Annotated in this window: 124 protein-coding genes and 2 pseudogenes (1 of these 126 only partly in view); 40 read left to right on the top strand and 86 right to left on the bottom strand. The window is 68.1% G+C overall.

The window, feature by feature from the left end; translation table 11 throughout:
- Positions 1–852, bottom strand: partial view of a LysR substrate-binding domain-containing protein gene (locus Q7J39_RS13105; protein ID WP_304825600.1) — the 5' portion only. 39 nt of this gene lie to the left of the window's left edge; the window shows 852 of its 891 coding nt (coding positions 1–852); its start codon is at positions 850–852; the stop codon falls past the left edge of the window.
- Positions 853–970: 118 nt separating this feature from the next.
- On the opposite strand from Q7J39_RS13105, the gene Q7J39_RS13100 reads away from it, so the two are divergent.
- The 5 genes from Q7J39_RS13100 (at position 971) to Q7J39_RS13080 (ending at position 6,224) form a co-directional block, all read left to right on the top strand.
- Complete coding sequence (locus Q7J39_RS13100) at positions 971–2,350, top strand: cytochrome P450 (protein WP_304825598.1); 1,380 nt, start codon at positions 971–973, stop codon at positions 2,348–2,350.
- Positions 2,351–2,446: 96 nt separating this feature from the next.
- On the top strand, positions 2,447–3,751 hold the full coding sequence (locus Q7J39_RS13095; protein WP_304825595.1) for a glycosyltransferase family 4 protein: 1,305 nt from the start codon (positions 2,447–2,449) through the stop codon (positions 3,749–3,751).
- Positions 3,745–4,464 (top strand): class I SAM-dependent methyltransferase, encoded by a 720-nt coding sequence (locus Q7J39_RS13090; protein WP_304825592.1) that lies wholly within the window; start codon positions 3,745–3,747, stop codon positions 4,462–4,464. Before Q7J39_RS13095 ends, Q7J39_RS13090 begins: the two co-directional genes overlap by 7 nt.
- Entirely contained in the window at positions 4,461–5,513 is a 1,053-nt protein-coding gene (locus tag Q7J39_RS13085; protein WP_304825589.1) for a hypothetical protein, read from the top strand. Before Q7J39_RS13090 ends, Q7J39_RS13085 begins: the two co-directional genes overlap by 4 nt.
- A gap of 135 nt (positions 5,514–5,648) precedes the next feature.
- A complete protein-coding gene (locus Q7J39_RS13080; protein ID WP_304825586.1) occupies positions 5,649–6,224 on the top strand; it encodes a uridine kinase in 576 nt (191 codons plus the stop codon).
- 1,071 nt (positions 6,225–7,295) lie between these two features.
- On the opposite strand, the gene Q7J39_RS13075 is transcribed toward Q7J39_RS13080, so the two are convergent.
- Positions 7,296–7,907: a class I SAM-dependent methyltransferase gene (locus Q7J39_RS13075; RefSeq protein WP_304825584.1), complete on the bottom strand. Its 612-nt coding sequence runs from the start codon at positions 7,905–7,907 to the stop codon at positions 7,296–7,298.
- Between the two features lie 64 nt (positions 7,908–7,971).
- On the opposite strand from Q7J39_RS13075, the gene Q7J39_RS13070 reads away from it, so the two are divergent.
- Entirely contained in the window at positions 7,972–9,309 is a 1,338-nt protein-coding gene (locus tag Q7J39_RS13070) for a M28 family peptidase (protein ID WP_304825581.1), read from the top strand.
- A gap of 9 nt (positions 9,310–9,318) precedes the next feature.
- On the opposite strand, the gene Q7J39_RS13065 is transcribed toward Q7J39_RS13070, so the two are convergent.
- Positions 9,319–9,702 carry a hypothetical protein gene (locus tag Q7J39_RS13065; protein WP_304825578.1) on the bottom strand — a complete coding sequence of 128 codons (384 nt, stop codon included), beginning with the start codon at positions 9,700–9,702 and terminating at the stop codon, positions 9,319–9,321.
- 52 nt (positions 9,703–9,754) lie between these two features.
- Between Q7J39_RS13065 and Q7J39_RS13060 the strand changes: the two genes are divergently transcribed.
- Positions 9,755–10,465 carry a hypothetical protein gene (locus Q7J39_RS13060; RefSeq protein ID WP_304825575.1) on the top strand — a complete coding sequence of 237 codons (711 nt, stop codon included), beginning with the start codon at positions 9,755–9,757 and terminating at the stop codon, positions 10,463–10,465.
- Here the strand turns inward: Q7J39_RS13060 and Q7J39_RS13055 are convergent.
- From Q7J39_RS13055 to Q7J39_RS13035, 5 genes are read right to left on the bottom strand one after another with little or no spacing between them, the layout of a single operon-like run.
- On the bottom strand, positions 10,458–11,414 hold the full coding sequence (locus Q7J39_RS13055) for an alpha/beta fold hydrolase (RefSeq protein WP_304825572.1): 957 nt from the start codon (positions 11,412–11,414) through the stop codon (positions 10,458–10,460). The genes Q7J39_RS13060 and Q7J39_RS13055 overlap by 8 nt on opposite strands.
- A gap of 48 nt (positions 11,415–11,462) precedes the next feature.
- The gene (locus tag Q7J39_RS13050) at positions 11,463–11,780 is read right to left on the bottom strand and encodes a peptidase inhibitor I78 (RefSeq protein WP_304825568.1); all 318 of its coding nucleotides are present in this window, start codon (positions 11,778–11,780) and stop codon (positions 11,463–11,465) included.
- Positions 11,777–12,232, bottom strand: a complete 456-nt coding sequence (locus tag Q7J39_RS13045; RefSeq protein WP_304825566.1) for a DNA polymerase III subunit chi — start codon at positions 12,230–12,232, stop codon at positions 11,777–11,779. Before Q7J39_RS13045 ends, Q7J39_RS13050 begins: the two co-directional genes overlap by 4 nt.
- Positions 12,225–12,914 carry a hypothetical protein gene (locus tag Q7J39_RS13040; protein ID WP_304825564.1) on the bottom strand — a complete coding sequence of 230 codons (690 nt, stop codon included), beginning with the start codon at positions 12,912–12,914 and terminating at the stop codon, positions 12,225–12,227. The genes Q7J39_RS13045 and Q7J39_RS13040 overlap by 8 nt, the downstream gene beginning before the upstream one ends.
- 9 nt (positions 12,915–12,923) lie before the next feature.
- Positions 12,924–14,381 carry a leucyl aminopeptidase gene (locus Q7J39_RS13035; RefSeq protein WP_304825562.1) on the bottom strand — a complete coding sequence of 486 codons (1,458 nt, stop codon included), beginning with the start codon at positions 14,379–14,381 and terminating at the stop codon, positions 12,924–12,926.
- A gap of 160 nt (positions 14,382–14,541) precedes the next feature.
- Here Q7J39_RS13035 and lptF point away from each other — a divergent pair, with 160 nt between their 5' ends.
- The 6 genes from lptF to rsmA all read left to right on the top strand — a co-directional run bounded on the left by lptF (position 14,542) and on the right by rsmA (position 22,352).
- The gene (gene lptF, locus Q7J39_RS13030) at positions 14,542–15,681 is read left to right on the top strand and encodes an LPS export ABC transporter permease LptF (protein ID WP_304825560.1); all 1,140 of its coding nucleotides are present in this window, start codon (positions 14,542–14,544) and stop codon (positions 15,679–15,681) included.
- Positions 15,678–16,781 (top strand): LptF/LptG family permease, encoded by a 1,104-nt coding sequence (locus Q7J39_RS13025; RefSeq protein WP_304825558.1) that lies wholly within the window; start codon positions 15,678–15,680, stop codon positions 16,779–16,781. Before lptF ends, Q7J39_RS13025 begins: the two co-directional genes overlap by 4 nt.
- A gap of 61 nt (positions 16,782–16,842) precedes the next feature.
- Positions 16,843–19,122, top strand: a complete 2,280-nt coding sequence (locus Q7J39_RS13020; protein WP_304825556.1) for an LPS-assembly protein LptD — start codon at positions 16,843–16,845, stop codon at positions 19,120–19,122.
- A 70-nt stretch (positions 19,123–19,192) separates the two neighbouring features.
- Entirely contained in the window at positions 19,193–20,533 is a 1,341-nt protein-coding gene (locus Q7J39_RS13015) for a peptidylprolyl isomerase (RefSeq protein ID WP_304825554.1), read from the top strand.
- Positions 20,530–21,537, top strand: a complete 1,008-nt coding sequence (gene pdxA, locus Q7J39_RS13010) for a 4-hydroxythreonine-4-phosphate dehydrogenase PdxA (protein ID WP_304825552.1) — start codon at positions 20,530–20,532, stop codon at positions 21,535–21,537. Before Q7J39_RS13015 ends, pdxA begins: the two co-directional genes overlap by 4 nt.
- Positions 21,537–22,352 carry a 16S rRNA (adenine(1518)-N(6)/adenine(1519)-N(6))-dimethyltransferase RsmA gene (gene rsmA, locus Q7J39_RS13005; RefSeq protein WP_304825550.1) on the top strand — a complete coding sequence of 272 codons (816 nt, stop codon included), beginning with the start codon at positions 21,537–21,539 and terminating at the stop codon, positions 22,350–22,352. Before pdxA ends, rsmA begins: the two co-directional genes overlap by 1 nt.
- Here the strand turns inward: rsmA and Q7J39_RS13000 are convergent.
- From Q7J39_RS13000 to Q7J39_RS12970, 7 genes are all read right to left on the bottom strand, one after another.
- On the bottom strand, positions 22,349–22,885 hold the full coding sequence (locus tag Q7J39_RS13000; RefSeq protein ID WP_304825548.1) for a hypothetical protein: 537 nt from the start codon (positions 22,883–22,885) through the stop codon (positions 22,349–22,351). The two genes, rsmA and Q7J39_RS13000, sit on opposite strands and share 4 nt — an antisense overlap.
- 69 nt (positions 22,886–22,954) lie before the next feature.
- Positions 22,955–23,722 carry a sulfite exporter TauE/SafE family protein gene (locus Q7J39_RS12995; protein ID WP_304825546.1) on the bottom strand — a complete coding sequence of 256 codons (768 nt, stop codon included), beginning with the start codon at positions 23,720–23,722 and terminating at the stop codon, positions 22,955–22,957.
- The gene (locus tag Q7J39_RS12990; protein WP_304825543.1) at positions 23,719–23,934 is read right to left on the bottom strand and encodes a hypothetical protein; all 216 of its coding nucleotides are present in this window, start codon (positions 23,932–23,934) and stop codon (positions 23,719–23,721) included. Before Q7J39_RS12990 ends, Q7J39_RS12995 begins: the two co-directional genes overlap by 4 nt.
- Entirely contained in the window at positions 23,934–24,377 is a 444-nt protein-coding gene (locus Q7J39_RS12985; protein WP_304825540.1) for an SRPBCC domain-containing protein, read from the bottom strand. The genes Q7J39_RS12990 and Q7J39_RS12985 overlap by 1 nt, the downstream gene beginning before the upstream one ends.
- Before the next feature lie 10 nt (positions 24,378–24,387).
- Positions 24,388–24,861: a hypothetical protein gene (locus Q7J39_RS12980; RefSeq protein WP_304825537.1), complete on the bottom strand. Its 474-nt coding sequence runs from the start codon at positions 24,859–24,861 to the stop codon at positions 24,388–24,390.
- A gap of 2 nt (positions 24,862–24,863) precedes the next feature.
- Positions 24,864–25,046 carry a DUF3606 domain-containing protein gene (locus Q7J39_RS12975; protein WP_304783446.1) on the bottom strand — a complete coding sequence of 61 codons (183 nt, stop codon included), beginning with the start codon at positions 25,044–25,046 and terminating at the stop codon, positions 24,864–24,866.
- 60 nt (positions 25,047–25,106) lie between these two features.
- Positions 25,107–25,622, bottom strand: coding sequence for a hypothetical protein (locus Q7J39_RS12970; RefSeq protein ID WP_304825534.1), 516 nt, complete (start codon positions 25,620–25,622; stop codon positions 25,107–25,109).
- Between the two features lie 123 nt (positions 25,623–25,745).
- Between Q7J39_RS12970 and Q7J39_RS12965 the strand changes: the two genes are divergently transcribed.
- On the top strand, positions 25,746–27,008 hold the full coding sequence (locus Q7J39_RS12965) for a DUF4010 domain-containing protein (RefSeq protein WP_304825531.1): 1,263 nt from the start codon (positions 25,746–25,748) through the stop codon (positions 27,006–27,008).
- A 142-nt stretch (positions 27,009–27,150) separates the two neighbouring features.
- Here Q7J39_RS12965 and Q7J39_RS12960 read toward each other — a convergent pair whose 3' ends face one another.
- Both Q7J39_RS12960 and Q7J39_RS12955 read right to left on the bottom strand, forming a co-directional pair.
- Positions 27,151–27,768, bottom strand: coding sequence for a YceI family protein (locus Q7J39_RS12960; protein WP_304825527.1), 618 nt, complete (start codon positions 27,766–27,768; stop codon positions 27,151–27,153).
- A gap of 121 nt (positions 27,769–27,889) precedes the next feature.
- Complete coding sequence (locus Q7J39_RS12955; protein WP_304825523.1) at positions 27,890–28,165, bottom strand: hypothetical protein; 276 nt, start codon at positions 28,163–28,165, stop codon at positions 27,890–27,892.
- 1,939 nt (positions 28,166–30,104) lie between these two features.
- On the opposite strand from Q7J39_RS12955, the gene Q7J39_RS12950 reads away from it, so the two are divergent.
- Positions 30,105–30,599 (top strand): hypothetical protein, encoded by a 495-nt coding sequence (locus tag Q7J39_RS12950; RefSeq protein ID WP_304825521.1) that lies wholly within the window; start codon positions 30,105–30,107, stop codon positions 30,597–30,599.
- Between the two features lie 91 nt (positions 30,600–30,690).
- Here Q7J39_RS12950 and gmk read toward each other — a convergent pair whose 3' ends face one another.
- The 7 genes from gmk to fabD form a co-directional block, all read right to left on the bottom strand.
- Positions 30,691–31,344 (bottom strand): guanylate kinase, encoded by a 654-nt coding sequence (gene gmk / locus Q7J39_RS12945; RefSeq protein WP_304825518.1) that lies wholly within the window; start codon positions 31,342–31,344, stop codon positions 30,691–30,693.
- A 6-nt stretch (positions 31,345–31,350) separates the two neighbouring features.
- Entirely contained in the window at positions 31,351–32,235 is an 885-nt protein-coding gene (locus tag Q7J39_RS12940; protein ID WP_304825515.1) for a YicC/YloC family endoribonuclease, read from the bottom strand.
- A 199-nt stretch (positions 32,236–32,434) separates the two neighbouring features.
- Positions 32,435–33,493: an endolytic transglycosylase MltG gene (gene mltG / locus Q7J39_RS12935; RefSeq protein WP_304825512.1), complete on the bottom strand. Its 1,059-nt coding sequence runs from the start codon at positions 33,491–33,493 to the stop codon at positions 32,435–32,437.
- Positions 33,494–33,537: 44 nt separating this feature from the next.
- Positions 33,538–34,821 (bottom strand): beta-ketoacyl-ACP synthase II, encoded by a 1,284-nt coding sequence (fabF, locus tag Q7J39_RS12930; RefSeq protein WP_304825508.1) that lies wholly within the window; start codon positions 34,819–34,821, stop codon positions 33,538–33,540.
- Between the two features lie 76 nt (positions 34,822–34,897).
- Positions 34,898–35,137: an acyl carrier protein gene (locus Q7J39_RS12925; RefSeq protein WP_056019455.1), complete on the bottom strand. Its 240-nt coding sequence runs from the start codon at positions 35,135–35,137 to the stop codon at positions 34,898–34,900.
- 140 nt (positions 35,138–35,277) lie between these two features.
- Positions 35,278–36,018, bottom strand: coding sequence for a 3-oxoacyl-[acyl-carrier-protein] reductase (fabG, locus tag Q7J39_RS12920; protein ID WP_304825505.1), 741 nt, complete (start codon positions 36,016–36,018; stop codon positions 35,278–35,280).
- Complete coding sequence (gene fabD / locus Q7J39_RS12915; protein WP_304825502.1) at positions 36,018–36,962, bottom strand: ACP S-malonyltransferase; 945 nt, start codon at positions 36,960–36,962, stop codon at positions 36,018–36,020. Before fabD ends, fabG begins: the two co-directional genes overlap by 1 nt.
- Positions 36,963–37,120: 158 nt before the next feature.
- On the opposite strand from fabD, the gene Q7J39_RS12910 reads away from it, so the two are divergent.
- The 4 genes and pseudogenes from Q7J39_RS12910 to Q7J39_RS20900 form a co-directional block, all read left to right on the top strand.
- Positions 37,121–38,218 (top strand): zinc-binding dehydrogenase, encoded by a 1,098-nt coding sequence (locus tag Q7J39_RS12910; protein ID WP_304825499.1) that lies wholly within the window; start codon positions 37,121–37,123, stop codon positions 38,216–38,218.
- Positions 38,215–38,985, top strand: a complete 771-nt coding sequence (locus Q7J39_RS12905) for a dienelactone hydrolase family protein (RefSeq protein ID WP_304825496.1) — start codon at positions 38,215–38,217, stop codon at positions 38,983–38,985. The genes Q7J39_RS12910 and Q7J39_RS12905 overlap by 4 nt, the downstream gene beginning before the upstream one ends.
- Positions 38,986–39,037: 52 nt before the next feature.
- Positions 39,038–39,886 carry a Ku protein gene (locus tag Q7J39_RS12900; RefSeq protein WP_304825491.1) on the top strand — a complete coding sequence of 283 codons (849 nt, stop codon included), beginning with the start codon at positions 39,038–39,040 and terminating at the stop codon, positions 39,884–39,886.
- Positions 39,887–39,894: 8 nt separating this feature from the next.
- Positions 39,895–40,002 (top strand): annotated as a pseudogene (locus tag Q7J39_RS20900) (hypothetical protein); the annotation flags it as partial.
- Here the strand turns inward: Q7J39_RS20900 and ligD are convergent.
- Positions 39,996–42,608: a DNA ligase D gene (gene ligD, locus Q7J39_RS12895; protein WP_304825486.1), complete on the bottom strand. Its 2,613-nt coding sequence runs from the start codon at positions 42,606–42,608 to the stop codon at positions 39,996–39,998. The pseudogene Q7J39_RS20900 and the gene ligD sit on opposite strands and share 7 nt — an antisense overlap.
- A gap of 214 nt (positions 42,609–42,822) precedes the next feature.
- Between ligD and Q7J39_RS12890 the strand changes: the two genes are divergently transcribed.
- Positions 42,823–44,487 (top strand): M10 family metallopeptidase C-terminal domain-containing protein, encoded by a 1,665-nt coding sequence (locus tag Q7J39_RS12890; protein WP_304825483.1) that lies wholly within the window; start codon positions 42,823–42,825, stop codon positions 44,485–44,487.
- Positions 44,488–44,490: 3 nt separating this feature from the next.
- Here the strand turns inward: Q7J39_RS12890 and Q7J39_RS12885 are convergent, their stop codons facing one another.
- From Q7J39_RS12885 to Q7J39_RS12870, 4 genes are all read right to left on the bottom strand, one after another.
- The gene (locus tag Q7J39_RS12885) at positions 44,491–46,089 is read right to left on the bottom strand and encodes a methyl-accepting chemotaxis protein (protein ID WP_304825480.1); all 1,599 of its coding nucleotides are present in this window, start codon (positions 46,087–46,089) and stop codon (positions 44,491–44,493) included.
- A gap of 8 nt (positions 46,090–46,097) precedes the next feature.
- Entirely contained in the window at positions 46,098–46,421 is a 324-nt protein-coding gene (locus tag Q7J39_RS12880) for a hypothetical protein (RefSeq protein WP_304825477.1), read from the bottom strand.
- 120 nt (positions 46,422–46,541) lie between these two features.
- Positions 46,542–46,778 carry a hypothetical protein gene (locus tag Q7J39_RS12875; protein WP_304825474.1) on the bottom strand — a complete coding sequence of 79 codons (237 nt, stop codon included), beginning with the start codon at positions 46,776–46,778 and terminating at the stop codon, positions 46,542–46,544.
- Positions 46,779–46,859: 81 nt separating this feature from the next.
- Positions 46,860–47,069, bottom strand: a complete 210-nt coding sequence (locus Q7J39_RS12870) for a cold-shock protein (protein ID WP_215340899.1) — start codon at positions 47,067–47,069, stop codon at positions 46,860–46,862.
- Between the two features lie 222 nt (positions 47,070–47,291).
- Here Q7J39_RS12870 and Q7J39_RS12865 point away from each other — a divergent pair, with 222 nt between their 5' ends.
- The 4 genes from Q7J39_RS12865 (at position 47,292) to Q7J39_RS12850 (ending at position 49,636) form a co-directional block, all read left to right on the top strand.
- Entirely contained in the window at positions 47,292–47,438 is a 147-nt protein-coding gene (locus tag Q7J39_RS12865; protein ID WP_304825471.1) for a hypothetical protein, read from the top strand.
- Positions 47,439–47,529: 91 nt separating this feature from the next.
- Positions 47,530–48,099: a carboxymuconolactone decarboxylase family protein gene (locus Q7J39_RS12860; protein ID WP_304825468.1), complete on the top strand. Its 570-nt coding sequence runs from the start codon at positions 47,530–47,532 to the stop codon at positions 48,097–48,099.
- Between the two features lie 2 nt (positions 48,100–48,101).
- On the top strand, positions 48,102–48,902 hold the full coding sequence (locus tag Q7J39_RS12855; protein WP_304825465.1) for an SDR family NAD(P)-dependent oxidoreductase: 801 nt from the start codon (positions 48,102–48,104) through the stop codon (positions 48,900–48,902).
- On the top strand, positions 48,899–49,636 hold the full coding sequence (locus Q7J39_RS12850; RefSeq protein ID WP_370690063.1) for a peptidylprolyl isomerase: 738 nt from the start codon (positions 48,899–48,901) through the stop codon (positions 49,634–49,636). The genes Q7J39_RS12855 and Q7J39_RS12850 overlap by 4 nt, the downstream gene beginning before the upstream one ends.
- Here the strand turns inward: Q7J39_RS12850 and Q7J39_RS12845 are convergent.
- Both Q7J39_RS12845 and Q7J39_RS12840 read right to left on the bottom strand, forming a co-directional pair.
- The gene (locus Q7J39_RS12845) at positions 49,602–50,405 is read right to left on the bottom strand and encodes a thioesterase family protein (RefSeq protein ID WP_304825462.1); all 804 of its coding nucleotides are present in this window, start codon (positions 50,403–50,405) and stop codon (positions 49,602–49,604) included. The genes Q7J39_RS12850 and Q7J39_RS12845 overlap by 35 nt on opposite strands.
- A gap of 58 nt (positions 50,406–50,463) precedes the next feature.
- Entirely contained in the window at positions 50,464–51,429 is a 966-nt protein-coding gene (locus Q7J39_RS12840; RefSeq protein WP_304825633.1) for a phosphoribosylaminoimidazolesuccinocarboxamide synthase, read from the bottom strand.
- Positions 51,430–51,508: 79 nt separating this feature from the next.
- On the opposite strand from Q7J39_RS12840, the gene Q7J39_RS12835 reads away from it, so the two are divergent.
- The 6 genes from Q7J39_RS12835 (at position 51,509) to alr (ending at position 56,414) form a co-directional block, all read left to right on the top strand.
- On the top strand, positions 51,509–52,072 hold the full coding sequence (locus Q7J39_RS12835) for a peroxiredoxin (RefSeq protein ID WP_304825459.1): 564 nt from the start codon (positions 51,509–51,511) through the stop codon (positions 52,070–52,072).
- A gap of 183 nt (positions 52,073–52,255) precedes the next feature.
- Positions 52,256–52,627: a 30S ribosomal protein S6 gene (gene rpsF / locus Q7J39_RS12830; protein WP_304774756.1), complete on the top strand. Its 372-nt coding sequence runs from the start codon at positions 52,256–52,258 to the stop codon at positions 52,625–52,627.
- An 18-nt stretch (positions 52,628–52,645) separates the two neighbouring features.
- Complete coding sequence (gene rpsR, locus Q7J39_RS12825) at positions 52,646–52,924, top strand: 30S ribosomal protein S18 (protein WP_215340908.1); 279 nt, start codon at positions 52,646–52,648, stop codon at positions 52,922–52,924.
- Between the two features lie 12 nt (positions 52,925–52,936).
- On the top strand, positions 52,937–53,521 hold the full coding sequence (gene rplI, locus Q7J39_RS12820; protein ID WP_304825456.1) for a 50S ribosomal protein L9: 585 nt from the start codon (positions 52,937–52,939) through the stop codon (positions 53,519–53,521).
- A 240-nt stretch (positions 53,522–53,761) separates the two neighbouring features.
- Complete coding sequence (locus Q7J39_RS12815) at positions 53,762–55,264, top strand: replicative DNA helicase (RefSeq protein ID WP_304825453.1); 1,503 nt, start codon at positions 53,762–53,764, stop codon at positions 55,262–55,264.
- A 55-nt stretch (positions 55,265–55,319) separates the two neighbouring features.
- Positions 55,320–56,414 (top strand): alanine racemase, encoded by a 1,095-nt coding sequence (alr, locus tag Q7J39_RS12810; RefSeq protein WP_304825450.1) that lies wholly within the window; start codon positions 55,320–55,322, stop codon positions 56,412–56,414.
- On the opposite strand, the gene Q7J39_RS12805 is transcribed toward alr, so the two are convergent.
- Entirely contained in the window at positions 56,374–57,567 is a 1,194-nt protein-coding gene (locus tag Q7J39_RS12805; RefSeq protein WP_304825448.1) for a Yip1 family protein, read from the bottom strand. The genes alr and Q7J39_RS12805 overlap by 41 nt on opposite strands.
- 136 nt (positions 57,568–57,703) lie before the next feature.
- Here Q7J39_RS12805 and radA point away from each other — a divergent pair, with 136 nt between their 5' ends.
- From radA to Q7J39_RS12780, 5 genes are read left to right on the top strand one after another with little or no spacing between them, the layout of a single operon-like run.
- Positions 57,704–59,071 carry a DNA repair protein RadA gene (gene radA / locus Q7J39_RS12800; RefSeq protein WP_304825445.1) on the top strand — a complete coding sequence of 456 codons (1,368 nt, stop codon included), beginning with the start codon at positions 57,704–57,706 and terminating at the stop codon, positions 59,069–59,071.
- A gap of 5 nt (positions 59,072–59,076) precedes the next feature.
- The gene (locus Q7J39_RS12795) at positions 59,077–59,697 is read left to right on the top strand and encodes a CvpA family protein (RefSeq protein ID WP_304825440.1); all 621 of its coding nucleotides are present in this window, start codon (positions 59,077–59,079) and stop codon (positions 59,695–59,697) included.
- A complete protein-coding gene (purF, locus tag Q7J39_RS12790) occupies positions 59,694–61,184 on the top strand; it encodes an amidophosphoribosyltransferase (RefSeq protein ID WP_304825437.1) in 1,491 nt (496 codons plus the stop codon). Before Q7J39_RS12795 ends, purF begins: the two co-directional genes overlap by 4 nt.
- Positions 61,181–62,179, top strand: a complete 999-nt coding sequence (locus Q7J39_RS12785; protein WP_304825434.1) for a bile acid:sodium symporter family protein — start codon at positions 61,181–61,183, stop codon at positions 62,177–62,179. Before purF ends, Q7J39_RS12785 begins: the two co-directional genes overlap by 4 nt.
- 10 nt (positions 62,180–62,189) lie before the next feature.
- The gene (locus Q7J39_RS12780) at positions 62,190–62,945 is read left to right on the top strand and encodes an SDR family NAD(P)-dependent oxidoreductase (RefSeq protein WP_304825431.1); all 756 of its coding nucleotides are present in this window, start codon (positions 62,190–62,192) and stop codon (positions 62,943–62,945) included.
- Here the strand turns inward: Q7J39_RS12780 and der are convergent.
- The 6 genes from der to crcB form a co-directional block, all read right to left on the bottom strand.
- Complete coding sequence (der, locus tag Q7J39_RS12775) at positions 62,890–64,491, bottom strand: ribosome biogenesis GTPase Der (protein ID WP_304825428.1); 1,602 nt, start codon at positions 64,489–64,491, stop codon at positions 62,890–62,892. The genes Q7J39_RS12780 and der overlap by 56 nt on opposite strands.
- A 24-nt stretch (positions 64,492–64,515) precedes the next feature.
- Positions 64,516–65,907, bottom strand: coding sequence for a PQQ-like beta-propeller repeat protein (locus Q7J39_RS12770; protein ID WP_304825426.1), 1,392 nt, complete (start codon positions 65,905–65,907; stop codon positions 64,516–64,518).
- Positions 65,904–66,665, bottom strand: coding sequence for a tetratricopeptide repeat protein (locus Q7J39_RS12765; RefSeq protein WP_304825423.1), 762 nt, complete (start codon positions 66,663–66,665; stop codon positions 65,904–65,906). Before Q7J39_RS12765 ends, Q7J39_RS12770 begins: the two co-directional genes overlap by 4 nt.
- 91 nt (positions 66,666–66,756) lie before the next feature.
- Positions 66,757–67,614, bottom strand: a complete 858-nt coding sequence (locus Q7J39_RS12760; RefSeq protein WP_304825420.1) for an SDR family NAD(P)-dependent oxidoreductase — start codon at positions 67,612–67,614, stop codon at positions 66,757–66,759.
- An 80-nt stretch (positions 67,615–67,694) separates the two neighbouring features.
- Complete coding sequence (locus Q7J39_RS12755) at positions 67,695–68,681, bottom strand: RluA family pseudouridine synthase (protein ID WP_370690062.1); 987 nt, start codon at positions 68,679–68,681, stop codon at positions 67,695–67,697.
- A complete protein-coding gene (gene crcB / locus Q7J39_RS12750; protein WP_304825417.1) occupies positions 68,678–69,061 on the bottom strand; it encodes a fluoride efflux transporter CrcB in 384 nt (127 codons plus the stop codon). The genes Q7J39_RS12755 and crcB overlap by 4 nt, the downstream gene beginning before the upstream one ends.
- 118 nt (positions 69,062–69,179) lie before the next feature.
- On the opposite strand from crcB, the gene Q7J39_RS12745 reads away from it, so the two are divergent.
- Positions 69,180–70,415: a hypothetical protein gene (locus Q7J39_RS12745; RefSeq protein WP_304825413.1), complete on the top strand. Its 1,236-nt coding sequence runs from the start codon at positions 69,180–69,182 to the stop codon at positions 70,413–70,415.
- On the opposite strand, the gene Q7J39_RS12740 is transcribed toward Q7J39_RS12745, so the two are convergent.
- The 5 genes from Q7J39_RS12740 to Q7J39_RS12720 form a co-directional block, all read right to left on the bottom strand.
- On the bottom strand, positions 70,412–70,900 hold the full coding sequence (locus Q7J39_RS12740) for a hypothetical protein (protein WP_304825410.1): 489 nt from the start codon (positions 70,898–70,900) through the stop codon (positions 70,412–70,414). The genes Q7J39_RS12745 and Q7J39_RS12740 overlap by 4 nt on opposite strands.
- A 63-nt stretch (positions 70,901–70,963) precedes the next feature.
- Positions 70,964–71,743: an RluA family pseudouridine synthase gene (locus Q7J39_RS12735; protein ID WP_304825407.1), complete on the bottom strand. Its 780-nt coding sequence runs from the start codon at positions 71,741–71,743 to the stop codon at positions 70,964–70,966.
- The gene (locus Q7J39_RS12730; RefSeq protein WP_304825404.1) at positions 71,740–73,047 is read right to left on the bottom strand and encodes a replication-associated recombination protein A; all 1,308 of its coding nucleotides are present in this window, start codon (positions 73,045–73,047) and stop codon (positions 71,740–71,742) included. The genes Q7J39_RS12735 and Q7J39_RS12730 overlap by 4 nt, the downstream gene beginning before the upstream one ends.
- Before the next feature lie 74 nt (positions 73,048–73,121).
- Positions 73,122–74,216 carry a hypothetical protein gene (locus tag Q7J39_RS12725; protein WP_304825401.1) on the bottom strand — a complete coding sequence of 365 codons (1,095 nt, stop codon included), beginning with the start codon at positions 74,214–74,216 and terminating at the stop codon, positions 73,122–73,124.
- An 11-nt stretch (positions 74,217–74,227) separates the two neighbouring features.
- The gene (locus Q7J39_RS12720) at positions 74,228–74,503 is read right to left on the bottom strand and encodes a hypothetical protein (RefSeq protein ID WP_304825398.1); all 276 of its coding nucleotides are present in this window, start codon (positions 74,501–74,503) and stop codon (positions 74,228–74,230) included.
- 183 nt (positions 74,504–74,686) lie between these two features.
- On the opposite strand from Q7J39_RS12720, the gene Q7J39_RS12715 reads away from it, so the two are divergent.
- Genes Q7J39_RS12715 through Q7J39_RS12705 form a run of 3 tightly spaced genes read left to right on the top strand, consistent with a single transcriptional unit; the run spans position 74,687 to position 78,642 of the window.
- Positions 74,687–76,516, top strand: coding sequence for a TIR domain-containing protein (locus Q7J39_RS12715; protein ID WP_304825395.1), 1,830 nt, complete (start codon positions 74,687–74,689; stop codon positions 76,514–76,516).
- 2 nt (positions 76,517–76,518) lie between these two features.
- Positions 76,519–77,055: a hypothetical protein gene (locus tag Q7J39_RS12710; protein ID WP_304825392.1), complete on the top strand. Its 537-nt coding sequence runs from the start codon at positions 76,519–76,521 to the stop codon at positions 77,053–77,055.
- Positions 77,056–77,073: 18 nt separating this feature from the next.
- Positions 77,074–78,642 carry a TRAFs-binding domain-containing protein gene (locus Q7J39_RS12705; protein ID WP_304825389.1) on the top strand — a complete coding sequence of 523 codons (1,569 nt, stop codon included), beginning with the start codon at positions 77,074–77,076 and terminating at the stop codon, positions 78,640–78,642.
- On the opposite strand, the gene Q7J39_RS12700 is transcribed toward Q7J39_RS12705, so the two are convergent.
- From Q7J39_RS12700 to Q7J39_RS12495, 42 genes are all read right to left on the bottom strand, one after another.
- On the bottom strand, positions 78,631–79,302 hold the full coding sequence (locus tag Q7J39_RS12700; RefSeq protein ID WP_304825386.1) for a Crp/Fnr family transcriptional regulator: 672 nt from the start codon (positions 79,300–79,302) through the stop codon (positions 78,631–78,633). The two genes, Q7J39_RS12705 and Q7J39_RS12700, sit on opposite strands and share 12 nt — an antisense overlap.
- A gap of 59 nt (positions 79,303–79,361) precedes the next feature.
- Positions 79,362–80,777, bottom strand: coding sequence for a Do family serine endopeptidase (locus Q7J39_RS12695; RefSeq protein ID WP_304825383.1), 1,416 nt, complete (start codon positions 80,775–80,777; stop codon positions 79,362–79,364).
- Positions 80,778–80,855: 78 nt separating this feature from the next.
- Positions 80,856–82,070 carry an MFS transporter gene (locus Q7J39_RS12690; protein ID WP_304825379.1) on the bottom strand — a complete coding sequence of 405 codons (1,215 nt, stop codon included), beginning with the start codon at positions 82,068–82,070 and terminating at the stop codon, positions 80,856–80,858.
- A 151-nt stretch (positions 82,071–82,221) separates the two neighbouring features.
- A complete protein-coding gene (locus Q7J39_RS12685) occupies positions 82,222–83,517 on the bottom strand; it encodes an MFS transporter (RefSeq protein ID WP_304825375.1) in 1,296 nt (431 codons plus the stop codon).
- Between the two features lie 158 nt (positions 83,518–83,675).
- Entirely contained in the window at positions 83,676–84,926 is a 1,251-nt protein-coding gene (locus tag Q7J39_RS12680) for a TCR/Tet family MFS transporter (RefSeq protein WP_304825372.1), read from the bottom strand.
- Positions 84,927–84,983: 57 nt separating this feature from the next.
- Entirely contained in the window at positions 84,984–85,451 is a 468-nt protein-coding gene (locus Q7J39_RS12675; protein WP_304825368.1) for an SRPBCC family protein, read from the bottom strand.
- Entirely contained in the window at positions 85,448–85,780 is a 333-nt protein-coding gene (locus tag Q7J39_RS12670) for a helix-turn-helix transcriptional regulator (protein WP_304825365.1), read from the bottom strand. The genes Q7J39_RS12675 and Q7J39_RS12670 overlap by 4 nt, the downstream gene beginning before the upstream one ends.
- Position 85,781: 1 nt before the next feature.
- Entirely contained in the window at positions 85,782–86,225 is a 444-nt protein-coding gene (locus tag Q7J39_RS12665) for a VOC family protein (RefSeq protein ID WP_304825361.1), read from the bottom strand.
- A gap of 11 nt (positions 86,226–86,236) precedes the next feature.
- Positions 86,237–86,686, bottom strand: coding sequence for a VOC family protein (locus tag Q7J39_RS12660; protein ID WP_304825358.1), 450 nt, complete (start codon positions 86,684–86,686; stop codon positions 86,237–86,239).
- Between the two features lie 54 nt (positions 86,687–86,740).
- Positions 86,741–87,691 carry an alkaline phosphatase family protein gene (locus Q7J39_RS12655; protein WP_304825355.1) on the bottom strand — a complete coding sequence of 317 codons (951 nt, stop codon included), beginning with the start codon at positions 87,689–87,691 and terminating at the stop codon, positions 86,741–86,743.
- A complete protein-coding gene (locus tag Q7J39_RS12650; RefSeq protein ID WP_304825352.1) occupies positions 87,640–88,203 on the bottom strand; it encodes a hypothetical protein in 564 nt (187 codons plus the stop codon). Before Q7J39_RS12650 ends, Q7J39_RS12655 begins: the two co-directional genes overlap by 52 nt.
- Complete coding sequence (locus tag Q7J39_RS12645) at positions 88,194–88,532, bottom strand: hypothetical protein (RefSeq protein ID WP_304825349.1); 339 nt, start codon at positions 88,530–88,532, stop codon at positions 88,194–88,196. Before Q7J39_RS12645 ends, Q7J39_RS12650 begins: the two co-directional genes overlap by 10 nt.
- A gap of 107 nt (positions 88,533–88,639) precedes the next feature.
- Positions 88,640–89,056 (bottom strand): 50S ribosomal protein L17, encoded by a 417-nt coding sequence (gene rplQ / locus Q7J39_RS12640; RefSeq protein WP_304825345.1) that lies wholly within the window; start codon positions 89,054–89,056, stop codon positions 88,640–88,642.
- Positions 89,057–89,268: 212 nt separating this feature from the next.
- Entirely contained in the window at positions 89,269–90,285 is a 1,017-nt protein-coding gene (locus tag Q7J39_RS12635) for a DNA-directed RNA polymerase subunit alpha (protein ID WP_304825341.1), read from the bottom strand.
- 79 nt (positions 90,286–90,364) lie between these two features.
- Positions 90,365–90,754, bottom strand: a complete 390-nt coding sequence (gene rpsK / locus Q7J39_RS12630; protein ID WP_215340947.1) for a 30S ribosomal protein S11 — start codon at positions 90,752–90,754, stop codon at positions 90,365–90,367.
- Positions 90,755–90,766: 12 nt separating this feature from the next.
- Entirely contained in the window at positions 90,767–91,135 is a 369-nt protein-coding gene (rpsM, locus tag Q7J39_RS12625) for a 30S ribosomal protein S13 (RefSeq protein WP_215340948.1), read from the bottom strand.
- Between the two features lie 484 nt (positions 91,136–91,619).
- Positions 91,620–92,189, bottom strand: coding sequence for an adenylate kinase (locus Q7J39_RS12620; protein ID WP_304825334.1), 570 nt, complete (start codon positions 92,187–92,189; stop codon positions 91,620–91,622).
- Between the two features lie 64 nt (positions 92,190–92,253).
- The gene (gene secY, locus Q7J39_RS12615; RefSeq protein ID WP_304825331.1) at positions 92,254–93,603 is read right to left on the bottom strand and encodes a preprotein translocase subunit SecY; all 1,350 of its coding nucleotides are present in this window, start codon (positions 93,601–93,603) and stop codon (positions 92,254–92,256) included.
- A 110-nt stretch (positions 93,604–93,713) separates the two neighbouring features.
- Positions 93,714–94,202 carry a 50S ribosomal protein L15 gene (gene rplO / locus Q7J39_RS12610; protein ID WP_293492201.1) on the bottom strand — a complete coding sequence of 163 codons (489 nt, stop codon included), beginning with the start codon at positions 94,200–94,202 and terminating at the stop codon, positions 93,714–93,716.
- Positions 94,203–94,313: 111 nt separating this feature from the next.
- Positions 94,314–94,499 (bottom strand): 50S ribosomal protein L30, encoded by a 186-nt coding sequence (gene rpmD / locus Q7J39_RS12605; RefSeq protein WP_215340952.1) that lies wholly within the window; start codon positions 94,497–94,499, stop codon positions 94,314–94,316.
- 5 nt (positions 94,500–94,504) lie between these two features.
- Positions 94,505–95,107, bottom strand: a complete 603-nt coding sequence (gene rpsE, locus Q7J39_RS12600) for a 30S ribosomal protein S5 (RefSeq protein ID WP_215340953.1) — start codon at positions 95,105–95,107, stop codon at positions 94,505–94,507.
- A 10-nt stretch (positions 95,108–95,117) separates the two neighbouring features.
- Positions 95,118–95,477, bottom strand: a complete 360-nt coding sequence (gene rplR / locus Q7J39_RS12595) for a 50S ribosomal protein L18 (RefSeq protein ID WP_304825328.1) — start codon at positions 95,475–95,477, stop codon at positions 95,118–95,120.
- A gap of 3 nt (positions 95,478–95,480) precedes the next feature.
- Positions 95,481–96,014 carry a 50S ribosomal protein L6 gene (gene rplF, locus Q7J39_RS12590; protein WP_304825325.1) on the bottom strand — a complete coding sequence of 178 codons (534 nt, stop codon included), beginning with the start codon at positions 96,012–96,014 and terminating at the stop codon, positions 95,481–95,483.
- Between the two features lies 1 nt (position 96,015).
- Positions 96,016–96,411, bottom strand: coding sequence for a 30S ribosomal protein S8 (rpsH, locus tag Q7J39_RS12585; protein ID WP_304825320.1), 396 nt, complete (start codon positions 96,409–96,411; stop codon positions 96,016–96,018).
- A 10-nt stretch (positions 96,412–96,421) separates the two neighbouring features.
- Entirely contained in the window at positions 96,422–96,727 is a 306-nt protein-coding gene (rpsN, locus tag Q7J39_RS12580) for a 30S ribosomal protein S14 (protein ID WP_304825316.1), read from the bottom strand.
- Between the two features lie 21 nt (positions 96,728–96,748).
- Entirely contained in the window at positions 96,749–97,309 is a 561-nt protein-coding gene (gene rplE / locus Q7J39_RS12575; RefSeq protein ID WP_215340958.1) for a 50S ribosomal protein L5, read from the bottom strand.
- Positions 97,302–97,616, bottom strand: a complete 315-nt coding sequence (gene rplX, locus Q7J39_RS12570) for a 50S ribosomal protein L24 (RefSeq protein ID WP_215340959.1) — start codon at positions 97,614–97,616, stop codon at positions 97,302–97,304. The genes rplE and rplX overlap by 8 nt, the downstream gene beginning before the upstream one ends.
- A complete protein-coding gene (gene rplN, locus Q7J39_RS12565; protein WP_056018090.1) occupies positions 97,616–97,984 on the bottom strand; it encodes a 50S ribosomal protein L14 in 369 nt (122 codons plus the stop codon). The genes rplX and rplN overlap by 1 nt, the downstream gene beginning before the upstream one ends.
- Positions 97,985–97,999: 15 nt before the next feature.
- Entirely contained in the window at positions 98,000–98,251 is a 252-nt protein-coding gene (rpsQ, locus tag Q7J39_RS12560; RefSeq protein WP_215340960.1) for a 30S ribosomal protein S17, read from the bottom strand.
- A 12-nt stretch (positions 98,252–98,263) separates the two neighbouring features.
- Entirely contained in the window at positions 98,264–98,458 is a 195-nt protein-coding gene (gene rpmC, locus Q7J39_RS12555) for a 50S ribosomal protein L29 (RefSeq protein ID WP_215340961.1), read from the bottom strand.
- Positions 98,458–98,889: a 50S ribosomal protein L16 gene (gene rplP / locus Q7J39_RS12550; RefSeq protein WP_304825309.1), complete on the bottom strand. Its 432-nt coding sequence runs from the start codon at positions 98,887–98,889 to the stop codon at positions 98,458–98,460. Before rplP ends, rpmC begins: the two co-directional genes overlap by 1 nt.
- Before the next feature lie 11 nt (positions 98,890–98,900).
- The gene (gene rpsC / locus Q7J39_RS12545) at positions 98,901–99,662 is read right to left on the bottom strand and encodes a 30S ribosomal protein S3 (RefSeq protein ID WP_215340963.1); all 762 of its coding nucleotides are present in this window, start codon (positions 99,660–99,662) and stop codon (positions 98,901–98,903) included.
- Complete coding sequence (gene rplV / locus Q7J39_RS12540; RefSeq protein ID WP_304825306.1) at positions 99,662–100,042, bottom strand: 50S ribosomal protein L22; 381 nt, start codon at positions 100,040–100,042, stop codon at positions 99,662–99,664. Before rplV ends, rpsC begins: the two co-directional genes overlap by 1 nt.
- Position 100,043: 1 nt before the next feature.
- The gene (gene rpsS, locus Q7J39_RS12535; RefSeq protein WP_215340965.1) at positions 100,044–100,322 is read right to left on the bottom strand and encodes a 30S ribosomal protein S19; all 279 of its coding nucleotides are present in this window, start codon (positions 100,320–100,322) and stop codon (positions 100,044–100,046) included.
- Between the two features lie 3 nt (positions 100,323–100,325).
- Positions 100,326–101,162 (bottom strand): 50S ribosomal protein L2, encoded by an 837-nt coding sequence (gene rplB / locus Q7J39_RS12530; protein WP_304825303.1) that lies wholly within the window; start codon positions 101,160–101,162, stop codon positions 100,326–100,328.
- A 4-nt stretch (positions 101,163–101,166) separates the two neighbouring features.
- Positions 101,167–101,466 carry a 50S ribosomal protein L23 gene (locus Q7J39_RS12525; protein ID WP_215340967.1) on the bottom strand — a complete coding sequence of 100 codons (300 nt, stop codon included), beginning with the start codon at positions 101,464–101,466 and terminating at the stop codon, positions 101,167–101,169.
- A complete protein-coding gene (rplD, locus tag Q7J39_RS12520; RefSeq protein WP_215340968.1) occupies positions 101,466–102,104 on the bottom strand; it encodes a 50S ribosomal protein L4 in 639 nt (212 codons plus the stop codon). Before rplD ends, Q7J39_RS12525 begins: the two co-directional genes overlap by 1 nt.
- The gene (gene rplC / locus Q7J39_RS12515; protein WP_304825300.1) at positions 102,104–102,859 is read right to left on the bottom strand and encodes a 50S ribosomal protein L3; all 756 of its coding nucleotides are present in this window, start codon (positions 102,857–102,859) and stop codon (positions 102,104–102,106) included. Before rplC ends, rplD begins: the two co-directional genes overlap by 1 nt.
- A gap of 13 nt (positions 102,860–102,872) precedes the next feature.
- Positions 102,873–103,181 carry a 30S ribosomal protein S10 gene (gene rpsJ, locus Q7J39_RS12510; RefSeq protein ID WP_056730043.1) on the bottom strand — a complete coding sequence of 103 codons (309 nt, stop codon included), beginning with the start codon at positions 103,179–103,181 and terminating at the stop codon, positions 102,873–102,875.
- Positions 103,182–103,503: 322 nt separating this feature from the next.
- A complete protein-coding gene (locus Q7J39_RS12505; RefSeq protein ID WP_304825297.1) occupies positions 103,504–104,256 on the bottom strand; it encodes a GIN domain-containing protein in 753 nt (250 codons plus the stop codon).
- Positions 104,257–104,330: 74 nt separating this feature from the next.
- Positions 104,331–105,161: a GIN domain-containing protein gene (locus Q7J39_RS12500; RefSeq protein ID WP_304825293.1), complete on the bottom strand. Its 831-nt coding sequence runs from the start codon at positions 105,159–105,161 to the stop codon at positions 104,331–104,333.
- Between the two features lie 91 nt (positions 105,162–105,252).
- A complete protein-coding gene (locus Q7J39_RS12495; RefSeq protein WP_304825290.1) occupies positions 105,253–106,740 on the bottom strand; it encodes an adenosine deaminase in 1,488 nt (495 codons plus the stop codon).
- Positions 106,741–106,883: 143 nt separating this feature from the next.
- Between Q7J39_RS12495 and Q7J39_RS12490 the strand changes: the two genes are divergently transcribed.
- On the top strand, positions 106,884–107,630 hold the full coding sequence (locus Q7J39_RS12490) for a beta/gamma crystallin-related protein (RefSeq protein ID WP_304825287.1): 747 nt from the start codon (positions 106,884–106,886) through the stop codon (positions 107,628–107,630).
- A 72-nt stretch (positions 107,631–107,702) separates the two neighbouring features.
- Here Q7J39_RS12490 and tuf read toward each other — a convergent pair.
- Positions 107,703–107,847, bottom strand: a pseudogene (gene tuf / locus Q7J39_RS12485) (elongation factor Tu); the annotation flags it as partial.

Raw genomic sequence — 107,847 nt, 5'->3', positions numbered from 1 at the left:
CCAGTTGCGGAAGGCGAAGGCCGCCGGCCTGGCGGGGCCGGGCGGGAGGATCAGGTAGAACTGGGCCGGGGTGCGCACGAACCCCATCGGCGCCGCCAGCCGTCCGGCCTCGATGTCGGCCGCCACATAGACGAAGGGGCTCAGGCCCACGCCCTGCCCCGCCACCGCGGCCTCCAGCATGTAGAACAGGTGCTCGAACTCGCGGTTCTGCGCCGCCTCGGGGAGCGAAATCCCGGTGTGGCGCTCCCACTCCGACCAGGCCTGCAGATGCGGTCGGGTGTGCAGACGGGGCAGGCTGGCGAAGGCCTTCACCCCCGGCGTCGCCCCGGTCAACTGCGGCGCGGCGACCGGGCCGTGGAAATTGTCCAGGAAGGCGATCGCCTCCCCGCCATGGGCCGGCACGTGCTCGGTCAGGCGGATGGCCGCGTCATAGCGTTCGCGGGCGAAGTCGGCCGGGGCGAAACTCTCGGTCACCCGCACCCTCAGGCCCGGATGCTGATCGTGGAACGACCCCAGCCGGGGGATCAGCCAGCGCATGGCGAAGGTGCCCAGGCACGACAGGTGCAGCTCGGTGTCGTCGGCCGACTTCAGATCCGCCAGTGTCCGCTCCACCCGGTCGAAGGCCCCCGACAGCGACGCCGCCAACCGCTCTCCCGCATCGGTCAGCTTCAGCCGGTGCCGTGGCCCCTCGGTCAGGGCGAGGCCCACCGCCTCCTCCAGGCTGCGGATCTGCCGGCTGACGGCCCCGTGGGTCACGAACAGTTCTTCCGCCGCCGTGGTCATCTTGCCCAGCCGCGCGAAGGCCTCGAAGGCGCGCAGGGCCGTCAAGGGGGGTAGCGAACGTCTCGTCATCGCCTGCTTTGTGATCTCAGCTCACAAGAACAACACCGTTATATCGTTTGTTGCGATGCATCAATTTCTCTCATCCTGACGTCGCACTTCACCCGTTCACGACCCAAGGGGATAGGTCATGACCGACGCCGCCGCCTTTGCGCACCATTTCAGACCCGCGGCGCCGGAGCGTCCTGACGACTGGCTGCCGGTCTGGCGGATCTTCGTCGACAAGGCGGCTCAGAACCCGCTGAACGGCTGGCCGACCGTGGCTTTCGAGACCCATCACAAGACCCGCAGGGTCTTCAACCTGACCTACCATTTCATCAGCGACCCCGCCGCCATCCAGCAGGTGCTGATGGACAAGCTCGGCAATTATCAGAAGCCGGCCCTGGTCAATAAGATGCTCAGCGTCGCGCTGGGCGAGGGCCTGCTGACCACCAACGGCGAAGCCTGGCGCGAGCAGCGGCGGATGATGGCCCCGGTCTTCACGCCCGCCATGGTGACCGAGTTCACCCCCACCTTCGCCGCCGTCGCCGAGCAGACCGCAGACCGCTGGGCCACCGGCGACAGCGACGTGATCGACGTGGCCGCCGAGAGCCTGCGCACCACCTTCGACATCATCAACGCCACCCTGTTCTCCTCGGCCGCGGGCTTCACGGTGGAGGAGGCCTCGGGCCACTTGGCCGCCGTCATGAAGGCCATGACCCAGTACCGCCTGGGCCCGATCTTCGGCATGCCCTGGCTGGATCAGAACCCGGTCCAGTGGCGCGGGGCGGCGGGCCGTCGCTTCATCATCGGCAAGCTGGCCGACTTCATCGCCCGACGCCAGGCCGACCCGAACCCGCCCCAGGACTTCATGACCCGGGTCATCGACGCCTTCAGCCAGACCCACCCGCCCAGGACGGCCGCCAAGCTAGCCCTCGACAACGCCGTCACCTTCCTGGGCGCCGGTCACGAGACCACAGCCAATGCGCTCACCTGGGCGTTGTACCTGCTGAGCCGCGACCGCCAGGCCCAGGCCTGGGCCGGCGAGGAGGCCCGCGCCGCCTGGGACGCCGGCGGAACCCCGGAGGAAATCCTCGCCCGCCTGCCCTATCTGAAGATGGTCTGGGACGAGACCCTGCGGCTCTATCCGCCGGCCCTGCGCATCGACCGCGAGGCCATGGCCGACGACGAGCTCTGCGGCCACGCCATCCGCAAGGGCGACCAGATCTCTATCTGGCCCTGGATCGTCCACCGCCACCGCCGGCTGTGGAGCGAGCCCGACATCTTCAACCCGGAGAACTTCGACCCGGAGGCCAAGGCCGGCCATCATCGCTTCCAGTACATCCCCTTCGGCGCCGGCCCACGGGTCTGTATCGGAGCGGCCTTCGCCCAGGCCGAGGGCCTGCTGGTGCTCTCCCACTGGCTGGCCCGCTTCCGCTTTCGCCCCGTCGCCGGCCACACCGTCGAGCCCACCGGCGACATCGCCATCCGGCCGAAGGGCGGCATGCCCCTGGTGGTGGAGCGGGTTTAGCGCCCCGCCACATATCCGAGCTGAAACAACATTACCGTGTGATCGCGGGGTTTGGTTCTAGTCCTTTCCGCCGCTGACGCGTTAAGGACAGCGGCGATGCTGCAAACACCCTCTCCCCCTGTCGGCGTCTCGGAGACGCGCGCCCCGTCCGGGGTCGTCGGCGCTCCGCCGCTGCGCATCGCATTTCTTTCCTATCGATCTGATCCTCGCGTTGGGGGACAGGGCGTCTATCTCAGCCAGGCCGCCGCGGCCCTGGCCCGCCGGGGCCACCAGGTCGACATCCTCTCAGGTCCGCCCTACCCCGACGTGCCCGACGGCGTGCGCCTGATCACCCTGCCGTCGCTGGACCTCTACAATCAGCCGCACAATGGCCACCGCGCCCTTCGCTGGCGCCACCTGCTGAGCTGGACTGACACCGCCGAGTATTTCGGCCACTGGCTCGGCAAGTTCATGGAGCCGTGGACCTTCGGCCGCCGCGCCGCGAAATACCTGCGCGCCCACCGCGGCGACTACGACGTGGTGCTGGACAACCAGTCTCTGAGCCAAGGCCTGCTGGACATCGAGCGCGCCGGCCTGCCCGTGGTCGGCGTCATCCACCACCCGATCCGCCGTGACCTGGAGCTGGCGCTCGCCGCCGAACCCCAGTGGGGCATGCGCCTGCTGACCCGCCAGTGGTATTCGTTCCTGAAGATGCAGGAGAAGGTCGCCCCGCGCCTCGCCGAGGTGATCGCGGTCTCAGAGGCGGCCGCCGCCGACGTGGCCGCCTGCCTCAAGGTCGACCGCCGGGCGATGAGCGTCATCCACCTGGGCATCGACCAGGACACTTTCAAACCTCAGCCCGACATCCGGCGGCGCGACAATCGGCTGCTCACCACCGCCAGCGCCGACGTGCCGCTGAAGGGCCTGAAGCACCTGATCGAAGCCTATTCCGCCCTGCTGGAGACCTATCCGCGCCTTGAGCTCGTCGTCATCGGCAAGCTGCGCGAAGGCCCCACCACCGAGCTGCTGGACGACCTCAACCTGCTGGACCGGGTCAGCTTCATCCACGACCTCAGCAATGACGAGATGGCCGAGCAGTATGCGCGGGCCACCATCTGCGTGACCCCCTCCCTCTACGAAGGCTTCGGCCTGCCCGCCGCCGAGGCCATGAGCTGCGGCGCCCCCGTGGTGGTCACCGACGGCGGCTCCCTACCCGAGGTGGTCGGCGACGCCGGCGTCATCGTGCCCAAGGGCGATAGCGCAGCCCTGGCCCGCGCCATCGGCGCCCTGCTGAACGATCCGGCCCGCCGCGCCGACCTGGGCGCCGCCGCCCGCCAGCGCGCCCGCAAGGCCTTCTCCTGGGACCGGGCCGCCGAGGCCTATGAGGCTGTCCTGCGCCGCGCCATCGCCCGCCAATGCTGACCGTCAGACTTGAAACCCTGGGCCTGAAGGCCGGCGACTGGGTGCTGGACCTGGGCTGCGGCGAAGGCCGCCACGTCCACGGCGTGCACATGATCCCCGGGGTCAATGTCGTGGGCCTGGACCTCGACATCCCCAGCCTGGTGAAGGCCCGCGAGGGCCTGGACCACCTGCCACCGGTCACGGACGGCGCGGCGACCGGTTTCCTCTCCGGCGACGCCTACCGCCTGCCCTTCGCCGACGCCGCCTTCGACGTGGTGATCTGCTCGGAGGTGCTGGAGCACCTGCACGAATACGACAAGGCGCTGGCCGAGATCCGCCGCGTGCTGAAGCCCGGGGGCCGCTTCGTCCCCACCGTGCCCCGCGCCTGGCCCGAGCGCATCTGCTGGGCCCTGGCGCCCGGCAAGGACGGCTATGCCGACCAGCCCGGCGGCCACGTCCGCATCTTCCACGAGCCGGACCTGCGCAAGTCCATCAGCGACCTCGGCTTCACCTATCGTGGCAAGCACTATGCCCACGCCCTGCACAGCCCCTACTGGTGGCTGAAGTGCGCCTTCTGGGACCGCCGCGACGACCATCCGCTGGTGAAGCTCTACCACCGCTTCCTGGTCTGGGACCTGATGGACCGGCCGGCCCTTACACGGGTGCTGGAGGCCATCGCCAATCCCTTCGCAGGCAAGAGCGTGGCGCTCTATTTCCGCAAGGCGCCCGCATGAGCCTGGCCTTCGACCGCGTCGGCGGCCCGCTCGCCCCCTATGCCGGCGCCCTGGACGTCATCCTGGCGCAGCAACAGGCCAATGGCGCCATCCCATGGTTCGACAAGGGCCCTTGGGACCCCTGGAACCACGCCGAATGCCTGATGGCCCTGGGCGCCATGGGCGAGTTCGAGGCGGCCGATCGGGGCTTCGGGTATCTCGCCTGGTCGCAGGAGCAGTCCGGCGCCTGGCTCGGCGAGTACGGCAACACCCTGCCGATGGCCGACCGCCTGCACATGGCCCGCACACCGGCCGCGGCGTTCCGAGACAGCAACTTCGCCGCCTATCCCGCCGTGGCGCTCTGGCACCGCTACCGCCTGGACAACGACCTGACCTTCACCCGCCGTTACTGGCCGATGGTGAAGTCCGCCATCGACTTCGTACTCACCCTGCAGCACCCGGAAGGCGACATCTCCTGGAGCCAAGAAGCCTTCGGGACCGGCGCCGATGACGCCGTGCTCGCGGGCAACGCCTCGATCTTCAAGAGCCTTGACTGCGCCCTGAAGCTGGCCGACCTGCTAGGGGAACCCCAGCCGGCCTGGCGCCAGGCCAAGGATCGTCTCAGCTGCGCCATTCGCCACGCGGCCCACCGCTTCGACCGCCTGCAGGACCGCTCGGACTTCGCCATGGACTGGTACTATCCGGCCCTGGCCGGCGTGCTGTCGCCCGGCGCCTCCTTCGCCCGCCTCGAGTCCCGCGCCCCACGCTTCGCCGTCCTCGGCCGTGGCTGCCGTTGCGTGGCCAGCCAGCCCTGGGTGACGGTGGCGGAGTCCTGCGAACTGGCCATGGCCCTGCTCAGCCTCGGCGCACGGGCGGCCGCCGGCGCCCTGCTGGACGCCCAGCTCAACCACCGCGACGGCGACGGCGCCTTCTGGATGGGCTGGCAGTTCGAGGAGCAGATCGTCTGGCCCCGCGAACGCCCCACCTGGACCCAAGCCGCCGCCATCCTGGCCTTCGATGCGCGGCTCGGCGCGTCGGCGGCGTCGGATGTGCTGATCTCGCGGGCCTAGCTCAACAGGTTCGCCATGCCTGGACGGACGTCACCGTGGCCGACAAGTCGCGGGTCGAAGTCCACTCTCCGGAACCGATCCAATTTCCCCATTCGACCCGTTGCCGAAGTTCAGAATGTCTGTTCAGCATGGCCAATGCGGCTGAACTTCGATGAGATCGTTGAGACGGTTGCGTCCAAACCTAAGCCGCTCCTGGTGGCGGTCGATGGCCTACCACTAGCTGGCAAGTCGACGCTGGCTGAGCGGCTAGTCAGAGAACTCGGCGCGGAGTGCCTCTCGCTCGATGATTTCGTGAAGCCAGAAGTGGAGTGGCCCTCGAGGAACACGCCTTCATTCCCCTTCGACTATGTCCGCTATGATGCGTTCATGGCAGCCATACATGCGTTGGCGCGCTTTGGCCGCTGTTCCTACCACCCTTACGATTGGAGCACCGGCTCCGTGTCCAGCGAGCTCAAGGTTGTGTCGGCCGAACGCCTTGCGGTGGTGGAGGGCGTTTCGGCCCTGCACCCCGATCTGGCGCCTCTCTACGATATGAGAGTGTGGGTCGAGAGTGACCCGGGGACTACGCTCTCGGCGGCGTTGGAAAGAGCTGTCGGTGCATGGGCGCGCGAGTGGGAGATGATGTTCCTGCCAAGCGCTATGCTCTATCTGCAGAGCGGCCCCAAGACGCGAGCAGACGTGATCGCCATCGGTAGAGGATCAGCCAGGTAAGCTCGGCGTCCGCTGACCACCCTTTGCAGGCGTCGACCGGGTCTGGTTTCGGGCGGTGTCAGGAACGTCTGCTTGCCGCGGCCTTGCTCGAGGCCGCTCGCGACCCAAAGCGGACCTTTACACAGAGACATAACGCTGTTCTGGCTCTACAGCTTGGTCGATCTGATGGCTCAGACTGGGCCTTGCTACGAGTCAGCGGGAGGCCCGCCGCCGGACCGAGGCACAAGGAGACGCGCCATGAAGGCCTCTGCAGGAATTCTCATCGCGCTAGGCGCTGCCCTATCCGCCGGATCAGCTTTCGCTCAAAGCGCGACCACCAGCCAATCGGGTGCGACAGTCGCCACCGAGAGGACGTCGCCCCCGGCAAATCGACTCCGCGTAATCAACAACCGCGAAACTGACACTGCGCAGGTCGGAGAGTCTCCCCGGGTCGGTCCCGGCGCAACGCCCGTCAACGGCGCCGGCGGTCAAGGTGGCGGAAATATCCAGGTCGGAAGGGATGATCTCCTCACTACGGGCCAGAGCATAAACATCCAGGTCGGAAAGGATGATCTCATCAATACGGGCCAGAACACATTCATCCCCGCCGCTGGAAGCCGTGTGGCCCTTCGGAGGAACTCCGGCGCGCCCCCCCTGCAGATCGGAACCACCGACAGAGAGGGCTGGGTCTCGACCACGCTTCGGGTGGAACCCGGGGCGTACGAGGTCACTGCCGCATGCCTGGCGCGCGCACCCTGCCGACTCGCCTCGGTCTCCATCGACGGGCGCAGTCTTACCGCCGACGCGAACGGCCGGTTTGTCCTCACGGTGCAAGCTGGTGCCTCGTCCTTGAGGGTGAGGGTGCAGGCGGACGTAGCGACCCTAAGGTAGGACAATACCCTGCGACAATCGGGAGGGCGAGGGTTCCCGGAGGTAGAACCCTGCCCTTCAGACAGGCGGAACTCGGCTTCGCAATAGAGTTTCACCAAGCGGCGCCGCAGGCCGAGCCATTACTGTCTCCTTTCCACCCTTCTCGGCCGTTGGGAATGTCCGGTTTCGGCGCGAAAGATGCCCGAACTCCGCGAGCCGAGTTCAAACCCGCCGCAACACCCGCAAACTCTTCACCGCCGCCACCTCTTCGTAGAGGTCCGAGGCCAGGGCCCGCTGGTAGATCTCGAAGGGCGGCCGGCCGCCGTCCGCCGGGTCGGGGAACACGTCGTGGATCGCTAGCGTCCCGCCCGCCATCAGGTGCGGCGTCCAGTGGCGCCAGTCCCCGAGCGCGTGCTCCATGGTGTGGCCGCCGTCGATGAACAGGAAGCTCAGCGGCGTGGCCCAGGCCTTGGCGATCAGGGCCGAGCGGCCCACCACCGGAAACACCACGTCCTCCAGACCCGCGCGGCGCAGGGTCGTGCGCAGGAACGGCAGGGTGTCCATGGCGTTCGCCGCGTCGTCCCACAGCTCAGCGTCGTGATATTCCCAGCCCGGCTGGTTCTCCTCCGAGCCGCGATGGTGGTCGACGGAGAACAGCACGCCGCCGGCCGCCTGGCAGGCGGTCCCCAGATAGACCGCTGACTTGCCGCAATAGGCCCCGATCTCCAGGCACGGGCCGCGCGGGGCGCAGGCAAGCGCCGCCTCATAAAGCGCCGCCCCCTCGGCGGGGTCCATGAAGCCTTTGACGCTGTCGATATCGATGGGGAGTTTCATGGCGGTGTCCTAGCAGAGCGCGACGCCCTGGCGTAACAATCGACATCGCTTTTGGAAGGTCCCCATGCGCCCCATCCTGCTGACCGCCCTGCTCGCCTTCCCCCTGCTCACCGCCGCCGCCAAGCCGCAGCCCGAGCTGGTCCAGATCGCCAAGGACGTTCAGCAGTCCAGGCTGCACGCCACCGTCACCAAGCTGGTGAGCTTCGGCACCCGCCACACCCTGTCGGACCGCAACTCCGAGACCCGTGGCATCGGGGCCGCCGAGCGCTGGACCGCCGCCGAGTTCGAAGCGATTTCAAAGGCCTGCGGCGGTTGCCTCACCGTCGCTGTCCCGAAAGAGACCTTTACCGGCCGCCGCGTGCCCAATCCCACCGAGATCGGCGCCATCCTGGCCATCCAGAAGGGGACCACCGATCCGGACCGGGTGATCATCATCTCCGGCCACATCGACAGTCGCGTGACCGACGTGATGGACTTCACCTCCGACGCGCCGGGCGCCAATGACGACGGCTCGGGCACCGCCGCCGTGATCGAGGCCGCCCGCGTGCTGTCGAAACATAGGTTCCCAGCGACCTTGGTATTCGCCGTGCTGGAGGGGGAGGAACAGGGCCTCTACGGCGGCAAGGTGCTGGCCGCCTACGCCAAGCAGCAGGGCTGGCGGGTCGAGGCTGATCTCAACAACGACATCATCGGCAACACCCACGGCGCCAGCGGCGTCCACAATGACCGCCAGGTCCGGGTGTTCTCCGAGGGCACCAAGGCCGTCGAGACACCGGAACAGGCCAACAGCCGCCGCTACAATGGCGGCGAGGTCGACAGCCCCTCGCGCAACCTGGCCCGCTTCGCCGACGGCCTAGCCGACACCTATCTGAAGGATCTCGACGTGGTGATGGTCTATCGCACCGACCGCTACGGTCGCGGCGGCGACCAGGTGGAGATGCTCAACGCCGGCTTCCCCGCCATCCGTGTCACCGAGGCCGCCGAGCACTATGACCGCCAGCACCAGGACCTGCGCAGCGAGAACGGCCGGGTCTATGGCGACACGATTGACGGTGTCGACTTCCCCTACCTGACCAAGGTCACCCAGCTCAACGTCATGATGATGGCGGCCCTCGCCCGCGCCCCCGCGCCCCCGGAGGGCGTGAAGATCGAGGGGGCGGTCTCCCCCGACACCAAGGTCTCCTGGGACCCCAGCCCCGGTGCGGCGAGCTACCGCATCCACTGGCGCGAGACCACCGCGCCGCGCTGGCAGCATTCCAGGGACACCGCGGCCACCACCGACCTGCTCAAGAGCGTCGTCATCGACGACTGGTTCTTCGGCGTCTCGGCCATCTCCGCCGACGGCTATGAGAGCCCGGTGGTCTTCCCCGGCGCGGCGGGGTCGTTCAGCGTCACCAAATAGGCGCGGGCTCTACGGCGCGTAGCTGGAGCGCGCCTTGACGCCCCAGTGGCCGTCCTCCCGCGTGATCACATAGATGGAATCGAACCCGCCGATCACGCTGCCGTCCTTGCGGAAGCGGCTGAAGCGGGTGTCGATGTGGACCTTGTCGGCGCCCGCATGGATCACCTCGCGCCGTTCCCAGGCCGAATGGTCCCAGTCGGCCAGCGCGCCCTTGTCGAACATGCCCGGCTTGTGGTCGCCCGCCTGCAGGATCACCAGGGTTCCGGAGGCCAGCCGCACGCTGGGGAAGTTGAAGGTGGCGTCCCAGCGCGCCACATCCCGCGCATTGAACCCTGCCATGAACTCGTCCAGCACGCCTTGGGCGGCGGCGATCTCGGCTGCGAACTGCGTCATCGTGTTCTCCCTCTTTGCTGTTAGCATCGGCCTCAAATCCAGGGAGGCAAGCATGAACAGGCTGATCATCTGCGGCGCCGCGGCGCTCATCGCCATCGGCGCACTGACCACCACGGCGGTCGTCGCCAAGGAAAGGTCCAAGACCACCTTCTTCATCACCAGCGTCGGCCCCGGCAAGGGCGGCGACCTGGGCGGGTTGAAGGGCGCCGACGCCTGGTGCAAGAAGCTGGCGGTCGAGGCCGGTATCGGCGACCACGCCTGGCGCGCCTACCTCTCGGCCACCGACGCCAAGGGCAAGGCGCTCAACGCCCGCGACCGCATCGGCAAGGGGCCCTGGGTCAACGCCAAGGGCGTGCAGATCGCCTCCAGCCTGGATGACCTGCACAGCGAAGGGGCGCTGACCAGCAAGGCCAATTCCCTCGACGAGAAGGGAAGCCCCGTCAAAGGCCGCGGCGACAGCCCCAACCAGCACGACATCATGACCGGCTCGCTCACCGACGGCCGCCTGGCGCCGCCGGTGGCCATGCCCCTGCCCGCCAATGCGCCAGCCGGAACCCCGGCTCCCGTCGCGCCGCCGAACCTGACCTGCAACAACTGGACGTCGTCGGGCGAGAGCCGGACCATGGTCGGCCATCACGACCGCATCGGCGGCGGCCAGAACCCCACCTCCTGGAACGCCGCCCACCAGACCCGCAGCTGCTCGCAGCCCGACCTGGTGGCCACCGGCGGCGCGGGCCTCTTCTACTGCTTCGCCGCTAAGTAGCGGGGAGCCCGGCGAGGAAGGCGCGCAGGTCCTTGGCCGATCGATCAGGAATCTGCTCCATCGGCACGTGGCCGACGCCGGGATAGGTGATCAGCTTGGCGCCGGGGATGGCGCTGGCCAGCCCGCGCCCGGCGGCGACGTCGATCACCGTGTCGGCCTCGCCGTGCATCACCAGGGTCGGAGTCTTGATCGTGCCGAACACCGACCGGTCGATACGCCTCTGCGGGCCGTCGCGGCCCGAGGTCAGAATGGCGCGGTGCCCGGGCGCGAGCGCCAGCTCCACATAGCGGTCCACCACGGCCGGGGTGACCACGCTCTCATCGACATAGGCCGACTTCAGCCCCCGGGTCGCCAGGGGCCGGGGGTTGATGTTGCGCAGCAGGGCGCGGCCGGCCGAGTTGCCCAGCAGCTTGAACACCACCGGCGGCTTCTCATTGCCCTTGTCCTCGCGGGGCCAGCCGGCGGCGTCCACCAGGACCAGGCCGTTCAGCCGCTGCGGATGGGCCAGGGCGTAGGCCCAGGAGACCCCGCCGCCCATCGAGTTGCCGACGATGACGAACCGGTCGGCCTTCAGACGGCGGGTCAGTTCGTCCACCACCGCCACATTGGTCGCCTGGGCGGCGGTATAGCCCTCGGGCGCGCGCGTCAGGCCGTGGCCGGGCAGGTCCAGGCTGATGACCCGATAGTCGGGCGCCAACCGCGCCACCCAGGGCTCCCAGGTGTGCAGCGAGGCGGCGAACCCATGCACCAGCACCACGGCGGGCCCGTCGGCCTTGCCCTGGTCGCGGTAGTGGACGCGCAGGTCCCCCGGCAGATCCATGTAGTGCGAGGCCGGCCCGCCATACTTGGCCTCCAGCGTCGCATAGGGAATGTCCTTGGCGGTCAGGGCGCATCCGGCCAGGACCATGCCCGCGCCTAGCACCGCCAACAGTCCGATCACCCACTTCATGCCCGTTCCCCCGTTTCCGGTAACAGGCCAGACTGACCCTTGGTCAGGTCAACCGCACTTCACCTCTTTCACTCTGCCGGTCTGGGCGTCGTAGAAGAAGTTCAGCCGCCGGGCGCTGTAATCCATGGTCACCGGGCAGGTGGTGCAGGCCACCCGCTGCAGGGCCGGCAGCACCGGGATCGGAATCTCGCTGCGGGGCCGCCCGACATATCTCTGCGCCTCGGCCGCGCCGCACTGGTCGGCGGGGGTGGACGGCGGCGGCGGCGGCCGATGCGCCACCGGCGGCGGCGGCGGGGCCGGCGCGTCACTGGCGCAGGCGCTCATCAGCAGGAGCAGGCCCAGGCCCGCCGCGATCTTGATCTTCATGCCTGCTTCTCCCAACCGCGACCCTGCTGCTTCCAATACGACGCCGGCAGGCCCTTGGCCTTCACCGACTTCCATTGGCGGCGCGCCGTGGCCAGGGCCTCCTCGTCGCCGCCGTCGAACAAGACCACGCACCGGGTGTAGTCGCCAAGCTCGCCCGGCTCGGCGCCGTCCACCAGGAACAGGGCGTCGGCCCCGTTCGGGTTCCCGTCGCTGGTGGTGAGCAGGATCGGCTGCCGCGCGGCGCCCGGCTCGTCGGCGGGCGCATGGGGCAGGAAACTTTCGTCACGATAGGCCCATAGCCAGCCGTCCAGATGCTCCACCCGCTGCGGTCCCGTCGCCCGCACGATGGCCTTCCAGCCCCGCGCCAGGGTCTTCTCCAGCAGTTCGGGCAGGGCCTGGTCGAGCCCCGTGCGCTCCAGGTGGTAGAACCAGACTTCGCAGGCGTCAGCCATGGTCGCCCCGCACCAGGTTCACCAGGGCGCTCGCCACCTCGTCGGCATGGGTCATCATGGCCAGATGATGCCGCGCCAGGCGCAGGGTGGGAATAGCCTGACCGCGGGCGACCTTGGCCTCGTCCTCATAGGCCTTGGAGAGCCGCAGATAGGCCCAGCCTATGTCATCGGGGAGATCGAGCGCCGGCGCGGTCTCTTCCAGATAGGCCAGGGGCGTCGGGGTCAGTTCGGACACGAAGGTCTCCCGCGTCGCCCCCTCCGGCAGGGTGGCCGCCAGCGCGCCCTCCGGGAACCACGCGTCCCAGGACGGAACCACACCGTCCACCGCCTTGGCTCGCAAGGAGTCCCCCAGGACCGGAGAGGCGGTCTCGAACCAGGTGCGGCCCGGGTGGGGCAGGATGGCGTCAACGAAGATCACCTGGCTCACCCCGCCGTTCGCCGCCGCCACGATGGACGCCGCCAGTGACCCCGCGCCCGAATGGACCCCCAGCACCACCGGATGCATCAGGGCGATCTGCTCGGCCACGCTGGCCGCCAGGGCGGGATAGTAGGGCGCCTCAAGCCTGTCCCAGGCCGGCAGCGTCGGCGCCGCGGCCCAGATCCCGCGCTCGGCGAAGTCGCCCACCACCGCGCGCCAGCAGCTCGCGCCCACCAGCGGGCTATGCAGCAGGGCGAAGCGCAAGGCCGGCGATCAGCCTTCGTACTTGTCGGCCACCATGCGGTTCAGCAGCCGCACGCCGAAGCCGGTGGCGCCCTCGGGAATGGTGGGGACAGGCGACGGCGACTTCCAGGCGGCGCCGGCGATGTCCAGGTGGGCCCACGGCACGTCGTTGACGAAGCGCTGGATGAACAGGGCCGCGGTGATCGATCCGCCGGCGCGGCCGCCGGTGTTCTTCACGTCGGCGATCACGGAGTCGATCTTCTTGTCGTAGTGAGCCGGCATCGGCATCCGCCACAACGGCTCGTCCTCGGCCTTGGAGGCCGCCAGCAGGTTGGTCGACAGTTCGTCGTTGTTGCTGAACAGGCCGCCCACATCATCTCCGAGTGCGACGATGATGGCCCCGGTCAGGGTGGCGAGATCCACCATGAACTTCGGCTTGAACCGCTGCTGGCAGTACCAGATGGCGTCGGCCAGCACGAGGCGGCCTTCGGCGTCGGTGTTGATGATCTCGATGGTCTGGCCGGACATGGAGGTGACCACGTCGCCCGGGCGCTGGGCGTTGCCGTCGGGCATGTTCTCCACCAGGCCCAGGATGCCGACCGCGTTGACCTTGGCCTTGCGGGCGGCCAGCACGTGCATGAGGCCCGAGACGGCGGCGGCGCCGCCCATGTCGGTCTTCATGTGCTCCATGTTGTCGGCGGGCTTGATGCTGATGCCGCCGGTGTCGAAGGTGACGCCCTTGCCGACGAAGGCGATGGGCTGGGCTTTCTTGTCGTCGGCGCCATTCCACTTGAGGATGGCGAGCTGGCTCTCGCGCAGGCTGCCCTGCCCCACCCCCAGCAGCGAGCCCATGCCCAGCTGCATCATCTCGGCCTCGCCGAGGATCTCGACCTCCAGGCCCAGCTCCTCCAGCTGCTTCACCCGCTTGGCGAACTCGGCGGGATAGAGGACGTTCGGCGGCTCGGAGACAAGGTCGCGGGAAAACGCGATGGCGTCGGCCAGGGCCGCGAGGTCGGCGAAGGCGCCGATGGCGCCGTCCACATCGCCGGTGACGATCTCGGCCTTGGTGATCGAGGGCTTCTTCTCCGCCGCTTCCTTCGTCCGGTACTTGTCGAAGCGGTAGGCGGCCAGGCGCACCCCGAAGGCGGCCTTGGCGGCAAGGCTCGCATCGCCGGCGATCTGCACCCGCAGGGTGGTGAGGCCCGAGGTCTTCACCGCGTTATAGGCGCTCGCGGCGGCAGTCTCGGCGCCCAGGCCGTCGAACCCATCGGCCTTGCCGGCGCCCACCAGCACCACGCGGACGGCGTCCGAACCGGCTGGGGCCAGCAGGTCCAGGGTCTGGCCCTTGGCGCCGGTGAACCGGCTGCCGGCGAGCGCCTTCGCAAAGGCGCCGCCCTGAAGGCCGGCGGCCTCGCCTTCGAACACGACGATCGCCAGGGCGCTCTTTTCACCAAGCGCGGCGTCGGCCGCGACGAACTGGATATCCATGGATTTCTCTCAAACTTCTCGACCCGGCGCGGCAAGCGCCCTGAACCTCACCCAGCCTGACCGTTCGTGCGGCGGTTGTGTGGCGGGGCGACGCATGGTTTAGAGCAGCTTCCCGTCACGGGCGCGGCAAATTTCTTGGCCCGCCCTATATTTCTTGCCGATGCGCCTGATCGATCGATACCTGCTCCGTCAGCTCTTGGGGCCGACCGTCCTGGCGACGGCGGCGTTGACGGCGGTCGCCTTGCTGTCCACCAGCCTGTCCCAGCTCGACATCATCGTCAGCCAGCGCCAGAGCGCGCTGGTCTTCCTGCAGGTGACGCTGCTGGCCATGCCGCAGCTCATCAACATGGTCCTGCCCATCGCCGTGCTGGTGGCCGCCTTGGTGGCGCTCAACCGGCTGCATGTGGAGCAGGAGATCGTGGTCTGCTTCGCGGGCGGCATGAGCCGCTGGCGGGTCATCGCGCCCGCCCTGCGGCTGGCCGCCGTCGTCACCCTCATCGCCCTGTTCATGAACCTCTGGGTCCAGCCGGCCGCGTCGCGGCAGATGCGCGAGACCCTGTTCCAGGTGCGCACCGACCTCGCCTCGACCCTGGTGCGCGAGGGCGAGTTCACCGAGCCCGCCCCCGGTCTCACCGTCTACGCGCAGTCGGTGGACAATGGCGGCCTGATCCACAACCTCTTCATCCACCAGACCAAGGACGACGGCGGGGCCACCACCTACACCGCCGACGAGGGCCGGGTGGTCAAGCGTGGCGACAAGCCGGTCCTGTTGATGCGCAAGGGCTCCAACCAGGAGTTCAGCCGCACCGGGGTGCTGAACTTCCTGTCCTTCGACGAGTACGTCTTCGACCTCTCCACCTTCCTGGAGAGCGATGAGCTGATCCACTACAAGCCCTCCGACCGTTACCTGCACGAACTGTTCTTCCCCGACCTGCAGCAGGTCTGGGAAAAGCAGAACCGCGATAAGATGCTGGCGGAGGGCAACGCCCGCCTGACCACGCCGCTCTACAACCTGACCTTCATGAGCTTCGCCTTGCTGGCCATTATCGGCGGCGGCTTCTCGCGCCTGGGCTACGGCCGACGGATCGCCGTCATCGGCGCCATGGCGGTGGGCGTCCGCATCCTTGGCTTCGTCATCCAGGCCGCCAGCGAGTCCGAGCCCTGGGTCAACGTCCTGCAGTACGTCGTGCCCCTGGGCGCCATGGGCCTGGCCCTGCGCGGCATCTTCAAGCAGCGGGTCAGCCGCTTCATCGACATGCGCAAACGGCCCCCCCGGATCGCCGGGGTCCAGGCCGCATGATCGGGATCGGCCGCCTCGAACGCTACGTCCTGCTCCGCACCTTCACCGGGGTCGGCGCGGCGCTCGCCGTCATCGCCGCGGTGATCCTGCTGGTGCAGTTCGTCGACCTGTCCCGGTCGGTGGGGGTGCGCGCCGACGTGGGCGTGGCTCAGCTCTTCGGCCTGACCCTGCTGAAGGCCCCGGCCCTCATCCTGCTGCTGCTGCCCTTCGTCTTCCTGGCCGGCGGCATCAGCGCCTATGTCGGCCTCAACCGCTCCAGCGAGCTGGTGGCCATGCGCGCGGCGGGCATCTCGGCCTGGCGCTTCATCCTGCCCTCGGCGGCGGCGGCCTTCCTCGTCGGCGTCCTGGCGGTCACCGCCTTCAACCCCTTGGCCTCGGCGCTCAGCGCTCGCTTCGAGGCCGATCGCGCCGGCCTGATGGAGAACTATCTCACCGACGCGCCCAAGGAGGTCTGGCTGCGCCAGGGCGACGATCGGAACCAGATCGTCATCCACGCCAAGGCCCGCGAGGCCGTCGCCGGGCGGGTCCGCCTGAAGGGCGTCTCGCTGTTTGTCTACCAGAAGAACAAGGCCGGCCTGCCCGAGTTCAAGCGCCGGCTGGAGGCCGCCGAGGCTGAACTCCTACCGGGCTTCTGGAAACTCACCGACGTCCGCGAGGCCACCGCCGGCGAGAGCTCGGTTCGCTCTGATTCCCTGTCGATCCGCTCCACCCTGGATTCCGAATCGGCCATGGAGCGGTTTGCGTCGCCCGACGCCATCGCCTTCTGGCGCCTGCCCGCCGCCATCCATCAGACCGAGCAGGCCGGCTTCTCCGCCGATGGGTATCGTCTGCGCTTCCAGCAACTGCTGGCCACCCCCCTGCTGTTTGCCGCCATGTCGGTGCTGGCCGCGGCCTTTTCGCTTCGGTTGGCCCGCCTGGGCGGCCTCGCCAGCCTGGCCGGGGCCGGGGTGGCCATCGGCTTCATCTTCTTTTTCTTCAACGAATTCTCTGGCGCCCTGGCCGATGCGGAGATCATTCCGCTCTACGCGGCGGCCTGGGCGCCGCCCTTGGTCGCCCTGCTGTCCGGGCTGACCTTGCTCTGCTACACCGAAGACGGTTGAATCGTTGGCGTTCCCCGCTATCCATCCGCCAACAGTCGCCCGGAGGGGGTTTCCTAGCTTCATGAGTCGCGGTCGCCTTCCCGTCTCCGTTAAGCGCGGCCTGCTGGCCAGCGTGGCGGTCATCGTCGTTTCGATGGCGGCGCAGGCCCATGCCCAGTCGCCGGCCAAGCCGTCGGCCGATGGGCTGGAGGCGGGTCAGCTCTACATGGAAGCCGACCTCGTCATCCGTGACGACAAGAACAAGATCACCACCGCCCGGGGCGAGGCCGAGGTCCGCTATGAGGGCCGCACCCTGCGCGCCGACGAACTGGTCTATGACGAGACCCGTGGGGTCGTCACCGCCAAGGGCCATGTCCAGATCATCAACGAGGACGGCAGCGTCGAGTATGCCGACGAGCTGACCCTCGACGACCAGATGAAGGCCGGGGTGGCCACCGGCTTCGCCGCGCGCATGGCGCCCAGCATCAAGATGGCGGCGGCCACGGCGGTCAAACGCAGCGACCGCGTCAACGAACTGAACCGGGCGATCTACACCCCCTGCGAGATCTGTACGCCGGAGGGCTCGCCCAAGACCCCCACCTGGTCGATCAAGGCCGACAAGGTGGTGCAGGACCGCGACCGCCAGCTCGTCTACTACCGCAACGCCGTGATCCGCGTGTTCGGCGCCCCGGTGCTGTACCTGCCGCTGTTCTGGCACCCCGATCCCCAGGCGGTCCGCAAGTCCGGCTTCCTGCCGCCTGAACTGGGCATCTCCAACCGACGCGGCCTGAGCTACGAACAGCCCTATCTGCAGGTTCTCTCGCCGTCTTCGGATGTGACGCTAAGCCCCCAGATTAACACGAAAGTTAATCCGTTCTTCAACGGTCGCTACCGCAAGCGGTTCTATTCCGGCGCGGTCGATGCGCGGTTCGGCTACACCTATGACACCGACTTCGATGGCAAGGGTAACGGCTTCGGCGACAGCACCAGCCGCAGCTACATCCTGGCCGCCGGCCAGTTCGCCATCAACGAGTCGTGGGACTGGGGCTTCACCGCTGAGCGCACCTCCGACGATCTGCTGTTCGACAAGTACGAGGTCGGAGATGTCTACGCCGCCCGCGGGGCCTATCTGGCCGACGACCGCCGGCTGATCTCCCAGCTCTATGCGACCCGTCAGGATCAGAGGTCCTATTTCTCCGCCGCGGCCTTCTCCATCCAGGGTTTGCGGCCCGGCGACAACGATCGCACCTTCCCCATCGTCGGCCCGCTGATCGAGGCCCGCTGGGAGCCCGAAGCCAATATCGCCGGGGGCCGCCTGCGCCTGCTGGGATCGGCCGTGGCGCTGACCCGCGACCAGGCGCCGACCGGCGCCCCGCCTCTACGCCTGCCCGGCCTCGACAGCCGCCGCGTCACCGGCGAGGCCGACTGGCGCGCCACCTACACCGCCCCTGTCGGCATTCGGGTTTCGCCCTTCCTGAACGTCCGAGGGGACGCCTACAGCCTCGATGACCTGAACGGGGTCAAGGGGACCTCCAGGACCCTGTCGCGCGGCTTGCTGGTGGCCGGGGCGGACATCACCTGGCCCTTCGTGCGCCGGTTCGCCGACTCCACGGTGATTCTGGAGCCCATCCTCCAGGTCGCGGCCTCTCCCGACGCCAAGCAGGTGATCGTGGGAACGTCGGCCGCGGGCGCGCCGATCTATCTCAACGAAGATTCCGTCGCCTTCGAGTTCGACGAGACCAACCTGTTCCGGGCCAACAAATTCCCCGGCTACGACCTCTATGAGGACGGCCTGCGGGTGAACGCCGGCGGCCGGGCCTCGGTGTTCTGGGACGACGGCCGCCGCGCCAGCCTGCTGGTGGGGCGCAGCTTCCGCAATGAGAGCAACGACGTCTTCTCCCCGCAGAGCGGTCTGCGCCAGACCAAGTCCGACTGGATCGTCGCCGCCGACGCTCAGCCCATCAAGGGCCTCTCATTCTTTGCCCGTACGCGCTTGGATTCAGACGACTTTACGGTTCAGCGCGCGGAGGCCGGCGCCAACCTGTCGATCAAGCGGGCCAACGGCTATTTCCGCTATCTGCGCGACCGCGCCGACGCCAACGGGACCAAGGTCGAGAACCTGGACCTGGGCGGCGACCTCTATCTCACCGAGCATTGGGGCATCACCGCCTACGGCAACCGCGACCTGGTGCAGGACGCCTGGGTGATCCGCGACCTGGGCATCACCTATCGCGACGACTGCACCCGCGTGGACGTCATCTATCGGCGCGAAGACACTGTCGTCGGACGACTAGGTCCGACGGAGTCTCTGGCCATACGCCTCACCCTCGCCACATTGGGCGGACCGTTGTATGCGAACTGAAAATCGCCACCGAATTGGCCCTTCGCATAGACCTGCCCATGGCCATCGCCTCCAAGGAAACCCTCCACCCATGATGCGTGCGCGTAATGTCACGGGCCTCTCGGCGCGCGGCGCCGCCCTGGCGATCGCCCTGGCCACCACGGCGCTGCCCCAGGTCCTATGGGCTCAGGAAGCCGCGCCGGCGCAAGCGCCGGCCGCGCCCATCGCCCCAGCCGGGATCAACGAGTCGGTGGCCGCGGTGGTCAATGACGACATCATCTCGACCTACGACCTGGCCCAGCGCATGCGTCTGCTGATCGCCACCTCGGGCGTCCAGCCGACCCAGCAGAACCTCGCCCAGTTCCAGCGTGAGGCTCTCGTCGGCCTGGTGGACGAACGCCTGCAACTCCAGGAACTGCGCCGCGTCGAGCGCGACCAGAAGATGGAGATCATCGCCACCGACGACGAGGTCTCCGAAGAGCTCGCCGAGATGGCCAAGGGCAACAACATGTCCCTCGAGCAGTTCCTGGGCAATCTGAAGGCCCAGGGCATCGGCGAGGAGACCCTTCGCCAGGAGGTCCGCTCCAACACCAGCTGGCAGCGCTGGATCCGCGGCCGCTACGGCTCGCGTCTCCGCATCGGCGACGATCAGGTCAAGGCCGTGCAGCAACGCCTGGCCGCGGCCGCCTCCAAACCCCAGTACCAGATCAGCGAAGTCTTCATCGACGCCAACCGGGTCGGCGGCATGGACACAGCCATGACCGGCGCCGGCCAGCTCATCACCCAGATGCAGCAGGGCGCGCCCTTCCCCGCCGTGGCCCGTCAGTTCTCTGCCGCCGCCACCGCGGCGGCCGGCGGCGACGCCGGCTGGATCACCGCCGGCGAGATGGCTCCGGAAATCGACTCCGCCCTGGACCAGATGCGCCCCGGCCAGCTGTCGCGCCCCATCCAGGTCAAGGACGGCGTCTACATCATCTATCTCCGCGACAAACGCGCCGGCGCCGGCGGCATGATGGTCAACCTCAAGCAGGCCGCCATCGGCCTGCCCCCGACCGCCGACCAGGCCGCCGTTGACGCCGCCAGCGCCAAGCTCACCGCCCTGCGCGCCACGGTCACCGGCTGTGGCGATTTGGAGGCCCAGGCGGCCAAGACCACCGGCGTCATCGCCGGCGACCTCGGTGAAGCCGAGATCAAGGACCTGGCGCCCGCCTTCCGCGACGCCGCCGAGAGCCTGGAGGCCGGTCAGGTCTCCCAGCCGATCCGCACCTCGGCGGGCCTGCACCTGCTGGCCGTCTGCGCCAAGCGGGCCAGCGGCCAGGACGGTCAGTCCAAGGAGCAGATCGAGAACCGTCTGTTTGGACAGCAACTGTCCATGATCGCCCGGCGTTACATGCGTGACCTCAGGAACTCGGCGACAATCGAGACCAAGTGAAAACCGGACCGCTAGCGCTCACCCTTGGTGATCCCGCCGGCATCGGTCCGGAGATCATCGTCAAGGCGTGGGCTCAACTCCGCCAGACCGGTCCCGCCTTCCTGGTGGTGGGCGACAGCCAGTCCCTGGCCTCCGCATCAGGGTCCGGCGCGACCATCGTGCGCCGGGTGATCTCGCCCGACGAGGCGGCCAAGGTCTTCCCCGACGCCATCCCCGTCCTCGATATTCCCCTGCGCGCGCCCGTGGTTTCCGGCCAGCCCACCTCGGCGGCCGCCAAGTCAGTGATCGCCTGGATCGAGACCGCGGTGGGCCTGGCCCTCTCCGGCCAGGTCAGCGGCGTCGTCACCGCCCCCATCGCCAAGGCCCCGCTATACGAGGCCGGCTTCGCCTTCCCGGGCCATACCGAGTTCCTGGGGGAGCTGACCCAGGCCACCCGCTTCGACGGCGCTCGCGGGCCGGTCATGATGCTGGCCGTGCCCGGCCTGCGCACCACCCTCGTCACCGTCCATGAGCCGCTTTCCAAGGTGGCCTCGGCGCTGACCATCGAGAAGGTGGTCAATGCCGGCCTGGTGACCGCCCAGGCCCTGCGCCGCGACTTCGGCGTCGAGGTTCCCCGTCTGGCCGTGGCCGGCCTCAACCCCCACGCCGGCGAGAGCGGGACAATCGGCCGCGAGGAGCACGAGATCATCGCGCCCGCCATCCGCGCCCTGCGCGACATCGGCGTCGACGCGACCGGCCCCATCCCCGCCGACAGCCTGTTCCCGGAAGAGATGCGCGCCCGTTACGACGCCGCGCTCTGCATGTATCATGATCAGGCGCTCATCCCTGTGAAAATGCTGGACTTCTGGGGCGGCGTTAATGTGACTCTGGGCCTGCCTATCGTCCGCACCTCGCCTGACCACGGCACCGCCTTCGACATCGCCGGACGCGGCCTCGCCCGCGCCGACAGCCTGGTCGCGGCCATCCGCATGGCTGACGAGATCGCCACCCGCCGCGCCGCCTGATGGATCTCGACCACCTTCCACCCCTGCGCGACGTCCTCGACGCTCACGGCCTCGCGGCCAAGAAGAGCTTTGGCCAGCACTTCCTGTTTGACCTCAACATCACCCGCAAGATCGCCCGTCTCGCGGGCGTCGGCGCGGGCGACCATGTCATCGAGGTCGGCCCCGGCCCCGGCGGCCTCACCCGCGCCCTGCTGGAGACCGGCGCCCAGGTGACGGCGGTCGAAAAGGACCCCCGCTTCCTGCCGTTGCTGGCCGAGCTCAGCGACGCCGCGGGCGGCGCCCTGACCGTCCATCTCGACGACGCCCTCACCGCCGACGACACCGCCCTGGCCGCTGGCCGACCCACGGCCATCGTCTCCAACCTGCCCTACAATGTCGGCACCCCCCTGCTGATCAAGTGGCTGACCGGCCCCTTCCAGCCGACCTCCCTGACCCTGATGTTCCAGAAGGAAGTCGCCGAGCGGATCGTCGCCGAGCCGGGCTCCGAGGCCTATGGCCGGCTGGCGGTCATCGCCCGCGCCACCACCGAGGCCAAGCTGGTGATGGAGGTCTCGCCGCGCGCCTTCACCCCGCCGCCCAAGGTCACCTCGGCCGTGGTCCACCTGACGCCGCACGCCCAGCGCCTGGACCAGGCCCTGCTGGACCGCCTGCAGACGATCACCGCGGCCGCCTTCGGCCAACGCCGCAAGATGCTGCGCTCCAGCCTCAAGCCGCTGGGCGGCGAGGCGCTGTGCGAGGCCGCCGGCATCGACCCGGCCCGCCGCGCCGAGACCCTGGATATGGAAGAGTTCCTGGCCTTGGCCCGCGCGCGTTAGCGGGCCAGGTCCATCGCGTCGTTGGCGCAGGCCCGCGCGCCCGGCCCGTCGCCGAGACGATGCCAATCGGGCCCGCGATCCATCCGCGCGGAACAGCGCGGCCCGGCCCCCTGGGAGGAGAACTGCAGTCCGATCGACTGCCGGTCTCCCTGGCCATAGCCGCCATAGCCGTCATACTCGCCGTAGTTGGTGTAGGGGCTGTTGCGGCTCTTGCTGACCGCGATGGCCAGAGTCCCGGTCTCGCCGACCGGTATGACGCTGAGGCCTGAGAAGCTGCGATAGCCGCCGGTGCCGATCCCGACACTGACCTCGCCATGGATCTTGCGATCCCCCGGCGTGATCCCGTCCACGCCCGCCTCGTCGAGGCTGGGCATGGGGCCAGACTTGATGAACCGGTCGATCTGCGCCGCCGTCGAGGTGTCGGCCACGGGCGCCGGTGTCGCCGAGGCGGTCGACACCGCCTCCTGCGCCTGGGCTGAACCGGCGAAGGCCGCCAGGGCCACGCCCACCATCCAGAACTTCACGCGGGTCATCGGCGGCACTCCTTCGTCCCCAAGCTCGCCGCTGATTGCGGCGCGCAGAGGGCGCGGGTGTTTCAATCCCTATCCCAAAAGCCGGGCCGCGCCATCCCAGGCCAGCTTGCCCCCCACCAGGATCAGCAGGACGTAGATGATCCGGTAGAAGGCCTGCCCCGGAACCCGCCGCACCAGCCACACCCCGGCCCAGGTGGAGGCGATCGCCAGCGGCAGCAGAACCGCCGAGGTGGCCAGGCTTCCCTGCGTGAACTGCCCCAGGGCCAGATAGGCCGGAACCTTCATCCAGTTCACCACGGCGAAGAAGATCGCGCTGGTGCCGATGAACACGTCGCGCGCCAGCTGCTTGGGCAGCACATACATCTGGAACGGGGGCCCGCCGGCATGGCTGATCTGGCTGGTGAACCCCGCCGCGATCCCCGCCAGCACCCCGCGCCAGGGCAGGCCTTCAGCCCGCGCCGCGCGCGCCGGCGCGCCCGCCCGCTCCAGCCACAGCCGCTGCACGGCGAACACCACAGAGACCGCCCCCACCGCCATCTCCACCGCGCCGGGCTGCACGAAGGCCGCCAGCGCGAAGCCCAGGAAAATCCCCACCGCCGCGCTGGGCAGCATCAGGATCAGGATGGCCTTGTCCCAGGTCTTCCGGAACGCCCAGACGCTGACCACGTCCTGCACGATCAGGATCGGCAAGGTGATGGAGGCGGCCAGCACCGGCGACACCGCCAGCGCCATCAAGGGCACGGCGATCACCCCGATCCCCGCGAAGCCGCCCTTGGCCAACCCCAGCAGGATCACCGCCGGCACGGCCAGCGCATAGAACCACGGGTCGGTGATCATCGCCGCCGGCCGCTCTGGTCGGAGCCGGTCACGACGTCCGTCCCCTCCCCGCCGTCGCGGATGGTCTTGTCGCGATAGATCACCGCCCCGATCAGGTTCGGCGTCCGGCGGATGGCCGCGCAGAAGTCGTCCCAATGTTCGCTGGGGACCCACAGGCAGGGCGAGCGCGGATCCTCGTCAATGGCCAGGTCCACCAGGTCGCGGATGCTCATCATCCCAGCGCCGCCACCCGCGCGGCCAGCGCGACATTCACCGCCTCATAGGCCGGCGTGAAGTCGCGGGCGATCTGCGCCTTGCTGAAGGTCAGCGCGATCAGCCCCGCCAGGTCCTCGCCGTGCAGCACCCGCGTCCCACCGGCTGCCGCCTCCAGGGTAAAGTGGTGCCGCCCCCGGAACAGCAGCGGCACATGGCCCGCCCAGGCCAGACTCTTGCCCGGCTCGCACGCCACCAGGGTCACGGTCTGGGAGATCGTCGCGCCGGGCTTGGCCGAGGCCAGGTTGCGGAACACCATGGGGATCTTCGCCCCCAGCACCGCGGCGCCGCGCGCCTCCAGGTTCAGCGGGTTCCACTCGGGATACCGCGCGAAATCGGCCAGCACCGCCCACACAGCCTCCGGCGAGGCGGCGATCATCGCCTGGGTCCGAATGAGATGCATGCTCTCGCTCCTAGCCCCCGCCCCGGCTCCAGGCCTGACAGGCGGCGAGGAAGTCATCGACCTGCCCGACATCGCCGATCACGCTCTTGGGCGCGATCACCGCCGGCGCGCCGTGCACGATCATGGCGACGTGGCGGTCTGAGTCGTGGATGTGGCTCACCCGGTTCCAGGCGATGGGGGCCGCGCCGTCGATGGAGACCCCGCTGGCGTCCACGCTCAGCCGCATGTCCCGCCCGGCGCCCACCGGACGGCTCAGCCGCCAGGCCTGCAGGGCCCAGGTCCCCAGCCAGAAGGCCGCCGCGCCGCCAATGGCGCCGGCGATGCCCCAGCCCGAGCCCGAGCCCACGGCCCAGATCCCCAGCAAGGCGGCCCCGGTCACCCCGGGCCAGAACCAGACGGCGCGCGTCGGATCCCGGGCCGCCAGCCGCCGCCCGGCCGCCAGGTCGCTCGGCTCCAGCCGATAGGCGAAGGCGTACCCCGCCATGCTCAGCGCTTCTTGCCCAGCTCGACGGCGATGTCCTTCACCATCATGCCCACCTTGCGATAGGCGCTGATGATCTGGTCGTGGGTCACCCCCCAGCGCTTGGCCCAGTATTCCACCTGGTGCCGCTCCTTGGGATCCAGCCGCGGCGAGTCGCGGAAGTCCCGCTTGCCCTTGGGTTCGGCCATGTCAGCTCCTTGAGTCCGGCCCCCTGGAGTGTCACCGCCGCCGGACCAGGGCAAGCCCCGTCAGGCCGCCGGGCAGGCCAGGCCCAGACGAACCCCCTTCAGATAACCCCGCCGCGCGGTGCCCGCCAGGATCGCCAGCCGCAGCTCGCGGTCCAGCTTGCCCGCCTGGGTCATCCAGCGCAGCACCCAGCGATAGGGGATGGCCCCGCGCACCGCCCCGATGATCGCCCGGTCGGCCGCCCGCCCCATCGTCTGCGACTGGGTCAACACCACCGCCAGCACGTCGACATCGGGGCCTAGCAGATCGTCGAGCTGCACGATCTCCCGGGCCATGGCGGCGCAGTCGGGGGGACTTGGCAGGGCATAGGGGGCCGCGGCCACCGCCTTCAGCTCCGGCGGCGTCACCGCCCCGGAAATCCCCAGCCCGCTCTCCCCGCCCCGCGCCATGGCGCCCGACCTCTGGCTTGCGGCCGATGTCTCAGGTGGCGGGCCGTCGCGTGTCGAGGCGCAGCCCCCCACCGCCAGGCTCAGGGCCAGGATGGGCGCGACGAGGGCGCGGGATCGGATCTTGCTCATGGCGGTCATGGTCTCACCCCAGGTGTGCGCCAGCTTGGCCCCGCATCACGCGCCACGACCTGATTCAGATCAAGCCGACGGGGCCCTTGACCGGCGCCGGCCCTTGCCGCCTGACTGCCGCCGATGAACACCGGCGACGATCTTCTGCTCCGCCTGGGCCTGGCCCTGGCCATCGGTCTCGTGATCGGCATCGAGCGCGGCTGGCGGCGCCGCGACGAGCCCGACGGCGCCCGCACCGCCGGGGTGCGCACCTTCGCCCTGATCGGCTTGCTCGGCGGGCTGATGGGCGCCCTCTCCGGCCTGGCGGACGCCTATGGTCCGTGGCTCTCGGGCCTGGTCCTGGTGACCATCGGCTTCGGAATCTTCAGCTACCGCGAGAGCCGCGCCGAACGGGACTTCAGCGTCACCAATCTGGTGACCGCCATGACCGTCTTCGTCCTGGGGGTGCTGGCGGTGCTGGGCGATCTGCGCAGCGCCGCCGCCGCCGGGGTGGTGACCGCGGGCCTGCTGGCCGGCCGCGAACAACTGCACCGCGCCGTGGCCCGTCTCACCTGGACGGAGCTGCGCGCCGGCCTGCTGCTGCTGGCCATGACCGTGGTGGTCCTGCCCCTGCTGCCGAACCGCACCATCGACGTCCTGGACGCGGTCAATCCCTACGAGCTGTGGCTACTCACCATCCTGATCGCCGCGGTCTCCTATTGCGGCTATGTCGCCCTGAAGGTGGCCGGGCCCGATCGCGGGCCGCCGCTGGCCGGCCTGCTGGGGGGCCTGGCCTCCTCCACCGCCGCCACCCTGGCCCTGGCCCGCCAGAGCCGCCTGGTGGAGAACCCCGTCAGCCTGGGCTCCGGCGCCGCCCTGGCGGCCACCGTCTCCCTGGTCCGCGCCAGCCTGCTGGCCATCGCCCTTCACCCGCCGCTCCTGCCCCTGCTGGCGCCCCCGGCCGCCGCCGCCGCCCTGGTCTTCGCCGGCGCCGGGGTTCTCCCCCTGCTGCGCCCCGCCCCCGGGCCCAGGGCCCAGGTGGAGATCGGCATCCCCTTCGAACTCGCCACCGTCCTGGCCTTCGGGCTGCTGCTCACCGCCGTGACCTTCGTCGGCGCCTGGGTGGCGCGGGAGGCCGGGGCCGCCGGGGGCTATCTCTTCGCCGCCATCTCGGGCCTGGCCGACGTCGACGCCATCACCCTTTCCACCGCCCGCCAGGCGGGTCAGGCCCTGCCCCTGGCCTTCGCGGCCAACGCCATCCTCGCCGCCTTCGCCGCCAACGCCGTGCAGCGCGCCGTCTTCGCGGCCGGCTTCGGCGCCCGTCCCTTCGCCCGCCGCTACATCCTCGTCACCACCCTGGCCCTGGCCGCCGGCGCCGCCACCTGGGGCCTGCGCGCGGCGCTTTAGGACGCCGACACCGCGCGCCGTCTCCGCGATTGTGGTGAGAGGGTTAGGGGGAGGGGACCGGGCCGACACTCACCACTCAGCCGAACCGCCCCCCTCACCCGACCCTCTCCCCCGAAAGACGGGGGGAGAGGACAACGACCCGTCAGCCCGGAACCTTCTCGAACGCCGCCGCGATGTCGAGGCTCACCTCATCGGAGACCGCCGGCGCGGCATAGCCCAGACCGAAGTCACTGCGCTTCAGCTTGGCGGTGGCCGAGAACCCGACCGTCTGGGCCTTGCTCATGCCGTTCACGCCCGCACCGTAGAAGCGGGCGTCGAGCACAACCGGCTTGGTCACGCCATGCAGGGTGAGGTCACCGGTGATGGTGGCGCTCTGGCCGTTCACGGTCACCGTCCTCGACACGAAGCGCGCGGTGGGGAACTTGGCGGTGTCGAACAGGTCTGCGCTGGCCAGATGCTTGGCGAACCCCGGCGAGGTGACGCTCAGGCCCGACAGCGGGATATCCACCGCCAGGGTCGCGGCCTGCGGCTTGGCCGGGTCGAGGGTCAGTTGACCGGTGACCTGTCCGACCATGCCGTACAGGCGCGAGAAGCCCAGGTGATCCACCGACCAGACCACCTGGGTGTGGTTCGGGTCCACCTTGTAGGTTCCGGCCACCACAGCCTTGGCGGCGGCGGCGGGCGCGGTGGGCGCCTGGGCCGATACGGGGGAGGCAAGCAGGGCGGCGGCGGCGGCCGCGACGACGAGAATGTTTCGCAAGGTGTGGACTCCAGGGGGCGATCGAAGCCCCTCACCTAAGCCTTCGAACGCCGCAGATAAGGCGTCGTTCGGAAACGCTCTGTTGCCCGTTCCGCAATCGAGCGCGAGCGCCGCCAGCCCGTCACCCCACCGGCTCCAGGTCCTTCGGCGCCGAAACCCGCCGCGTCCGCACCTGCGCCTTGGGCTTGGGCAGCAGCCGGAAGCGCGTCTGGCACCAGGCGAAATCAATCCCGATGTCCAGCAGGGCGTCCGACCGCCCGCAGGGGCAGGCGAACTCCATAACGCCGATGATGCGATAGGTCTCCCCGGCGACCAGCGGCACCGGCCGCCCCGAGCCATGGTTGGGGGCGACATTGACGCAGATCACCAGATCGCCAGGCCCGATCGCTTCGCTCATGGCTTCCATCCTCAAGGCTGAGGGAAGGATGAGGTCCTGACGCGCGACGGGCAAGGCCCCTCCACCACCGGAAGACGCGCCAATCTCAGGCTCCGGGACGTTGCAGGGCCACGACGGAGCCCCTTCAGCCAACGACCCAACAAACATTCGTCATCCCCGGGCTTGTCCCGGGGATCCATGGTCTCCGCCTTGCCTCAGGTCGCGCGGCGCCGACCGCAGATCCTTGCTGAACCTCGGAGATCATGGATGGCCGGGACAAGCCCGGCCATGACGAACGGAGATTGTGAGCCGGGGCGGCAGCGTCCGTTTCCGGTCGACCGTTCAAAGGCGGCTCACGACCCTTAGCGGACCTACCGCGCTGCTCGCTTCTACGCGGTAGGATGGAGCGTCGTGCTCAAGAATTGAGCTGAGACGCTAGACGGAGCTAAACTGTGGCGATGAGTGGGAAGACCATCTGGGAACGAGAGTTCAAGTGGCCAAGGTCTGGGCCACTTCAGTGGCTCGCAATCTATGTCTTCCTGGTCTTCGGCGTTGGGACTGCGCTTTGGCTGGCTCTTAGCTTTGTCCGGCCCACCGCGCCTGATCCTCCCTCCGGCAAAGTGTACCAGGTAGAGGGTCCGGGACGGTCGCCGGACTTTTACGTCAATCGGGGTGAGGCCTACATGCTTCGCTTTGCGCTTGCCCACCTGATTGTCTTCGTAGTGGTGAGCGGCGGCGTTTTTCTTTGGAACACTGGCGCACGGGTTCCGCCAAAAACCGACTGAGCTCTAGGCTCCCTGTCCACCCTTCTCGGAAGTTCGGAGGGTCCGCTCCCGGCGGTCAGGTCGACGGTCCGCTGTCGGGCTCGCGTCCGACTTCTGCATCCGACCCTTGGCGGACCTTGGGCAGGTCCGCTTTTGGGTATCCTGGCCCGCGCGTTCTACGACCTCGACCCTCTGGAGCCCATTCCTGGCCTCGTGACGATCACGAACCTACCCGAGTAGGGCGCCCCTTCGATCACATCGACGTGACGGGGCACTGAAACCGTTTGGTCTCCACGTCTTAACCGCTCTATTTCGCATGTCGCCCCCTCCCCAAGGACGACACCCATGCCCCACAACACTGAGTTCGTGAAGCTGCTGACCGCCGTGGTCGTGCTGGCGACAGCCTTCATCGGCCTTCTGGGCGTCCTAGCGGCAAGGCTCTAATCGTTTTTGGGGTTAGCCACCCTTGTCGGAAGTCCAGAACGTCCGCTCCCCAGCGTTGGGGCCAACGTCGGTTATCCGTCTGGGAGCGAAGGACCGAAGGCGACCCTTGGCGGACCTCGCGCGAGCGTGCTTCATCGCTGTGTGCTCGCCTTTCGCACATGGGGGTCCTTTTGGTAGCAGCGCCACACCTTAGACCTGGGCTGGTCATCACGCTTTCATTGCCGCCAATATTTGCGCTGATTTGGGAAGCATGTGGAGGATGGGAACACACGTTCTTGATGACCTTTGGGGCGCTAATCTGTAAAACCTATGCCCTCGGTAAGTTGGCAGTGATTTTTACTAACGTAATGCCCTTCGCTTCCATCCTCGGATTAGCAATTGGCCTCCCAGCGATGCTACGAGGTAAGGCGAAATTGGCGGCAATCTGCTTTCTCGCAACTTGGCCATGGATCATCGGGGCGACATACTTCCTCAGTATTGAAAGCGCTTTGTTGGCTCCGGCCTCGCCCTGCTGAGCCATCTGGGTGGAACTGCCAGAATGTCCGCTCACCACCCTTCGCTGCCGTCGACAGAGTCCGGTTGCCGGCGACCTAGGGAACGTCCGCTTTCGGCGGCCTTGTTCGAGACCGCTCGCGACCCGTTGCGGACCTTCCTAAGGGCTGCTTTCCGGTTGAGCTAGGCCAAGGCGGCGGGTTTTGGACAAACGATTATGTGGGGTTGCCGACAACCGGAAGCAGTGAAAGCATCCCGGGATGGGTGTCGATCTGATTGAAGCCGTCGAAGGCGCAATGCGCGGCTGTTTCTGCCATGCCACCCGACTTGAAAACGGATGGTCGTTTGCCTTCAGTGACGACGATACGGAGGGCGGTGGGATTTTCGTCTCCGCCCCATGGCGGATCGTCAGCGGAAATCAGATTGCTCATGCCGTGGACGACGACGGTCAACGGTTCGGTCTTCCCGAGCCCGTGGACGGAGAAACGAAAACCAATGAATTGCTTGAAGGCAAACGGGTAAGATCATTCATCGTAGACCGCATCACAGCCGATTTGCGCGTCGAGTTCGAGGCCGGCGTGCGGCTCGATGTGTTCACATATTCCGCTGGCTATGAGAGCTGGAACGTTAGTTTTGAAATGGCTGGGGACGAGGTGACACTGGTTGGCGGGGGTGGTGGCAACCTGTCATTTGTCAGCGTTCCGAAAGGCTCGAACCCCAAGGTCGTCTTTGCGCAGCCGATCCTGAAGTCGTGACAAGCCAACGACTGCTTCCCACCCTTAGCAGACCTCGCATAGGTCCGCTCCACAGCCCAAAGCCCAAAGCCCAAGAGCGGAGCCCGCGCCCCTACCCCTCCGCCAGCAACCCCTCGACGAACCCCGGCAGCCAGATGTTCCGCCCCGGCTTCAGCCGCTCGGCCCGGTAGATGTGGATCAAATCCGAGTAGGCCCGGTCGAAGTTCTTGTTCACGATCACATAGTCATAGGCGCCCCAGTGGGCGATCTCGTCCTTGCCCAGGTCCAGGCGCTGCTGGATCACCGTCTCTGAGTCCTGGGCGCGCGCGTGCAGGCGGCGCGACAGGTCTTCCCAGGACGGCGGCAGGATGAACACCCGCACGCTGTCCTCGGCCGCGGCCTCGGCGATCTGCTTGGCGCCCTGCCAGTCGATGTCGAACAGGACGTCCTTGCCCTCTTCCAGGGCGGCCATCACCGGCGCCTTGGGGGTGCCGTAGAGGTTGCCGTTCACCTCGGCCCACTCCAGGAAATGGCCCTCGCCGATCATCGTCTCGAACCGCGCGCGGTCGACGAAGAAGTACTCGCGCCCCTCCTCCTCGCCCGGCCGCGCATCCCGCGTGGTGGCGGAAATGGACAGCGTCATGTCGGCATGGTCGGCCACCAGCCGGCGCGACAGCGAGGTCTTGCCCGCCCCGGCCGGGCTCGACACCAGCAGCAGCAGGCCGCGGCGGGTGGTTTCCCAGGGTTTGGCGTGGTCGTCGGTCATCGCGGCCTATTCCACATTCTGCACCTGCTCGCGGAACTGCTCGATGGTGGCTTTCAGGTCCAGCCCCACGGTCGTCAAGCCCGGCAGGGCCGATTTGGAGCACAGGGTGTTGGCCTCACGCATGAACTCCTGGGTCAGGAAGTCCAGGCGACGTCCCGCCGGCCCCTCGCCGGCCATCAGCGACCGCGCGGCGTCCACATGGCCGGCCAGCCGGTCCAGTTCCTCGCGGACGTCGGCCTTCACGGCCAGGGCGGCGGCCTCCACCACGATGCGGTCGGCCAGGCCCGGCGTGTCGGGGGCCAGTTCCTTCATCCGGCGCTCGAAGCGTTCCTTGATGGCGGTCGACTGTCCGGCGGCCTCGGTCTCGGCCTGGCTGACCAGGGCCGCGACCCGGTCGATCTGGCCCGCCAGCACCGGCGCCAGCGACGCGCCCTCCTCCCGCCGGTTGGCCAGCAGGGCGTCGAGGGCGGCGTTCAGGCTCACCGTCATGGCCGCCTCGACCGCGGCCAGGGTCTCGGGATCGTCGGTGGCCTCACCGGCCTCGATGACGCCGCGCAGGGCCAGCAGGCCATCCAGGGAGGGCGTCGTCGCCCGCCCGTCGGCCACCAGCGGCGCGCCGGCCGCCAGGTAGCGCTCGATCTGGTCGAGATTGATGGTGACCTTGCCGCCGCTGTCGCTGCGCTTGCCGGTCACCCCGATGGTCACATTGCCCCGCTGGAACCGCGCCTGCGCCGCCTCGCGCGCCACCCGGTCCAGGGCGTCGAACCCGGGAACCCCGCGATAGCGGATCTCCAGATTGCGCCCGTTCACCGACCGCGCCTCCACCGACCAGCTCCAGTCGCCGTGCGCGCCTTCGGAACGGCCGAACCCCGTCATGCCGGAGAGGGGCATTATGAAACCTCGAACGGCCGTCCTTCTCCCCTTGCGGGAGAAGGTGTCGGGCGAAGGCCCGACGGATGAGGGGTCGCGCTCCCCCCGACGAACACCGCGGCGACACACAGGCCGGACAGGCCGGCGCGACCCCTCATCCGACCCTGCTCCGCAGGGCCACCTTCTCCCGCAAGGGGAGAAGGGACCCGGGGACGCTGGATCACGGCTCCACCGTCACGGCCGGGGCGTCCACCGGCGCCTCGCCGGCCAGGGTCGAGGTTTCGTTGGAGGCCGCCGCGCCGCGGGTGCGCTCGATGGCGCGCCACTTGGCGACGTTGGCGTTGTGCTCGGCGAGCGTCGAGGCGAAGACGTGTCCGCCCGTGCCGTCAGCCACGAAAAAGAGCTCGGTGGTCTTGGGCGGGTCCAGCACCGCGGCGATCGCCGCCCGGCCGGGATTGGCGATCGGGGTCGGCGGCAGGCCGTTGATGGCGTAGGTGTTGTAGGGCGTCTCCGCCGCCAGCTCCGAGGCGCGGATGCCGCGGCCCAGCGGCCGGCCCTGGGTGATGCCGTAGATGATTGTCGGGTCGCTCTGCAGGCGCATGCCCTGGCGCAGGCGGTTGATGAACACCGCCGCGACGCGGGGCCGTTCACTGGCCTTGCCGGTCTCCTTCTCCACGATGGAGGCCAGGGTGATCGCCTCCTCCGGGGTGGTGAAGGGCAGGTCCGGCTGGCGCTTGGCCCAGAGCGAGGCGATCAGCTGGTCGCGGGCGTCCATCATCCGGCGCAGCACCGCCGACCGGTCCTCGCCGCGCTCGTACTGATAGGTCTCCGGCAGGATCGAGCCCTCCGGCGGGGCGGCGGCCACCCCGGTCAGGTCGGTCTTGGCGGCCAGGGCCTCCACCACCATCTCGCTGGTCCGGCCCTCGGGAATGGTGATCTGGTGACGGATGATCTTGCCGTCGCGCACGTCGGCCAGGACGCTGGCCATCGAGGTCCGGCTGGCGAACTCGTACTCGCCGGCCTTCAGCCGCCGCGCCGCGCCGGTGACCTGGGCGGCGGCCACGAAGATCGGGGCCGAGCGGATCACCCCCTCATGGGCGAGAGTCGAGGCGATCTCGGGCAGGCTGGAGCCGTGGCGCAGCATCACCGTGGTCATCTCGCCGCTCTTGGCCGCGGGGCCGGGACCCTGGAAGGACCAGGCCACCCACACGGCCACCAGCATCGCCGCCACGGCCAGGGTCGCCGCCGCGCTCAGCAGCATGATCATCAGCCTGCGCATGGGGGAGAGGCCTCCGTTCCGTTTGGGAGCTCGGGGCCTCTGGCTCACGTGACCTTCTTGAACACGACCGAGGCGTTGGTGCCGCCAAAGCCGAAGCTGTTGGACAGGGCGTATTCAATCGCCATCGGTTTCGCCTTGTGCGGGATCAGGTCGATGACCGTTTCCACCGAGGGATTGTCCAGGTTCAGGGTCGGGGGCGCGATCTGGTCGCGGATCGCCAGGCAGGCGAAGGCCGCCTCGATGGCGCCGGCGGCCCCCAGCAGGTGGCCGGTGGCCGACTTGGTCGACGACATCGAGATGTCCTTGGCATGGTCGCCCATCAGCCGGGTGACGGCGCCCAGCTCGATCTCGTCGCCCATCGGTGTCGAGGTGCCGTGGGCGTTGACGTACTGGATCTGGTTGGGGGAGATCCCCGCGTCCTTCAGCGCCATCTTCATGGCGCGGAAGCCGCCGTCGCCGTCCTCGGCCGGCGAGGTGATGTGGTAGGCGTCGCCGGCCAGGCCGTAGCCCACGACCTCGGCGTAGATCTTGGCGCCGCGCGCCTTGGCGTGCTCGTACTCTTCGAGAACGACCACCCCCGCGCCCTCGCCCATGACGAAGCCGTCGCGGTCCTTGTCATAGGGACGGCTGGCCTTGGTGGGTTGGTCGTTGAAGTTGGTCGACATGGCGCGCGCGGCGATGAAGCCGGCCATTCCCACCGGGCAGATCGCCGCCTCGGCTCCGCCGGCGATCATGATGTCGGCGTCGCCGTACTTGATCAGCCGGGCGCCGTCACCGATGGCGTGGGCGCCGGTGGCGCAGGCCGTCACCACCGAGTGGTTGGGACCCTTGAAGCCGTAGCGGATGGAGACCTGGCCCGAGGCCAGGTTGATCAGCGCCGAGGGGATGAAGAATGGGCCGATGCGGCGCGGTCCCTTCTCGTGCAGTTCGATGGCGTTCTTCTCGATGGTGGCCAGGCCGCCGATCCCCGAGCCGATGATGACCCCGGTGCGTTCCTTGTCCTCGTCGGTCTCCGGAACCCAGCCGGAATCCTTCACCGCCTCGTCGGCCGCGGCCATGGCGTAGAGGATGAAGTCGTCCACCCGGCGCTGGTCGCGGGTGCTCATGGTCTGGTCGGGGTCGAAGGAGCCCGCGATGTCGGGCCCACCGCCGCCACGTCCGTCAACGCGCGGGACCTCGAAGGCCACCTGACAGCCATAGTCGGTGGGATCGAAGGTCGTGACCCGACCCGCGCCGGACTTGCCCGCCAGCAACGCTTGCCAGGAATGTTCGGTCCCCTGCCCCAAGGGGGTCAGCAGACCGATGCCGGTGACCACGACTCGACGCATGGGGAAGCTCCAAAACGCAGACCGCCGCGGCTCATATGAGCGTCGCGGCGGTCAAATCTTGAACGAACTCTGGGCCTTAGGCGCCCAGACGTTCTCCGATGAACTTCACCGCGTCGCCAACGGTCTGGATGTGCTCCGCCGCGTCGTCGGGGATTTCGATATCGAATTCTTCTTCGAAGGCCATCACCAGTTCGACGTTGTCGAGGCTGTCGGCGCCCAGATCGTCGATGAAGCTCGCCTTCTCGGTGACCTTCTCCGGATCGGCGTCGAGGTGTTCGATGACGATCTTACGCACGCGCTCGAGGATGTCGGACATCAGGTTTAGTTCCTCAATTAGTCACTTGATCCATCCGTGACCGCCGACATGTTGTCAACCGGTACGGAGCTTCGATTTCGGCCTTGGCCCAACCGCTTCGGGCGTGGCCGTAGCATGTTCAGTTGGCGGAGGCCAACAGGTTAGATCATCGCCATGCCGCCGTTCACATGCAGGGTCTGCCCCGTCATGTAGGCGGCTTCATCGCTGGCCAGGTAAACGCACGCCGCGGCCACATCGCTCCCCAGGCCAAGCCGGCCGGCGGGGATTGTCGACAGGATCTGGGCCTTCTGGGCCTCGTTCAGGGCGTCGGTCATCGGGCTCTCGATGAAGCCCGGGGCGACGCAATTGACCGTGATCCCGCGGGTCGCGACCTCCTGCGCCAGGGCCTTGGAAAACCCGATCATGCCGGCCTTGGAGGCCGCGTAATTGGCCTGGCCTGGGTTGCCCATCACGCCCACCACCGAGGTGATGCCGATGATCCGCCCGGCCCGGCGTTTCATCATCCCCCGCATGGCGGCCCGGCTGAGTCGGAAGTAACTCTCCAGGTTCACCTTCAGGACGGACTCCCAGTCCTCGTCCTTCATGCGCATCAGCAGGCCATCCTTGGTGATGCCGGCGTTGGCGACCAGGATGTCCAGCGGATTGCCGGCGGCCGCCTCGGCCTTGGCGATCAGGCCGTCCACTGATTCGGCGTCAGCCAGGTTGGCCGGCGCGATGGAGGTGCGCTCCCCCAGTTCCTTGGCCAACTCGGCCAGGACGGGCTCGCGGGTCCCCGACAGCACCACATGGGCGCCCTGGGCGTGCAGGGCGCGGGCGATATGGGCGCCGATGCCGCCGGTGGCGCCGGTGACGAGGGCGGTCTTTCCGGTGAGGTCGAACATCAGAGGCTGCTCGCGAAGGCTTCAAGGTCGGCAGGGGTATTCAGCGGCGTGGCCTCGGCGTCCGGCGCGATGCGCTTGGCCATGCCCGACAGCACCTTGCCCGCGCCCGCCTCGGCGAAGCGCGTCACCCCGCCCGCCTCCACCAGCCAGAGCATGCTCTCGCGCCAGCGGACCCGGCCGGTAACCTGGTCCACCAACAGGCGGCGGATCTCTTCGGGGTCGAGGGTCGGACGGGCGGTGATGTTGGCCACCAGCGGCGCGCGGGGGGCCAGGATCGTCGCGGCCCCCAGCGCCTTGGCCATCTCGTCGGCGGCCGGCTGCATCAGCGGGCAGTGGAAGGGCGCCGAGACGTTCAGCGGAATGGCGCGGGCGCCCAGCTCCTTGGCCTTCTCAATGGCCGCGTCCACGGCGGCCTTGGCGCCGGAGATCACCACATTGCCGTTGTTGTTGTCGTTGGCCACGACACAGACGCCGAAGGCCGAACCCGCCTTCGCGGCTTCCTCGGCCAGGGCCACGTCGCTCTTGGGACCGATCAGGGAGGCCATGGCCCCCTCACCCACCGGCACGGCCCGCTGCATGGCCTGGCCGCGCAGCTTCAGCAGGCGCGCGGTGTCGGCCAGGCTGATGGCGCCGGCGGCGGCCAGGGCCGAGTATTCCCCCAGCGAATGGCCGGCCACGAAGGCGGCCTTGTCGATGCCGATCTTGAATTCCTTCTCCAGGGTCCGGCTGACCGCCAGACTGACGGCCATCAGGGCCGGCTGGGCGTTCTCGGTGAGGGTGAGCTGGTCCTCCGGCCCCTCCTTCATAAGCTTGAACAGCTTCTGGCCAAGGGCGTCGTCGACTTCCTGGAACACTTCGCGCGCACTGGCGAAGGCTTCGGCGAGATCGGCGCCCATGCCCACGGCCTGGCTGCCCTGACCGGGAAAGAGAAAGGCGAGGCTCATCTGGGGCTCCCTTCGGCGCGCGTTGGCGCCACTTGATTCAAGGGCGGAGGGTTAGGGGATTGCGCCCCGGCGGGCAAGGCGGCCCGCATTCCGCCACGACAGGCTGGAAATCGACGCGTCCGCCCCGCAAGCTGTCCCAAACCCTGGGAGGGAACGCCATGCGCGCCGTCATCCGCCGCAACAAGCAACTGGTCTGCGATGAGATCGAGGAACTGACCCCCGGCGCTGGCCAGGTGCTGGTCAAGACCCTGGCCTGCGGCATCTGCGGGTCGGACCTGCACGCCCTTCACCACATGGAACACATGATCGAAACCTCGCGCCGCGCCAGCGGTGGCGGGGACGGCGGGGCGATGGGCGGCGGCTTCGACCCCACCGCCGACACGGTCTTCGGCCACGAGTTCTGCGCCGAGATCCTGGAGCACGGTCCCGGAACCACCGGCCTGCTGAAGCCCGGAACCCGCGTGGTCAGCGTGCCGGCCACCATCACCGGGACCGGCGTCGAGCTGCTGGGCTATTCCAACAACCTGCCCGGCGGCTTCGCCGAGCGGATGATCCTGTCGGAAATGATGCTGCTGGAGGTCAAGAACGGCCTGCCCACCGACCAGGCCGCCCTCACCGAGCCCTTCGCCGTGGGCGCCCACGCCGTGGCCAAGGCGCGGCTGGACAAGGACAGCGTCAGCCTGGTGATCGGCTGCGGCCCCGTCGGTCTGGCGGTGATCGCCGGGCTGAAGGCCAAGGGCCACGGTCCGGTCATCGCCGCCGACTACTCCCCCCGCCGCCGGGCCGCCGCGGAGATGCTGGGCGCCGACCTGGTGATCGATCCGGCGACCGAGAGCCCCCACGCCCGCTGGGAGGCCTTTGGCGTGCCCACAGCCCGCGCCGCCCAGAACATGGCCCGCATGATGGGCAAGACCTTCGGCCAGCCCGTGGTCTTCGAGTGCGTCGGCTCGCCGGGCATCCTGCAGCACCTGATCGAGGCCAGCCCCGCCGGCAGCCAGATCGTGGTGGCCGGCGTCTGCATGGAGACCGACAAGATCGAACCGGCCATCGCCATCACCAAGGAGATCGAACTCACCTTCGTGTTCGGCTACTCCCCCGAGGAGTTCGCCCACACCCTGCACCAGATCTCCGAGGGGGTGATTGACGTCAGCCGAGTGGTCACCGGCAAGGTCGGCCTTTCCGAAGTGGCGCAAGCCTTTGTCACCCTCGGCGATCCTGAATCCCACGTGAAGATCCTGGTGGAGCCCGGCCGTTGAGAACCTCCTTCGTCAGCTTTCCCACCCCCGCCGGCCTCAACGTCGCCGGCCTGTTGCGGACTCCGCGTGACCCAGGCGCTCCCGTCGGCGCGGTTCTGATCTGCCACGGCTCCGACGGCGTGGACGGGCGCGGCGAGTACTATGCCGGCGCCCTCAACGCCGCCGGCCTCGCCACCCTGGAGATCGACATGTGGGCGGCACGGAGCACCAATCGCGGCGCGGCCGGGCGTCCGCGCTCGCCGATGGAGACCCTTCCGGACGCCTTCGCCGCCCTGGAGTTCCTGGGCGAACAGCCGGAGATCGACGCGGCCCGCATCGGCATCCTCGGCTTCTCCTGGGGCGGGGTTGTCACCCTGCTCAGCGCCACGAAGGGCCGGGCCGACCCGCTACGCGGTGAGCTGGAGGGCTTCAAGGCCCACGCCGCCCACTATCCTGTCTGCTACGCCTACACTGCCGATCCCAGGATGGCGCTGACCGAACTCACCGGCGCGCCGATCTTGATCCAGACCGGCGACATCGACACCTACGACCACCCGGACGCCGGGGCGAAACTGGCCGCCACCCTGGCGGCCCAGGGCACGGCCCGGGTCCGCAACGTCACCTATCCCGGCGCCACCCACGGCTTCGACCGCGACCTGCCGCCCCAGACCATCAACGACCCCTTCGCCCACAACGGCGCAGGCGGTCCGGTGCTGATGGAATTCAACAAGACAGCGGCAGAGGCCGCCCGCGGTGAGGTGGTGAGCTTCTTTACGGCCGCGCTCTAGGCAACACAGCGCCGCCTGCCGCGTTCATCCTTCGAATTTCTCGGAGGGTTCCATGGCGGCGCGTCCAACCTGGCAGGGACACCTGCGTCTCTCGCTCGTCTCCTGTCCGGTGGCCCTCTACACGGCCACCAGCCGGACCGGCGATGTGTCCTTCAACATGCTGCACAAGACCACCCACAACCGTATCCGGATGATCCCCACCGATCCGGAGACCGGGCCGGTGGACCGCGCCGATATCGTCAAGGGCTACGAGATCGAGAAGGACCACTATGTCGTGGTCACCCCCGAGGAGATCGACAGCGTCCGGCTGGAGAGCACCCGGACCATCGACATCGACAAGTTCGTCGACGCCGCGGAGATCGACCGCCTCTATTGGAACGACCCCTATTTCCTGGTCCCGGACGGCAAGGTGGCGGTGGAGGCCTTCACCGTCATCCGCGAGGCCATGGAGAAGGCCGGCAAGATCGCGCTCGGCCGCCTGGTCATGCACCAGCGCGAGCGGATGCTGGCCATGGAGCCGCGCGGCAAGGGCCTGGTGGCCTACACCCTGCGCACCTTCGATGAGGTCAAGACGCCCGAGAGCTTCTTCGACGACATCCCCGAGGTGAAGGCCGACAAGAACATGATCGAGATCGCCGCCAAGATCATCGAGCAGCAGGAGGGCGACTTCGATCCCTCGGAGTTCAAAGACCACTACGAGGAAGCCCTGCGCGCCCTGATCCAGGAAAAGGGCGCCGGCCGCAAGGTGACCGTCGAGGAGCCCAAGGGCGCCGAGGTCATTGACCTCATGGAGGCCCTGCGCCGCAGTCTGGCCGGCGACAAGAAGGCTCCGGCGAAGGCGGTGAAGCCCCCCGCCAAGAAGGCGGCGGCTAAGCACTCTCCCGCGAAGAAGCGAGCCTAACCACACGTCATCCCGGCCGCAGCGCAGCGGAGAGCCGGGACCCAGGGGCGGTGCGCTGAGCCTCTGGGTCCCGGATCGGCCTGTCGGCCGTCCGGGATGACGGGGTTGTTCAAACCTTCCCCAACCGCTTGATCGCCGTCGCCAGAGGCCGCTCGCTCTCAAAGTAGTCCTCCCAGGCCGTGAGCTTCTTCATCAAGCCGGGCACAGTCCGGATCGTATATTTGGCCGCGTCGAGGCCCTTCTTCACCTGGCCCCAGGTCAGTGGCATGGAGACGGGCGCACCCTCGCGGCCGCGCGGCGAGAATGGCGCCACCGCCGTCGCCATCCGGTCGTTGCGCAGATAGTCGAGGAAGATGCGGCCGCCCCGGTCCTTCTTGGCCATGGTGATCAGGAACTTGTCCGGCGCCTCCAGGGCCATGGCCTTGCAGACGTCGCGGGCGAAGGCCTTGGCGGTGGGCCAGTCGATCTTCCCCGCCTTGAGGGGCGTGACCACGTGCAATCCCTTGCCGCCGGTGGTCTTGCAGAAGCTGACCAGGCCCAGGTCCTCCAACCGGTCGCGCACCTCCCGCGCCGCCTCGATCACCGCGTCGAAGTCGACGTCCGGCGCGGGATCCAGGTCGAACACCAACCGCCCCGGAACCTCCGGCTTGAAGGGCTCGCAGTTCCACGGATGCAGTTCCACCGCCCCGATCTGGGCCGCGGCGACCAGGGCCTCAGGCCGGTCGATCTCCAGGTAGGGCTTGTGGTCGCCGGTCACCTCCACCTCAGTGAACAGGGACGACGAGCCGCGCGAGGCGTGGCGCTGGAAGAAGGTTTCGCCGCCGGTGATGCCGTCGGGCATGCGGATGATCGAGCAAGGCCGCCCCTTGATGTGGGGCAAGATCACATCGGCCATCGCCGCGTAATAGTTGGCCAGATCAAGCTTTGTGACCGGCTTTCCGTCGCGTGCGTCCGGCCACAACGCCTTGTCGGCGCTGGAGATGGTGACCCCCATCACGACCGCCGAGCCCTTGGGGGTCAATGTCCTGGAGACCACGGCCTTCGGCGTCGGCTCGGTCAGGTCGGCGCTCTCCGCGGGCGCGGGAACCTCGGCCTCCACCTCCTGGGCGGGCTTGTCGGCGCGCAGGCCCTTGAAGACCGCCTGCCGGATCGAGCCGTCGCCGGTGAAGCCGGCATATTCGATCTCGGCCACCAGTTCGGGCTTCACCCAGTGAACCCCGGCGGCGGTCTTCGGCGCGCCCTTGCCGCTGAACGGGCTCTTGCCGGTCTCCAGGGCCTTGAGCTTGGGCATCAGGCGCTCGACCTTGTCGCGACCGAAGCCGGTGCCGATCCGGCCGACATGGGCCAGGTGACCGTCACGATAGACCCCCGCGATCAGCGAGCGAAAGGCGTCGCCGGTGGTGGTCCAGCCGCCGATCACCACCTCATGGCCCTGGCGGCACTTGGACTTGGCCCAGGTGTCGCTGCGTCCCGAGCGGTACGGCGCATCGATCCGCTTGGAGATGATCCCCTCCAGGTCCATCCGGCAGGCCGACTGCAGGACCGCATCGCCCGCGGTGATGAAGTGGTCGACATAGCGGATGTTGGCCGGCGCCTTGGCCAGCACGGCCTTCAGCCGGTCCTTGCGCGCCGACAGCGGCAAGGCGCGCAGGTCCTCGCCCTCCACGAACAGCAGGTCGAAGGCGAAGAAGATCAGGTCGTCGGTCTTCGCCTCGGACATCGCCGCCTGAAGGGCCGCGAAGTCCGGCGCGCCGGTGTGGTCCAGCGCCACCACCTCGCCGTCGATGATGCTGTCGGGGAAGCTGGTTCCAGCCTTCACGATCGCCTTGAACTTGGCCGACCAGTCGAGCCCCTTGCGGGTCTTCAGGGTGGCCTTTCCGCCCACAGTGCGCAGTTGCATGCGGTAGCCGTCGAACTTGATCTCATGCGCCCACCCCGCAGCCTGCGGGGGCTTTTCCAGCGACTTGCAGAGCTGCGGCTCCACGAAGGCGGGCAGGGCCACGGCGGCCTTTGACTTGGCCTTCGCGACCTTGGGCGAGGCTGCGGCGTTGGAATTGGCGTTGCGGCGGCTCTGCCAGACGGCGTCGGCCGCGGTCCTGGATGCGGTCATGAACGGCGGCGCGGACCGACCCTCCCCCGCCGCGATCTGGGCCATGGTGCGATCTGAGGCGATCGAGCGGTCCTCGGCGGCCAGCGCCCCGCCCTCGCCTTCCACGGCGGCATCATCGCGGTGTTTGATGAGCAGCCAATTGTGGCGCTTGGACTTGGCGTCATCGCGCAGGCGGACCAGCACCCACGAGCCGTGCAGCCGCCCGCCCTCCATGACGAACTTCAGCTCGCCCTTCTTCAGGGCCTTGTCGACATCCTCCATGCCGGGCTCCGGCGCCCAGTAGCCGCGATCCCAGAGCTGCACCGTGCCCCCGCCGTACTGCCCCTTGGGGATGGTCCCCTCGAAGTCGCCATAGTCCAGCGGATGATCCTCCACCTCCACGGCCAGCCGCTTGTCGGCGGGGTCCAGGGACGGGCCACGGGTCACCGCCCAGGACTTGAACACTCCGTCATGCTCAAGGCGCAGGTCGAAGTGCAGGCGGGTGGCGGCGTGCTTCTGGATGACGAAGCGCAGACGGTCCGAGGCCACCACCTTGGCGTCGCGTCCGGAGGGCTCCGCCGTCTGTCCGAAGTCCCGCATCTGCTGGTAGCGGGTGAGTTTCGCCGTGGCCATGGCCGCCTCCGATCCGGTTAGAACTGGCGAAACGATTGACGCGGATACTCGATCCAACGGCCGCGTGAAGATGAACCTAAGATAACAAGGTCTTACAGCTAAGCCTTTGAAACCTGCGGGAAAACGTCGCAACCCGGCGTTCTATGTTGCGAGCACTCTGCCGGCCTCGTACGGGAGTCGCAAGTTGGGGAGCTTGTAGTGTGGTGACCTCTCGATGACCCTGACCCTATCTGGTGATCCGCCCCCTCTCGCCTTCGCGATCGACACCGACACCGCGCCCCAAGCTTTCCAGTCCGCGGACGCCCGTGGCGGGTCCGCCGGGGGCAAGGAGAGCTTTACCGTCGCCGAGGCCGCGAACCGCCTGGTGGGGGGCGAGCCCGGGTGGTCCAGCGCGCTCGGCGTCGGCTTCACGGTCACCTACGGGTTCCGCGCCGATGGACCGAGCAGCATGCCCGAGGACGCCACGGGGTTCAGCCGGTTCAACACCAACCAGATCACCACCGCCGAACTGATCCTGAAGGGCTGGTCGGACGCGGCGAACATCACCTTCGTGCGCGTGGGCTCAGGCGCCAGCGGCGAGGCCGCCTACAGCAATTCCGCCAGCATCCTGTTCTCCAACTATTCCGGCGGGATCGAGGGGGCGTCGGCCTTCAGCTTCTATCCCGGCCAGACCAGCGCCTCGTCAAATGCCGGTGATGTCTGGGTCTACAGCGGCTCGGGCTACAACGTGAATCCCACCATCGGAAACTACGGTGGGTCGGTGCTGGTGCACGAGCTTGGCCACGCCATCGGCCTGTCTCACCCCAGCGACTATGACGCCAGCGACAACACCTCTCCCACCTACAGTTCCAGCGCCGACTACGCCGAGGACAGCCGGCAATACACGGTGATGAGCTACTTCAGCGAGAGCAACACCGGAGGCTACTTCGGAGGAGTCTATTCCGCGGCCCCCATGCTGGACGACATCGCCGCCGCCCAGCTGGAATATGGCCCCAACACCAGCACCCGCCTGGGGGACACCACCTACGGCTTCAATGCCAACGCCGCGCGGCCCTGGTTCGAGGCGGCGTCGAGCAGCAGTCGGGTGGTCTTCGCCGTCTGGGACGCCGGCGGCCGCGACACCTTCGACTTCTCCGGCTTCAACCAGAACCAGATCATCGACCTGCGCGCGGGCTATTTCTCCAATGTCGGGGGCCTGACCGGCAATGTGGCCGTGGCCGTGGGCGCGGTGATCGAGAACGCCATCGGCGGCTCAGGGTCCGACCAGATCAACGGCAACAGCGTCGCCAACAACATCGCCGGCGGCCTCGGCGCCGACACCCTGGATGGCGGCGCGGCGGACGACTACCTGCGCGGCGATTCCGGCGACGACAGCCTGATCGGCGGCGCGGGCTTCGACGACATCAACGGCAACCAGGGCGACGACACCGCCCGCGGCGGCGATGGCCCCGACTGGGTGGTCGGCGGCCAGGCCAATGACCGCCTGTTCGGCGACGCCGGCGACGACGTGGTCTACGGCAACCTGGGGAATGACACCCAGGATGGCGGCGATGGCCGAGACTGGGTGCGCGGCGGTCAGGGCGCCGACAGCATCTCCGGGGGGGCCGGCGACGATTGGATGTCCGGCGATCTCGGCGACGACACTGTCAGCGGCGGCGCTGGCGCGGACGTCTTCCACGCCTGGGGTGCGGCCGGCCTCGACCGGATTGTCGACTTCAGCCGCGCCGAGGGCGACCGCATTCAGTTGGACGCCGGCACGGGCTGGACTCTGGGCCAGGCCGGCCCCGACGCGATTATCTCCATGGTCGGCGGGGGTCAGATCGTCTTGGTGGGGGTCCTGGCGAGCGGGCTCACCGGAGACTGGATATTCGCTGCCTGACCGTCAGGCTGCGCGACGGCGCGGCCGGCCCTCGACGGCGCCGTCGCCCACCCGGAAGCGCGCGGCCGAGGCGGCCAGGTTCTGGGCCTCCGAAGACATCCCGTGGCTCGCCGCCGTGGACTGCTCGACCATGGCCGCGTTCTGCTGAGTCATCTGATCCATCTGATTGACCGCGGTGTTGACCTCGGCGAGGCCCACGGCCTGCTCCTGGGCGCTGGCCGCGATTTCGGTGACCAAGCCGTCGATCTCGGCCACACGTCCGACGATACGTTGCAGCGCCTCACCGGTCTGGGCGACGAGTTGGACGCCGGAACTCACCTGGGCGGTGGAGGTGCTGATCAAGGCCTTGATCTCCTTGGCCGCCTCGGCTGAGCGTTGGGCGAGCGCCCGCACCTCGGAAGCGACCACGGCGAAGCCGCGGCCGGCTTCACCGGCTCGGGCCGCCTCGACCCCGGCGTTGAGCGCCAGCAGGTTGGTCTGGAACGCGATCTCGTCGATCACCCCGATGATCTGGCTGATCTGCTGCGCAGAGTTCTCGATCTCGCCCATGGCCAGGACGGCTTGCTGCACGACGTCGCCGCTGTTCTGAGCGTCTCCTCGCGCCGCCAGGACCACATCGGCGGCCGACTTGGCGCCACTGGCGGTCTTGCGCACGGTTACCGTGATCTCGTCCAAGGCCGCGGCGGTTTCCTCGAGCCCGGCCGCCTGCTGTTCGGTGCGACGCGAAAGGTCGTCGGCCGCCGTGGAGATTTCGGCCGAGCCGTTGCGGATGATCTGCGCCGAGGCGACCATGCCGGCCAGGGCCTGTTCCAGCCGCTCGGAGGCGGCGTTGAAGTCCACGCGCAGGGTTTCGTACTTCGCCGGGAAGGCTTGGGGAATGCGAACCGTCAGATCCCCTTCGGACAGCTGCTTCAAGCCCCGAGCCAGGCCGTCCACCACCACCACGGCATCCTCCTCGACGGTCTTCTGGAAGACTTCGCGGTCCCGCGCCGCGGCTCCCTCGGCCAGGCGGGCGGCCTCAACCTGCTTGACGGAGTCCTCCGCCACCTGCCGAGCCTGGGCGGCCGCGGCCAGGGCGGCGCTCGAGCGGGCGAACATCCCAGAGATATTGAAGGCGGCCGACATCAGCACGGCGGCCTCGATGACCAGGATCGCGGCATGGACGATGACGCGGCCCAGGTCCCCGCCGCCAGGGAACACCAGGGCCGGCGCCACAAAGCTCAGCAACAGGTGGTGGACAGCCACAACCGAGGCGCCGACGGCGATCGCCCGCCAGTCGCAGGAGACGATCAGCACCGCCAGGGCGGCGAAATAGGCCATGTGCATATCGACCTGCCAAGGCTTGCCGGCGAAGGCCGCCACCAGCACGGAGACCGAGCCCATCAGGGCGGCGGCGGCGGCCATTCGCACGCCGGGGCCCTTCGGGCTCAAGCGCCAGAAGAGGGTGACCGCGCCGGCTAGGCCCGCGGAGGCGAGGACAAGGCCGAACCAGGGCGCCTTTTCAAGGAAACTGATCATCGCGGTGAGCGGAACCATCATCCACAGCATGATCACCACAAGGCGATCTGCGAACCGGCGCTGATCTTCAATCGACTCGAACATGGTGACTCCTAGACGGCGCAGGGGGCGACCGGACCGGGGTGAATGGAAAACAGCGCGCCGGCGGCCCGCAGACGCGCGGCCGCGTCGGCGCCGGGGGTGCGCACAATGATGATGAAGGGAAGGGTTCCGACCGCCAGCACCGCGCCAGCGTCGGAGGCCGCCACCAGGCTTGCCTCACCGCCCCACCACGGCGGGAAAACGCCCGCCGCTTCATGGGGATCGAGAGGGCGCGCGCCGAGCAGAGTGGCGACAATCACGCTCGCTAGGGAGATCAGCCCAATGAAGATCAGGCTCGAGGGCGACAGGCGCTCAGATTCCGGAGGGCAAACCATGTTATCTGATTGCCGGCCACGTGCTTTCCGAAAGCTTAATTCCCCAGGTGGGTGCGACAAAGTGCGCCCCAATTCCACGGGAAATTGCTTTTTAGATCAACGCGCTATCTAGAGATGCGCTCAGGACTCATCGTCGTCATCCGCTTCAGCTAGGGCGACGACCTTCTTGGCGCGGGGCTTAGGCGGGGCTTTGGGCGGAACGCGTGACAGGCGTTCGGCCAGTTCGGCGTCGATCAGCGGCAGCAGGGCGGAAGCTTGCTCAGCCTGGCGGGCGACGTCGGAACTTTCAAGGCGTTGGGCGTTGGCGCGCAGGTTGGCGAGGCCTTCGTCGTCGAGCGTGGGGATCAGATCGGCCATGGACATGGGCAGCTCCCGTCAGCGCGAACGCCGCGTAAAAGACCGGGGCCGGCGCGAGGATCGCGCCGGCCCCTTATCGTCTTAGGCCGACTTCAGATTGACGGCGCTTTCCTTACCGGAGCGCTGGTCGCGCTCCATGTCGTAGGAAACCGTGTCGCCTTCGTTCAGACCGTTGAGGTCCGAACGCTCGACGGCGGAGATGTGGACGAAGACGTCCTTGCCGCCGTCAGCCGGCTGGATGAAGCCGAAGCCCTTGGTGGAATTGAACCATTTGACAGTACCGGTCGCCATGACAGCCTCCGAGAGATGCGTAGGCTCGCCGGAAGAGCCCGGCGGGCCATCGAGGTCTGAGAGGGTCGGCTTCGAAAGTTCCGCGCGCTGAGCGAGAGGGCTTAAGAGCGTTGCGCGGCAGAGATCGACGCAGGCATCATGCGCCTTTCCCGAGGCATAGACCAGACAATCCGCCGACAGCTCCGTTGCGGGCGATGACATGGGCGTGATAGGCCGCGCCACATGACCGACCAACCTGAGCCCACGCCCGAGGACCTCAAGGCCGCCAACCGCCGCAAATGGTTCGGCCGCATCCTGCTGATCGGCTTTGGCATCCTGCTGCTGGCGCAGATGATCCCCTTCGTGATCCGGTCCGGCGACTTCGGCTGAACCTTCGCCGAACATTCGTTTGACAGGCCGCGCGGGCGCTCCGGTAAGATGCCCGCAATGACGCCACGTAAGGCGTTGCGGAGGAACCTGCATGCGCCTGACCCAACCCCGGATCGCTCCGGTCGACCTCGGCAAGCTCGATGAAGCCCAGACCGAGGTCCTGGCCCCCATGGTGGCCACGGGACGCGTGCTCAACATCTTCCGCACCATGGTCAACGCCCCCAAGGCGGCCAAGGGCTTCCTGGCCTGGGGCAACTACGTGCTGTCGCGCCGCAATGATCTGCCCGGTCGCGAGCGCGAGATCGTCGTCCTGCGCATCGGCTATCTCTGCAAGGCGGGCTACGAGTGGACCCAGCACGTGCCGATCGGCAAGCGCGAGGGCCTGACCGCGCAGGAGTGCGAGGCCATCAAGGTCGGCGCCGACGCTCCGGGCTGGAGCGCCGCCGACCAGGCCCTGCTGAGGGCCTCGGACGAACTTCACCATGACCAGTTCATCACCAACCCCACCTGGGCGGCCCTGAAGGCCCACTTCAGCGACAAGCAGTGCATGGACGTGGTGTTCACCGCCGGCCAGTACACCCAGGTCTCGATGATCCTCAACTCCTTCGGCGTGCAGCTCGATGAGGGCCAGACCCTCGACCCCGACCTGAAGGGGTTCTGAGCATGACGGGCCGCCTGAAGGGCAAGACCGCCATCGTTGTCGGCGCCGGCCAGACGCCGGGCGAGACCATCGGCAATGGGCGGGCGATGTCGATCCTGTTCGCCCGCGAGGGCGCGGAGGTGCTCTGCGTCGACCGCGTCGCCGAGCGCGCCGAGGAGACCGCCGCCATGATCGTGGCCGAGGGCGGCAAGGCCACCGCCTTCACCGCCAACGTCACCAAGGCCAGCGACGTCGAGGCCATGATCGAGGCCGCCAAGGCGCGCCTGGGCCGCATAGACATCCTGGTCAACAATGTCGGGATCGGCGGCGGCGACGGTCCGGCCCATCGGGTCGAGGAGGCCGCCTTCGACCGCATCCTGTCGGTCAACCTCAAGGGCATGTGGCTGACCATCAAGGCCGCCATCCCGACGATGCGTGAGCAGGGCGGCGGGGCTATCGTCAACATCTCGTCCCTGGCCGGGATCGCTGGCGGCAATCAGGTGGCCTACGAGGTCTCCAAGGCGGCGGTAAACCGCCTGACCACCAGCGTCGCCCAGTCCAATGCGGCCAAGGGCGTCCGCTGCAACGCCATCATGCCGGGCCTGATGGACACTCCGATGGCCGTGGCCGGCATCGCCCAGGCCAGCGGCCAGGAGCAGGAGGCGGTCCGCGCCGCCCGCAACGCTCGGGTTCCGCTGGGGGGCAAGATGGGGAACGCCTGGGACACCGCCTATGCGGCGCTTTTCCTGGCCTCTGACGAGGCGGGCTTCATCACCGGGGCGATCCTGCCCGTGGACGGCGGCATGGGGAGCCGGATCGGATGATCCTGCAACGCAGAACCTTCCTGACCGGGGCCGCGGCGCTGGCCGCCTCCCCGGCGCTCGCCGCGCCGGGCGTGGTCTATGTGAAGCTCACCACCCCGGTGGGCGCGATCGTGCTGGCCTTGGAGCAGGCCAAGGCGCCGGTCACGGTGGCCAACTTCCTGCGCTACACCGACAGCAAGCGTTATGACGGGGCGACCTTCTACCGGGCCTCCCGGCCCAAGGGCTACACCGCCGACGACTACGGCTCCATCCAGGGCGGCCTGCAGAACGATCCCGCCAAGGTGATGAAGCCCATCGGCCACGAGCCGACCACCCGGACCGGCCTGTCCCACACCGACGGCGCCATCTCCATGGGCCGTTTCGCGCCGGGCAGCGCCACCTCGGACTTCTTCATCTGCGTCGGCGACAACACCTATCTGGACGCCAGCCCCAAGGCCAAGGGCGACAATCTGGGCTTCGCGGCCTTCGGCTACGTGGTCGAGGGCATGGACGTGGTCCGCAAGATCCTCGTCAAGCCGCGCGACCCCAACGCCGGGGTCGGTGTCATGAAGGGCGAGATGCTGAAGCCCCCGGTCAAGATCCTCAGCGCGCGCCGGACGACGGCGCCCGTCCCGAAGGTCGAGACCCCGCCGGTAGAGGCCGCGCCGATTCAGGCCGCGCCTGCCGCGCCGGCTGTGACACCGGCGCCCGCAGTCCCGGCTACGCCTTCGCCGGCGGTGGCGCCCCAGGGGTGAGCCGGCGCTGGGCCAGGGCCGCGCAGGAGGCCTGACCGATCGGCCCCTGCTCGTCGTACATCCAGCATTCGCCGATCGCCACGCCGTCGGTGGCGTGGTGGTCGGCGACCTCGAACCCGATCCACTCGGTGACCGGCAAACGGTGCAGATAGACCGTCACGTCGGAGTTGATGTAGCCGAGTCCCTCGGTGCTGGAATTGGCGAAGGGGCTGGAGAAATCCGCCGCCAGGGAGACCCGCTGGAACGGCGTCAGGGGAACCCCCTCCACCATCTCGCGAACCTCGCTCATCCAGGTCTTGCGCGGACCGGGTTGGCCAAAGCCGCCGGTGATCGGGCGCATGGCCCACATGCCGCCCATACCCTGGCGTCCGTCGGTGGGGGGCTCGATGTCGGCGGGCTTGGGGGCGTCCCAGTCGGGGCGATGCCAGGACTCGCCCGGCGAATTCTCGGTGCGCTTCAGGAATTGCACCGAGGCGCGCGCCATGCTGACCCCGCCGGAGATGAACTCAGCGTCCACCACCCGGATGCGGTTGCCGTCACGGACCACCGTGGTCTTGACCTCAATCGGATCGAAGCCGGGCAGCCGGTACATGTCCACCGTCAGGCGGGCCGGCATGAAATCAGGGCTGCCGTGCTTGGCCTCGATCTCGAAACCAAGCAGGCCGACGATGACGCGGCCGTGCAGGGACTGAGGATTCCAGGGACCACGGCAGGACGGAAGCGGGACGTAAAATTGACCGTCCCTTTTGAAAAAAGGTTCGTTTTGCATGGAGCGGGACCATGACGGATTCCTTCCGGCCACGCGACCCCACGCTCTCCCAGATTTTCTAGGCCGGGGTGTAGACCGCTAGGTTCCTGCGGATGCGCGCCAGGATCGGCTCGTCCCCCGCATCGACCTCGAAGGTCTGGCCGGTGATGGTCTCGAACGCCTGGATATAGACCCGCGCCGTCTCGTCGATCATCTGCGCCGGGATTTCCGGGATCGGGTCCTTGTACGGGTCGCAGCGCGCCGCGACCCAGGACCGCACGAAATCCTTGTCGAAGCTGTCGGGCCGCTCACCCTTGGCGAACTTCTCGGGATAGGTCTCCGCGAACCAGTAGCGGCTGGAGTCAGGCGTGTGAATCTCGTCGGCCAGGATGATCTGGCCGTTGGTGTCGACGCCGAACTCGTACTTGGTGTCCACGAGGATCAGGCCGCGCGCCGCCGCCATCTCCTGACCGCGGGCGAAGAGGGCCAAGGCGTACCTGGAGAGCGTCTCCCACTGCAGGGCGCTCAGCAGCCCCTGCTCGACGATCTCGGCCGGGGTCAGCGGCGCGTCGTGCTCGCCGTCATAGGCCTTGGAGGTGGGCGTGATGATCGGGGTGAACAGCTTCTGATTGTCGGCCATGCCGTCGGGCAGCCTGTGACCATACATCTCCCGCTCGCCCTTCTTATAGAGCGTCAGGATCGAGGTGCCCGTGGTCCCGGCCAGATAGCCGCGCACCACAATTTCCACCGGCAGGATGTCCAGTCGCGTCCCCACCACCACATTGGGGTCGGGATAGGCCAGGACGTGGTTGGGGCAGATGTCGGCGGTGGCGTCGAACCAGAACCGCGCCGTCTGGGTCAGAACCTGCCCCTTGTAGGGGATCACCGCCAGGATGGCGTCGAAGGCCGAGAGCCGGTCGCTGGAAATGATCACCAGTCGTCCGTCGCCCAGGTCGTAGGTGTCGCGCACCTTGCCCCGGTAATGGTTGGGCAGCTCGGGAAGGATGGCGTCGGCCAGGATCTGGTCGGCGCGCGCGGGCAGCATCGGTTTCATTGGTCCGCTATGCTGCGAAGACAAAGCGCCGTCCAGTTCGTATGATCACCGAACCCTGGAGAAACGACCCATGAAACGCCTGATCGCCCTCGCCCTCCTGGCCGCCACCGCTGCCGCGACCCCGGCGCTCGCCGACCTGGCCGTCGGCTCCAAGGCGCCCGACTTCACCGCCCCGGCCTATCTGGCGGGCAAGCCCTTCACCTTCGACATGGCCGCGGCCCGCAAGAAGGGGCCCGTGGTGATGTACTTCTTCCCCTCGGCCTATACCGGCGGCTGCAACCTTGAGGCCCACCTGTTCTCCGAGGCGGCCGACGACTTCAAGGCTCAGGGCGCGACCCTGATCGGGATCACCGCCGGCAAGGTCGAACGCCTGGCCGAATTCTCCGCCGACACCGCGACCTGCGGCGGCAAGTTCCCCGTCGCCGCCGATCCGGGCGCCAAGATCGCCAAGTCCTACGACTCGCCGATGAAGATGGCCGGCATCAAGGCCCCGGTGGACCTCTCGGCCCGCACCTCCTACGTGATCGCGCCCGACGGCACGGTCCTGCTGGCCTACGACAACCTCAAGGCCGACGATCACGTGAACCAGACCCTGGCCGCGCTGAAAGCCTGGAAGGCCAAGCAGAAGAAGTAGGCGCGGCGGGGAAAGGCTTGCGAAACAAGCAGTTTTCCCGTATCTGCCCGCCTCTTCACGGACGGCGGTCTCAAGTCGGAACGTAAAAGGCGCGGGAACCTCCCGCGCGCCGCATTGAGATCCATCGTTTTCGCCGGGCTTCCGCCGACGAAAGCGCCGCCTCCACAACGGAAGAAGGAAAACATGGCGCTCTACGAGCACGTCGTTATCTCGCGGCAGGATATCTCGCCGCAACAGGCCGAAGCCCTCAATGACCAGATCAAGGCCCTCATCGAAGAGGGTGGCGGCGTGGTCGCGAAGATCGAGTACTGGGGCCTTCGCAACCTGACCTATCGCATCAAGAAGAACCGCAAGGGCCACTATTCCCTGATCTCCATCGACGCCCCGGCGCCGGCGGTGAAGGAAATGGAGCGCCAGCTGTCTCTCAACGAAGATGTGCTGCGCCACCTGACGGTCCGCGTCGAGGAGCTCGACCTCGAGCTCTCGCCGGTCCTGGCCCGTCGCGACCGTGATCGTGAGCGCGAACCGCGCCGCGAAGACAGCTTCCAAGCTTAAGAAAGGGAGGATCATCACATGACCGACGAAACCTCCGAAGCCACCACCGCCGGCGCGCCCGCCGCCGGTGGCCAGCGCCGCCCCTTCTTCCGTCGCCGCAAGGTCTGCCCGTTCTCGGGCGCCGGCGCGCCGAAGATCGACTACAAGGACGTGAAGCTGCTGCAGCGCTACGTCTCCGAACGCGGCAAGATCGTGCCCTCGCGCATCACCGCGGTGTCGGCCAAGAAGCAACGCGAACTGGCCAAGGCCATCAAGCGCGCCCGCTTCCTGGCCCTCCTCCCCTACGTCGTGAAGTAGGGAGACAGGCACATGAAAGTCATTCTGCTCGAACGCGTCGAAGGCAAGGGTCTTCTGGGCGATGTGGTCACCGTCAAGGACGGCTACGCGCGCAACTTCCTCCTGCCCCGTCAAAAGGCGCTCCGCGCCAACGCCGCCAATCTGAAGGTCTTCGAAGGCCAGCGCGCCGACATCGAGGCCCGCAACCAGAAGGCCAAGGAACAAGCCGGCAAGACCGGTGATGGCCTGGACGGCACGTCCTACATCCTGATCCGTCAGGCGGGCGAAAGCGGCCAGCTCTACGGTTCGGTGTCCGGCCGTGACGTCGCCGACATCGTCAATGCGGCCGGCGGCAAGCTGGAACGCTCGATGGTGGCCCTCGACAAGCCGATCAAGACCCTGGGTCTCCACCCGGTGAAGGTCGTCCTGCACGCCGAGGTCATCGTCTCGGTGACCCTCAACATCGCCCGCAGCCAGGACGAGGCCGAGCGCCAAGCCCGCGGCGAGGACGTGGTCAACTCGCAGTTCGAGGAAGATCGCGTCGCGGCCGAGGAAGCCGCCCAGGACATGCTGGCCGGCGGCGCCGGTTCGCACGAAGGCGACTACGTCGAGAGCTAAGGCTCCCGACCTCTACCGATCTGGCGACGGCGCGGAACCTGAGGTTCCGCGCCGTTTCCTTTTGTCTCCGACAAATCCGGTCGCAGCCCTTCAGAGCGGGGGCTGAATCCGGCGTCCCGATGCGTTAGATTCCGGCCGCTGACCCTACCCAGACTGAGGTCATCCACAGGCGCCGGATTTCCTGTGCGTAGGCCATCTCGCCACACTGTCGGGGCCCCGTCGTTAAGCTATCGGTAACCCATGGCCCTCGTTCCCGCTCTCGATCTCCGCCCCGCCCACAACGACACGGCGATCCCCCACGCCCCGGCCAATATCGAGGCCGAGCAGGCCCTGCTGGGCGCCGTCCTCTATGACAACGCCACCTTCGAACGGATCGGCGACTACCTCCAGGCCCGGCACTTCTACGAACCGTTCCATGCCCGCCTCTACGCCGCCATCGAGACCCATGTCCGCAAGGGCCAGCTGGCCGAGCCGATCCTGCTGGCCGAGCAGTTCGGCCGCGACCCGGCCTTCGAGGAGTTGGGCGGCATCCGCTATCTGGCCGATCTGGTGGACCGCGCCCCGCCGGCCGCCAACGCCCCGGACTACTCGCGGGCCATCTACGACCTGGCCCTGCGCCGCGACCTGATCCGCATCGGCGGCGACATCGCCACCACCGCCACCGCGCCTGACGAAGAAACCTCGGCCCGCGACCAGATCGAGGCGGCCGAACAGCAACTCTACCAGCTGGCCGAGAGCGGCGGCGCCAGCCAGGGCTTCGTGCCCCTGTCCCAGGCCCTGCACGGCGCCGTCACCATGGCCGCAGAGGCCCACAGCCGTGACGGCGGCCTGGCCGGCCTCTCCACCGGCCTCATCGACCTGGACGCCAAGCTGGGCGGCCTGCACCCCTCCGACCTTCTGATCCTGGCCGCCCGCCCCTCCATGGGCAAGAGCGCGCTCGCCGTGAACATCGCCTTCCACGTCGCCCGCAACTACGCCTGGGAGCCCCAGCCGGACGGCACCAAGAAGACCGTCTCCGGTGGCGTGGTGGCCTTCTTCCAGCTCGAAATGTCCGCCGACCAGCTGGCCATGCGTATGCTGGCCGAGGTTTCCGGCGTCTCCGGCGACCGCCTGCGCAAGGGCGAGATCGACGCCGTGGAGTTCGGCCGGGTGCGTGACGCCGCCCTCGAGATCCAGGACGCGCCGCTCTATATCGACGACACCGGCGGCATCACCATGGCCAAGCTGGCCGCCCGTGCGCGCCGCCTGAAGCGCATGGTGGGCCTGGACCTGATCGTGGTGGACTACCTGCAGCTGGTCACCATCGGTGGCGGCGGCAAGCTGGACAACCGGGTGCAGGAGGTCAGCGCCATCACCCAGGGCCTCAAGACCCTGGCCAAGGAGCTCTCCGTCCCGGTCATCGCCCTGGCCCAGCTCTCCCGCCAGGTGGAAAACCGCGAGGACAAGAAGCCCCAGCTCTCCGACCTCCGCGAATCCGGCTCGATCGAGCAGGACGCCGACTGCGTGATGTTCATCTACCGCGAGGAATACTACCTCTCCCGCACCGAGCCCCGCGAAGGCACCCCCGAACATCTCACCTGGCAGGACCAGATGGACCAGGTGGCCGGCCAGGCCGAGGTGATCATCGGCAAGCAGCGTCACGGCCCCATCGGCACCGTCAAACTGGCCTTCAACTCCGACCTGACCAAGTTCGGAAACCTGGCCCGCGACCCCAACCGCTACGACCAGCACAGCCGCGACTGACCCCGGCGCTTGAACCGGCTTTCCCTCGCCGCGCCTAGCCTCTAAGGGAGCGCCAATGGCTCTCCCCTCCTCCGCGCGCCTGACCGTCGATCTCGACGCGTTGGCCCACAACTACGGCGTCCTGCGCGCTCAGGCTCCGGGCGCGGAGTCCGCGCCGGTGGTGAAGGGCGACGGCTATGGCCTGGGCGCCGGACCGATCTGCCGCCGCCTGTGGGCCGAGGGCGCCCGCAGCTTCTTCGTCGCGCGCCTGTCCGAGGGCGAGGCCCTGCGCGAGGCCCTCGGGCCTGAGCGGCCGGCGACCATCTATGTCCTGGACGGCATGACCGGCGGCACGGGCCCGCGCCTGGTCGCCGCGGGTCTCACGCCGTCTCTCACCAGCGTGCCCCAGGTGGAGGCCGCCAGCAGCTACGCCTCGACTCTCGGCCGCGCCCTGCCCGTCGCCCTGCACATCGACACCGGCATGAACCGGCAGGGCGTCACCCCCGACCAGGCCGCGGCCCTGGCCCAGTCCGGTGACCGCCTGGCCCATCTCGATATCGGCCTGGTGATGAGCCACCTGGGCTCCGCGCCCGAGCCCCGCGACCCCCGCAACGGCCGCCAGCTCGAACGCTTCGTCGCCGCGCGCAAGCTGTTCCCCGACGCGCGGGCCAGCTTCGCGGCCTCGGCGGGCATCTTCCTCGGCGAGGACTACCGCTTCGACATGGTCCGCCCGGGTGTCAGCCTCTATGGCGGCGGGCCCGAAGAGCGCCCCGATCCCCGGCTGAAGGCGGTGGCGACCTTCGAGGCTCCCATCCTCGACATCCGCAACATCCAGGCCGGCGAGACCGTCGGCTACGGCTCCAGCCGCATCGTCTCGCGCCCGACCCGCGTCGCCGTGGTGGCCGCCGGCTATGCCGATGGCCTGGTCCGCGCCGCCAAGCAGACCGGCCAGGGCTGGTTCGCCGGCGCCCTGCGGCCGTTCCTGATCGTCACCATGGACCTGATCCTGCTGGATATCGGCGACACGCCCGCCAGCCTGGGCGAGATGGTCGAGCTGATGGGCCCCAACGCCCACATCGACGACCTCGCCGCCGCCGCCGGCACCGTGGCCCACGAATGCCTGGTCCGGCTCAGCCCGCGGGCGGAGCGGGTCTATCTGGGGCAGGTCTAGGCTTCGCCAGCACCTGCAATCGCGCCATGTCGATCCCTGAGACCGCCGCCTTCAGGCTGGCCATGGGAACCGCGTCCCCCTCCGCCTGGACCATGAACCGCTCGGCCACCAGCAGGCTGTAGCTGCCGTGCTTCGAGGCGCTGTCGAAGGACTCGGTGCTCATCCGCCCCTCCGGCGTCTGGCCGATCCGGTCATAGCGTCGCCCGCTCTCGGTCGAGGACTGGACGTTGAAGGCCGTGGCGATCCCGGCCAGGGCGCCGGCCTCCCCCAGGTCGGTGATGGTGAGCATGAAGGTCCCATCGCCCTTGGCGTAGCTGGCCTCCGCGGAGGCGCCAGCGCCCCCGCTGGTTCCCACGCTGCCGGCTCGCATGGCGGTGCGCGGGTAGCCAGCCGCGCTGGCCGGCAGGAAGGTCTTGAGCACCTCGGGGTCGGTGGGTTCGGTGACCCGCGCGCGCTCGGCGGCGGCGGCGACCTGCGCCCCGGCCGCCTCCAGCCTGCCCATGTCGACCGCGCGGCCAGGCGAGGTCACCGCCGCGGCGGCGCCGAACTCCTCGCCCATCCGCTTGATGGGCTGGATCACCGCCGTCACCACCAGGTTGATGAGGATCGCGGCCACCACGGCCAGCACCACATAGGCCGCCGTCTTGCCGGGCGTCGACTTCATCAGCTTGGGCAGGCCCAGATAGAGCAGATAGAGGCTGTAGATGCCGGCCAGGTACGCCAGGGGGCCGAAGGGCGGGAAGATCAGGAAGATGCCGGCCAGCCACGCCGCGGTGCCGGAATAGGCCGCCACCTTCAGAGCCTGGACCTGGTCCCGCTTGGCCCCGAACGACGGCGCGAAGGTATTGATCACCACCGCCAACAGGAAGACCCCCACCAGGGTCGTCAGATAGGCCGCGATCCCAGCCCCGAGCGCGTTGAGCACCGGCGGCCGGAACGACACCCCGTCCTTGGGATTGCCAAACACCACCGCGCCGATGAACCCGGCCACCGGGCCGATCGCGGCCAGCGGCATGACATAGGTCAGATACAGGCTCGCCGGGCTGGCGGGCTCACGCTCGATCTCGTCCCAGGTCGCCGACGGCGCGGTGAGAATCGCCCGCACTCGCGCGGTGAGCCGCGCGCCCAGCTGTCCCGGCTCCACGATGCTCATGCCCAGCTCCCGGCCTTCAACATCCCGCGCCCGCTCCCATATGAGCAGGCCCAACGCTCCCAGCCAGCGCCCGTTCCGCCGCCCCCGCAAGGCGTTTCGGAGTAGTCTCAGGCTCGACCCCGAATCAGGAGACCTCATGGCCCGCGACGGCGCCGTCTATGTTTGCCAGACCTGCGGCGCCACCCAGACCAAGTGGGCGGGCCAGTGCCCGGCCTGCCTGGCGTGGAACTCGCTGGTGGAGGAGGTGCAGAGCCGTCCGCCCGGCGCCCTGGCCCCCACCCGCTCCAGCGTGCGCGGCAAGGGCCTGCCTTTCCAGGGGCTCGAGGAACACACCCCCGCCCCGCCCCGCATCCAGACCGGCGTCGCCGAGTTCGACCGTGTCTGCGGTGGTGGCGTGGTGCCGGGCTCGGCCCTCCTGCTGGGGGGCGACCCCGGTGTGGGCAAGTCCACCCTGCTGCTGCAGGTGGCGGCCTTCGCGGCCCGGCGAGGCGCCAAGTGCGCCTACATTTCCGGCGAAGAGGCCGTGGAACAGGTCCGCAGCCGCGCCCAGCGCATGGGCCTGGCCGACGCGCCGGTGCGCCTGGCCGCCGAAACCTCCCTGCGCGAGATCGTCGAGGGCTTGAAGCGCGAGAAGTTCGATCTCGTCGTCATCGATTCCATCCAGACCATGTGGAGCGACGCCCACGAGGCCGGCCCCGGCTCCGTCACCCAGGTCCGGGCGGCCACCGGCGAGCTGGTGCGCCTGGCCAAGAAGCAGGGGGTCGCCATCATCCTGGTGGGCCACGTCACCAAGGAGGGGACCATCGCCGGTCCCCGGGTGATCGAGCACATGGTGGACGCCGTCCTCGCCTTCGAGGGCGAGCGCGGCTACCCGTTCCGCATCCTGCGCGGGGTGAAGAACCGCTTCGGCGCCACCGACGAGATCGGCGTCTTCGAGATGGGTGACGCAGGCCTGGCGGAGGTGAAGAACCCCTCGGCCCTGTTCCTCGACACCTCCGGCGAGCGGGCCGCAGGCGCGGCGGTGTTCGCCGGCATCGAAGGCTCCCGCCCCGTCCTGGTGGAGTTCCAGGCCCTGGTGGCGCCCTCGGCCTACGGCACGCCGCGCCGCGCCGTCGTGGGCTGGGACACCGGCCGCCTGGCCATGGTCCTGGCGGTGCTGGAGGCCCGTTGCGGCCTCGGCCTCGGCAATCGTGACGTCTATCTGAACGTGGCCGGCGGCCTGCGCATCAGCGAGCCGGCGGCCGACCTCGCGGCGGCGGCGGCGCTGGCCTCCTCGGCCCTCGACGTCGCCCTCCCCCAGGACTGCGTGGTGTTCGGCGAGGTCAGCCTGTCCGGCGACGTGCGTCATGTCAGCCGGATGGATTCACGTCTGAAAGAAGCCGCAAAGCTCGGATTTAAAAGGGCTTTCGGACCCGCCGACGTTGACGGCGGCCCACTGAAGATGACCGGCGTGGCCCGCCTGGGTGACGCCATCCGCCGGATCGGCGACGGCGATTGGGATTAGACGGTTTGCCCTGGTTCGATATCGTCGTGCTCTCCATCCTCCTGGCCTCGGCCGGGGTGGGGTTCTATCAGGGCGCGGCCCGCGAGATGGTGGCCGTCCTCTCCTTCCTGATCGCCGCCATCGTGGCGGTGATGTCGCTGAAATTCACCGGCCCCGTCGGCCGGGCGATAGTCGATCCGGACTGGGCCGGCACGGCCGGGGCGGTCCTGGCCACCTTCATCCTGATCTACGGCGCCCTGCGGCTTACGGGCGCAGGGCTTGCGCGGCGCATCCAGGAGACCGAGATTCTGGGTCTGCTGGACCGCACGGTCGGCCTGGGCTTTGGCCTGATCCGCGCCTTCGTGGTCCTCGGGGCCTTCAACCTGGCCTTCAACGCCGCAACCCCGGTGGAACTGAGGCCCAGGTGGATGACCGGCGCGGTCTTCTATCCGATGACCACGGCGGCGGGACAGATCCTGAAGGCCTTCGCGCCGCGCGGTCTGGACATGGCCAACAGGCTGAAGCCGGCGGTTTCCGACGCGGTCCGTGAAGGTTCCGCGAACGCCCCGCGTGACTTTGACGACGGTCGCGGCTATGACGCCCGCGATCGCGGCAGTATCGATGATCTAGTGGAGAAATCCCGATGACCCAGTCACCGGATCGATGGCGACAGGCTCCCCGCGATCCCGATGACGATACGCCCCGCCTGGAGTGCGGCGTGTTCGGGGTCTTCGACACCGACGACGCCTCGGCCATCACGGCCCTCGGCCTCCACGCCCTCCAGCATCGCGGCCAGGAAGCCTGCGGCATCGCCAGCTTCGACGGCCTGGGCTTCCATACCGAACGCCATATGGGCCACGTGGGCGACGCCTTCGCCGGCAGCGACCTCATGGACCGCCTGCCCGGCCAGTCGGCCATCGGCCACACCCGCTACTCCACCGCCGGCGGATCCTTCATCCGCAACGTCCAGCCGATGTTCGCCGACCTCGAGGCCGGCGGCCTGGCCATCGCCCACAACGGCAACCTCACCAACTTCCTGACCCTGCGCCAGCAATTGGTGGCCGAGGGCGCGATCTTCCAGTCCACCTCGGACTCAGAGGTCATCCTCCATCTCATCGCCCGCTCGCGCCGCGCCCGGCTGGTGGACAAGTTCATCGACGCCCTGTCGCGGATCGAGGGCGGCTACGCCCTGGTGGCGCTCTCCAACAAGAAGCTGATCGGGGTCCGGGACCCGCTGGGCATCCGCCCCCTGGTGCTCGGTGACCTGGACGGCAAGGCCGTACTCGCGTCCGAGACCTGTGCTCTAGACATGATCGGCGCCACCTTCGTCCGCGACATCGAGCACGGCGAGATGGTGATCATCGACCACGACGGCATCGAGTCCCTGCGTCCCTTCCCGGCGGCCAAGGCCCGTCCCTGCATCTTCGAATATGTCTACTTCGCCCGTCCCGACTCCGTCGTGAACGGCCGCTCTGTCTATGAAGTGCGCAAGCGCATGGGCCGCAAGCTGGCCATGGAGAGCCACGTCGACGTCGATGTGATCGTCCCCGTCCCCGACTCCGGCGTCCCGGCCGCCCTCGGCTACGCACAGGAAGTGGGCGTGCCCTTCGAGATGGGCATCATCCGCAACCACTATGTCGGCCGCACCTTCATCCAGCCGACCCAGGGCGCCCGCGAAATGGGGGTGCGCATGAAACTCTCCCCCAACCGCTCGGTCCTGGCCGGCAAGCGGGTGATGCTGATCGACGACTCCATCGTGCGCGGCACCAATTCCGTCCGCGTCGCCCGCATGGTGCGCGAGGCCGGCGCCGCCGAGGTCCACCTGCGCTCGGCCTCGCCGCCGATCATGTGGCCCGACTACTACGGCATCGACATGCCCGACCGCGACAAGCTGCTGGCCGCCAACCATTCGGTGGAAGAGATCGCCAAGATCCTGGAGGTCGACTCCATGGGCTACCTCTCCGTCGATGGCCTCTATTGGGCGATGGAATCGGCGCCGCGCAATCCGGACGAGCCGCAGTTCACCGACCACTACTTCACCGGTGACTACCCGACCCGCCTGCTGGACCGCGAGATCGCCGAGGGCCGGAACGAGAGCTCCGAGCGCCAACTGTCGTTCCTGGTCGACGCGTGAGCGGAAAGACGGCCGGCGGCTGGTTCAGCCGCCTGAAGCCCGACTGGTACATCATCCTGATCATCAGCATGGTGGTGCTGGCCTCGCTGCTGCCCGCGCGCGGCGCGGCGGCCCCGGCCTTCGGCCTCGCCACCCAGATCGCCATCGCCCTGGTGTTCTTCCTGCACGGCGCCAAGCTGTCGCGCGAGGCGGTGATCAAGGGGGTCACCCACTGGCGGCTGCACCTGCTGGTCCTGGCCGCCACCTTCGTGATGTTCCCGGTCCTCTGCCTGGGCCTGGCCGCCCTGCCCGGCGCCATCACGCCGGCGGCCCTCGCGCCCGGCCTGATCTTCCTGGGCTGCCTGCCGTCCACCATCCAGTCCTCCATCGGCTTCACCGCCATCGCCCGGGGCAATGTGGCCGCCACCGTCGCCTCGGCCACCGCCTCGAACCTGCTGGGCATCGCGGTGACGCCGATCCTGGCCGCGGTCCTGATGCAGACCCAGGGCGGCTTCTCCCTGCACTCGGCCCAATCCATCATCCTGCAGCTGCTGCTGCCCTTCATCGCCGGCCAACTCCTGCGGCCCTGGGTCGGGCCGTGGATCGCCCGGCGCTCGAAGATGGTCGGCTATGTGGATCGCGGCTCCATCCTGCTGGTGGTCTATTCGGCCTTCTCCGAGGCCGTGGTGGAGGGCATCTGGACCAAGGTCAGCGCCCTGGACCTGGCCCGCCTGCTGATCCTCTGCTGCGTCCTGCTGGCCGCCGTCCTGCTGATCACGCTGTTTGCGGCGCGGTCGCTGAAATTCAACACGGAGGATGAGATCACCATCGTCTTCTGCGGCTCCAAGAAGAGCCTGGCCAGCGGCGTGCCCATGGCCGGCGTCCTGTTCCCCGGCGCGCAACTCGGCCTGATCCTGCTGCCGATCATGGTCTTCCACCAGATCCAGCTGATGGCCTGCGCGGTCATCGCCAACGCCTACGCAAAGCGGGCGGACACAGAACCCCAGACCAGCTAGAAGCCCCGCCATGACTGATACGAACCTCCCCCTCGCCGGCAAGATCGCCCTCGTCACCGGCGCGTCGCGCGGCATCGGCCGGGCCTCGGCTCTCGCCCTCGCCAAGGCGGGCGCCCATGTGATCGCCGTGGCCCGCACCACCGGCGGCCTGGAAGAGCTGGACGACGAGATCCGCGCCGCCACCGGCCAGCCGGCCACCCTGGTCCCCATGGACATCTCCCAGGTCGAGGGCCTGGATCAGTTGGGCCTGGCGATCCACGAACGACACGGGCGCCTGGACATCCTGGTCCACGCCGCCGCCATCCTGGGCGCCATCACCCCGGTCAGCCACATCGAGCCGGCCCTGTTCGACAAGGTGATGACCACCAACCTGACGGCCACCTTCCGCCTGATCCGCTCCACAGAGCGGCTGCTGCGCGCCTCCGAGGCCGGTCGGGCCCTCTTCATCAGCACCGGCCGCGTGCAGCGTCCGAAGGCCTTCTGGGGAGCTTACGGCGTGTCCAAGGCGGCCATGGAGCACCTGGTGCAGACCTGGGCCGACGAGCTGGAGAACACCACCGTGCGCGCCGCCCTGATCGATCCGGGCGCCATGCGCACCAAGATGCGCGCCGAGGCCATGCCGGGCGAGGATCCGCTGGACCTGCCGCATCCGTCGGAGATCGGGCCGATGATCGTCGAACTGGCCCAGGCCGACCTGGGCCAGCCGAAATCTAGCGTTTTGTTTTCGGACTGGAAGCTGAGGTCCGGCTCGCCCGCTTCGGCTTGACGCCGGGACGGGCCAGCTTCTGGGTGCGCCCCTTGGGGTTGCCCACGAGCTTGGGCTTGGAGACATAGGCGCGCTTGGGCTTGGCCTCGGCGCCCGCCTTGGCCTTGGCCGAGGCCGCCGCCTTCGATTTCGCCCGCATGCCCGTCGTCGGGCCGCCCACGGCCTTGGCCGCCGCCCTGGCCGCGAAGCCGCCGGTCGGGCCGCTCTTGGCCTCCCCCTCGGCAAAGGGGTTCTTGTTGGACTTCACTGTCAGCCGCATGGGCACGCCCGGCAGGTCGAAGCTCTCGCGCAGGGAGTTGATCAGGTAGCGGCGATAGTGGTCGGGCAGCTGGTCGGCCCGGCTGGCGAACAGCACGAAGGTCGGCGGCCGCGCCTTGGTCTGGGCCATGTACTTCGGCTTGATCCGCCGCCCCCCCACCGAGGGGGGCGGATGGCGCTGGGTGGCCATCGACAGCCAGTCGTTCAGATCCCGCGTCTTGACCTTGGTGGACCAGTCGCCATGCACCTTGAAGACGGCGGGCATCAGCTTGTCGAGGCCGCGGCCGGTCTCGGCCGACAGCGCGATCACCGGCGTGCCCCGCAGCTGCGGCAGCAGACGGCCGGCTTCTTCGTTGAACATCGCCAGGGTCGCGCGCTGGTCCTCCACGAGGTCCCACTTGGCCAGGCAGAAAACCAGCCCACGGCCCTCTCGCTCGACAAGGTCGGCGATCTGCAGGTCCTGGACCTCGAAGGGGTGGGTGGCGTCCATCACCAGGATCACCACCTCGGCATAGGTGATGGCGCGGATGGAATCCTGGCCCGACAGCTTCTCCAGCTTCTCCTCGACCCTCGCCTTCCGACGAAGTCCGGCGGTGTCCACCAGGCGGATGGCCCGGTCGTCCCAGGTCCAGTCGACGGGAATAGCGTCGCGGGTGATCCCGGCCTCGGGGCCGGTCAGCAGGCGATCCTCGCCGATCAGCTTGTTCACCAGGGTCGACTTGCCGGCATTGGGACGGCCGACGATGGCGATCTGCACGGGTTTCAGGGCGGCGTCGCCGTCCTCGAACTCGTACTCCACCGCATAGGGGGCGATGGCCTGATACAGGTCGGCCATGCCCTCGCCGTGCTCGGCGGAGATCGGGATCGGCTCCCCGAGGCCCAGGCTGAAGGCGTCGTTGATGCCGTCGTCGCCGCGCTTGCCCTCGGCCTTGTTGGCCAACAGCAGCACGGGCTTGTCCCGGCGGCGCAGAATCTCGCCGAACACCCGGTCCATCGGCGTGATGCCGTCGCGGGAATCCACCACGAACAGCGCCACGTCGGCCTCGTCGATGGCCAGTTCGGTTTGAGCGCGCATCCGCGCCTCGAGGCTCTCGTCGGTGACGTCCTCGAAGCCGGCGGTGTCGATCAGCTCCAGCTCGATGTCGCCGATCCGCCCCGCGCCGAAGCGTCGGTCGCGGGTGACGCCCGGCCGGTCATCGACGATGGCGAGCTTCTTCCCCGCCAACCGGTTGAACAGGGTGGATTTGCCGACGTTAGGACGCCCTACGATCGCAAGCCTGAGCGGCATGGGGTCCTGGTCTTTTCTCTTCGTCTATCGCAGCGCGATGAGTTGGGCCTCATCGGTCGCGATGTAGATCGTGTTGTTGATGGAGATCGGGCCGAGCAGCACGCCGGAGCCGAGGTTCATGGTCTTTTCCACCGCGCCGGTCTTGGCGTTCAACGCCACCAGCTCGCCCTGGTTGGAGGCGGTGATCAGCTTGCCGGAGGCCAGGATCGGGCTCGACCAGATCGGCTTGGAGACATACTTCTTCTTGCCCAGGCTCAGGCCCATCAGGCCGCCCTTGGCCTTGCCGCGGCCCTCGCCCAGGTCGCGGATCCAGTAGATCTGGCCACTCTCGCGGGCCACGCAGATCACCTGGCCGGACTTGTCCACCACATAGACCACGTCGCCGGAGGGCCAGGGGGTGGTGATGCCGGTGATGGGCAGGCTCCAGCGGGCCTGGCCGGTGCGCAGGTCCGTGGCGGCGAACACGCCGGAGTGGCTGACCGCGAAGACGTCGCCCTGGAAGATCACCGGGCGGCCGGGAATGTCGCGAATCTCTGACAGGGCGTTGTTGCGGCTGGCCCGCGACAGGGCCTCGTTCCACAGGTCGTTGCCATTGGCGGCGCGCAGGGCCACCAGCTCACCCGAGCCGAAGGCCGCCACCACGGTGTCGCCGGAGACGGCGGGGCTGGAGGCGCCCAGGATGCGCGAGGATTCCGAGAGGGCCTGATAGGTCCAGCTCGCGGTCCCATCGGCGGTGTTGTAGCTCAGCAGGGTGTTGTCCACCGCCACCACAAAGAGGCGACCGCCCGCGACGGTGGGGGCCGCGTGGATGGGTTGCTCGGTGGCGACCTTCCAGCCGACGGCGCCGGTGTCGGCGTTCAGCTGGGCGATGAAGCGATAGCCCGAGGCGACATAGAGCTTGCCGTCGGCGATGGCGATTCCGCCGCCGAAGGCTTCCTTGTCGCGCTTGGAGTCGGGCCGCAGATTGACCTTCCACACTTCAGCGCCGGTCTGGCCGTCCAGGGCCGAGACCGTGGCCTCGCCATCCATCACATAGATCTTGCCGTTGGCGGCCACCGGCGGGGCGGTGACGTGGGCGCCCCGGCCAGACCCCTGGCCAAAGCCGCGCTTCCAGGCGATCGAGAGGTTCCCCCCGGCGGCGACGTGGCCGACGGCGTTCTCCAGCCTGCCGCCGGGCAGGGTCCATTCACTGACCGCAACGGGATCGGGCAGGAAGAAGTCGGCGCCCTTCAGGCCCTCGGCGGCCTCCACCTTCTGATCGAAGGCGATGATGGGGATACGTTCGCCCTCGCTGGCGACCTCGCCGGGGGCCTCCTTCTTCGGGAACGGATTGAGGCGGCTCATGGTCGAGCACCCGCTCGCGGCCAGGGCGGCCGTCAGGAGCAGGGCGAGACCGGTGCGGCTGCGAAGCGTCATTGGGCGTCCGGGGTTTGTTGCGTCGGAGCGGAAGGGCCGGCGGCGGCCCCCGGTTGGAGAAGCGTGGGCGACAGGGTCGCCGCGGCGCGCGCGGCGGCGGCGACACTCTTGGCCGAGCCGGAGTCGATCAGGTCCATGGCCGCCTTGGCGCGGTTGCGGGCCGCTTCCGAGGCGTCGGCGATCAGCGAGATGACGACGAAATCGCCCCGCGCGCCGGCCAGGTCGCCGTGCATGATCTTGGCGAAGGCCAGGGCCTCGCGCGCCTCGGTGCGATAGGGGCGGCCTTCCTTGGTCATCGGCGTCAGGCGCGTCTCCAGGTCCTTGTAGGGAGCCGTGTCGAGCAAGGCGAAGGCGGATTTGAGGCGGGCGGTGTCACCGATGATGTCGTTCGGCGCGGCCTCGGCGGCCTGGTCGAAATAGGTCACCGCCTCGGGAATCTTGCCGGCCGCGATCTTGATCCCGCCCTGGTGCTGCAGGGCCAGCGCCTTGTAGGCCTTGGAGCCCGACTTCGCGACCTCCCCGAACAGCCGGTCGGCCTCGTCGGGACGGCCCGCGCCGAAGGCTTCCAGCGCCTGGGCATATTGCTCCGAAGCCTTGGAGGTCGTCTTGGTCTGGTAGGCGTCGTAACCCCAGACCGCCAGGGCGATCACCAGGGCGGCGGCCAGGACGGCGCCGACCCAGGGCAGGGCTTTCAGCGCAAGCGCCTTGTAGCGGTCGGTGCGGAGTTGCTCCTCGACCTCTTCAAAGACATCAACCACGTAGGGAAACTCCGCACGAAAGGCGCAAGGGGAATAGAGCGGCGGAACCTATAGCGGCAGCGTGGCCATCGCAACGGTTCGGCGTCGGGGCTTACCCTGCGCCGCGTCCCGACGCCATGAAAGTCTCGAAGGCGGCTTTGTAGTCGGGATGCCACCGCGAGAGCGCCGGACGATTGAGGATCAGATCGTCGGCGGCCCAGGCGATGCGCCTCTCGTCCATCTCACGGGACACGTCGTTGTCGGGGCAGAGGATGTAGAATTCCCCCTTGCCCATCGCTTCGACCATGAAATCCACCACCTGTTCGGCGGCCCAGGCGCCCGCGGGCTTCTCGGCCGAGCGCGCCGTCATGCCCGTGAAGGTGTAGCCGGGAATCAGCAGGTGGGCGCTGACCTGCCCGCCCTCGAGGTTGCGCAGCTGGTGGGCCAGGCCCTCGGTCAGCGCCTTCACCGCCGCCTTGCTGGTGTTGTACGCCACGTCGCCGGGCGGATTGGTGATCCCCTGCTTGGACCCGGTGTTGACGATGGCGCAGGGCGCGCCCTGGTCGATCATCAGGCTGGCGAAGGCCTGCAGGCCGTTGATCACGCCCCACAGGTTGACCTCCAGCAGACGCCGCCAGCGGTCCGGGTGCTCCCAGGCCCCGCCGCCGCCGCCAATCCCGGCATTGTTCATCAGCACCGCCACCTCGCCGAACCGCTCGTAGGCGGCGTCTCGCAGGCAGTTCACCGCGTGAGCGTCGGCGACGTCGGTGGGGACGCCGAACACGTCGGCGGGCGCCTTCGAAACCGCCGCCACCGCCTTTACCGCCGCCTCCAGCGCTTCGGCGTTCTGGTCGGCCAGGCAGACCTTCATCCCCAGGCCGGCGAACCGCTTGGCGGCGGCCAGTCCGATACCGCTGGCCGCCCCCACCACGACGGCGGCGCGGCCCGATGTGAGGGCGGGGTGGTTCATGAAGACTCTCCGGGTCAGTTCCAGGCTTGAGTGTGCCGGGAATGCGGCGGCGGCGAGGCGCGGATCGCCCGTCGCTCGGTTTACTTCCGGCTCCGGCGGAACGGCTCGGGATCGGCCTCGTGCTCGTCGAAGCCGAAGCGGGCGAAGCCCTCCTTCATCTCCGGGCTCAGGGGCGCCTCCAGCACCAGGGCGCCGCCGGACGGATGCGGCAGGGTCAGACGCCGCGCGTGCAGTTGCAGCTTCAGCGGTCCCGACAGCACCTTGGACTCCGGCGTGTTGTACTTCGGGTCCCCCAGGATCGGGTGCCCCATGGCCAGCATGTGGGCGCGAAGCTGGTGGGTCCGGCCGGTGTGCGGCCGAAGCGCCATCCAAGCGGCCCGCGGCCCTGCGCGGCTGATGGTGACGAACTCGGTTTCGGCGGGCTCGGAGCCTGGCTCCTTGGGCTGGGCCGGGACCACCATCTCGCGGTCGCCGACCCCCTTCTTCACCAGCGGCAACTCCAGCACGCCCTCTCCAGGCTTGGGGAAGCCGATGACCAGGGCCCAATAGGTCTTCTGCGCCTTGCGCCGCGCGAACGCCCCGGCCAGCTTGGCCGCCGCGCCCGGGCTCTTGCCCAGCACCAGCACCCCGGAGGTGTCCCGGTCCAGGCGATGGACCAGGCGGGGCCGCGCCAGCCCCTCCCCCCAGGCGCTCAACAGCCGGTCGACATGCTTGTGGGTCTTGGTGCCGCCCTGCACCGCCAGGCCAGCGGGCTTGTTGAGCACCAGCACCTCGTCGTCCTCATAGAGCACCAGGCTCTTGGCATAGGCCGCCTCTCGGGCGTCGATGCCCCGGTCGGCGCGCTCGCCGGGCTCCGGCGCGTCGGGCAGCGGCGGCACGCGCACCTGCGCGCCCCCCGCCAGCCGGGTGTCCGGCTTGGCCCGCCCGCCGTCCACGCGGATCTGGCCCGAGCGGGTCAGCTTCTGGATCTGGATGTGGTTGAGGTGCGGCCAACGGCGCTTGAACCAGCGGTCCAGGCGCACGCCATCCTCGCCGGCGTCCACCGCCAGGATCAGGACCTCCTTCACGCGAACACCCGTCGCGCCACGATCAGTCCCACGAACAGCGCGGAGACGCAGAGCAGCACCGAGGCCGCTGCATAGCCCGCCGCCGCGCCGTAGGCCCGCCGCTCGATCATCAGCGCGGTCTCCAGCGAGAAGGCGGAGAAGGTGGTGAAGCCCCCCAGCACACCAACGCCAAGCAACAGCCGCAGCCTCTCCTGGTCGGCCCCGCCCTTGAAGGCCAGGAACCCTGCCAGCAGCCCCATCAGCAGGCCGCCCAGGATGTTGGCGATGAAGGTGCCATAGGGCCAGCCAGGCCCCAGCAGCCGCAGGGCCTGAACCCCCAACCCATAGCGCGCCACCGCGCCGGTCGCCCCGCCCAGGGCCACGAGAAGCACCTTGTCCATCGGCCCCTTATGCAGTGGCCCGCGGACGGCGTCGAGACGAGGAAAGCTTCACTGCAACGCCTGGTTAAGCGGCGGCGGCGATAGTGTCGCACCAGACTGGTTTTACGGGTCTCCTTGCGTGTTCTCCGGCGAGCCCAACAGTATCGAGCGCATCACCGCCGGCGGCGCGGCGGCGGCGCTTGAGCGCCTCGCCGGGACAGACCTGGTGGAGCGCGGCTGCGTCACCATCATCAGCGTCGACGCCATCCGCAAACGCTCGGGCGACCGCTGGCCGCGCAAGCGCGACGCCGTCTGGGCCTATCTCGGCAGGAAGTTCGACGAGCACCTGGCCTACCAGGACATCCGCCACCGCATCGGCGAGACCGACTTCCTGGTGGCGGTGACCTCCGAGGACGGCGTCGCCGCCCAGGCGCTCAGCCTGAAGATCCTGGAAGAGGCTCTGCTGTTCTTCCTCGGGGTGGCCGACCCCGCCGACATGAAGGTCCGCGCCGTCAGCGCCATCCACGGCGAGGAACTGGCCTGTTCCGATATCGACCCGGCCCGCGTGGCCGGTCACAAGCCCGCCCCGCCCGAGGAAATCATCGTCACGGCCTATCAGCCGGTGGATCCGGCCGAAGAGCGCCGCCGCAATCCGATCTCCTTTGTCACCGCCTCGGGCCAGAACCTGCGGATCGACTTCAGCCTCGAGGAAACCGTCAGCCTACGTCACAAGGTGACCGCCGCCCTGCGGATCGAGCCCACCGTGACCCACATCGCCAGCGGCCGGACGATCCCCGCGCGCGCCTTCGCCAAGCTGTCGGATGACGACATCGCCTTCATCGACCGCGCCTCCCTGGACTACGCCGCCCTGTTCGCGGGCGCAGAAGAGCGACCACAGCCGGCGCTGATCCTGCCGCTCTCGTTCCGCACCCTGTCCACCCGCAAGGGTCGCCAGGCCCTGATCGGCGCGGAGGGCCTGCCGCCGCAAAGGGTGAAGACCGGAGTCATGGTGGAGCTGATCGACGTGGATCGCGGCACGCCGGAGGCGCGGCTGCTGGAGGTGACCGGCCTGGTGGGGCAGCTGTGCAAGGGCGTCTTGGTCCGCCTGCAGCCCGGCCGCGACGCCGTGGGGCCGGTGAAGGGCGCTCGGCTCCAGGGCCTGACCGTCGCCGCCGCCGATCTTGGCGCCGCCGACAGCCAGGTCGCCGGCCAGATGCTGAACCTGGCCGCCCAGGCGCGGGGTCGCGCCTCGGTCCTGATGATCCACGGCCTGCTGTCCGACGGCTATCTGGACGTCGCAGAGGTCGCCGGCTTCACCCACGCCTCGCTGAAGGTGGCGCGGCCAACCCAAGCGCTGGAACAGCCCGCGGCCTAAACCCGCGGCCCGATCGCGCTGCGCAGGCCCCGGGCGTCATAGACGTCCGCGCCCGGCGGCTTCTCGCCCTTGCCCATCACCACCTCGAGGGTCTGGGTGAGCGACGGTCCGCCGCCGAGATTGAAGCTGGTCCCGAGACCGATCCCGACTCCGCCGCCCCGGCCATAGTCGCCGCCGCCGCCGCCCAGCGACAGGCGCGGGCCGCTGTTTGATCCCGCCTGGCGCATCGCCCTGTCGGACACCCGGAACCAGTCATAGCCATCGGCCAGGGCGATGTCGGCGGCCCGCAGCAGGGCGTAGTCGGCCACCTGCTCGGGCGACCCGCCGGGGCCGCCCCGGAAGGTGACCCGGTAGCGGCCGGGCTCGATGCGATAGGAGGAGAAGCCCACGGCCTCCGGACCATTGGCGGCGGTATAGACAGTGGGCGCGCTGGCGCAGGCGGACAGCCCGGCGCAGAGGGCGACGGTAAGCAGCAGGCGTTTCATCGGGCGGTCTCGCGGTCTCTTTGCGAAAGTCGAAGGACTTCCGAGGCTTGGCGAGACAACGGCCTAGTCGAGCGCCCGTTCCGACGTCGGTTCGTCGAGGCCGATGGCGGCCAGCAGCCTGGCCATGTCCCCGGGCGTCGGCGCCTCGATCCGTTTGGTCCCGCCCTCGGGATGCGGGAACGACAGGGCGCCGGCGTGCAGCATCAGCCGCGGCACGGGCTGCCCCCCCACCGCGAGCGCGCCGCCATAGCGCGCGTCCCCGGAGATCGGCCGCCCGATGGAGGCCAGGTGGACCCGCAGTTGGTGCATCCGCCCGGTGTCCGGTGACAGCTCCAGCAGGGCCGCGAAGGCGTTGGACGACAGGGTCTTGTACCGCGTCCTGGCGGTCTCGGCGTCGGGGTGGTCGGGCGGGCAGACCCGCATGAAGGCCTCCCGTCCCGTCTCGTCCCGGCGCAGCGGGACCTCGATGGTCCCGCCGGTCGGATCGGGCGCGCCCGGCGTGACGATGGCCCGATAGGTCTTGGAGAACCGGCGCCCCATCATCGCCTTGCCGAGGAAACCGGCGGCGGGCTTGGTCTTGGCGGTCAGGATCACGCCCGAGGTGTCGCGGTCCAGCCGGTGGATCAACCGGGGCCGCGCCTTGCCGGGCTTGGCGAAGGCCCACAGCATCTCGTCCAGCGTATGCACCTGCCCGCGCCCGCCCTGGCTCGACAGCCCGGCGGGTTTGTTGAGCGCCAGGATGTGCGGGTCCTCATAGATCACCAGGCTGCGCACCAGGGCGATCTCGTCAGGCGTCAGGGTGACCGGCTTCGGCTCGGCCTTGGACTTCGGCGGCGGCCTCACCGGCCCTCTCGCTCGGCCCGGATGGCCGCCCAGCGTTCCAGCCGCTCCTTGATCCGCGCCTCCGACCCTTGCGCCTTCGGCTGGTAGAAGCTCTGACGCGGCATCCCCTCGGGGAAGTAGTTCTGGCCGGAGAAGCCTTCCTCGGCGTCGTGGTCATAGGCGTAGCCCTTGCCGTAGCCGAGGTCCTTCATCAGCTTGGTGGGGGCGTTGCGGATATGGGCCGGCGGCATCAGCGAGCCGGTTTCCTTGGCCGAGCGCATGGCGGCCTTGTAGGCCACATAGACCGCGTTGGACTTGGGCGCGGCGGCCAGGTGGACCACCAGTTGCGCCAGGGCCAGGTCCCCCTCCGGCGAGCCCAGGAAGTCGTAGGTGTCCTTGGCGGCATTGGCGAGCACCAGCGACATGGGGTCGGCCTCGCCGATGTCCTCCATCGCCGCCCGGATCAGCCGCCGCGCGATGAACAGCGGGTCCTCGCCTCCGGTCAGCATGCGGGCCAGCCAGTACAGCGCCGCGTCCGGATCGGAGCCCCGGATCGACTTATGCAGCGCCGAGATGAGGTTGTAGTGCTCCTCCCGGTCCTTGTCGTAGGCCGGGCTTCGCTTCTGAAGAATCTCCCCCAAGGCCTTGATGGACAAGGGCTTCGGCGTGCCGATATTGAACAGGGTCTCGGCCAGGGTCAGCAGGTAGCGGCCGTCCCCGTCGGCCATGGCGGTCAGGGCGTCCCGCGCGTCGGCCTCCAGCGGCAGGACCTTGCCTTCGTGAGCCTCGGCCTTTTCCAGAAGTGTGCCGAGCGCCTCGTCATCGAGCCGCCTCAGCACATAGACCTGGGACCGCGACAGCAGCGCCCCGTTCAGCTCAAAGGACGGGTTCTCCGTCGTCGCCCCCACGAGGGTGACGATCCCCTCCTCCACGAAGGGCAGGAAACCGTCCTGCTGCGCGCGGTTGAAGCGGTGAATCTCGTCGACGAACAACAGGGTCGATTGCCCGGCCGCACGGCGCATCTTGGCCTGTTCGAAGGCCTTCTTCAGGTCGGCGACGCCCGAGAACACCGCCGAGAGCTGCTGGAACTCGTAGCCCGCCTCCTTGGCGAGCAGCCGGGCGATGGTGGTCTTGCCGGTGCCGGGCGGGCCCCAGAGGATCATCGACGACAGCCGCTTGGCCTCCGCCATCCGCCGGATCGGCCCCTCGGGCCCCAGCAGGTGATCCTGCCCCACCACCTCGTCCAGCTTCTGCGGCCGCAGACGGTCCGCCAGGGGCGAGGGTGCATGCGGCGTCAGACCCGCGGCTTCAAAAAGGTCGGCCATGTCAGGGTTCTAGCAAATGCAGAACGAGCCGTCAGGGCGGATCACGGTCTGCCCCGACAGCCCGCCTGAAGGCGTCAGAAGGTCGGGAAGGCGGAGAAGGCCGCGCCGATGAACACTCCGACCGTGAAGTTGTCGTCGTCGGTCACCGGATCGTCGTCGTCGGCCTGCCAGGCGAAACGCAGACCGCCCCGCAGCCTCTTGTCCTTGTCCGACACCGCGTAGAGCGACGCCACCGCTCCGGGGATCTGCCGCTCGAAATCGTATGCGGCCTTCACCTCCAGCCCCAGCGGCACGTAAAATTGCCGGGTTTCGGCGCGGATCACCCCGAAGACGTCGAGGGTTCGCTGACTCTGGGGCCCTGCATACGAGGCGGTGAAGCATTCCAAGGGGCTTCCGGCCGGCAGGGGCCTGCAAAGGGTGCGAGCCTTCGCATCGGCGTACTCCTGTTTGAACTCCAGGCCCCCGCCCAGGTAGACTAGGCTGTGGTTCGGAACGACCCCACCCTGAATTGAAGCTCCATACGGGGTGCGTGTGGTGGAAGCCTTGGCGAACGTCGCCAGGTCGCGATGTTCGAACTCATCGTGGCCAAGACTGGCGGAGATTCCCCAAAGCCAGAGCGGGCTGTTCAGGAAGGCTTCGTCGGCGAAGTCAGCCCGCTGGCTCTCGGAGAGATACTTCTTGATCTCGTTGAACGTCTTCTTGTCGCAGAGATCGCCCCACAGGGCCGGCGCCTCGGCCTTGTGACAGTTCTCTTCCGCCGTCTTGTAGGTCGAGAGCGAGCGTTCGCTGGTGGGCAGGGCACCGCCTCGGACGATCAGCCCGCCGTAGGTGACTTCGAGCGCTGTGCTCGCGTTCAGACCGCTACCGGTCAGGAAGTTTCCCTCGCCGTTGTTCTTGTCGAAGGGCGCGGAGAATTTCACGGCAAGGTTCTTCACCGCGAGCGCGTCTCCGGTGGCCTCCCAACTGCGTGTCACCGTCACGGAGACGGCGGTCTTGTCTCCATCGGCGGTGACCGCGAAGGCCGACGCGGCCATGCCGGCGCGGGCGTCGGCGTCGGGACCCGAGGCCTTGATCAGCGCTTCGGCTTTGCCCTTCGACAGTTCCTCAGCGAACGCCGGACCGGCGCCCGCCATGGCGACGACAAGGGCGAGATTGAGCAGAATTCTCATGCCGACCTCCCTCAGACCGTGAAGAGCGTGAAGTCGGAGACGCGGCCTTGATCTTCGTCCCGGATCACGGAGTTGACGATCTTATCGGCGGCGCCGCCCGCGGTTTTCGAAATGACCAGGGACGACCCGGTCGGACCGAGGGTCCGCCAGTGGATGTCATACTCCCGTCCGCGCTCCAGCAGCTTCCATGCGATGTCGTTGTGGAACTCAAGTCGGTCCCCCGCGACGTACACCGCGCTGAACAGCAGCCCGTCCTTCTGTTCGCGCTCGAACTTCACCGAAATCATAGCGATCTCCCGTCAGCCGTCCCGAGACCCTCATGGCTCGGTCGACGCTGGACTAGCCGCGCCGGAGCGGCCGGTCCGTGACCGCCGTCACGCTCCGCGCGCAAACCACCCCGCCACTCGATATCGTTGTGCCGCCTGCCCTGCTCTGGCACGGTGTTCGTGGAACATCGTTAGGGGGCGGCGATGGACGGGGACTTGGTGCGGTATCGCGCCTTCATCAGCTACAGCCATCGCGACGCGGCCTTCGGTCGGCGCCTGCACAGAAGGCTCGAGCGCTATGGCTTGCCGGCCAGGCTGGTCGGGCGAACAACAGCGCGGGGCGCGGTTCCGCGCCGGCTCGCGCCCATCTTCCGAGACCGCGAGGAGCTTTCGGCCGCCGGTGACTTGACCGCGGAGGTGCGGGCGGCCCTGGCCGCCTCGGACGCCCTGATCGTCGTCTGCTCCCCTGCCGCCGCCGCCTCCCCCTGGGTCGCGCGCGAGGTGGAGCTGTTCCGCGGCCTGCACCCGGACCGGCCGGTCCTGGCCGTGGTGGCCGCGGGCGATCCGGCCCTGGCCTTCCCCGACGCTCTCCGGACGCGGGACGCCGAGGGCGCACCCGTCGAACCCCTGGCCGCCGACTTCCGCCCCGAGGGCGACGGTCCGCGCCTGGGACTGCTGAAACTGGTGGCGGGCGTGGTGGGGCTGGGGCTGGACGAGCTGATCCAGCGCGACGCCCAACGGCGGCTGCGCGGCGTGATGGCCGTCACGGTGGCGGCCCTGATCGCGGTGCTAGCCATGGGGACATTGACGATCTTCGCGCTGGCCTCCCGGGCGGAAGCCCAGAGACAGCGCGCCGAGGCGGAGGCCCTGGTGGAATTCATGCTGACCGATCTGCGCGACAGGCTGAAGGGGGTAGGACGGCTCGACGTCCTCACCGCCGTCAACGCCCGCGCGCTCGGCTACTATGCCGACCAGGATCTGCAGCGCTTGCCCGCCGACTCCCTGGAGCGCCGCGCCCGAGCGCTCCACGCCATGGGCGAGGACGACGAGGCGCGCGGCGACATGGCCGCGGCCTCCACCGAATTCCGCGAGGCCCGCCGCACCACCGGGGCCCTCCTGGCCGACCTGCCCGGCGATCCGGAGCGGATCTTCAACCACGCCCAGAGCGAATACTGGGTCGCCTTCATCGACTGGCGGCGACACCGGTTCGCACAGGCCGAGGCCGGCTTCCAGCGCTATGCGGACCTGGCCCAGCGCCTGCTGGCCATCGACGCCAACAACCCCGACTGGCGGATGGAGGCGGGATACGCCGAGAACAATCTCGGCATGGTGGCCCTGCGCGACCGGGACGATCCGGCCGCCGCGGAGGCCCGCTTCAAGCGCGCCCTGGTCCACTTCCAGGCGGCTGTCCGCGCCAAGCCGGCCGACGCCGACCTCAAGCGTGAACTCGCCGACGGCTATGGCTGGCTGGCCGACAGCCAGCGCGCCCTGCGCCACTTCGGCGACGCCCGCGCCAGCCGGCGGCAGGAGGCCGCCATCATCGCCGCCCTGGCCGCCGCCGATCCCAAGAACAGCGTCTATATCCGCGACCACCTGGGCAACGACCTGGGCCTGGGGTTGATCGATCTCGACGACGGCAAGCCGACCGCCGCCCGCGCGCGCCTGGTCCGGACCTATGCCGAGGCCGCCAAACTGGCCGCCGCCGATCCGGAGAACGCCTGGCGCGCCAAGCAGAAACTGGCCACGGGGCTCTTCCTGGCGAAGGCCATCCTGGCGGACGGCGGCAGCCCCGGCGCGGTCACGCCCTACCTGGCCGACTGCGGCTCCAAGCTCGCCCTTGAGGACGAGGAGACCCGGGACTTCTGCGCGATCATCGCCGCCCGAGTGGCGACCGCGCGAGGCGTGATCGACCCGTCTCTCGATTACCTCCGCCGCAACGAGCCCCGCCTCCGGGCCATCCATCGGTCACCCCGGTGGGGGATCGATTTCAACTTGGAACTTGAGTTCACCAAAGCGAATCGAAAGGAACACTGAACATGAAAATGCTGGTTGTCCCCAATGGCCTCTATCAGCTTTCTGAAGATCCAGGCGTCGCGAAATCCGAAACAATTACGATCACTATTTCCGACGCAAATCCACACGACATGAAGGTGCTTGTCACGCCCAACCATGTCCTTGGATCTAATGGGACCTACAAAAGTACGAAATTGGACCTTGATCTAAGGAAATTTTTGCTTCCTGCAGGTAGTTATGTTGAAATAGTGGTTAATCTCGAAAATGATGACTTATTCTTCATGCCAGGTGATGATGAAACCGTTCTAGATGGAAGTACAAATCAGTACGCCGTGACCGCTGGAAGCGTATATGCGATGAAGATATTGTCACGAATACTTCTATCGAAAATTGATCCTGACAGAAAGCTCGCCAAATCGGCTTCGTTCTTGTGCGAGATTACGGAACACGTCGGAAACCAACCACTTCCGTTTAATCTGGGGTTGGTCGTTCGAGACGCAAACGATCATGAATATGAGCTCCCTGTCATCTACGATCCCAAGGTCCAGAACGACAGCTGATCCCAGGTGAGCCTAAGCATGCAGCCGTCCCTGCTCACCATCATCGCCCACGCGCGGTCCGGAGCCCTGGACCACGCGTGGCGGTTGTTCCGCGAGGCTGGGCTGGAAGACATCGACGACGACCCCGCCGTACTCAGCGTGCGGGGTCGCCTGCTGAAGGACCGCGCCCTGGCGGCTGCCGGCGCGGCGCGGCGCGGCTTCTACGCCCAGGCCGCCCTGGCCTATCGGCAGGCGGGTGCCCTCAGCGGCGACACCTATCCCCTGATCAATGCCGCCACCCTGGCCCTGCTGGGGGGCGATGAGGCCGGCGCCGGGGCCGGCGCGCGCCGGGTGCTGGAGGTCCTGGACGCCGCCCCCGACCAGGCCGAGACCCCCTACTGGCGCGCCGCCACCCGGGCCGAGGCCCTGCTGGTCCTGGGGGACGCCGAGGCCGCCCGCGCCGCCCTGGTCCAGGCCATGGCGCTGGCCCCGCGCGCCTGGGAGGACCACGCCTCGACCCTTCGTCAGTTCGCCCTGATCCTGGCCGCCCTGGGGGAGGAAGCCGGCTGGCTCGCCGCCCTGCGGCCGCCGCGCACCCTGCACTTCGCCGGTCACATGGCCCTGGGCGCGGAGAGCCAGGCCGTGGCGCGGCAGGCGGCGGAGTTGCTGGAGGCCGAGCGGGTCGGCTTCGGTTACGGTGCCCTGGCGGCGGGGACGGACATCGTCATCGCCGAGGCCCTGCTGGCCCGCGGCGCCGAGTTGCACGTGGTTCTGCCCGCCGCGATGGACCTGTTCCGCGCGGCGTCCGTGGTTCCGGCCGGCGGCGATTGGGCGGCCCGGTTCGACGCCCTGATCGCGGCGGCCGAGAGCCTGCGTATCGTCGGGTCTGCGGACGACGCCGGCCATCCCCTGGCCATCCGGCTGGCGGCCGAGGTGGCGATGGGCTGCGCGGCCATGCGCGCCCAGGCCCTGGAGACCGAAGCGGTGCAGATGGTGGTGGTGGACGCGTCGGCCGACCAGATGGGCTCCAGCGGCTGGAGCGTCGTGAAGTGGGCGGGCAGCGGACGCCGCCAGCACGCCCTGGCGATTCCGCGGACCCCCGGGGCCGCCGCGCCACCCGACGCCGGGACGGCGCGTCTCGTGGCCTTGCTGCTCGTGGACTTCGCCGAAACGCCTCGCACCGAGCTGGTCGAGACCGTCCTGCCCCGATTGGCGGCGATCGGCGGCCCACCCCCGCTCGCACCCCCGACCTGGGAGGGACAGCGGTTCACCGCGGCCTTTACCGGTCCCGCCGAGGCGGCCGCGTTCGCTCTGGATGTCGCCGCCGTAGGCGCCCGCGTCGCGGGGGCCTACGGCCTGACGCGGCAGGCGGCCGATCCGTTCGGCGGCCCCGGCCTGTTGCTGGGCGAGGTCGTGACGATACCTTCGCAAATCCTGGCGGCGACCCCAGCCGGATCCATCCAGGTCAGCGACGACTTCGCCGCCGCCCTCCATGCGGCCGGCGCCCTTCCCGGCCTGCGGACGCAGTATGTCGGCGACCTGGACGCTGCGGACCCGCATCAGGCGACCGGCATCTTCGCCCTGAGCCGGACGGCCTCAGACCACTAGGTCTTCCAGCCGGTGCGGCGCGGCGATGATCCAGCCTCCGTCATCCCGGCGCAGGATGCCCCGCCGCTCCAGCGCCCCCACCGCCCGCGACGCCGTCTCCCGCGTCGTCTGGACCCGGACCGCCAGGGCTGACAGCACCGGCGCGGGCGAGAGCGTCTGCCCATCCCCCTGCCGCGCCAGCCTCAGCAGTTCCGCATAGACTCGGCCCTGGGCCGAAAGGGTCGCCCGCTCCGCGAACTTGCCGGTCGCCGCCCGAAGTTGCTTCAGCAGCATGCGCGAGACCGCCAGCCCCACGCAGCTATGGGCCTCGATGAGCCCCAGGAAATCCAGAGCCAGGAACGCCGCGGCCCCAGCAGCCTCCGCTGCCACGATGTCAGCCTCCTCGGGCGCAGGCCGGGCCTCGGCGATCGAGCCGAAGATATCACCGGCCGCGAACTCCCGCAGCAGGGCCATCTGCCCGTCCCGGCCGTAGAGCAGGGCGTGCGCCGTCCCGAACACCAGGATGAAGGTCTCGCCCGTGCGGTCGCCCTGGCGGAGGATCAGGGCCCGCGGCTCATAGCGTCGCTCGGCGGCGCGCCCGGCGATCACCGCGGCCACCTCTGGCGAGCAGGCGAACACCTGCTCGAAGAACACCGGCAACGCCGGTTGCGCGCCCGTCACGCCCAGCCTCCCTGACAGCCCTGGGGCATGTTGCCGGTCCCAGGCCGAAACAGGAAGCGCTACGTCCGGAAGTTGGCCGTGATCTCCTGGCCGGCCCGCACGATGGTCACCTGCCACTGGCCGCCATTGCTGCTGACGATGCCCACCAGGTCGCGCACCGAGTTGATGTCGCGGCCGTTAACCCGGCGGACGATGTCGCCCGGACGCAGGCCGGCGTTCATCGCGAACCCCCGGCCCAGCTTGGTCACCAGCACGCCCTTGCCGGAGAAGGGATCGAGACCCAGCTCATCGGCCACCGCCGGCGACAGGTTCACCACCGTCGCCCCGTCGAAGGGATTGCGGCCGGCGATCACCCGTTCGTCCTTGGCGGGCGTCGCGGGCGGCGCCTCGGCCTTCAGGTTCAGGGTCAGGTTGGCGCCGTCGCGCAGCACCCCCAGCTTCAGGATCTCGCCCGGACGGCTGGAGCCGAGCGCGTAGCTCACCCCCGCGGGGTCGGCCACGGGCTTGCCGTCCACCGACAGGATCACATCCTGCGGCTTGAGGCCCGCGCGGGCGGCGGGACCGCCCGGCCAGATGTCGGCCACCAGGGCGCCCGAGGGAATGGTCATGCCCAGGCTGTGGGCGATGTCGCCGGTCACCGGCTGGGTCCGCGCCCCCAGCCAGGGCCGCACCACCACCTGGCCGCCACCGGCCGCCGTCTCGACGATCCGCTTGACCATCGCGCCGGGGATGGCGAAGCCGACCCCCGACGAGGTGCCCGAGCGCGAGAGGATGAAGCTGTTCACCCCGATCAGGTCGCCGTCCATGTCCACCAGGGCGCCGCCGGAATTGCCCGGATTGATCGCCGCGTCGGTCTGGATATAGGCGTTGGCGGTATCGCCATTGGGGTCAGTGCTGCGGTTCAGGGCCGAGATGATGCCGTTGGTCACCGTCTGGCCGACGCCGAAGGGGTCGCCGATGGCCAGCACCAGGTCGCCGACCTGGGCCTCGCCGGTGTCGTCGATGGGCAGCACCGGCAGGCGCTCTGACCCCACGTCGATCTTCAGCACCGCCAGGTCGGTGCGCGGGTCGGCCAGCAGCAGCTTGGCGGGGAACTCGCGGCGGTCGGCCAGGGCCACGATGATTTCCTGGCCGCCCTGCACCACGTGGTTGTTGGTGATGATCACCCCGTCGCTGCGCACGATGACCCCCGACCCCAGGGAGCCCTCGATCCGCTCGCGCGGCGCCCCCATGCCGAACATCTGCCAGAACGGATCGGACTGCTGGCGGACCAGGCGCTTGGACGAGATGTTCACCACCGCCGGCGCCGCGCGCTTCACCACCGGGGCAAAGGACATCTTCATGGTCATGGAGTCGCCGGGCGCCGCCCGGGTCGGCTGCACCAGGGGCGGTATCTGGGCCTTGGACTTGGCCGAGGGATCAGAACAGGCGGCCAGCAGGGCCAGGATGGGGATCAGGACGCGATGGGCTCGCATGGGCTCTCCGAGCGGGGAAACGTCGCCGGACTTTGACGAGGTTTCAGGCGCATTGATGGCACGCATCTAGGCTGACTTCTATTCGGGGGAAACAAGCCTCGCGAAGACGAGGACAAGTATCCAGGCCATCAGGCTCAAGGCGCCGCCGATCAGGATGGTCAGGCCCGACCAGGACGGCCCCCAGGTCAGGGTCGCGGCGAACACCTGGGTGACCGCGATTGGAGCGGTGATGCTGGTCAGGCTGACGATGGATCCCATCGCCCCCTGCAGCCGCCCCTGCTCCTCATCCCCGACCTTGGCGCTCATCAGCGACTGCAGGGCCGGCGTCGACATGCTGCCCAGCACGATGGGCAGGTTGGCGATCCAGAACCAGACCCCGGTCGGCGCCAGCCCCACGGCGAAGAAGCCGACGACCTCCAAGGCCAGGCCCAGCAGCACCGTGTGCTTGTCGCCCAGGGCCTTGGCGATCCGTCCCGTCAGGCCGGTCTGCACCGCGATGCTGGCCACCGCCAGGGCGCTGCAGAAGATCCCGAAGTCCAGCGGGCTCCAGCCGTAACGGTGGGCCGTATAGAGCACCAGCAGGTTGTCCTTGGCCTGGAAGGCCAGCCACACCAGCAGCAGCGCGATCGCGAGCACCAGCAGGCCCTTGCGCTGGACCAGCAGGTCCACGGCCCCCCAGGGGTTGGCCTTGGCCCAGCGGATCGGCGCGCGCTTGGCCTTGGGCAGGGACTCCGGCAGGACGAAGATCCCGTAGATGCCGCCGAGGACGGCGACGGCGGCGGCGGCCCAGAAGGGCGCGCGGATGTCGTTCATGGCCAGCAGGCCACCCAGCGCCGGCCCCAGGATGATCCCGCTCCACAGGGCCGCGGTCATCCAGCCATAGGCCTTGGTGCGGTCCTCGGGCGGCGTGACGTCGGCCACATAGGCCATGGCCGCGGCCTGGGCCCCGCAGGTCAGGCCGCAGAGAATGCGTGCGGCCATCAGCCAGCCGACGGTGGGCGCGAGCGCGCCCATCACCAGCTCGGCGCCCACCCCGAACACTGAGATCAGGATCACCGGCCGGCGTCCGAAGCGGTCGCTCAGCATCCCCAGGAACGGCGCGGCCAGGAACTGCGGGATCGCCCAGCCGACCTCCAGGAACCCGACCCAGCGGGCGGCGGTGGCGGGGTCGCCCCCCACCAGCTCCTGGGCCAGCCGGGGCAGGACCGGGAAGGAGATGGATTGGGCGGAATAGTCGAGGAAGATGGTGATCGCGACGAAGATCAGCGCCGCGCGGCGGGTGGGAGGGGGCATGGGGGTCTCGAGGTTCCGGCGCCTGCCGGCACGGCGAAGGGCCCGGCCGTAAGCCGGTTGCGAGGACTGCGGCGCCTGAGGCTGCGAGAGCCTCCGCGCGGGTCCTAGGCCCTGGTCTTCTCGAATACGCTCATGAACCCGAGCCTAGCGGTCATGGGTGACTTGGCAAGCCGCCTTCGGTCTTGGCCTCCGGCGGCACGTCGCGGGCGAAGGCCAGGGCCAGGCTCCAGGCCACCAGGGTCAGGGCCGCGCCCGTCAGGATGGTCAGGCCCGACCACCCCGGGTCCCGGCCCGCCGCCACGGCGAGGGCGAAGATCTGGGTGAAGGCGATGGGCCCGAACAGCCCGGTCAGGCTGCCCACCCCCATCATCGCGCCCTGCAGCCGGCCCTGCTCGTCCGGGTCGACCTTGGCGGTCATCATGGCCTGCAGGGCGGGTCCGGCGACGTTGGAGAGCGCCATGGGCAGGTTGGCGATCCAGAACCAGAACCCGGTCGGCGACAGCCCCACGGCGGTGAAGCCGATGACCTGCAGGGCCAGGCCGCCGATCAGCACCTTGCGCTCCCCCAGCCACTTCACCGACCGCCCGGTGAGCTGGCTGGTGACCACGATGTTCACCGCCCCAAGCGCGCTGCAGAAGATCCCCAGCGCCATCGGATCCCACTGGTAGCGATAGGCCGTGTAGAGGACGAAGACGCTGTTCATGGCGTGCATGGCGAACCACAGCAGCAGCAGTATGAGCGCCAGCATCGGCAGGCCCGGCCGGGAAAACACCAGGCTCAGCGAGCCCACCGGATTGGCGTTGGCCCAGCGCATCGGCGCCCGGCGTTCCTTGGGCAGGGACTCCGGCAGCACGATCAGGCCGTAGACGCCGTTGGCCAGGGCCACGGCGGCCGCCGCCCAGAACGGCGCCCGCGGGTCCCAGGCGCCCATCAGCCCGCCCAGGGCCGGCCCCAGGATCACCCCGGTCCAGGCCGCGGCGTTCAGCCAGCCATAGCTCTTGGCCCGCTCCTCCTGCGGGGTGATGTCGGCCACATAGGCCATGGCCGCCCCCTGGGCCCCGGCGGTCAGCCCGCAGAGCACCCGCCCCAGCAGCAGCCAGGCCAGGGTCGGCGCCAGCGCCATGATGGCCAGGTCGATGGACAGGCCGAAGATCGAGATCAGGATCACCGGCCGGCGGCCGAACCTGTCGCTCAGCATGCCGATCACTGGCGCGGCGAAGAACTGCGCCACCGACCAGGCGGCCACCAGCACCCCCACCCAGCGGGCGGCCGACGACACCTGGCCGCCGACCATCTCCTCCACCAGCCGAGGCAGGACCGGGAACACCATGGTGTGGCTGACCACGTCCAGGCAGATGGTGATGGCGATGAACGGCAATCCGGCCTTGCGGACGGCGGATGACGCGGAGGCCCCCGAAGGGGGGCTGGGGTCGGCTGGCAGGGTCATGAGATATCTCGAAGCGCCGGCCGCCGGAGCGGTCGGGGAAAGACGGTCGCGAGGCGAACAGGCTCCGGCGCACGGCCGGTCGCCGCTGCCTAGGCCCTCATCGTCTCTGTCTGCGTCGTCGTCATGATCGCCTTACGGTAGAGACGTAACGCGTTCCGTCAAGCCGCCGCGGGCGCCACCGCCGGGGCGTGGGCCACCCGGACGCCAAGAGCCAGGGCGAGCAGCAGCAGGAAGGCCGCGAGATAGATGGCCAGGCCCGGCGCGTGCAGGGTCGCGTCGTGGCGGATCGACCAGGCGAAGATCAGGCCGAACATGATCGGCCCGATCACCGAGGCGATACCCTGCAGGCTCTGGTTGGCGCCCTGGAGCTGGCCCTGCTGGCTCGGCCCGACGCGTCGCGTCATCAGCCCCTGCAGGCCCGGCTGCATGAAGTTCAGCAGGGCGAAGACCGGGGCCGAGGCGATATAGATCCAGCCGTTGGGGGCGAAACCGTAGAGGGCGAAGCCCGCCGCCCCGCCGGCCGCGCCGAGCAGCAGGGCGCCGCGCTCGCCGATCTTCGCCACCACGGGCCCCACCAGCAGGGTCTGGACCCCCACCCCCAGCAGGCCGGTGGCCATCATGGTCAGGCCGATGATCCCGGGGCTCCAGCCATAGCGGTAGCCGGAATAGAGCACGAAGATCGAGGGCAGCACGGTGTGGGCCAGCTGGAACAGGAAGCCGACCCCGGCCAGCCCCAGCAGGTCCCCGTGCGCGCGCAGGAAGGTCAGGGACCCCACGGGATTGGCCCGCTTCCAGTCGAAGCGGGTGGTGCGCTTCTCCACCGGCAGTGACTCCGGCAGCACGAAATAGCCGTACAGCCAGTTGATCGCCGTCAGGCCGCCGGCCACCAGGAACGGCAGCCGCAGGTCGAACTCCGCCAGGAACCCGCCAAGCGCCGGCCCCACCAGGAAGCCGAAGGAAAAGGCCGAGCCCATCCAGCCAAAGGCCTTGGCCCGGTCCTGCGGCGCGGTGACGTCGGCCACATAGGCGTTGGCGGTGGAGAAGCTGGCCGCGGTCAGGCCGTTCAGCACCCGGCCCACGAACAGCCAGGCCAGGTTGGGGGCGAAGGCCATGAACATGAAGTCCACCGCCAGGCCAAACAGCGAGATCAGCAGCACCGGCCTGCGCCCGATCCGGTCGCTCAGCATCCCAAGGATCGGCCCGCAAAACAGCTGCATGATCCCCCAGACGCAGCCGAACACCACGTTCCACTGCGCCGCCTCGGCGGTGTCGCCGCCGGTGAAGCTCTTGATCAGGTTGGGCAGGACCGGGATCATGATCCCGAACGACACCGCGTTCATCAGGGCGCAGGCGAAGACGAAGCTGAACGCCGCCTTGCGGCCCGTGGCCGTGGGTGTCCCGTCGGTCATGATGTCCTATCCCCCTGCCGCGCATTTTGAAACAAAACCGGAACTCGCACAACCGGGTTAGGTCGCCGCGTCCCGCAGGGCCGCCAGCTGCGCCTGCCAGTATTCCGCCAGCCGCATAAGCAGCGCCTGGTCGGGGAAGCCGTGCCGCGCCGCGCTCGCCTTGGGGACCTGATCGAACCCGCGATGCTCGATACTGACCCGGGTCTCGTCGCCCACGGCCTCGAACCGCACCTCCACCTCTGTCTTGAGCTCCACCGGGAAGTTGGCCTGTCGCCAGGAGAATTCCAGTCGGTGCGGCGGCTCCCAGACGGTGATCCGGCCGATCTCGAACATCTTGCCCCCCGCCAGGGTCTCGGTCAGCCGGCCGCCCACTCCGGGCTCGAAGGCCAGGACGCCCGGCGCACGCGGCGTGGTCTGAAAGAGCGGATTTGGCTTCCACCATATCCCGATCTCGCCGACGAAGGCCGCGAACGCCCGCTCCGGCGCCGCCTTCACCCGCAGGGCCACGAAGACCTTGGAGGTCACGGCGCTTTCTCGACATGGGCCTTGAAGGCGACCAGCTGCTCGCTCCACAGCCGCTCGCTCTCCTCCAGCCAGCGCAGCAGATGCACCATGGGTTCAGGCCTCAGGGCATAGATGCGCACCCGCGCATCGAAGGGCGGATGGGACTCCTCCACCAGGCCGCTTTCCCGCAGGGTGCGCAGGTGGCGGCTCATGGCGGGGCCTGGCAGGCCGACCTCGCGGGCCAGCTCCCCGGCCTGGCGCGGCCTCTGGCTCAGCAGGTCCACCACCTGGCGGCGGTAGGGGTCTGCCAGGGCCGCCAGGGTACGGTCCAGCGCGGCGTTCGCGGCCAAGTCAGACCCAGCCCGTGATCTTCAGCCCGCTGGCGGCCTCGGCCGCCTCGCGGCTCACCACGGCGACGGTCTGCGACACGTTCCAGATGTGGCCCTCTGGATCGCGGCAACGATAGGTGCGGTCGCCATAGAACTGGGTCTCCGGCTCCGCATGGATTTCGGCCCCGGCGGCCCGGGCCCGGGCGCAATGGGCGTCGATGTCATCGTCGATCTGGAGGTTCACAGTCTGGGTGTTCTTGCCGCCGATCGACTTGGGGCTCTTGTGATCCTCGGTCCATTCCGCACCGACCATCACCATGCTGTCGCCGAAGCTGAGCTGGGAGTGGGCGACACCGCCCTCGGTGTCCTCCAGCAGCATGGTCAGCTCGAAGCCGAAGGCTTTCTGTAGCCAGTCGATGGCCGCCCTGGGGTCCTGATAAAACAGGGCCGAACTCATCCGCGCCATGGTCGTGCTCCTTAAAGTGAGGTTGCGATGTCGTGGCCCGTGGCCCTGGCCTGCTCGTCGGGGCTGAGCACGGTCACGGTCTGGCCGAAGGACCAGGGATGATCCTCCAGATCCCGGCAGGTATAGACCCGGTCGCCATAGGCTTGGGTCTCGGGTTCCCGGTCGATCCTGGCGCCCGCCGCCCGCGCCCGCTCGCAGTGGGCGTCGATCCCCTCGCGCAATTGCACATGCACCGACTGGGTGGCCCGGCCGCCGAAGGCGACGGGAGCGGTGGCCTTCTCGCGGGGCGGGCCCACCACCATCACCACCCCGCCCTCGATCATGGTCTCGGCGTGCATCACCCCGCCCTGCCCGTCGTCCACCACCAGGGCGGTCTCGAAACCGAAGGCCGTTTCCAGCCAGGCCAGCGCCGTGCGGGGATCGCGGTACCAGATCACCGGACTGATGGCGGGACGGGTCATGGCAGGTCTCCGGAATTAAATTCTCAGTTCCAGAATATTTCTATATTTTGACAATTACCTGTCAAGCGCCCGCTTCAGGCCCGACAGCCTCCCGTCGGTCTTCTCCACCGTCAAGTTCAGCAACCGCGCCACCAACGGATAGACATCGACATTGTCCGTGGTGCGCAGCTTCACCCCGTGGCGGATATTGGGACCATGGGCGACGAACACCGCGGCCATCTCAGGCGCATAGGGATCGAAGCCGTGCGCCCCACCCTTGATCGGCGCCTTGGCGACCGCGGCCCGCGTGATGATCATCCACCCCGTCCGCGGCAGGCAGAAGATCGGCGGAATGCGGCGATGGCTCCCGAAGTGGTGGCGGGCCGGGATCTCGCCCTTGCGCCAGCAGGTCATGTTGTCGTGCCGCCGCAACAGCGCCGCCTCCACCTCCGCCTCGCGGCCCGGCGCCGGAACCACGGTCATGAAGGCGCCCATGGCGACGCGCCGCGCCGCGCTCTCGGCCAGCATGTCCTCGACATAGATGGCCCGTTCGGGCGAAACCGGCGCCATGCCGTGATCGGCGGTGATCACCAGGCCGTTACTGTCGGGCCCGTCATGGTGTCCCGCCGTATCGGTCTCGTCGAAATAGAGGCTGATGAAGCCGGGCCGCCTTTCGACCGGCAGGTCCAGCCAGGCCAGCACCTGGTCCACCCGGGCCTCGGCGCTCACCTCCTGGTCGAAGGTCAGCCAGTAGGTCGGCTGCGCGCCCTGGATGGCTGTCTCCGACCCCGGCCAGAAGACGCTGGCGGCGATCACCCCCTGCCGCTCCGCAGTCACCCACAGCGGCGTGGCGTCATTCCACCAGCGCGGGTCCTTCACCGTGGTCCGGTCGGACAGCCTGAAGGTCACCCCCGGGATCAGGGGGTCGACCATCACATTGTCCACCAGGCCGTGGCGGTCGGGCCGCAGCCCGGTCACCAGGGTGTAGTGGTTCGTATAGGTCTTGGACGGAAACGACGGCCGCACCGCCCCCCTCGCCCCGTCCGCCGCGGCACGCTCTTGGAGCCCAGGGTCAAACAGGCGCCGAACACGCCAGGCTCCAGGCGCGCCCCGGCGGCCTTGGGCCCCGCCCGCACCGCGTCCCTCTGCCGGCGCAGGACGTCGTCCAGGGAGAGCTTGCCTGCACTGGCCACCCGCACCGCCCGGTCCCAGCGCAGGGCCAGCAGGCGACCCCGGTCGTAGGGCGACTGCTGGGCGTCCGGGTTTGTCCAGAACTCCGCCATCACCTGATCGGCGGTGAAGTTGCGGGCCGGCGAGCCGGCATAGCGGGTCAGGACCTCGTTGTAGCGAGCGACGAAATCCTCCAGCGACCAGATCCCCGAGGCCAGCAGCGCCCGGCTGGCATAGAACTCCGTGAACCCCTCGCTGAACCAGTAGTCGCGGGCCTCATCCTGCAGCGGCAGGCCGCCTACCTGGTTGGGGATCCAGCTGTGCATGTACTCATGGGCCAGGAAGTGGGGGTCCTTGGTCAGGTCCACATTGGTCGTCGCCTCGATGGCGAAGGCGTCGCTCCTTCCCGTGCCCGTGGCCGATTGCCCGCCACCGCCTCGCCGCCCGGATCGAGCTGGGCGCCCTCCACCCTCAGGCCCGAGACCAGGCGCCAGAGCTTCTCCCCCTCGGCCCACTGGCTGGGCAGTTCCAGGTCGGTGACGCCATCGGCGTCGCCGGCGAACCGCATCTCGACGGAAAGCGCGCTGAGCGCCCCATGATCGACAACCGGTGTCAGCCGATACGCCACCGGCGCCTGCGCGGCGAACGCCCCGCTGGCCGCGAAAACCATCGCAGCCACCACAATCCAAGCCCGCATGAGCCCTCCTTTTGCTCGGGGAATCTTAGCCGCGAGCGTGGGCGCTCAGAACGCAAAAACCCCGGACATTGCTGTCCGGGGTTTCTGAACTTGGATGGCCGTTAGGCTCAGTCCTCGGTGAAGGAATTTTCCTGCACCGGGCCCGAGTCCTTGCCCTTTTCGGACGGATCGCGGTCGACGAACTCGATCACGGCCAGGGCCGCGTTGTCGCCGTAGCGGAAGCCGGCCTTGAGCACGCGGATATAGCCGCCGTTGCGGGCCTTGTAGCGCGGGCCGATGACGGCGAAGAGCTTGCCGACCTGTTCGACGTCGCGGACCTTGCTGATGGCCTGACGGCGCGCATGCAGGTCGCCGCGCTTGGCCAGCGTCACCAGCTTCTCGACCACGGGGCGAAGCTCCTTGGCCTTCGGCAGGGTGGTCACGATCTGCTCGTGCTTGATCAGGCTCGCCGCCATGTTGGCGAACATCGCGGTCCGGTGGGCGGAGGTCCGACCCAGTTTGCGGTGGGCTTTACCGTGGCGCATCTCATATCTCCTGGACCGTCTGGCCCGTTGGACGCTTCCGGTCTCCGGAAAGCCGCCCTACCTGATCAAGTCCCAGCCTGCTCCCGCCTGGGTCAACACGAAGCGCCGGGGCCCTCCACCGCGGTTGCGGCTTCACCAGGCCCGTGCCGCTGAAAGCGGCCCGAAGTCAGCGCGACGAGCGGCGGGCGAAGGGCCCAACCGCTCAAATCTTCCTACATCTGGTCCTCGAACTTCTTCGCCAGCTCTTCGATGTTTTCCGGCGGCCAGTTCGGCACGTCCATGCCGAGATGCAGGTTCATGCCCGCGAGCACTTCCTTGATCTCGTTCAGCGACTTGCGCCCGAAGTTCGGGGTGCGGAGCATTTCCGCTTCCGTCTTCTGGATCAGGTCGCCGATGTAGACGATGTTGTCGTTCTTCAGGCAGTTGGCCGAGCGGACCGAGAGTTCCAGCTCGTCGACCTTCTTCAGCAGCGCCGGGTTGAACGGCAGTTCCGGCTTGGCCTCGCCTTCGACCTTCTTCTTCGGCTCTTCGAAGGTGATGAAGATCTGCAGCTGGTCTTGCAGGATGCGGGCGGCATAGGCCACCGCGTCAACCGGCGAGATGGCGCCGTTGGTTTCGACTTCCATGATCAGCTTGTCGTAGTCGAGGCTCTGGCCCTGACGGGTCGGCTCGACGCGATAGGCGACGCGCTTGACGGGCGAATAGAGGCTGTCCACGGCGATCAGGCCGATGGGGGCGTCTTCCGGACGGTTCTGCTCGGCCGGGACGTAGCCCTTGCCGTTCTGCACGGTGAACTCCATGCGCACCTGGGCGCCGTCGTCCAGGGTGCACAGGATGTGGTCGGGGTTCAGGATCTCGATGTCGGAGCCGGCATCGATCTGGCCCGCGGTCACCGTGCCGGGGCCGGTGGCGCGCAGGGTCATGCGCTTGGGGCCTTCCGCGTGCATGCGCAGGGCCAGTTGCTTGATGTTCAGAACGATGTCGACCACGTCTTCCCGCACGCCTTCCAGCGAGGAGAATTCATGCACGACGCCGTCGATCTGCACGGCTGTCACAGCAGCGCCTTGCAGCGAGGATAGAAGTACGCGGCGCAGGCTGTTGCCCAGGGTCACGCCAAAGCCACGCTCGAGAGGTTCGGCCACCAGACGCGCCTTGCGGTTCGCGTCGGCGCCGGTCTCGATCAGCGGCTTCTCGGGACGGATGAGCTCGTTCCAGTTTCTTTCGATCACGGATAGGTGTCCCTCGAACGCAGGATCGCCGGACGCGGCTTACGCGGTCCGGCGAAGGGGGATAGCAGTACTTCGGTACTCAGACGCGCCGACGCTTGGGCGGGCGGCAACCGTTGTGCGGAATCGGGGTCACGTCGCGGATGGTGGTGATCGTCATACCCACCGACTGCAGCGCGCGAAGCGCCGATTCACGGCCGGAACCCGGACCGGAAACGTTCACTTCAAGGGTCTTCACGCCGTGCTCGGCGGCCTTCTTGCCCGCGTCCTCAGCCGCCATCTGGGCGGCATAGGGAGTGGACTTCCGGGAACCCTTGAACCCCATCGTACCGGCGGAGGACCACGAGATGGTGTTCCCCTGGGCGTCGGTGATGGTGATCATGGTGTTGTTGAACGAGGCGTTCACGTGCGCCACGCCCGAGGTGATGTTCTTGCGTTCGCGACGTTTAACGCGCGCCGGTTCCTTGGCCATCGACTAGCTTTCTTACTTCTTCTTGCCGGCGATCGGCTTGGCCGGGCCCTTGCGGGTCCGAGCGTTCGTGTGGGTGCGCTGGCCGCGGACCGGCAGGCCCTTACGGTGACGCAGGCCGCGATAGCAGGCCAGGTCCATAAGACGCTTGATGTTGACCGCCGTCTCGCGACGCAGGTCGCCTTCCACCGTGTAGTCACGGTCGATGGCTTCACGGATTTGCAGCACCTCGGCGTCCGTCAGCTGGTTGACGCGACGAGCGTCTTCGATGCCAACCTTCTGGACAATCTCGGCGGCTTTCGCCTGGCCGATGCCGTGGATGTACTGAAGCGCGATAACGACGCGCTTGTTAGTCGGGATGTTTACGCCGGCGATGCGGGCCACTTGGGGTATTCTCCTGGTCACGCAGAGAAGCGCGAACAACGCCCCGACCCAAGATGGGATACGGCACGTCCCTCGCGCGTTTCGCGGAAGCGGCCCGTTATAGGGACAGTTGCGTTTCCGTCAATGCCGGAAGCGCGGGAAAATGCCCTTCTTTCGGCTCTCGCGCGCCGACCGGGCCCGCCCCCAAGGCCCATATGGGGGAATGACCTGATGTTCAGTTGATTTTCGCGGCCAAAACAAGTCGCCGATGCGTGATCGGCCGGCGAATACGGCGTTTTCGAATCGATTCGGCGCGGAGTTCGGGGGATTCGCCCTCCCCCTGCCCTCTGACCGTCATCCTCGGGCTTGTCCCCAGGATCCACGATCTCGGACGTGCAGGGCGAGAACGCATAACGCCGCCCGCGCCAAGTCTGGCGGGGCGGCGTCTATGGATCCTGGGGACAAGCCCGAGGGTGACGAATGTTGGGTTAGCCTGAGCGGCCCCCTAGCGCGGGGCGTCCAGGGCCTTGTCGATCGCGTCGGCGACCACATCGATGGCCCCCATGCCGTCCACCTCCACCAGCTTCTCCTGCGCCTGGTAATAGGGCAGCAGCGGCGCGGTGTTGTCGTTATAGGCCGCCAGGCGGACCTTGAAGCTTTCAGGATTGTCGTCGGGGCGGCCTGACTCGGCGAAGCGGCCGGCGATCCGTTGGGTCAGGGCCGCGTCATCCACCTTCAGGCGGATCACAAGGTCGATCTTCTTGCCGCGCTTGGCCAGCATTGCGTCCAGGGCCTTGGCCTGGGCGATGGTGCGCGGGAAGCCGTCGAAGATCGCGCCGCCGGCGGCCTCGGTCTCGGGCAGCCGCTCCTCGATCAGCGCGATGACGATGTCATCGGTCACCAGCTCACCACGCTCCATCACGCCGGACACCCGTTTGCCGAGCTCCGAGCCCGAGGCGATGGCGGCGCGCAGCATGTCGCCGGTGGAAAGCTGGACCATATTGCGGCCATCCATCAAGCGCTTGGCCTGGGTGCCCTTGCCGGCGGCCGGCGGTCCGAACAGAATCAAATTCATGACTTAAATGTCCCCTCCCCGCAGGCCATCCCCATGACCTGCGTCAAATTCGGTGGCGCGAGCTTTAGCGCCCGCGTCCGCCTCGCAGCTTCGACTTCTTGATGAGGCCCTCATATTGGTGGGCCAGAAGATGCGACTGGATTTGGGTCACGGTGTCCATCGTCACGCTCACCACGATGAGGATCGAGGTGCCGCCCAGATAGAAGGGCGCGTTGTAGAAGGCGATCAGCGCCTCCGGCAGCAGGCAGACGACGGTGATATAGGCCGCGCCGACGACGGTCAGGCGGGTCAGGACAAAGTCCAGATACTCCGCCGTGCGCTTGCCGGGCCGAATGCCGGGCAGGAAGCCGCCGTACTTGCGCAGGTTCTCCGCGGTGTCGTCCGGATTGAACACGACCGAGGTGTAGAAGAAGCAGAAGAACACGATCAGGGCGCCGTACAGCACCATGAAGGCCGGGCGGCCATGCTGGAGCTGGCCCACCACGGTGGGCATCCACTGCAGGTAGGCCGGCAGGTCGGCATTGGCCAGGAAGCTCATGGCCGTCGCCGGCAGCAGCAGCAGGGACGAGGCGAAGATCGGCGGGATCACGCCCGCGGTGTTGATCTTCAGCGGCAGGAACGAGGTGTCGCCGCCGAACATGCGGTTACCCTGCTGGCGCTTTGGATACTGCACCAGCAGCCGCCGCTGGGAGCGTTCCATGAAGACGATGACCAGCACCACGGCGACGGCCAGGAAGGCGATCAGGAACAGCGCGATGCCCGGCAGGGCGCCGGTGCGGGTCATGGAGAACATCTGGAAGATGCCGCGCGGCAGCACCGCCACGATCCCCGCGAAGATGATCAGCGAGACGCCATTGCCGACCCCGCGGCTGGTGATCTGCTCGCCCAGCCACATCAGGAACAGGGTGCCGCCGGTCAGCGTCACGACCGTGGACACCAGGAAGAAGACGCCGGGATTGTTCACCAGGCCCGGGCTGTTCTGCAGCCCGACCGCGATCCCGAAGGACTGCAGCAGCGCCAGCAGCACGGTCAGGTAGCGGGTGTACTGGTTCAGGGTCTTGCGGCCCGCCTCCCCGCCTTCCTTGCGCAGCTTTTCCCAGGGCGGATAGACCGTCCCCAGCAGCTGCACGATGATCGAGGCCGAGATGTAGGGGCCGACGTTCAGGGCGAAGATCGCCATCCGCTCCACGGCGCCGCCGGAGAACATGTTGAACATGCCCAGGATGCCCTGGGACTGGCCCTGGAAGGCGCTGGAGAAGGCGTTGATGTCGATGCCCGGGATCGGGATGTAGGTCCCCAGCCGGTACACCACCATCGCCATGATGGTGAAGGTGATGCGCTTGTGGAGCTCCGTCGCCTTGGCGAAGGCGCCGAAGTTCATATTGGCGGCGAGCTGTTCGGCGGCCGAAGCCATAGGGTACCCCGAAGCTTTAAGACCGGTCGTACATAGGGCGTCCGACCGGCGGTGTCATCTGGCGTGGCCGTCCCCTCCCCGGCTGGGGAGGGACGGATCCAGGCGAGCCTTTAGGCTTCGGCCGATTCGGCGGCGGCCGGGGCCGTCGTCGTGATCTTGCCGCCGGCCTTTTCGACCGCGGCCTTGGCCGCGGCGGAAGCCGAATGGACGGTGATGTCGAGCTTGGAGGTCAGTTCGCCCTTGCCCAGCAGGCGGACGCCGTCGAGTTCACGGCGCACGATGCCCGAGGCGATCAGCACGGCCGCGTCGATGGGCTTGCCGGCGTCGAGCTTGCCGGCGGCGATCGCCTGCTCGAGACGCCAGAAGTTCACCTCGGCGAACTTCAGCGCATTCGGATTGTTGAACCCGCGCTTGGGCATGCGCATGTGCAGCGGCATCTGGCCGCCTTCGAAGCCGGCGATGGCGACGCCGGAGCGCGCCTTCTGGCCCTTGACGCCGCGGCCGCCGGTCTTGCCCTTGCCGGAGCCTTCACCGCGGCCAACGCGCATGCGGTTCTTGGTGGAGCCTTCGCGCGGCTTCAGTTCATTGAGCTTGGTCATGTGACGCCTCTCCTTGGAGATCAATCGCCGGGCGCTCGCCCGACTCGGCTGATGGAAATGTCAGAAGGGCGGCGCAAGCGCCGCCCTTCGAAGTCTTGTTGCCTAAGGCTATTAGGCCTTGGTCTCGACCACTTCAAGCATGTGGGCGACCTTGGCGATCATGCCGCGCACCGAAGGGGTGTCTTCCAGGGTGGAGACACGGCCCATCTTGTTCAGGCCCAGGCCCACCAGGGTGGCGCGCTGGTCCTTGGTCCGCCGCAGCGGACTGCCGGTCTGACGAACAGTGACAGTAGCCATGGGATCTATTCTCCGTCGCCGGCGGCGCTGGCGCCGTCGGCGCGGCGGCCGATCACGTCAGCGACCTTCTTGCCGCGCTTGGCGGCGACCTGGCGGGGCGAAGACTGAGCCTTCAGCGCCTCGAAGGTCGCGCGCACCATGTTGTAGGGGTTGGACGAACCGACCGACTTGCCGACCACGTCCTGGACGCCCAGGGTTTCCAGAACCGCGCGCATCGGACCGCCGGCGATGACGCCGGTGCCCGGAGGCGCCGAGCGGACCATGACCTTGCCGGCGCCCCAACGGCCATTGCCGTCGTGGTGCAGGGTGCGGCTCTCGCGGAGCGGCACACGGATCATCGTCTTCTTGGCTTCTTCAGTCGCCTTGCGGATCGCTTCCGGCACTTCACGGGCCTTACCGTGACCGAAGCCGACGCGGCCCTTCTGGTCGCCGACGATCATCAGGGCGGCGAACGAGAAACGACGGCCCCCCTTCACGGTCGCGGCGACGCGGTTGATGTGCACCAGTTTCTCGACGATGTCGGAATCGGCGCGTTCTTCAGCGGGGTTGCCGCGGTTGCGGTCGCGACGGTTGCCGTCGCCGCCGCCTTGTGAGTTTCCACGAGCCATCTGCGTACCCCTAGAAGTTCAGGCCGGCTTCGCGCGCGGCGTCGGCGAGGGCCTTGACCCGGCCGTGGTAAATGTAGCCGCCGCGATCGAAGACGACGTCCTTGACGCCTTTTTCAATGGCGCGCTGGGCGACCAGGGCGCCGACGCGGGCGGCGGCGTCCTTGTCCGAGCCCTTGACCTTCTTGTCGTCGCCTTCCAGCGAGGACGCGGCGGCCAGGGTCACGCCGCGAGCATCATCGATGATCTGGGCGTAGATTTGCTTGGACGAGCGGAAGACCGAAAGACGCGGGCGGCCATTGGCCAGCGAGCGCAGGCGGATGCGCGTGCGTTCGGCGCGGCGCTTGGCGGTGTCACGAGGAGTAAGAGCCATGACCTACTTCTTCTTGCCTTCCTTGCGACGGACCACTTCGCCCGCATAGCGGACGCCCTTGCCCTTGTAGGGCTCGGGGGGCCGGAGCCCACGGATCTGCGAGGCGATCTCGCCAACGACCTGCTTGTCGATGCCGCTGATCTTGATTTCGGTTTGCTTGGGCACCACGAAGGTGATCCCGGCCGGCGGAGGCACATCCACGTCGTGGCTGAAGCCGAGCTGCATCGAAAGGGCGTCGCCCTTCATCGCGGCGCGATAACCGACGCCCACCAGTTCGAGAGTCTTCTCGAAACCGGTGGTGACACCTTCGACCATGTTGCTGACCAGGGTGCGCGAGAGGCCCCACATGGCCTGGGCCCGGGTGCTCTCGACCGCCTTGGTCAGGTTGAGCTCAGCGCCCTCCTGCTTGACCAGGATTTCTTCGGGCAGGGTCCAGGAGAGTTGGCCCTTGGGCCCCTTCACCTCAACCGTCTGACCGGAGATGGTGACCGTCACCCCAGAGGGGACGGCGACCGCCTTCTTTCCGATACGGGACATTCTAGTAGACCCTGCAGAGGACTTCGCCGCCCACGTTCGCGTCACGCGCGGCGGTGTCGGACATGACGCCCTTGGGCGTCGACAGGATCGAGATCCCAAGGCCGTTCTTCACGGGCTTCAGATCAGAGATCGACGAATAGACGCGACGGCCAGGCTTCGAAACGCGGCGGATTTCCACGATGACCGGCTGGCCGTCGAAGTACTTCAGCTCGATTTCGAATTCCGGGAAGGCGCCGGGCTGCTGCACCAGGTGGTAGCCGCGGATGTAGCCTTCGTCGGCCAGCACATCGAGGACGCGCGCGCGCATCTTCGAGGCCGGGCACATGACTTTCGAACGGCCGCGGGTCGCGGCGTTCTTGATGCGGGCGATCATATCGCCAACGGGGTCGTTCACCATGAGACCCTCCTCACCAGCTCGACTTCACGAGGCCAGGAATCTGGCCATTCGATCCCAGATCGCGCAGGGCGATCCGGCTCATACGCAGCTTGCGGTAATAGGCCCGCGGACGCCCCGTGATCTCGCACCGGTTACGGATGCGGGTCTTGGACGAGTTGCGCGGCAGTTCGGCAAGCTTGAGGCGAGCTTCGAAGCGTTCTTCGAGGGGCAGGCTCTCATTGTTCGCGATCGCCTTCAGCGCGTCGCGCTTGCCGGCGAATTGCTTCACCAGCTTCTTGACCATCTCGTTGCGGTTTACGGCGCTTTTCTTAGCCATCTGTTCTTTCCTTCCCGCCGGTTACGCTTGAACGAACGGGAATTGGAATTCCTTGAGAAGCGCGCGCGCTTCGTCGTCGGTCTTCGCTGTCGTGGCGACGATGATGTCCATGCCCCACATTTGATCGATCTGGTCGTAGTTGATCTCCGGGAACACGATGTGCTCCTTCAGACCCATGGCGTAGTTGCCACGACCGTCGAACGAGGTCGGCTTCAGGCCCCGGAAGTCCTTCACCCGCGGCAGAGCGATGGTGATCAGACGGTCCAGGAACTCGTACATGCGGTCCGCACGAAGGGTGACCTTCGCGCCGACAACCATGCCTTCACGCAGCTTGAAGCCGGCGATGGAGTTGCGAGCCTTGGTCGGCAGCGGCTTCTGGCCGGCGATCGCCGCCAGGTCCGCGATGGCCGAGTTGACCTTCTTGGAGTCGGCCACAGCCTCGCCGATACCCATGTTCAGGACGATCTTGTCCAGCTTGGGGATCTGCATCTCGTTGGTATAGCCGAACTGTTCCTTCATCGCCGCGCGGATGCGCTGGCGATAATCGGACTTCAGCCGCGGCTCGTAAGCTTGCTCAGCCATTGATCACCTCACCGGTCGTCTTGGCGACGCGGACCTTCTTGTCGCCATCGACACGGAAACCGACGCGGGTCGGCTTGCCCTTGGAGTCCACGATGGCGACGTTCGAGACGTGCAGCGCGGCTTCCTTGCTCTTGATACCGCCCTGGGGATCGGCTTGGGTCGGACGGGTGTGACGCTGAACCAGGTTCAGGCCTTCCACGACGACGCGCTCTTCCTTGGGCATCACCTTCAGGACGGCGCCTTGGCGGCCCTTGTCCTTCCCGGCGAGGATCACGACGCGATCCCCCTTCTTGATCTTCGCGGCCATTACAGCACCTCAGGCGCGAGGGAGATGATCTTCATGTGGTTCTTGGCGCGCAGTTCACGGGGAACCGGGCCGAAGATCCGCGTGCCGATCGGCTCGCTTTGCTTGTTCACGATCACGGCCGCGTTCTTGTCGAACCGGATCACCGAGCCGTCCTTGCGCTTGATGGCCGAGGACGTGCGCACGACGATGGCTTGAAGGACGTCGCCCTTCTTCACCCGGCCGCGCGGAATGGCTTCCTTGACGGAGACGACGATCTTGTCGCCCACGCCGGCGTAACGACGGCCAGCGCCGCCGAGCACCTTGATGCACATCACACGACGCGCGCCGGAGTTGTCGGCGACTTCGAGGTTAGTCTGCATCTGGATCATGGGATCAGACCTTCCTTACGAGCCCTGGACAGCGGCGGCCTTAGGCAGCGCTTCCCAGGTCTTGGTTTTCGATTTCGGCGCGCATTCGATGATGCGGACGATTTCGCCGGCCTTGTAGACGTTGGCTTCGTCATGGGCGTGGTACTTCTTCGACCGGCGGACGGTCTTCTTCAGCACCGGATGCAGGAAGGTCCGTTCGACCTTCACCACGAGCGTCTTGTCACCCTTGTCGGAGACGACGACGCCTTCGAGAATTCGCTTAGGCATGTGTCGTTCTCCTTAAGCCGCAGCCTGCTTGGCGCGCAGGATGGTCTTGATCCGCGCGATGTCCTTGCGGACCTCGTTGGAGCGGTGGGTCTTCTCGACCTGACCCGTGGCGGCCTGGAAGCGCAGGTTGAACTGCTCTTTCTTCAGGTTCAGCAGGGACTCGGCGAGCTGGTCGGGCGTCATGCCCCGGACGTCATCAATCTTCATCACGCGGCCTCCGCCACGGGGGCTTCGATGCGCGTGACGATGCGGGTCTTCACGGGAAGCTTGGCCGCGCCGAGGCGCAGGGCTTCACGAGCCACATCGTCGGGCACGCCGTCGATTTCAAACATGATCCGGCCCGGCGCGACGCGCGCGGCCCAGTACTCAACAGCGCCCTTACCCTTACCCATCCGGACTTCGGCGGGCTTGTCGGTGACGGGAACGTCCGGGAAGATCCGGATCCAGACCCGGCCCTGACGCTTCATCTGACGGGTGATCGCGCGGCGGGCCGCTTCGATCTGACGCGCGGTGATCCGCTCGGGTTCAATGGTCTTCAGACCGTAGGAGCCGAAGTTCAGCGTGAAGCCGCCCTTCGAGTTCCCGTGGATCTTGCCCTTGAACTGCTTGCGGTACTTGGTTTTCTTAGGTGACAGCATAGCTCTGGATCCTACGCTCCGGCCTGGTCGCGACGGTCACGGCGCGGGCCACGGTCAGGACGGTCGCCCGAACGATCACGTCCGCCACCTTCGCCGGCCGGGCCGGATTCAGTGGCCAGGCGCTTGTCCAGGGCCATCGGGTCATGATCGAGGACTTCACCTTTGAAGACCCAGACCTTCACGCCGATGATGCCGTAGGTGGTCTTGGCTTCGGTGACGCCGTAGTCGATGTCCGCGCGCAGGGTGTGACGCGGCACGCGACCTTCGTGATAGCTTTCCGTCCGCGCGATTTCCGCGCCGCCGAGGCGGCCGGCCACTTCAACGCGCATCCCCTTGGCGCCCAGACGCAGTGCGCTTTGCAGCGAACGCTTCATGGCGCGGCGGAAGGCGATCCGGCGTTCCAGCTGCTGGGCGATGTTCTCGGCCACCAGTTGAGCGTCGGTTTCGGGCTTGCGGATCTCGACGATGTTCAGGTGAACCTCGCCGTCAGTGATCGTGTTGACGTCCTTGCGGAGCTTGTCGATGTCCGCACCCTTCTTGCCGATGATCACGCCAGGGCGCGCGGCATAGATGGTGATGCGGCACTTCTTGTGGGGACGCTCGATGATGATGCGCGAGACGCCGGCCTGATAGAGACGCTTCTTCAGCATCTTACGGACCTTGATGTCTTCGTGCAGCAGCTTGCCGTATTCCGGACCGTCGGCGAACCAGCGGCTGTCCCAGGTACGGTTGATGCCGAGGCGAAGCCCGACCGGATTTACTTTCTGACCCATCAGGCAGCCTCACCCAGTTCGCGGACCACGATGGTGATCTCGCTGAACGGCTTCTCAATGCGCGACGCACGACCGCGGGCGCGGGCGGCGAAACGCTTCATGACCAGGTTCTTGCCCACGAAGGCCTCGGCGACGATCAAGGAGTCGATGTCGAGGTTGTGGTTGTTCTCGGCGTTCGAGATGGCCGAGGCGAGCGCCTTGCGGACATCCTGAGCGATGCGCTTGGGGCTGAACTCGAGTTCGTTCAGGGCCCGCTGCACCTTGAGGCCGCGGATCGACTGAGCGACCAGGTTCAGCTTCTGGGCCGAGGTGCGCAGGGTGCGGACCTTGGCCATCGCTTCGGTGCCTTCGAGGCGGCGGGGTTTCGCTTGCTTGGACATGCTACTTCCTCTTCGCCTTCTTATCGGCGGCGTGGCCGGGGAAGTACCGGGTGGGGGCGAACTCACCGAGCTTCATCCCAACCATGTCTTCGCTGATCAGCACGGGAACGTGCTTCTGGCCGTTGTGAACCCCAAACGTCAGGCCGACGAACTGCGGCATGATGGTGGAGCGGCGCGACCAGGTCTTGATCACGTCCTTGCGGCCCGAACCCTGAGCGGTTTCGGCCTTTTTGATCAGGTATCCGTCGACAAACGGACCTTTCCAGACGGAACGGGTCATGGATTAACGAGCCTTCCGAGCGTGGCGCGAGCGGATGATGTACTTATCCGTCGTCTTGTTGGTGCGGGTCCGGGCGCCCTTGGTCGGCTTGCCCCACGGGGTAACCGGGTGACGACCGCCCGAGGTGCGGCCTTCGCCGCCGCCGTGGGGGTGATCGACGGGGTTCATGACGACGCCGCGGACGTGCGGGCGGAAGCCCATGTGACGCGTGCGACCGGCCTTACCCAGCACCTGGTTCATGTGATCCTGGTTGGACACCGCGCCGACCGTGGCCATGCAGGTGTCCTGGACCATCCGAAGTTCACCGGAACCCAGGCGGACCTGGGCGTAGCCGGCGTCGCGGCCGACCAGCTGGGCGTAGGCGCCGGCGGACCGGGCGACCTGGCCACCCTTGAGGGGCTTCAGCTCGATGTTGTGGATGATCGTGCCGATGGGCATGCCACGAAGCGGCATGGCGTTGCCCGGCTTCACGTCGGCCTTCTCGGAGGCGATCACCTGGTCGCCCACCTTCAGGCGTTGCGGCGCCAGGATGTAGGACAGCTCGCCGTCCTCATACTTGATCAGCGCAATCCAGGCGGTGCGGTTGGGGTCGTACTCCAGGCGCTCGACGGTCGCGGGCACGTCCCACTTGCGGCGCTTGAAATCGATGGTCCGATAGAGGCGCTTGGCGCCGCCGCCGCGGAAGCGGACAGCGATACGGCCACCGCCGCCACGACCGCCGGACTTGGTCAGGCCCTGAACCAGGGACTTGACCGGGCCGCCCTTGTGGAGCTCGGACTTGTCGACCAGCACCAGGCTACGACGGCCCGGCGAAGTCGGATTGTAATGCTTCAGAGCCATCTGCTTAGAGCCCCGTGGTGATGTCGATCGACTGGCCTTCGGCCAGGGTCACGACAGCTTTCTTGACGTCCGAGCGACGGCCCGGACGGCCCCGGAAGCGCTTGGTCTTGCCCTTGACCACCAAGGTGTTGACCTTGGTGACCGTGACTTTGAACAGCGCTTCGACGGCGGCGGCGATTTCGTCCTTGGTCGTGTCCATGGCCACGCGGAAGACGACCTTGTTCTGCTCGGAGAGCAGGGTGGCCTTCTCGGTGATCACGGGCGACAGGATCGCGTCGTAGTGGCGGGCGACGGGATTAGCCATCACGCGGCCTCCTTCTCGGCGAAGCGGGCGTTGATCGCATCCACCGCGTCCTTGGTAAGGACCAGCGTATGGCGACGCAGCACGTCGTAGACATTCAGACCGGCGTTCGGCAGCACATCCACGTTGGGAATGTTGCGGGCGGCCAGGGCGAAGTTGTTGTCCACTTCGGCGCCGGCGATGATCAGCGCGTTCTTCAGGCCCATGGTGTCGAACTGGGCGCGAAGCGCGGCGGTCTTCGGATCGGTCAGCACCGCGGCGTCCAGGACGACCAGCGAGCCGGTCTTCACCTTGGACGACAGCGCATGGCGCAGGGCCAGGGCGCGGAACTTCTTGGGCAGGTCGAAGGCGTGGCTGCGGACCACGGGACCGTGGGCCTTGGCGCCGCCGACGAACTGAGCGGCACGGCGCGAACCGTGACGAGCGCCGCCGGAGCCCTTCTGCTTGTACATCTTCTTGCCCGTACGAGAGACCTCGTTGCGGACCTGGATCTTGTGGGTGCCGGCGCGGCGCTTGGCGAGCTGCCAAGTGACCATGCGCTGGAGGATGTCCCCACGGATCTCGTCGATGCCGAACACGGCGTCGGACAGTTCGATCGAACCGCCCTTGGCGCCGTCAAGTTTGATGACGTCGAGTTTCATTATTCTGCGCCCTCGGCTGCGGGGGCTTCGGCCGAGGCCTCTTCCACCGGCGCCGCGTCAGCGGCGGGAGCGACCTGGCCAGCCTTGCGGAAGCCGCCGGGAACCGGGGCTTCAGCCGGACGGGCCGACTTGATGGCGTCGCGGATCTTTACGTAGGTTCCCTCGGTGCCGGGAACCGCGCCCTTGATCAGGATCAGGCCGCGTTCGACGTCGATGCGCCAGACCGAGACGTTCAGGGTGGTGACGGTTTCCTGGCCGAGGTGGCCAGCCATCTTCTTGCCCTTGAAGGTCTTGCCCGGGTCCTGACGTTGACCGGTGGAGCCGTGCGCACGGTGAGACACCGACACCCCGTGGGTGGCGCGCATGCCGCCGAAGTTCCAGCGCTTCATGGCGCCGGCGAAGCCCTTACCGACCGTCTTGGCCGTCACATCGACCTTTTGGCCGGGGACGAAGTGGTCAGCGGTGAACTCGGCGCCGACGTCGATGAGGTTGTCCTCAGTGACGCGGAACTCGGCCAGCTCGTGCTTGGGCTCAACTTCGCCCTTGGCGAAGTGACCACGCATGGCCTTGGAAGTGTTCTTGGCTTTCTTGACGCCGGCTCCGAGTTGGAGGGCGACATAGCCGTCTTTATCCTGGGTCCGATGAGCGGTGACCTGACAGCCTTCGAGGCTGAGGACGGTCACCGGCACATGGGTTCCCGCTTCATCGAAGAAGCGCGCCATGCCCAGTTTCTTGGCGATCACGCCGGTACGCATCGACCGATCCCCTCTAGAGCTTGATCTCGACGTCCACGCCGGCGGACAGGTCGAGCTTCATGAGCGCGTCCACGGTCTGCGGGGTGGGGTCGACGATATCGAGCACGCGCTTGTGCGTGCGGATTTCGAACTGCTCGCGCGACTTCTTGTCGATGTGCGGCGAACGGTTGACGGTGAATTTTTCGATGTGCGTCGGCAGGGGGATAGGCCCCCGCACGGTCGCGCCGGTGCGCTTAGCCGTATTGACGATCTCGCGCGTGGAATGATCCAGCACGCGGTGATCGAAGGCCTTGAGCCGGATGCGGATGTTCTGACGATCCATATCGCTCTTCAATTTCCCCTACAGACGAGGTCCGTCCGCGTGACTTTGACCATTTCAAAGACCAACCCAAACGCCCCTCAAGAGAGACGCTCGTACGCGTAAGTCCGCTAAAAACGAGATAGGCCCGCGCGAAAGACTTCCGCGAGGGCCCCGCCCAGCTTCCCGATTTCTCGGTCGGCTGGGTCGTTCCGCGAACCGCGTCTGCGCTTCAAATCACTTCGAAGCGCACAGCCGATCCAACAGGAGGCGCGTCTATACGTGTGCGACTCGGCCTCGTCAAGGCCAGCAACAGCCCCGGTTCAGGAAGTTTTGGAGGGCGGCCTCAGTAGCAGGACAGGCCGCTGCAGAACTTTTTGCCCTTGGGTCGGCCCCACGTCACGTCGCCGTCCCCGTCATAGGAGACATTGGCCTGTCCGGCCAGCAGACGCACGTTGATGCGGCCCGATCCGTTCATCTTGGCGTTCAGGACGCCGGCGGTTCCGCGGTCGTCGATGCGGCCCGAACCGTTCATCACCAGGGTGGCGCTGGTGACCACCCCCTGCCCCACCACCACGCGCCCGGCGTCCTCCACCGTGGCGGTCAGCCGGCCGTCCACATGGCTGGCGATCACCTGCCCCGGCCCGGCCTGGGTGGCGCTCAGGCTGCTGGAGAGCGACCCCAGCCGCCAGGTCCCGCAGCCGGAGGCCGAGAGCTTCAACGCCCTGCCCGCGCCCGTCTGACCATAGATGGCGCCCTTGGAGACGATCTCGGCGTCCAGGGGAACCCGGACGGTGAGCATGGGAAGATCCTTGAGGGCGATGGTCTGGCCCCAGCGGCTTACCCCGGTGGCCTGGCACGAATAGCCGAACAGCCACGGGATGTTCTGTTCGAACCAGGAGCTGGCGCCGGTCACCCGGGCGCTGCCGCCGGCCACCGGATGGATGGCCAGGCGCGCGTCGGCCTCCAGGGCCATGTCCTGGCGCGCCTCGGGGATAACAATGACCCGGGCGGCCGGCGCCTCGATGGTGAGAACCGGCCTTGCGGCGGCCAGGGTCGGCAGGGCCAGGGCGATCGTGAGACTGAGGAGAAACTTCATGGCCCGATCAGGTCACATAAGTTTACAACTGTAAATCCCATCGCCTCGATGAACCACTTCACGCGGCGCCCAAACTAGCCGACGCTGACATTGCCCGAGCCGACGACCGCCTTGGAAACCTCGCCGGTGACGGACTTCACATGCACATCGCCGGAGCCGGCGATCTTGGCCTTCAGGCTCCCGGCCACGCCGCCGAAGTCGACATTGCCAGATCCCGCGACCGAGGCGTTCACCTCGGTGGCCCTCCCGCTGCGGATGCTGACGTCGCCGGAGCCGGCGATCTTCACGGTCAGCGGCCCGGAGATCGAGGTGACGCTGACGTCGCCCGAACCGGCCACCGAGATCTCCAGCCCGCCGCTGATCGCCTGGGTCCCCACGTCGCCCGAACCCGCCACCCGCAGCACCGCCTCGCCCGAGTCCCCGGTGTGGGTGTCGCCCGAGCCGGCGACATTGATGTTCATCTTCCCCGCCACATTGCCGACCGTCCAGTCACCGCAGCCGGCGTTGGACAGCTCCAGGCTGGCGGTCTTGCCCACCGACCCGAACACCGCGCCGCCGGCCTCGACCTTGGCGTCCCTCGGCATCCGGACCACGATCTGGGGCATGTCGTCATAGGCGATGTCGCCGATCCCGGCGACATAGACCCGCGCCTTGCCGCCCCCGCCGTGGCAGCTCTTGATCTTCCGATCGAGGTTCCCGTCGACGATGGTCTTGGCGCCCATGCTGCGGACCTCAAGCGGCAGGCTGGGATTGGTGGTCAGGAACTCCACCTTGATGTCCTGCCGGTCCTCCGGGATCACCACTACCCGGGCCACGGCGTCCTTCACCTCCACAGTCGCGGCATTGGCGGCGCCGGCGACCAGGGCCAGGGCGGACGCGGCGGTCAGAACGGTCAGAAGACGCATGTCGGTCTCCTCCTCTTGTTGAGCAGTCTTGAGGTGAACCTAGACGCCGGCGCGGGCCCGATCAGCTTAATTCGGGGTCATGACACCGAGGTCATCTTGCGGCCGCCTCGAAGGCCGCCAGCAACCGCTCATGCCGCCACTGCTCGCGGGCCTTGTCGCTGGCGCCGATCAGGTCGGCGCAGCGGCCAGGCTTCGGCTCGGCCTTGCCAATCTGCCCGGCGCAGGCCTTGGCCGGACGGCGATAGGCGCCCGGATCGGCCCAGAGCCCCTCCCCGGTCAGGAAGGAGAAGGCGATGGCGTTGCGCGCCGAGGCCTTGAGGTCGGCATAGCTCGCCCCCTCGTCGGCGGCGCGGGCATACTCATGCGACAGGTCGATCCGCAGGATCCCCGCGTCGTCGGTCGACAGGCTCACCGGCACCCCGCGCCGCCGCAGCCAGGCATAGGGGTGGGCCTTGCCCGAGACCCCCAGGATCGCGTGGTTGGAGGAGAGATTGACCTCCACCAGGATACCCTTGGCGGCCATCTCGGCGGCCAGACCCTCGGCATCGGTTTCCAGCGGCAGATCGACGCCGTGGCCGATGCGCCGGGCGCCCGCCACCCGCACCGCCTCGGCGATGTGGTAGCGCAGCTCCTCGGGCGTGGCATAGGCCATCGTGAGCTCCCCGGCGTGCAGGGCGGCCTTGGCCGTCCGACCATGGTCGGTCAGGAAGTCCACCATCCGCATGTGCAGACTGTAGTGGGTGATCGCCAGCGGATGATCCTCCGGCGCCACCATCTGCAGGCCGACCCATCGCTTGTCGGCGGCCACCAGGGCGACCCCCAGCTGCAACTGGGCGAAGGTCTGTTCCGGTGGGGCGACGCGGCTGGTCTGCACCAGGTAGCGCACCGTCACCTGGCACCCCGGCAGGGCGGCTTGCGTGTCGCACTTCATCAGGCTGCGGGCGCGGGTCTCCATGGCGTCAGTCTCGGCGATGGCGGCCGTGACCAGGGCCTCCAGGCCCGCCGCGCTGTTGGCGGCCTTCTGGGCGGCGAGGTCCCCGCCCTTCCAGCCCACCTGAGCGCCCTTGGCGCGGCTGGCGAAGCCCTGCGGCGTCACCATGGCCTCCAGATAGAAGGTGTTCTGCCGCGCCAGGTTGTCGGCCACATTGGCCAGCATGTCCCCGTCACGCCGGGCGCCCGCCGCGCCGAAGCGGCCAAAGGCGCCGAAGAACTGGTCGTGCCCCGAGCGGTCCAGGAAGTCTGGGCGGCGCACCGAGAAGCTGTCGATCATCGCGGCGCGCAGGATCTCGTCGGTCTTGATCGCGCTGGCGGGCTTCAGGTCCTCGCCAGCCTGGCAGGGCGGCGTGACCGAGAGCGTCTTCACATTGATGCACAGGCCGTCCTCAACGGACCAGGCCAGCAAGGTTTCGGCAAAGATCGCCCCTGAGACGTGGTTGTGCAGTTCGCCGCCCTTGGGCATGGCCCGGGTGAAGGCGGTCAGCTCGCCGCCCGTCATCTTCGCCACATCCGGCGCGGCCTGCGCGCCGTGGGCCACGAGGGCCAGGGCGGTCGCCGCCGCAGCCCAGAATCTCCGGATCATTCGCCCCGCTCCTTTGCCGCAAGCGGCCCGAGCCGGGCGCGCAAGTCAAGGGCGCCTCCGGCGTAGGCGACACCTTGGACTTTTCGTCTCGCCCACCCCGCCCTAGGGTGGCGTCAGGGACGTTTCACAATCGAGAGCGCAGAATGAAAATCGGGGCATGGATTGCGGGGTCGGCCGCCGGCGTTGGCGCGGCCGCCTTGGGCATTGCGGCGCTGGGCGGAGCCCAGGCGCAGGGTTACAATGCGCCGCCGCCAGGCAGCTACTGGCAGAGCTGCCAGAAGGTGCGCGTCGTGGGCACGGTCGAGCCGATACTGCTCGCCGAATGCCGTGACCGCAGCGGCCGCTACCGCAGCTCCAGCCTCGAGTTCGAGGATTGCCGCAGCGAGATCACCAACCAGGACGGGCAACTCGCCTGCCTGAAGGGCGGTCGGAATGGCGGCTGGCAGGGTGGCGGCTACGGCGGCTATCAAGGCGGCGGATACCAGGGTGGCGGCTATCAAGGCGGCGGATACCAGGGTGGTGGATACCAGGGCGGCGGCTATCAGGGCGGCGGCTACGGCAACGGCGGCTACCAGGGCGGCGGTTACAACAGCGGCGGCTATGGGAACAACAACGGCGGCTATGAACGCCCCCGGCCCACCGGCGGCGTGATCACCCTCTTTGACGGGATCGGGTACGCCGGCGCCGGCTTCCGGGCCACCAGCGAAATCACCAACCTGCCCAAACAGTACAACGACCGCGGCCTGAGCCTGAAGATCGAGCGCGGCGAGTGGGAAGTCTGCACGGACAAGGACTTCGGCGGCCGCTGCCAGACCTTCCGCAAGGACGTGTCGGACCTCAACCAGGTCGGCATGGCCTACGCCATCACCTCCATGCGGCAGGTTCGATAGCCCATAAGAAAAGGGCCGCCCGGGTTCCCCCGGACGGCCCTGATCTTGGGTCGTTCGTTTAGGCGGTGAGGCCTACTCGACGATCTTGGCCACGACGCCGGCGCCGACGGTGCGGCCGCCTTCGCGGATGGCGAAGCGCAGGCCCTGGTCCATGGCGATCGGGGTGATCAGCTCCACGTCCAGTTCAGCGTTGTCGCCCGGCATGATCATTTCCACG

Origin of the sequence: Phenylobacterium sp., from assembly GCF_030651185.1 — a bacterium.
Lineage (GTDB): Bacteria > Pseudomonadota > Alphaproteobacteria > Caulobacterales > Caulobacteraceae > Phenylobacterium.
This window is presented reverse-complemented; position numbering and strand designations above follow the sequence as displayed.

Excerpts from the sequence above, each read along its gene's own strand:
- Q7J39_RS13100 (WP_304825598.1), top strand. The coding sequence starts at position 971 with ATGACCGACGCCGCCGCCTTTGCGCACCATTTCAGACCCGCGGCGCCG.
- Q7J39_RS13095 (WP_304825595.1), top strand. The coding sequence starts at position 2,447 with ATGCTGCAAACACCCTCTCCCCCTGTCGGCGTCTCGGAGACGCGCGCC.
- Q7J39_RS13090 (WP_304825592.1), top strand. The coding sequence starts at position 3,745 with ATGCTGACCGTCAGACTTGAAACCCTGGGCCTGAAGGCCGGCGACTGG.
- Q7J39_RS13085 (WP_304825589.1), top strand. The coding sequence starts at position 4,461 with ATGAGCCTGGCCTTCGACCGCGTCGGCGGCCCGCTCGCCCCCTATGCC.
- Q7J39_RS13080 (WP_304825586.1), top strand. The coding sequence starts at position 5,649 with ATGCGGCTGAACTTCGATGAGATCGTTGAGACGGTTGCGTCCAAACCT.
- Q7J39_RS13075 (WP_304825584.1), bottom strand. The coding sequence starts at position 7,907 with ATGAAACTCCCCATCGATATCGACAGCGTCAAAGGCTTCATGGACCCC.
- Q7J39_RS13070 (WP_304825581.1), top strand. The coding sequence starts at position 7,972 with ATGCGCCCCATCCTGCTGACCGCCCTGCTCGCCTTCCCCCTGCTCACC.
- Q7J39_RS13065 (WP_304825578.1), bottom strand. The coding sequence starts at position 9,702 with ATGACGCAGTTCGCAGCCGAGATCGCCGCCGCCCAAGGCGTGCTGGAC.
- Q7J39_RS13060 (WP_304825575.1), top strand. The coding sequence starts at position 9,755 with ATGAACAGGCTGATCATCTGCGGCGCCGCGGCGCTCATCGCCATCGGC.
- Q7J39_RS13055 (WP_304825572.1), bottom strand. The coding sequence starts at position 11,414 with ATGAAGTGGGTGATCGGACTGTTGGCGGTGCTAGGCGCGGGCATGGTC.
- Q7J39_RS13050 (WP_304825568.1), bottom strand. The coding sequence starts at position 11,780 with ATGAAGATCAAGATCGCGGCGGGCCTGGGCCTGCTCCTGCTGATGAGC.
- Q7J39_RS13045 (WP_304825566.1), bottom strand. The coding sequence starts at position 12,232 with ATGGCTGACGCCTGCGAAGTCTGGTTCTACCACCTGGAGCGCACGGGG.
- Q7J39_RS13035 (WP_304825562.1), bottom strand. The coding sequence starts at position 14,381 with ATGGATATCCAGTTCGTCGCGGCCGACGCCGCGCTTGGTGAAAAGAGC.
- lptF (WP_304825560.1), top strand. The coding sequence starts at position 14,542 with ATGCGCCTGATCGATCGATACCTGCTCCGTCAGCTCTTGGGGCCGACC.
- Q7J39_RS13025 (WP_304825558.1), top strand. The coding sequence starts at position 15,678 with ATGATCGGGATCGGCCGCCTCGAACGCTACGTCCTGCTCCGCACCTTC.
- Q7J39_RS13020 (WP_304825556.1), top strand. The coding sequence starts at position 16,843 with ATGAGTCGCGGTCGCCTTCCCGTCTCCGTTAAGCGCGGCCTGCTGGCC.
- Q7J39_RS13015 (WP_304825554.1), top strand. The coding sequence starts at position 19,193 with ATGATGCGTGCGCGTAATGTCACGGGCCTCTCGGCGCGCGGCGCCGCC.
- rsmA (WP_304825550.1), top strand. The coding sequence starts at position 21,537 with ATGGATCTCGACCACCTTCCACCCCTGCGCGACGTCCTCGACGCTCAC.
- Q7J39_RS13000 (WP_304825548.1), bottom strand. The coding sequence starts at position 22,885 with ATGACCCGCGTGAAGTTCTGGATGGTGGGCGTGGCCCTGGCGGCCTTC.
- Q7J39_RS12995 (WP_304825546.1), bottom strand. The coding sequence starts at position 23,722 with ATGATCACCGACCCGTGGTTCTATGCGCTGGCCGTGCCGGCGGTGATC.
- Q7J39_RS12990 (WP_304825543.1), bottom strand. The coding sequence starts at position 23,934 with ATGAGCATCCGCGACCTGGTGGACCTGGCCATTGACGAGGATCCGCGC.
- Q7J39_RS12985 (WP_304825540.1), bottom strand. The coding sequence starts at position 24,377 with ATGCATCTCATTCGGACCCAGGCGATGATCGCCGCCTCGCCGGAGGCT.
- Q7J39_RS12980 (WP_304825537.1), bottom strand. The coding sequence starts at position 24,861 with ATGGCGGGGTACGCCTTCGCCTATCGGCTGGAGCCGAGCGACCTGGCG.
- Q7J39_RS12975 (WP_304783446.1), bottom strand. The coding sequence starts at position 25,046 with ATGGCCGAACCCAAGGGCAAGCGGGACTTCCGCGACTCGCCGCGGCTG.
- Q7J39_RS12970 (WP_304825534.1), bottom strand. The coding sequence starts at position 25,622 with ATGAGCAAGATCCGATCCCGCGCCCTCGTCGCGCCCATCCTGGCCCTG.
- Q7J39_RS12965 (WP_304825531.1), top strand. The coding sequence starts at position 25,746 with ATGAACACCGGCGACGATCTTCTGCTCCGCCTGGGCCTGGCCCTGGCC.
- Q7J39_RS12955 (WP_304825523.1), bottom strand. The coding sequence starts at position 28,165 with ATGAGCGAAGCGATCGGGCCTGGCGATCTGGTGATCTGCGTCAATGTC.
- Q7J39_RS12950 (WP_304825521.1), top strand. The coding sequence starts at position 30,105 with ATGGGTGTCGATCTGATTGAAGCCGTCGAAGGCGCAATGCGCGGCTGT.
- gmk (WP_304825518.1), bottom strand. The coding sequence starts at position 31,344 with ATGACCGACGACCACGCCAAACCCTGGGAAACCACCCGCCGCGGCCTG.
- Q7J39_RS12940 (WP_304825515.1), bottom strand. The coding sequence starts at position 32,235 with ATGCCCCTCTCCGGCATGACGGGGTTCGGCCGTTCCGAAGGCGCGCAC.
- mltG (WP_304825512.1), bottom strand. The coding sequence starts at position 33,493 with ATGCGCAGGCTGATGATCATGCTGCTGAGCGCGGCGGCGACCCTGGCC.
- fabF (WP_304825508.1), bottom strand. The coding sequence starts at position 34,821 with ATGCGTCGAGTCGTGGTCACCGGCATCGGTCTGCTGACCCCCTTGGGG.
- Q7J39_RS12925 (WP_056019455.1), bottom strand. The coding sequence starts at position 35,137 with ATGTCCGACATCCTCGAGCGCGTGCGTAAGATCGTCATCGAACACCTC.
- fabG (WP_304825505.1), bottom strand. The coding sequence starts at position 36,018 with ATGTTCGACCTCACCGGAAAGACCGCCCTCGTCACCGGCGCCACCGGC.
- fabD (WP_304825502.1), bottom strand. The coding sequence starts at position 36,962 with ATGAGCCTCGCCTTTCTCTTTCCCGGTCAGGGCAGCCAGGCCGTGGGC.
- Q7J39_RS12910 (WP_304825499.1), top strand. The coding sequence starts at position 37,121 with ATGCGCGCCGTCATCCGCCGCAACAAGCAACTGGTCTGCGATGAGATC.
- Q7J39_RS12900 (WP_304825491.1), top strand. The coding sequence starts at position 39,038 with ATGGCGGCGCGTCCAACCTGGCAGGGACACCTGCGTCTCTCGCTCGTC.
- ligD (WP_304825486.1), bottom strand. The coding sequence starts at position 42,608 with ATGGCCACGGCGAAACTCACCCGCTACCAGCAGATGCGGGACTTCGGA.
- Q7J39_RS12890 (WP_304825483.1), top strand. The coding sequence starts at position 42,823 with ATGACCCTGACCCTATCTGGTGATCCGCCCCCTCTCGCCTTCGCGATC.
- Q7J39_RS12885 (WP_304825480.1), bottom strand. The coding sequence starts at position 46,089 with ATGTTCGAGTCGATTGAAGATCAGCGCCGGTTCGCAGATCGCCTTGTG.
- Q7J39_RS12880 (WP_304825477.1), bottom strand. The coding sequence starts at position 46,421 with ATGGTTTGCCCTCCGGAATCTGAGCGCCTGTCGCCCTCGAGCCTGATC.
- Q7J39_RS12875 (WP_304825474.1), bottom strand. The coding sequence starts at position 46,778 with ATGGCCGATCTGATCCCCACGCTCGACGACGAAGGCCTCGCCAACCTG.
- Q7J39_RS12870 (WP_215340899.1), bottom strand. The coding sequence starts at position 47,069 with ATGGCGACCGGTACTGTCAAATGGTTCAATTCCACCAAGGGCTTCGGC.
- Q7J39_RS12865 (WP_304825471.1), top strand. The coding sequence starts at position 47,292 with ATGACCGACCAACCTGAGCCCACGCCCGAGGACCTCAAGGCCGCCAAC.
- Q7J39_RS12860 (WP_304825468.1), top strand. The coding sequence starts at position 47,530 with ATGCGCCTGACCCAACCCCGGATCGCTCCGGTCGACCTCGGCAAGCTC.
- Q7J39_RS12855 (WP_304825465.1), top strand. The coding sequence starts at position 48,102 with ATGACGGGCCGCCTGAAGGGCAAGACCGCCATCGTTGTCGGCGCCGGC.
- Q7J39_RS12850 (WP_370690063.1), top strand. The coding sequence starts at position 48,899 with ATGATCCTGCAACGCAGAACCTTCCTGACCGGGGCCGCGGCGCTGGCC.
- Q7J39_RS12845 (WP_304825462.1), bottom strand. The coding sequence starts at position 50,405 with ATGCAAAACGAACCTTTTTTCAAAAGGGACGGTCAATTTTACGTCCCG.
- Q7J39_RS12840 (WP_304825633.1), bottom strand. The coding sequence starts at position 51,429 with ATGCTGCCCGCGCGCGCCGACCAGATCCTGGCCGACGCCATCCTTCCC.
- Q7J39_RS12835 (WP_304825459.1), top strand. The coding sequence starts at position 51,509 with ATGAAACGCCTGATCGCCCTCGCCCTCCTGGCCGCCACCGCTGCCGCG.
- rpsF (WP_304774756.1), top strand. The coding sequence starts at position 52,256 with ATGGCGCTCTACGAGCACGTCGTTATCTCGCGGCAGGATATCTCGCCG.
- rpsR (WP_215340908.1), top strand. The coding sequence starts at position 52,646 with ATGACCGACGAAACCTCCGAAGCCACCACCGCCGGCGCGCCCGCCGCC.
- rplI (WP_304825456.1), top strand. The coding sequence starts at position 52,937 with ATGAAAGTCATTCTGCTCGAACGCGTCGAAGGCAAGGGTCTTCTGGGC.
- Q7J39_RS12815 (WP_304825453.1), top strand. The coding sequence starts at position 53,762 with ATGGCCCTCGTTCCCGCTCTCGATCTCCGCCCCGCCCACAACGACACG.
- alr (WP_304825450.1), top strand. The coding sequence starts at position 55,320 with ATGGCTCTCCCCTCCTCCGCGCGCCTGACCGTCGATCTCGACGCGTTG.
- Q7J39_RS12805 (WP_304825448.1), bottom strand. The coding sequence starts at position 57,567 with ATGAGCATCGTGGAGCCGGGACAGCTGGGCGCGCGGCTCACCGCGCGA.
- radA (WP_304825445.1), top strand. The coding sequence starts at position 57,704 with ATGGCCCGCGACGGCGCCGTCTATGTTTGCCAGACCTGCGGCGCCACC.
- purF (WP_304825437.1), top strand. The coding sequence starts at position 59,694 with ATGACCCAGTCACCGGATCGATGGCGACAGGCTCCCCGCGATCCCGAT.
- Q7J39_RS12780 (WP_304825431.1), top strand. The coding sequence starts at position 62,190 with ATGACTGATACGAACCTCCCCCTCGCCGGCAAGATCGCCCTCGTCACC.
- der (WP_304825428.1), bottom strand. The coding sequence starts at position 64,491 with ATGCCGCTCAGGCTTGCGATCGTAGGGCGTCCTAACGTCGGCAAATCC.
- Q7J39_RS12770 (WP_304825426.1), bottom strand. The coding sequence starts at position 65,907 with ATGACGCTTCGCAGCCGCACCGGTCTCGCCCTGCTCCTGACGGCCGCC.
- Q7J39_RS12760 (WP_304825420.1), bottom strand. The coding sequence starts at position 67,614 with ATGAACCACCCCGCCCTCACATCGGGCCGCGCCGCCGTCGTGGTGGGG.
- crcB (WP_304825417.1), bottom strand. The coding sequence starts at position 69,061 with ATGGACAAGGTGCTTCTCGTGGCCCTGGGCGGGGCGACCGGCGCGGTG.
- Q7J39_RS12740 (WP_304825410.1), bottom strand. The coding sequence starts at position 70,900 with ATGAAACGCCTGCTGCTTACCGTCGCCCTCTGCGCCGGGCTGTCCGCC.
- Q7J39_RS12730 (WP_304825404.1), bottom strand. The coding sequence starts at position 73,047 with ATGGCCGACCTTTTTGAAGCCGCGGGTCTGACGCCGCATGCACCCTCG.
- Q7J39_RS12725 (WP_304825401.1), bottom strand. The coding sequence starts at position 74,216 with ATGAGAATTCTGCTCAATCTCGCCCTTGTCGTCGCCATGGCGGGCGCC.
- Q7J39_RS12720 (WP_304825398.1), bottom strand. The coding sequence starts at position 74,503 with ATGATTTCGGTGAAGTTCGAGCGCGAACAGAAGGACGGGCTGCTGTTC.
- Q7J39_RS12715 (WP_304825395.1), top strand. The coding sequence starts at position 74,687 with ATGGACGGGGACTTGGTGCGGTATCGCGCCTTCATCAGCTACAGCCAT.
- Q7J39_RS12710 (WP_304825392.1), top strand. The coding sequence starts at position 76,519 with ATGAAAATGCTGGTTGTCCCCAATGGCCTCTATCAGCTTTCTGAAGAT.
- Q7J39_RS12705 (WP_304825389.1), top strand. The coding sequence starts at position 77,074 with ATGCAGCCGTCCCTGCTCACCATCATCGCCCACGCGCGGTCCGGAGCC.
- Q7J39_RS12695 (WP_304825383.1), bottom strand. The coding sequence starts at position 80,777 with ATGCGAGCCCATCGCGTCCTGATCCCCATCCTGGCCCTGCTGGCCGCC.
- Q7J39_RS12690 (WP_304825379.1), bottom strand. The coding sequence starts at position 82,070 with ATGCCCCCTCCCACCCGCCGCGCGGCGCTGATCTTCGTCGCGATCACC.
- Q7J39_RS12685 (WP_304825375.1), bottom strand. The coding sequence starts at position 83,517 with ATGACCCTGCCAGCCGACCCCAGCCCCCCTTCGGGGGCCTCCGCGTCA.
- Q7J39_RS12680 (WP_304825372.1), bottom strand. The coding sequence starts at position 84,926 with ATGACCGACGGGACACCCACGGCCACGGGCCGCAAGGCGGCGTTCAGC.
- Q7J39_RS12665 (WP_304825361.1), bottom strand. The coding sequence starts at position 86,225 with ATGGCGCGGATGAGTTCGGCCCTGTTTTATCAGGACCCCAGGGCGGCC.
- Q7J39_RS12660 (WP_304825358.1), bottom strand. The coding sequence starts at position 86,686 with ATGACCCGTCCCGCCATCAGTCCGGTGATCTGGTACCGCGATCCCCGC.
- Q7J39_RS12645 (WP_304825349.1), bottom strand. The coding sequence starts at position 88,532 with ATGCGGGCTTGGATTGTGGTGGCTGCGATGGTTTTCGCGGCCAGCGGG.
- rplQ (WP_304825345.1), bottom strand. The coding sequence starts at position 89,056 with ATGCGCCACGGTAAAGCCCACCGCAAACTGGGTCGGACCTCCGCCCAC.
- rpsK (WP_215340947.1), bottom strand. The coding sequence starts at position 90,754 with ATGGCCAAGGAACCGGCGCGCGTTAAACGTCGCGAACGCAAGAACATC.
- Q7J39_RS12620 (WP_304825334.1), bottom strand. The coding sequence starts at position 92,189 with ATGAATTTGATTCTGTTCGGACCGCCGGCCGCCGGCAAGGGCACCCAG.
- secY (WP_304825331.1), bottom strand. The coding sequence starts at position 93,603 with ATGGCTTCGGCCGCCGAACAGCTCGCCGCCAATATGAACTTCGGCGCC.
- rplO (WP_293492201.1), bottom strand. The coding sequence starts at position 94,202 with ATGACCAAGCTCAATGAACTGAAGCCGCGCGAAGGCTCCACCAAGAAC.
- rpmD (WP_215340952.1), bottom strand. The coding sequence starts at position 94,499 with ATGGCTACTGTCACTGTTCGTCAGACCGGCAGTCCGCTGCGGCGGACC.
- rpsE (WP_215340953.1), bottom strand. The coding sequence starts at position 95,107 with ATGGCTCGTGGAAACTCACAAGGCGGCGGCGACGGCAACCGTCGCGAC.
- rplR (WP_304825328.1), bottom strand. The coding sequence starts at position 95,477 with ATGGCTCTTACTCCTCGTGACACCGCCAAGCGCCGCGCCGAACGCACG.
- rplF (WP_304825325.1), bottom strand. The coding sequence starts at position 96,014 with ATGTCCCGTATCGGAAAGAAGGCGGTCGCCGTCCCCTCTGGGGTGACG.
- rpsH (WP_304825320.1), bottom strand. The coding sequence starts at position 96,411 with ATGGTGAACGACCCCGTTGGCGATATGATCGCCCGCATCAAGAACGCC.
- rpsN (WP_304825316.1), bottom strand. The coding sequence starts at position 96,727 with ATGGCTAAGAAAAGCGCCGTAAACCGCAACGAGATGGTCAAGAAGCTG.
- rplE (WP_215340958.1), bottom strand. The coding sequence starts at position 97,309 with ATGGCTGAGCAAGCTTACGAGCCGCGGCTGAAGTCCGATTATCGCCAG.
- rplX (WP_215340959.1), bottom strand. The coding sequence starts at position 97,616 with ATGGCCGCGAAGATCAAGAAGGGGGATCGCGTCGTGATCCTCGCCGGG.
- rplN (WP_056018090.1), bottom strand. The coding sequence starts at position 97,984 with ATGATCCAGATGCAGACTAACCTCGAAGTCGCCGACAACTCCGGCGCG.
- rpsQ (WP_215340960.1), bottom strand. The coding sequence starts at position 98,251 with ATGCCTAAGCGAATTCTCGAAGGCGTCGTCGTCTCCGACAAGGGTGAC.
- rpmC (WP_215340961.1), bottom strand. The coding sequence starts at position 98,458 with ATGAAGATTGATGACGTCCGGGGCATGACGCCCGACCAGCTCGCCGAG.
- rplP (WP_304825309.1), bottom strand. The coding sequence starts at position 98,889 with ATGCTGTCACCTAAGAAAACCAAGTACCGCAAGCAGTTCAAGGGCAAG.
- rpsC (WP_215340963.1), bottom strand. The coding sequence starts at position 99,662 with ATGGGTCAGAAAGTAAATCCGGTCGGGCTTCGCCTCGGCATCAACCGT.
- rplV (WP_304825306.1), bottom strand. The coding sequence starts at position 100,042 with ATGTCCAAGCAAGCGAAACCCCGCCGCCTCGAAGGCACCGAAGCGATG.
- rpsS (WP_215340965.1), bottom strand. The coding sequence starts at position 100,322 with ATGACCCGTTCCGTCTGGAAAGGTCCGTTTGTCGACGGATACCTGATC.
- rplB (WP_304825303.1), bottom strand. The coding sequence starts at position 101,162 with ATGGCTCTGAAGCATTACAATCCGACTTCGCCGGGCCGTCGTAGCCTG.
- Q7J39_RS12525 (WP_215340967.1), bottom strand. The coding sequence starts at position 101,466 with ATGGCTAATCCCGTCGCCCGCCACTACGACGCGATCCTGTCGCCCGTG.
- rplD (WP_215340968.1), bottom strand. The coding sequence starts at position 102,104 with ATGAAACTCGACGTCATCAAACTTGACGGCGCCAAGGGCGGTTCGATC.
- rplC (WP_304825300.1), bottom strand. The coding sequence starts at position 102,859 with ATGCGTACCGGCGTGATCGCCAAGAAACTGGGCATGGCGCGCTTCTTC.
- rpsJ (WP_056730043.1), bottom strand. The coding sequence starts at position 103,181 with ATGGATCGTCAGAACATCCGCATCCGGCTCAAGGCCTTCGATCACCGC.
- Q7J39_RS12505 (WP_304825297.1), bottom strand. The coding sequence starts at position 104,256 with ATGAAGTTTCTCCTCAGTCTCACGATCGCCCTGGCCCTGCCGACCCTG.
- Q7J39_RS12500 (WP_304825293.1), bottom strand. The coding sequence starts at position 105,161 with ATGCGTCTTCTGACCGTTCTGACCGCCGCGTCCGCCCTGGCCCTGGTC.
- Q7J39_RS12495 (WP_304825290.1), bottom strand. The coding sequence starts at position 106,740 with ATGATCCGGAGATTCTGGGCTGCGGCGGCGACCGCCCTGGCCCTCGTG.
- Q7J39_RS12490 (WP_304825287.1), top strand. The coding sequence starts at position 106,884 with ATGAAAATCGGGGCATGGATTGCGGGGTCGGCCGCCGGCGTTGGCGCG.